Source organism: Roseibium sp. Sym1 (assembly GCF_027359675.1).
GTDB lineage: Bacteria > Pseudomonadota > Alphaproteobacteria > Rhizobiales > Stappiaceae > Roseibium.
This window is the reverse complement of sequence record NZ_CP114786.1, coordinates 457,726-570,314: the sequence shown is the minus strand read 5'-3', so window position 1 is coordinate 570,314 and position 112,589 is coordinate 457,726. Positions and strand designations below refer to the sequence as shown.

Annotated in this window: 108 protein-coding genes (2 of these 108 only partly in view); 50 read left to right on the top strand and 58 right to left on the bottom strand. The window is 62.7% G+C overall.

All coding sequences use genetic code 11. The features are described from left to right. Together pabB and O6760_RS02620 are read left to right on the top strand one after the other, a co-directional pair. Nucleotides 1–1,316, top strand: the 3' portion of a protein-coding gene (gene pabB, locus O6760_RS02625; protein WP_269583936.1) for an aminodeoxychorismate synthase component I. Its footprint begins 523 nt before the window's first position; the window shows 1,316 of its 1,839 coding nt (coding positions 524–1,839); its start codon lies off the left edge, out of view; the stop codon is at nt 1,314–1,316. A gap of 433 nt (nt 1,317–1,749) precedes the next feature. Beyond that, nucleotides 1,750–2,769 carry a hypothetical protein gene (locus tag O6760_RS02620; protein WP_269583935.1) on the top strand — a complete coding sequence of 340 codons (1,020 nt, stop codon included), beginning with the start codon at nt 1,750–1,752 and terminating at the stop codon, nt 2,767–2,769. Nucleotides 2,770–3,108: 339 nt separating this feature from the next. Here O6760_RS02620 and O6760_RS02615 read toward each other — a convergent pair whose 3' ends face one another. Continuing rightward, nucleotides 3,109–3,756, bottom strand: coding sequence for a nucleotidyltransferase family protein (locus O6760_RS02615; RefSeq protein WP_269583934.1), 648 nt, complete (start codon nt 3,754–3,756; stop codon nt 3,109–3,111). Nucleotides 3,757–3,940: 184 nt separating this feature from the next. Here O6760_RS02615 and O6760_RS02610 point away from each other — a divergent pair, with 184 nt between their 5' ends. The 3 genes from O6760_RS02610 to O6760_RS02600 all read left to right on the top strand — a co-directional run bounded on the left by O6760_RS02610 (nt 3,941) and on the right by O6760_RS02600 (nt 5,172). Next, nucleotides 3,941–4,255: a hypothetical protein gene (locus O6760_RS02610; protein ID WP_269583933.1), complete on the top strand. Its 315-nt coding sequence runs from the start codon at nt 3,941–3,943 to the stop codon at nt 4,253–4,255. Nucleotides 4,256–4,291: 36 nt separating this feature from the next. Further along, nucleotides 4,292–4,627, top strand: a complete 336-nt coding sequence (locus O6760_RS02605; protein ID WP_269583932.1) for a hypothetical protein — start codon at nt 4,292–4,294, stop codon at nt 4,625–4,627. A gap of 272 nt (nt 4,628–4,899) precedes the next feature. Beyond that, entirely contained in the window at nt 4,900–5,172 is a 273-nt protein-coding gene (locus tag O6760_RS02600; protein ID WP_269583931.1) for a hypothetical protein, read from the top strand. Between the two features lie 101 nt (nt 5,173–5,273). Here O6760_RS02600 and pheT read toward each other — a convergent pair whose 3' ends face one another. The 4 genes from pheT to O6760_RS02580 form a co-directional block, all read right to left on the bottom strand. Continuing rightward, nucleotides 5,274–7,691: a phenylalanine--tRNA ligase subunit beta gene (gene pheT / locus O6760_RS02595; protein ID WP_269583930.1), complete on the bottom strand. Its 2,418-nt coding sequence runs from the start codon at nt 7,689–7,691 to the stop codon at nt 5,274–5,276. A 62-nt stretch (nt 7,692–7,753) separates the two neighbouring features. Further along, nucleotides 7,754–8,407 carry a phenylalanyl-tRNA synthetase subunit alpha gene (locus tag O6760_RS02590; protein ID WP_269583929.1) on the bottom strand — a complete coding sequence of 218 codons (654 nt, stop codon included), beginning with the start codon at nt 8,405–8,407 and terminating at the stop codon, nt 7,754–7,756. Nucleotides 8,408–8,431: 24 nt separating this feature from the next. Then, nucleotides 8,432–9,514: a phenylalanine--tRNA ligase subunit alpha gene (gene pheS, locus O6760_RS02585; RefSeq protein WP_269583928.1), complete on the bottom strand. Its 1,083-nt coding sequence runs from the start codon at nt 9,512–9,514 to the stop codon at nt 8,432–8,434. A 522-nt stretch (nt 9,515–10,036) separates the two neighbouring features. Next, complete coding sequence (locus O6760_RS02580) at nt 10,037–10,954, bottom strand: LysR substrate-binding domain-containing protein (protein ID WP_269583927.1); 918 nt, start codon at nt 10,952–10,954, stop codon at nt 10,037–10,039. A gap of 134 nt (nt 10,955–11,088) precedes the next feature. On the opposite strand from O6760_RS02580, the gene O6760_RS02575 reads away from it, so the two are divergent. Then, on the top strand, nt 11,089–11,226 hold the full coding sequence (locus O6760_RS02575) for a hypothetical protein (RefSeq protein ID WP_269583926.1): 138 nt from the start codon (nt 11,089–11,091) through the stop codon (nt 11,224–11,226). A gap of 134 nt (nt 11,227–11,360) precedes the next feature. On the opposite strand, the gene O6760_RS02570 is transcribed toward O6760_RS02575, so the two are convergent. From O6760_RS02570 to O6760_RS02560, 3 genes are all read right to left on the bottom strand, one after another. Then, a complete protein-coding gene (locus O6760_RS02570; RefSeq protein WP_269583925.1) occupies nt 11,361–11,660 on the bottom strand; it encodes a CcdB family protein in 300 nt (99 codons plus the stop codon). After that, nucleotides 11,660–11,884: a type II toxin-antitoxin system CcdA family antitoxin gene (locus O6760_RS02565; protein WP_269583924.1), complete on the bottom strand. Its 225-nt coding sequence runs from the start codon at nt 11,882–11,884 to the stop codon at nt 11,660–11,662. The genes O6760_RS02570 and O6760_RS02565 overlap by 1 nt, the downstream gene beginning before the upstream one ends. 75 nt (nt 11,885–11,959) lie before the next feature. Then, a complete protein-coding gene (locus O6760_RS02560) occupies nt 11,960–12,364 on the bottom strand; it encodes a tautomerase family protein (protein WP_269583923.1) in 405 nt (134 codons plus the stop codon). A 265-nt stretch (nt 12,365–12,629) separates the two neighbouring features. Here O6760_RS02560 and O6760_RS02555 point away from each other — a divergent pair, with 265 nt between their 5' ends. From O6760_RS02555 to O6760_RS02545, 3 genes are all read left to right on the top strand, one after another. Further along, a complete protein-coding gene (locus O6760_RS02555; RefSeq protein ID WP_269583922.1) occupies nt 12,630–13,469 on the top strand; it encodes a LysR family transcriptional regulator in 840 nt (279 codons plus the stop codon). Between the two features lie 63 nt (nt 13,470–13,532). After that, nucleotides 13,533–13,895 carry a MerR family transcriptional regulator gene (locus O6760_RS02550; protein ID WP_269583921.1) on the top strand — a complete coding sequence of 121 codons (363 nt, stop codon included), beginning with the start codon at nt 13,533–13,535 and terminating at the stop codon, nt 13,893–13,895. Beyond that, the gene (locus tag O6760_RS02545) at nt 13,892–14,491 is read left to right on the top strand and encodes a short chain dehydrogenase (protein ID WP_269583920.1); all 600 of its coding nucleotides are present in this window, start codon (nt 13,892–13,894) and stop codon (nt 14,489–14,491) included. The genes O6760_RS02550 and O6760_RS02545 overlap by 4 nt, the downstream gene beginning before the upstream one ends. 11 nt (nt 14,492–14,502) lie before the next feature. Here O6760_RS02545 and O6760_RS02540 read toward each other — a convergent pair whose 3' ends face one another. Further along, on the bottom strand, nt 14,503–15,087 hold the full coding sequence (locus O6760_RS02540) for a PhnA domain-containing protein (RefSeq protein ID WP_269583919.1): 585 nt from the start codon (nt 15,085–15,087) through the stop codon (nt 14,503–14,505). Nucleotides 15,088–15,376: 289 nt separating this feature from the next. Further along, nucleotides 15,377–17,182: a translation elongation factor 4 gene (gene lepA, locus O6760_RS02535; RefSeq protein WP_269583918.1), complete on the bottom strand. Its 1,806-nt coding sequence runs from the start codon at nt 17,180–17,182 to the stop codon at nt 15,377–15,379. Nucleotides 17,183–17,418: 236 nt separating this feature from the next. Between lepA and O6760_RS02530 the strand changes: the two genes are divergently transcribed. Continuing rightward, the gene (locus O6760_RS02530) at nt 17,419–17,943 is read left to right on the top strand and encodes a GNAT family N-acetyltransferase (protein WP_269583917.1); all 525 of its coding nucleotides are present in this window, start codon (nt 17,419–17,421) and stop codon (nt 17,941–17,943) included. Nucleotides 17,944–18,019: 76 nt separating this feature from the next. Here O6760_RS02530 and O6760_RS02525 read toward each other — a convergent pair whose 3' ends face one another. Further along, the gene (locus O6760_RS02525) at nt 18,020–18,976 is read right to left on the bottom strand and encodes a homocysteine S-methyltransferase family protein (protein WP_269583916.1); all 957 of its coding nucleotides are present in this window, start codon (nt 18,974–18,976) and stop codon (nt 18,020–18,022) included. 258 nt (nt 18,977–19,234) lie between these two features. Between O6760_RS02525 and O6760_RS02520 the strand changes: the two genes are divergently transcribed. Beyond that, on the top strand, nt 19,235–19,876 hold the full coding sequence (locus O6760_RS02520; RefSeq protein ID WP_269583915.1) for a TetR/AcrR family transcriptional regulator: 642 nt from the start codon (nt 19,235–19,237) through the stop codon (nt 19,874–19,876). A 74-nt stretch (nt 19,877–19,950) separates the two neighbouring features. On the opposite strand, the gene mepA is transcribed toward O6760_RS02520, so the two are convergent. Together mepA and O6760_RS02510 are read right to left on the bottom strand one after the other, a co-directional pair. Further along, complete coding sequence (mepA, locus tag O6760_RS02515) at nt 19,951–21,048, bottom strand: penicillin-insensitive murein endopeptidase (RefSeq protein ID WP_442969847.1); 1,098 nt, start codon at nt 21,046–21,048, stop codon at nt 19,951–19,953. Nucleotides 21,049–21,132: 84 nt separating this feature from the next. Continuing rightward, nucleotides 21,133–22,218: a patatin-like phospholipase family protein gene (locus tag O6760_RS02510; RefSeq protein ID WP_269583914.1), complete on the bottom strand. Its 1,086-nt coding sequence runs from the start codon at nt 22,216–22,218 to the stop codon at nt 21,133–21,135. 255 nt (nt 22,219–22,473) lie between these two features. Between O6760_RS02510 and O6760_RS02505 the strand changes: the two genes are divergently transcribed. After that, nucleotides 22,474–23,517 carry a M42 family metallopeptidase gene (locus tag O6760_RS02505; RefSeq protein ID WP_269583913.1) on the top strand — a complete coding sequence of 348 codons (1,044 nt, stop codon included), beginning with the start codon at nt 22,474–22,476 and terminating at the stop codon, nt 23,515–23,517. 430 nt (nt 23,518–23,947) lie between these two features. On the opposite strand, the gene O6760_RS02500 is transcribed toward O6760_RS02505, so the two are convergent. The 7 genes from O6760_RS02500 to O6760_RS02470 all read right to left on the bottom strand — a co-directional run bounded on the left by O6760_RS02500 (nt 23,948) and on the right by O6760_RS02470 (nt 30,697). After that, on the bottom strand, nt 23,948–24,556 hold the full coding sequence (locus tag O6760_RS02500; protein WP_269583912.1) for a hypothetical protein: 609 nt from the start codon (nt 24,554–24,556) through the stop codon (nt 23,948–23,950). Nucleotides 24,557–24,634: 78 nt separating this feature from the next. Next, entirely contained in the window at nt 24,635–25,339 is a 705-nt protein-coding gene (locus tag O6760_RS02495; protein WP_269583911.1) for an alpha/beta hydrolase, read from the bottom strand. 1 nt (nt 25,340) lies between these two features. Then, nucleotides 25,341–26,600, bottom strand: coding sequence for a TCR/Tet family MFS transporter (locus O6760_RS02490; RefSeq protein ID WP_269583910.1), 1,260 nt, complete (start codon nt 26,598–26,600; stop codon nt 25,341–25,343). A gap of 60 nt (nt 26,601–26,660) precedes the next feature. Next, nucleotides 26,661–28,262, bottom strand: coding sequence for a B12-binding domain-containing radical SAM protein (locus O6760_RS02485; protein ID WP_269583909.1), 1,602 nt, complete (start codon nt 28,260–28,262; stop codon nt 26,661–26,663). 126 nt (nt 28,263–28,388) lie between these two features. Further along, nucleotides 28,389–29,690 (bottom strand): tetratricopeptide repeat protein, encoded by a 1,302-nt coding sequence (locus O6760_RS02480; RefSeq protein ID WP_269583908.1) that lies wholly within the window; start codon nt 29,688–29,690, stop codon nt 28,389–28,391. 76 nt (nt 29,691–29,766) lie between these two features. Then, nucleotides 29,767–29,967, bottom strand: a complete 201-nt coding sequence (locus O6760_RS02475; protein WP_269583907.1) for a cold-shock protein — start codon at nt 29,965–29,967, stop codon at nt 29,767–29,769. Nucleotides 29,968–30,238: 271 nt separating this feature from the next. Next, on the bottom strand, nt 30,239–30,697 hold the full coding sequence (locus O6760_RS02470; RefSeq protein ID WP_269583906.1) for a YtoQ family protein: 459 nt from the start codon (nt 30,695–30,697) through the stop codon (nt 30,239–30,241). A 239-nt stretch (nt 30,698–30,936) separates the two neighbouring features. On the opposite strand from O6760_RS02470, the gene O6760_RS02465 reads away from it, so the two are divergent. Next, entirely contained in the window at nt 30,937–31,572 is a 636-nt protein-coding gene (locus O6760_RS02465) for a peroxiredoxin (RefSeq protein WP_269583905.1), read from the top strand. Between the two features lie 55 nt (nt 31,573–31,627). On the opposite strand, the gene O6760_RS02460 is transcribed toward O6760_RS02465, so the two are convergent. From O6760_RS02460 to O6760_RS02450, 3 genes are all read right to left on the bottom strand, one after another. After that, the gene (locus O6760_RS02460; RefSeq protein ID WP_269583904.1) at nt 31,628–32,485 is read right to left on the bottom strand and encodes an SDR family oxidoreductase; all 858 of its coding nucleotides are present in this window, start codon (nt 32,483–32,485) and stop codon (nt 31,628–31,630) included. A 3-nt stretch (nt 32,486–32,488) separates the two neighbouring features. Then, on the bottom strand, nt 32,489–33,316 hold the full coding sequence (locus O6760_RS02455; RefSeq protein ID WP_269583903.1) for a TrmH family RNA methyltransferase: 828 nt from the start codon (nt 33,314–33,316) through the stop codon (nt 32,489–32,491). Nucleotides 33,317–33,391: 75 nt separating this feature from the next. Further along, nucleotides 33,392–34,021 (bottom strand): TetR/AcrR family transcriptional regulator, encoded by a 630-nt coding sequence (locus O6760_RS02450; RefSeq protein ID WP_269583902.1) that lies wholly within the window; start codon nt 34,019–34,021, stop codon nt 33,392–33,394. Nucleotides 34,022–34,172: 151 nt separating this feature from the next. Between O6760_RS02450 and O6760_RS02445 the strand changes: the two genes are divergently transcribed. Together O6760_RS02445 and O6760_RS02440 are read left to right on the top strand one after the other, a co-directional pair. Then, nucleotides 34,173–35,363, top strand: coding sequence for an efflux RND transporter periplasmic adaptor subunit (locus O6760_RS02445; protein ID WP_269583901.1), 1,191 nt, complete (start codon nt 34,173–34,175; stop codon nt 35,361–35,363). 3 nt (nt 35,364–35,366) lie between these two features. Further along, the gene (locus tag O6760_RS02440; protein ID WP_269583900.1) at nt 35,367–38,528 is read left to right on the top strand and encodes an efflux RND transporter permease subunit; all 3,162 of its coding nucleotides are present in this window, start codon (nt 35,367–35,369) and stop codon (nt 38,526–38,528) included. A gap of 555 nt (nt 38,529–39,083) precedes the next feature. Here O6760_RS02440 and O6760_RS02435 read toward each other — a convergent pair. The 3 genes from O6760_RS02435 to O6760_RS02425 form a co-directional block, all read right to left on the bottom strand. Beyond that, nucleotides 39,084–40,037 (bottom strand): class I SAM-dependent methyltransferase, encoded by a 954-nt coding sequence (locus O6760_RS02435; protein WP_269583899.1) that lies wholly within the window; start codon nt 40,035–40,037, stop codon nt 39,084–39,086. A gap of 144 nt (nt 40,038–40,181) precedes the next feature. Next, nucleotides 40,182–42,617: a methyl-accepting chemotaxis protein gene (locus O6760_RS02430; RefSeq protein WP_269583898.1), complete on the bottom strand. Its 2,436-nt coding sequence runs from the start codon at nt 42,615–42,617 to the stop codon at nt 40,182–40,184. A 456-nt stretch (nt 42,618–43,073) separates the two neighbouring features. Beyond that, nucleotides 43,074–43,832, bottom strand: a complete 759-nt coding sequence (locus O6760_RS02425) for an SDR family NAD(P)-dependent oxidoreductase (protein ID WP_269583897.1) — start codon at nt 43,830–43,832, stop codon at nt 43,074–43,076. 124 nt (nt 43,833–43,956) lie between these two features. Here O6760_RS02425 and O6760_RS02420 point away from each other — a divergent pair, with 124 nt between their 5' ends. Both O6760_RS02420 and bfr read left to right on the top strand, forming a co-directional pair. After that, a complete protein-coding gene (locus O6760_RS02420) occupies nt 43,957–44,199 on the top strand; it encodes a (2Fe-2S)-binding protein (RefSeq protein ID WP_332306213.1) in 243 nt (80 codons plus the stop codon). A 15-nt stretch (nt 44,200–44,214) separates the two neighbouring features. Beyond that, entirely contained in the window at nt 44,215–44,700 is a 486-nt protein-coding gene (bfr, locus tag O6760_RS02415; RefSeq protein ID WP_269583896.1) for a bacterioferritin, read from the top strand. A gap of 37 nt (nt 44,701–44,737) precedes the next feature. Here the strand turns inward: bfr and O6760_RS02410 are convergent, their stop codons facing one another. The 5 genes from O6760_RS02410 to O6760_RS02390 all read right to left on the bottom strand — a co-directional run bounded on the left by O6760_RS02410 (nt 44,738) and on the right by O6760_RS02390 (nt 49,328). Continuing rightward, a complete protein-coding gene (locus O6760_RS02410; RefSeq protein ID WP_269583895.1) occupies nt 44,738–45,415 on the bottom strand; it encodes an ATP-binding cassette domain-containing protein in 678 nt (225 codons plus the stop codon). Further along, complete coding sequence (locus tag O6760_RS02405) at nt 45,412–47,118, bottom strand: ABC transporter permease (RefSeq protein ID WP_269583894.1); 1,707 nt, start codon at nt 47,116–47,118, stop codon at nt 45,412–45,414. The genes O6760_RS02410 and O6760_RS02405 overlap by 4 nt, the downstream gene beginning before the upstream one ends. A 13-nt stretch (nt 47,119–47,131) precedes the next feature. Further along, complete coding sequence (locus tag O6760_RS02400) at nt 47,132–48,361, bottom strand: ABC transporter substrate-binding protein (protein WP_442969846.1); 1,230 nt, start codon at nt 48,359–48,361, stop codon at nt 47,132–47,134. A 114-nt stretch (nt 48,362–48,475) separates the two neighbouring features. Beyond that, nucleotides 48,476–48,868, bottom strand: a complete 393-nt coding sequence (locus tag O6760_RS02395) for a YkvA family protein (protein WP_269583893.1) — start codon at nt 48,866–48,868, stop codon at nt 48,476–48,478. Nucleotides 48,869–48,872: 4 nt separating this feature from the next. Beyond that, nucleotides 48,873–49,328 carry an Lrp/AsnC ligand binding domain-containing protein gene (locus O6760_RS02390; protein WP_269583892.1) on the bottom strand — a complete coding sequence of 152 codons (456 nt, stop codon included), beginning with the start codon at nt 49,326–49,328 and terminating at the stop codon, nt 48,873–48,875. A gap of 143 nt (nt 49,329–49,471) precedes the next feature. On the opposite strand from O6760_RS02390, the gene putA reads away from it, so the two are divergent. Further along, complete coding sequence (putA, locus tag O6760_RS02385) at nt 49,472–52,612, top strand: bifunctional proline dehydrogenase/L-glutamate gamma-semialdehyde dehydrogenase PutA (protein ID WP_269583891.1); 3,141 nt, start codon at nt 49,472–49,474, stop codon at nt 52,610–52,612. 326 nt (nt 52,613–52,938) lie between these two features. On the opposite strand, the gene hrpB is transcribed toward putA, so the two are convergent. From hrpB to O6760_RS02370, 3 genes are read right to left on the bottom strand one after another with little or no spacing between them, the layout of a single operon-like run. Next, a complete protein-coding gene (gene hrpB, locus O6760_RS02380; protein WP_269583890.1) occupies nt 52,939–55,410 on the bottom strand; it encodes an ATP-dependent helicase HrpB in 2,472 nt (823 codons plus the stop codon). 7 nt (nt 55,411–55,417) lie between these two features. After that, entirely contained in the window at nt 55,418–56,446 is a 1,029-nt protein-coding gene (locus O6760_RS02375; RefSeq protein WP_269583889.1) for an ROK family protein, read from the bottom strand. Beyond that, nucleotides 56,443–56,874 (bottom strand): methylglyoxal synthase, encoded by a 432-nt coding sequence (locus tag O6760_RS02370; RefSeq protein WP_269583888.1) that lies wholly within the window; start codon nt 56,872–56,874, stop codon nt 56,443–56,445. Before O6760_RS02370 ends, O6760_RS02375 begins: the two co-directional genes overlap by 4 nt. 148 nt (nt 56,875–57,022) lie before the next feature. Here O6760_RS02370 and O6760_RS02365 point away from each other — a divergent pair, with 148 nt between their 5' ends. Then, the gene (locus O6760_RS02365; RefSeq protein WP_269583887.1) at nt 57,023–57,292 is read left to right on the top strand and encodes a hypothetical protein; all 270 of its coding nucleotides are present in this window, start codon (nt 57,023–57,025) and stop codon (nt 57,290–57,292) included. Between the two features lie 62 nt (nt 57,293–57,354). Here O6760_RS02365 and O6760_RS02360 read toward each other — a convergent pair whose 3' ends face one another. After that, entirely contained in the window at nt 57,355–58,209 is an 855-nt protein-coding gene (locus O6760_RS02360; RefSeq protein WP_269583886.1) for a DUF1194 domain-containing protein, read from the bottom strand. Between the two features lie 800 nt (nt 58,210–59,009). Between O6760_RS02360 and O6760_RS02355 the strand changes: the two genes are divergently transcribed. The 12 genes from O6760_RS02355 (at nt 59,010) to O6760_RS02300 (ending at nt 71,534) form a co-directional block, all read left to right on the top strand. Then, nucleotides 59,010–59,993 carry a sugar-binding transcriptional regulator gene (locus O6760_RS02355; protein WP_269583885.1) on the top strand — a complete coding sequence of 328 codons (984 nt, stop codon included), beginning with the start codon at nt 59,010–59,012 and terminating at the stop codon, nt 59,991–59,993. Nucleotides 59,994–60,060: 67 nt separating this feature from the next. After that, on the top strand, nt 60,061–61,062 hold the full coding sequence (locus tag O6760_RS02350) for a BMP family lipoprotein (protein ID WP_269583884.1): 1,002 nt from the start codon (nt 60,061–60,063) through the stop codon (nt 61,060–61,062). Nucleotides 61,063–61,140: 78 nt separating this feature from the next. Further along, nucleotides 61,141–62,136 carry a BMP family lipoprotein gene (locus O6760_RS02345; protein ID WP_269583883.1) on the top strand — a complete coding sequence of 332 codons (996 nt, stop codon included), beginning with the start codon at nt 61,141–61,143 and terminating at the stop codon, nt 62,134–62,136. A 78-nt stretch (nt 62,137–62,214) separates the two neighbouring features. Beyond that, entirely contained in the window at nt 62,215–63,765 is a 1,551-nt protein-coding gene (locus O6760_RS02340) for an ABC transporter ATP-binding protein (protein ID WP_269583882.1), read from the top strand. Further along, complete coding sequence (locus O6760_RS02335) at nt 63,762–64,868, top strand: ABC transporter permease (RefSeq protein ID WP_269583881.1); 1,107 nt, start codon at nt 63,762–63,764, stop codon at nt 64,866–64,868. The genes O6760_RS02340 and O6760_RS02335 overlap by 4 nt, the downstream gene beginning before the upstream one ends. Beyond that, nucleotides 64,865–65,839 carry an ABC transporter permease gene (locus O6760_RS02330; protein WP_442969845.1) on the top strand — a complete coding sequence of 325 codons (975 nt, stop codon included), beginning with the start codon at nt 64,865–64,867 and terminating at the stop codon, nt 65,837–65,839. Before O6760_RS02335 ends, O6760_RS02330 begins: the two co-directional genes overlap by 4 nt. Continuing rightward, nucleotides 65,836–66,234, top strand: a complete 399-nt coding sequence (locus tag O6760_RS02325) for a cytidine deaminase (protein ID WP_269583879.1) — start codon at nt 65,836–65,838, stop codon at nt 66,232–66,234. Before O6760_RS02330 ends, O6760_RS02325 begins: the two co-directional genes overlap by 4 nt. A 6-nt stretch (nt 66,235–66,240) precedes the next feature. Beyond that, nucleotides 66,241–67,050: a purine-nucleoside phosphorylase gene (locus tag O6760_RS02320; RefSeq protein ID WP_269583878.1), complete on the top strand. Its 810-nt coding sequence runs from the start codon at nt 66,241–66,243 to the stop codon at nt 67,048–67,050. Beyond that, nucleotides 67,047–67,829 carry a deoxyribose-phosphate aldolase gene (gene deoC / locus O6760_RS02315; RefSeq protein WP_269583877.1) on the top strand — a complete coding sequence of 261 codons (783 nt, stop codon included), beginning with the start codon at nt 67,047–67,049 and terminating at the stop codon, nt 67,827–67,829. The genes O6760_RS02320 and deoC overlap by 4 nt, the downstream gene beginning before the upstream one ends. A gap of 23 nt (nt 67,830–67,852) precedes the next feature. Continuing rightward, the gene (gene deoA / locus O6760_RS02310; protein ID WP_269583876.1) at nt 67,853–69,169 is read left to right on the top strand and encodes a thymidine phosphorylase; all 1,317 of its coding nucleotides are present in this window, start codon (nt 67,853–67,855) and stop codon (nt 69,167–69,169) included. Nucleotides 69,170–69,252: 83 nt separating this feature from the next. Continuing rightward, on the top strand, nt 69,253–70,473 hold the full coding sequence (locus O6760_RS02305; protein WP_269583875.1) for a phosphopentomutase: 1,221 nt from the start codon (nt 69,253–69,255) through the stop codon (nt 70,471–70,473). 56 nt (nt 70,474–70,529) lie between these two features. Continuing rightward, nucleotides 70,530–71,534 carry an adenosine deaminase gene (locus O6760_RS02300; RefSeq protein WP_269583874.1) on the top strand — a complete coding sequence of 335 codons (1,005 nt, stop codon included), beginning with the start codon at nt 70,530–70,532 and terminating at the stop codon, nt 71,532–71,534. A gap of 172 nt (nt 71,535–71,706) precedes the next feature. Here the strand turns inward: O6760_RS02300 and O6760_RS02295 are convergent, their stop codons facing one another. Next, complete coding sequence (locus O6760_RS02295) at nt 71,707–72,963, bottom strand: MFS transporter (RefSeq protein WP_269583873.1); 1,257 nt, start codon at nt 72,961–72,963, stop codon at nt 71,707–71,709. Between the two features lie 126 nt (nt 72,964–73,089). Between O6760_RS02295 and O6760_RS02290 the strand changes: the two genes are divergently transcribed. The 7 genes from O6760_RS02290 (at nt 73,090) to O6760_RS02260 (ending at nt 80,530) form a co-directional block, all read left to right on the top strand. After that, nucleotides 73,090–74,331: a DUF1688 family protein gene (locus O6760_RS02290; RefSeq protein ID WP_269583872.1), complete on the top strand. Its 1,242-nt coding sequence runs from the start codon at nt 73,090–73,092 to the stop codon at nt 74,329–74,331. 65 nt (nt 74,332–74,396) lie between these two features. Further along, nucleotides 74,397–75,026, top strand: a complete 630-nt coding sequence (upp, locus tag O6760_RS02285) for a uracil phosphoribosyltransferase (protein WP_269583871.1) — start codon at nt 74,397–74,399, stop codon at nt 75,024–75,026. Between the two features lie 283 nt (nt 75,027–75,309). Then, nucleotides 75,310–76,209 carry a ribokinase gene (locus O6760_RS02280; protein ID WP_269583870.1) on the top strand — a complete coding sequence of 300 codons (900 nt, stop codon included), beginning with the start codon at nt 75,310–75,312 and terminating at the stop codon, nt 76,207–76,209. A 78-nt stretch (nt 76,210–76,287) separates the two neighbouring features. Then, entirely contained in the window at nt 76,288–76,782 is a 495-nt protein-coding gene (locus O6760_RS02275) for a retropepsin-like aspartic protease family protein (protein ID WP_269583869.1), read from the top strand. A 63-nt stretch (nt 76,783–76,845) separates the two neighbouring features. After that, nucleotides 76,846–78,345 (top strand): phosphomannomutase/phosphoglucomutase, encoded by a 1,500-nt coding sequence (locus O6760_RS02270; RefSeq protein WP_269583868.1) that lies wholly within the window; start codon nt 76,846–76,848, stop codon nt 78,343–78,345. Between the two features lie 90 nt (nt 78,346–78,435). Beyond that, the gene (locus O6760_RS02265; RefSeq protein WP_269583867.1) at nt 78,436–79,434 is read left to right on the top strand and encodes an aldose epimerase family protein; all 999 of its coding nucleotides are present in this window, start codon (nt 78,436–78,438) and stop codon (nt 79,432–79,434) included. Between the two features lie 67 nt (nt 79,435–79,501). Next, nucleotides 79,502–80,530, top strand: a complete 1,029-nt coding sequence (locus O6760_RS02260) for a histone deacetylase family protein (protein WP_269583866.1) — start codon at nt 79,502–79,504, stop codon at nt 80,528–80,530. Nucleotides 80,531–80,584: 54 nt separating this feature from the next. Here the strand turns inward: O6760_RS02260 and O6760_RS02255 are convergent, their stop codons facing one another. Further along, the gene (locus O6760_RS02255; RefSeq protein WP_269583865.1) at nt 80,585–81,202 is read right to left on the bottom strand and encodes an HAD family hydrolase; all 618 of its coding nucleotides are present in this window, start codon (nt 81,200–81,202) and stop codon (nt 80,585–80,587) included. A 49-nt stretch (nt 81,203–81,251) separates the two neighbouring features. On the opposite strand from O6760_RS02255, the gene O6760_RS02250 reads away from it, so the two are divergent. Continuing rightward, on the top strand, nt 81,252–82,223 hold the full coding sequence (locus tag O6760_RS02250; RefSeq protein WP_269583864.1) for a PhnD/SsuA/transferrin family substrate-binding protein: 972 nt from the start codon (nt 81,252–81,254) through the stop codon (nt 82,221–82,223). Nucleotides 82,224–82,233: 10 nt separating this feature from the next. On the opposite strand, the gene O6760_RS02245 is transcribed toward O6760_RS02250, so the two are convergent. From O6760_RS02245 to O6760_RS02225, 5 genes are all read right to left on the bottom strand, one after another. Next, on the bottom strand, nt 82,234–83,418 hold the full coding sequence (locus tag O6760_RS02245) for an acetate/propionate family kinase (protein WP_269583863.1): 1,185 nt from the start codon (nt 83,416–83,418) through the stop codon (nt 82,234–82,236). Nucleotides 83,419–83,420: 2 nt separating this feature from the next. Continuing rightward, nucleotides 83,421–84,833 (bottom strand): bifunctional enoyl-CoA hydratase/phosphate acetyltransferase, encoded by a 1,413-nt coding sequence (locus O6760_RS02240; RefSeq protein WP_269583862.1) that lies wholly within the window; start codon nt 84,831–84,833, stop codon nt 83,421–83,423. 150 nt (nt 84,834–84,983) lie between these two features. Then, entirely contained in the window at nt 84,984–85,595 is a 612-nt protein-coding gene (locus O6760_RS02235) for a TadE/TadG family type IV pilus assembly protein (protein ID WP_269583861.1), read from the bottom strand. Next, on the bottom strand, nt 85,579–86,130 hold the full coding sequence (locus O6760_RS02230; RefSeq protein WP_269583860.1) for a TadE/TadG family type IV pilus assembly protein: 552 nt from the start codon (nt 86,128–86,130) through the stop codon (nt 85,579–85,581). The genes O6760_RS02235 and O6760_RS02230 overlap by 17 nt, the downstream gene beginning before the upstream one ends. Nucleotides 86,131–86,160: 30 nt before the next feature. Continuing rightward, nucleotides 86,161–86,631, bottom strand: coding sequence for a pilus assembly protein N-terminal domain-containing protein (locus tag O6760_RS02225; RefSeq protein WP_269583859.1), 471 nt, complete (start codon nt 86,629–86,631; stop codon nt 86,161–86,163). Between the two features lie 519 nt (nt 86,632–87,150). On the opposite strand from O6760_RS02225, the gene O6760_RS02220 reads away from it, so the two are divergent. From O6760_RS02220 to O6760_RS02180, 9 genes are all read left to right on the top strand, one after another. Further along, the gene (locus O6760_RS02220) at nt 87,151–87,333 is read left to right on the top strand and encodes a Flp family type IVb pilin (RefSeq protein ID WP_269583858.1); all 183 of its coding nucleotides are present in this window, start codon (nt 87,151–87,153) and stop codon (nt 87,331–87,333) included. A 155-nt stretch (nt 87,334–87,488) separates the two neighbouring features. Further along, nucleotides 87,489–88,004, top strand: coding sequence for an A24 family peptidase (locus O6760_RS02215; protein ID WP_269583857.1), 516 nt, complete (start codon nt 87,489–87,491; stop codon nt 88,002–88,004). Nucleotides 88,005–88,357: 353 nt separating this feature from the next. Next, the gene (gene cpaB / locus O6760_RS02210) at nt 88,358–89,125 is read left to right on the top strand and encodes a Flp pilus assembly protein CpaB (protein ID WP_269583856.1); all 768 of its coding nucleotides are present in this window, start codon (nt 88,358–88,360) and stop codon (nt 89,123–89,125) included. Nucleotides 89,126–89,163: 38 nt separating this feature from the next. Continuing rightward, nucleotides 89,164–90,570: a type II and III secretion system protein family protein gene (locus O6760_RS02205; protein WP_269583855.1), complete on the top strand. Its 1,407-nt coding sequence runs from the start codon at nt 89,164–89,166 to the stop codon at nt 90,568–90,570. Nucleotides 90,571–90,580: 10 nt separating this feature from the next. Then, complete coding sequence (locus O6760_RS02200; protein WP_269583854.1) at nt 90,581–91,297, top strand: CpaD family pilus assembly protein; 717 nt, start codon at nt 90,581–90,583, stop codon at nt 91,295–91,297. 8 nt (nt 91,298–91,305) lie between these two features. After that, the gene (locus tag O6760_RS02195; protein WP_269583853.1) at nt 91,306–92,613 is read left to right on the top strand and encodes an AAA family ATPase; all 1,308 of its coding nucleotides are present in this window, start codon (nt 91,306–91,308) and stop codon (nt 92,611–92,613) included. Between the two features lie 30 nt (nt 92,614–92,643). Then, on the top strand, nt 92,644–94,134 hold the full coding sequence (locus tag O6760_RS02190; RefSeq protein WP_269583852.1) for a CpaF family protein: 1,491 nt from the start codon (nt 92,644–92,646) through the stop codon (nt 94,132–94,134). Between the two features lie 18 nt (nt 94,135–94,152). After that, complete coding sequence (locus O6760_RS02185; protein ID WP_269583851.1) at nt 94,153–95,172, top strand: type II secretion system F family protein; 1,020 nt, start codon at nt 94,153–94,155, stop codon at nt 95,170–95,172. A gap of 12 nt (nt 95,173–95,184) precedes the next feature. After that, nucleotides 95,185–96,168 carry a type II secretion system F family protein gene (locus O6760_RS02180; RefSeq protein ID WP_269583850.1) on the top strand — a complete coding sequence of 328 codons (984 nt, stop codon included), beginning with the start codon at nt 95,185–95,187 and terminating at the stop codon, nt 96,166–96,168. 44 nt (nt 96,169–96,212) lie between these two features. Here the strand turns inward: O6760_RS02180 and O6760_RS02175 are convergent, their stop codons facing one another. The 15 genes from O6760_RS02175 to O6760_RS02105 form a co-directional block, all read right to left on the bottom strand. Beyond that, nucleotides 96,213–97,409 (bottom strand): hypothetical protein, encoded by a 1,197-nt coding sequence (locus O6760_RS02175; protein WP_269583849.1) that lies wholly within the window; start codon nt 97,407–97,409, stop codon nt 96,213–96,215. Beyond that, a complete protein-coding gene (locus O6760_RS02170) occupies nt 97,403–97,939 on the bottom strand; it encodes a hypothetical protein (protein WP_269583848.1) in 537 nt (178 codons plus the stop codon). Before O6760_RS02170 ends, O6760_RS02175 begins: the two co-directional genes overlap by 7 nt. A 74-nt stretch (nt 97,940–98,013) precedes the next feature. Next, the gene (locus O6760_RS02165; RefSeq protein WP_269583847.1) at nt 98,014–98,901 is read right to left on the bottom strand and encodes a VWA domain-containing protein; all 888 of its coding nucleotides are present in this window, start codon (nt 98,899–98,901) and stop codon (nt 98,014–98,016) included. Continuing rightward, nucleotides 98,898–99,839 carry a VWA domain-containing protein gene (locus O6760_RS02160; protein ID WP_269583846.1) on the bottom strand — a complete coding sequence of 314 codons (942 nt, stop codon included), beginning with the start codon at nt 99,837–99,839 and terminating at the stop codon, nt 98,898–98,900. Before O6760_RS02160 ends, O6760_RS02165 begins: the two co-directional genes overlap by 4 nt. After that, complete coding sequence (locus O6760_RS02155; RefSeq protein ID WP_269583845.1) at nt 99,836–100,177, bottom strand: hypothetical protein; 342 nt, start codon at nt 100,175–100,177, stop codon at nt 99,836–99,838. Before O6760_RS02155 ends, O6760_RS02160 begins: the two co-directional genes overlap by 4 nt. Then, on the bottom strand, nt 100,164–101,003 hold the full coding sequence (locus O6760_RS02150; RefSeq protein WP_269583844.1) for a DUF58 domain-containing protein: 840 nt from the start codon (nt 101,001–101,003) through the stop codon (nt 100,164–100,166). The genes O6760_RS02155 and O6760_RS02150 overlap by 14 nt, the downstream gene beginning before the upstream one ends. Further along, complete coding sequence (locus O6760_RS02145) at nt 100,997–101,947, bottom strand: AAA family ATPase (protein ID WP_269583843.1); 951 nt, start codon at nt 101,945–101,947, stop codon at nt 100,997–100,999. The genes O6760_RS02150 and O6760_RS02145 overlap by 7 nt, the downstream gene beginning before the upstream one ends. An 87-nt stretch (nt 101,948–102,034) precedes the next feature. After that, nucleotides 102,035–103,360: a histidine kinase gene (locus tag O6760_RS02140; protein WP_269583842.1), complete on the bottom strand. Its 1,326-nt coding sequence runs from the start codon at nt 103,358–103,360 to the stop codon at nt 102,035–102,037. After that, nucleotides 103,360–103,995, bottom strand: a complete 636-nt coding sequence (locus O6760_RS02135) for a response regulator (protein WP_269583841.1) — start codon at nt 103,993–103,995, stop codon at nt 103,360–103,362. Before O6760_RS02135 ends, O6760_RS02140 begins: the two co-directional genes overlap by 1 nt. 76 nt (nt 103,996–104,071) lie before the next feature. After that, nucleotides 104,072–104,542, bottom strand: a complete 471-nt coding sequence (locus tag O6760_RS02130) for a hypothetical protein (RefSeq protein ID WP_269583840.1) — start codon at nt 104,540–104,542, stop codon at nt 104,072–104,074. A gap of 353 nt (nt 104,543–104,895) precedes the next feature. Continuing rightward, nucleotides 104,896–106,404: a tripartite tricarboxylate transporter permease gene (locus O6760_RS02125; RefSeq protein ID WP_269583839.1), complete on the bottom strand. Its 1,509-nt coding sequence runs from the start codon at nt 106,402–106,404 to the stop codon at nt 104,896–104,898. Between the two features lie 5 nt (nt 106,405–106,409). Continuing rightward, nucleotides 106,410–106,871: a tripartite tricarboxylate transporter TctB family protein gene (locus tag O6760_RS02120; protein WP_269583838.1), complete on the bottom strand. Its 462-nt coding sequence runs from the start codon at nt 106,869–106,871 to the stop codon at nt 106,410–106,412. A 60-nt stretch (nt 106,872–106,931) separates the two neighbouring features. Beyond that, the gene (locus O6760_RS02115) at nt 106,932–107,885 is read right to left on the bottom strand and encodes a tripartite tricarboxylate transporter substrate binding protein (RefSeq protein WP_269583837.1); all 954 of its coding nucleotides are present in this window, start codon (nt 107,883–107,885) and stop codon (nt 106,932–106,934) included. A gap of 33 nt (nt 107,886–107,918) precedes the next feature. Beyond that, a complete protein-coding gene (locus tag O6760_RS02110; protein WP_269583836.1) occupies nt 107,919–108,593 on the bottom strand; it encodes an RraA family protein in 675 nt (224 codons plus the stop codon). A 2-nt stretch (nt 108,594–108,595) separates the two neighbouring features. Next, nucleotides 108,596–109,606: a hydroxyacid dehydrogenase gene (locus tag O6760_RS02105; protein ID WP_269583835.1), complete on the bottom strand. Its 1,011-nt coding sequence runs from the start codon at nt 109,604–109,606 to the stop codon at nt 108,596–108,598. A gap of 181 nt (nt 109,607–109,787) precedes the next feature. Here O6760_RS02105 and O6760_RS02100 point away from each other — a divergent pair, with 181 nt between their 5' ends. Further along, nucleotides 109,788–110,687, top strand: coding sequence for a LysR family transcriptional regulator (locus tag O6760_RS02100; protein WP_269583834.1), 900 nt, complete (start codon nt 109,788–109,790; stop codon nt 110,685–110,687). A 342-nt stretch (nt 110,688–111,029) separates the two neighbouring features. After that, nucleotides 111,030–112,154, top strand: coding sequence for a hypothetical protein (locus O6760_RS02095; RefSeq protein WP_269583833.1), 1,125 nt, complete (start codon nt 111,030–111,032; stop codon nt 112,152–112,154). Between the two features lie 242 nt (nt 112,155–112,396). Here the strand turns inward: O6760_RS02095 and O6760_RS02090 are convergent, their stop codons facing one another. Then, nucleotides 112,397–112,589, bottom strand: the 3' end of a protein-coding gene (locus tag O6760_RS02090; protein ID WP_269583832.1) for a LysR family transcriptional regulator. It continues 707 nt past the right edge of the window; the window shows 193 of its 900 coding nt (coding positions 708–900); its start codon lies off the right edge, out of view; the stop codon is at nt 112,397–112,399.

Here is a 112,589-nt window from a genome sequence, read left to right as displayed (position 1 = left end):
AATTCGCCGCCTTCCTGCGCCTGAACGACCGGACGGTCTTGTCCCTGTCGCCCGAGCTGTTTCTGGAACGGCGGGGCACACGTGTGAGCACCCGCCCGATGAAGGGCACCGCGCCGCGCGGACGCTATCCGTCCGAAGACACGCGCATTGCCCGCGAACTGGCAACCGACCCGAAGCAGCGCTCCGAAAACATCATGATCGTCGACCTGATGCGCAACGACCTGTCGCGCATCGCGCAAACCGGTTCGGTCAAGGTCACCGGATTGTGTGAGGTCGAACGTTACCGGAGCCTGCACCAGATGACCTCGACGGTCGAAGCTGACGTGCCCGCGCCGGTGGGCTTTGCCGAGATCATCGAGAACCTGTTCCCCTGCGGCTCGATCACGGGCGCGCCGAAGCTGAGCGCGATGCAGATTGCCCACGATCTGGAGACGGGTCCGCGCGGCGTCTACACGGGATCGATCGGCCACCTGGCGCCCGGTGGCGATTTTCGCCTGAACGTCGCCATCCGCACGCTGGTGCTGCGGGCGGACGGAACCGGCGAGGCCGGGGCCGGGTCCGGGGTCGTCTTCGACAGCGGTGCCGCGCCCGAATATGACGAGTGCGCCCTGAAGCTCAGGTTCCTGTCCGAGGCCGTGCCCGAATTCGAGCTGATCGAAACCATGGCCCATGACCCGGCGGAGGGTTACCTGCTGCTCGAGCGCCATCTCGGACGCCTGCGGATCTCAGCGGATTATTTCGGTTTTCGCTTCGATGAAGAGCATATCCGGGCGGCGCTCCTGGAGGCAGCGGAGACCTTCTCGGGTTCGCGGCGCGTTCGCCTGCTGTTGAACGCGGAAGGGGCGGTGAGCGTGACGGCGACGGATCTGGCGCCGGTGGACGGCGCCACAGTCTTCAATCTGGCACTCGCTGCCGAGACCACCCATTCGGGCAACCGGTTCCTTTATCACAAGACCACCAACCGGGCCTTTTACGACGATACGCGTGCGCGGTATCAGGCCGGGACCGGCTGCCAGGAGGTCCTGTTTCAGAACGAGGCCGGTTTCCTGACCGAAGGCAGCTACATGACGCTGTTCCTGAAGAAAGACGGCCGCCTGATGACACCGGCCCTGCGCCACGGCCTGTTGCCGGGAACCCTGAGGGCGGGACTGCTGGAGCGGGGCCTGGCTGTCGAGGCCGACCTGACCCGCGACGACCTCGACACCGCGGACGAGATCCTGGTCGGCAATTCGGTCAGGGGGCTGGTTCGGGCACGGATCATGAGCCGCAGCGCCGCGCAGCGGACGTCGGTAGCGCGCATACGGCAGGCGGGATAGGCCTGCATCGGGCGAGAGGGTGCGGAACCAACCTCGGTCAGTTGTTCGAAGACGGCCGGCATTCTTCTGCTGCGCCATCCCGGACACAGCGGAGCGGAGATCCGGGATCCCGTATCCCCGGCAAATATTTTATAACGAAGTCATTGGTTTACTCGGAGCCTGCCTGCGCAGGGACAGCCATCGAACTGTTTCACCTCAATCTCGGATCTCGACGCAAATCAACAAGGGCCAGCTTCCCTCGATGCCCGGGGATGACGTCGCGACCGCTTGAATGCCTGGCGCGTTCCGCACGTGAAATCAGAGATATTTCAAAACCGAAAATGCAACTCTTGCGACAGGTCAATGCCCTGCCGGGAAATCCCGAGCACCCTGATCGCGTTGAGGCGAATGCGGCAGGGGAGGCGTGTCCGGTAGCAGCGAGAGGGAGAGCGAAATGGCCGAGGAATTCAGTGAAAGAGTTGAGGTAACCGTCAGCGACGACGACAGGCGGGTGACGGTCCGGCTAAGCGGCCGCACGGGCCAGATTTCAGCCGGCGGCAACGGGCTCGATGGTTATCTGTTCCTTCGCAGCGATGACGGTGAGGAGCGGGTCCGTCTCGATGGCCGCGCCGGCAGTCTTTATGCAGGCGGTAACGGCGCGTCCGGCCGGGCCTTCATCAGCAAGACGGTGACCTCCGGCAGCCATTCGGCCGATCATGTCTCGATCAGCCTGGATGGCCAGAACGGCAACCTGCGTGCCGGCGCCAACGGGGCCGACGGCGACCTGCTGCTGTTTCCGGGCCGCGCGGACGACATTCGCGAGGATCGGGCGGCAACGATCTGGCTCGACAGCGGCAACGGCAACATCCGCGCCGGCGGCCATAGCACGGATGGCGACGTGCTGCTGTTTCCGCCGAATGCGGACGACATCCGGCAGGATAGCCAGGCCTCGATCTGGCTGGACGCCGGGCGCGGCAACATCGCCGTCGGCGGCAACGGGCGCGACGGCGACCTGCTGCTGTTCCCCAGGACAGCGACCATCGCCACCGACGAGACGGCGCAGTCGACCGTCTGGATCGACGGCGACAGCGGCAACATCCGTCTGCAGGGCGGGCTCATCCCGAAATTCGGGCCCGCAAACGACACACGTACGGGCGGTTACTCCACGGACGAAGGCTATGTGGCAGCCTTCGAAGGCAGACTGCGCCACGGCAAGGTCGACTTCACCTACGAGAACGACGAGGGATCGGGAGACCGCCGCAAACTGCGCAACATCCACATCTATCACCCGCTGCTGCACGAGAACTCGATTGTTTACGCGACATCGCATGCCGGCGAGCCTTGCGTTGCAACCGTGTCGTACCTGCCGCGGGCGGACGTGACGGGACACTCCGGCTACTTCATCGATCTTCATCCGTTGAGCAAGATGTCGCCCGGCCGGAACGTGAAGGTGGTCTACTGGATCATGAACTGACGCGGAACGCAGTCTGCAATGTCCCGGCCCGTCGCCGTTCTCAGGCCCGGGAAAGCTAGAGCCTTTCCCGGTTGGATTGAGGTATTCTGCCGGAGACGATTTGGTTCAAGGCCGAGAGATTTGACGAAGATCGTGCTGGCCGCACGGTCGAGGCGAAGCGCGACGGCATTGGACCAAACCGGCCCGGCCCTGCAGGTTTGCGTCCGGCGGACGCCTGCTTTGTCGGGCCACTTGCCCATAGCCCCGCTATGGGCTTCATGCCCCTCCGCGCTGATCGCCTCGCCGGACGAAAAACAGAATGCCTCAATCTGACCGGGAAAGGCTCTAATGGCGAACGTGCTACGTCCCGCCTTCCCAGGCCACCAGCTCAAGCTCCGGCCAGAGCGCCGTCATCCTCGCGCCCTTTTCGGCATAGGTCTCCTGGTTGGGCTGCAGGTAGTTCGGCACCAGGCGCATGGCGAAGAGATTGGCGAGACCGAAGGGGGCGTGAACGACGAGGCGGCCGCCGTCGTCGAGGCGGGCAGCAACCGCGTGGGTGCGGGCGGCATAGGTGGTGAGACTGTCCATCGCACAGTCCAGCGGCCGGTAGGGCCGTCCAAAACGCTGTTCGTACCAGAGGTGTACACGTGCCTGGTTGCGGACTTCCAGCAGACCGGCGAAGTCCGGCAGGGCGGTGTCGACCCTGGTGATCACGGCGTCCTCCGCGTCGTAGGACAGGTCTGTACCGTCGAAATAGATGATGTCGAAATCCTTGATGCCATGGAAGAGCGGGCGCTCCGTCAGGATGTTCCAGACAGTCTGGTAGATCCCGCCCGAGACCAGCCAGGCATCGGGGAGGGCGAGGTCACGCAACGTGTGCAGGATGGTCATGACATGCGGTACCGACGCAAGGATTTGCGCAAGGGCGTCAAGCCGGTCCTGTTCGCTTGCGGCATAGGGGTCTGCGAGCCGGTTGTATGCGGCCGGAAAACGGGTCTTGCTGGTCATCGCGGCGTCCTTTGCTCCGGTCGGGAAACCTAACCGATTCCGGGGTCGATGAAAGCCGGTTGTCGCTGTGCCGGCCCCGTGCCGGAAAAGTTGATCGACTTGCCCGGTGACCCGTGGCCGGAACCTTGACACACTGCCGTCAGGCACCATCTCATCGAATGACAGGACTGTTCGGGACAATCACATGCACACCTTGCTGACAAAACTGGCCATTGCCGTTCTGGCGACCGGAACCACGCTGGCCGGTGCCGGCGTTTCCCAAGCCCAGTCCGGACGGCCGAATTCGACGACCATGACCTGTGCGCAGGTGCAGGCCCTGATCAACCAGCGCGGTGCCGCGGTCATCAGCACGGGCCGGTACACATTCGACCGTTACGTGGCCAACCGGAATTTCTGTCAGCACGGGGAGGTCCTCTACAAGGACTACATTCCGACCCGGGACACCAATCGCTGCTACGTGCAGCGCTGCCAGGAATTCCAGCGCTGGCGGTTCGACTAGGTGGCGTTGAGGACAAGCAGGTTGGGAGCCGCAAGGATGCGGCAAAGGCAGAGGAAACGGGACGGACTTCCAGCTTCCCCGTGGATGGCAGGTGTCTGCCTGGCGGTGTTGTGTCTGGAGGCAGCGCCGGCTCATGCCCAGTCCGCACGTCCCGATACCCGCAAGATGACCTGCGAGCAGGCCCAGGACCTTGTCAGGAAGAACGGCAGCCTTGTGATGACAACCGGCCCGACAACCTTCGACAGATTCGTGGCCGATGCGCGCTACTGCATGCCGCAGACCAGGCAGGTACGCGCAAAATTCGCACCGACCAGCAACAACCCGGACTGTGCCGTGGGGTACAGATGCTACCAGAACCGACGTGAGCGCTAATTCGCGCAGGGCAACTGGAAGAGCTTACTTTCTGAAAGACAATTTATCGGATATTCAGAGTTTACCTTCATTCTCGTTCCACGGGAATCAGGGAGACTTTCCGTGCATGAAGTGCGGTTCACAATTATGAAATAAGGTTTGCCTATTTCTGGCAAAATGCCCAATTAATACATCAGTCAGCCTGAGCAGGCCGGTCAGTACTTGCAATTAACGGGAAAGATACAATGAAGCAACTTTTAATTGCATGTCATGCCGGGAGGTCTGTTGTCTTCTTGTTAATGTGTTTTGCACTGATCCCTGCCGCGCATGCCCAGACACGGCGGCAGCCGGACACCACCAAGCTGACCTGTGCCCAGACACACGAACTCATCAACCGCTTCGGCAGGATCAACCTGAAGTCCGGGCCCCACAAGTTCGACCGTTACGTCACCAACAGGTCGCAGTGTTTCACGGGGCAGACGGTGCGCACGACATTCGTGCCGACCATCGACAGCAAGAGGTGCTCCGTACTGATTTGCGCGGAAACAGGGCATCGGAACAACTAGGCCGCGTTCCGAACTGCTACGGTAAATTCCGGAAAATTGGACGGATCCGTCCCGGTCTGCCGCGCGGTGAGTTCCGCGCGGCCGGTTCGCATCACAGGGCCTCAGCGCCTCAAGGTGCCGCCGGTGGCCTTTTCGACATTGGCGATGATCTTCTGCGCCACGGCATCGATTTCCTCATCGGTCAACGTTTTCTGCCGCGGTTGAAGCAGCACGTCGATCGCGACCGACTTCTGGCCTTCCGGAACGCCCTGGCCTTCATAGATGTCGAACAGGGTCACATCGCCGATCAGGTTTTTCTCGGCGCCGCGGGCAGCCTTCAGAAGGGTTTCCGCGGTGACATCCCTGGCCATCAGGAAAGCGAAATCGCGACGTACGGGCATCAGGTCGCTTGAATTGGGCGCACCCTTTGAGCGTCCCCCCTTGCCCTTCGGCTGCGGCAGGGCGTCGAGATAGATCTCGAATGCCGCGAGCGGGCCTTCAATGTCGAGTTTCTGCAGCGTGCGCGGATGAATTTCGCCGAACACGGCCAGCGTGTTCTTCGGCCCAAGCTTGAGGCAGCCGGAACGGCCCGGATGGAACGTGGAAGGCGCGTCGGTCGTGACCTGAAGCCTGTCGACCGGCGCACCGATCGCGGCAAGCGCCGCTTCGGCGTCCGCCTTGGCGTCGAAAACGTCCACATTCGCGGAGGCGCCCGACCAGTGGCGTCCAGGCCCCTGCAGCTTGGCCGTGCCACGGCGCACGCCGGCCGCGGCCATCTTCTGTCCTTCCGGCGTGTCGTCCCGGAAGACCTGGCCGACCTCGAACAGGGCAACATCGCCATAGCCGCGGTCGGCATTGCGCTGGGCCGCCGCGAGCAGACCCGGCAGCAGGCTCGGGCGCATGTCGGACATCTCGCTGGAGATCGGGTTGGCCAGCGCCAGATCGGCTCCGCCGCCGCCGAACAGTTCGGCCTGGTCCTTGGCGATGAAGGACCAGGTCACGGCCTCGTTGAATCCGCGCGCGGCCAATGCCCTTCGCGCCCGGCTGCGGCGGATCTGGCCGGTGGTCAGCACCTTCTGGCCCACTGTTCCCGTGCGCGGCAACGGCGTGAACGGCACGCGGTCAAGCCCGAGTATGCGCACGACCTCTTCCACCAGATCGGCCTTGCCCTCGATGTCCGGACGCCAGCTCGGTGCCGCGACCTTGACCGTGTCACCGGTGCCGGAGATCCAGAAGCCCAGGGATTTCAGCGTCACATTGGCCTCGACAGGGGTCACATCGACGCCGCTGAGCCGTTTGATTTCCGCATAGGGGAAGGTGATGATGTTGCTGCTGTCGGGAAGGCCGCCGGTCTGGACCGCCTCGGACGGCTCGCCGCCGCACAGGTCCAGAACCATGCGTGTCGCCTGTTCCAGCCCCGGCATCATGTAATTGGGGTCCACGCCGCGCTCGAACCGGTAGCGGGCATCGGTGTTGACGCCGAGCTTGCGTCCGGTGGCGGCGATGTCGTCCTCGTCCCAGAGCGCGGACTCGATCAGGACGTTGACCGTGCCCTCGGTACAGCCGGACGGCTCGCCGCCCAGGATGCCGCCGAGGCTCTCCACGCCGTTGTCGTCCGAAATCACGCAGACGCTGTCGTCGATGTCGTAGGACTTGCCGTTGAGGCCGTCGATTTTCTCGCCCGTCTTGCCGCGGCGGACCACCAGATTGCCGTGGACCTTGTCCGCGTCGAAGACGTGAAGCGGCCGGCCCTGGTCGAACGTCATGTAGTTGGTGATGTCCACCAGGATGTTGATCGGCCTGAGACCGATGGCGGTCAGGCGGTCCTGCAGCCATTTTGGCGACGGGCCGTTCTTCACGCCCTTGACCAGACGCAGGCCGAAGGCCTTGCACATCGGCTTGGTGTCGCCGAAGTCGAGCGTCACACCGACGGGGCAGGGATAGCTGCCGCGAACCTGTTCGTGGCTGCGCTCCTTCAACTTGCCGAGGCCTGCGGCGGCAAGGTCCCGGGCAATGCCGTAGACACCGGTGCAATCCGGGCGGTTCGGGGTCAGGCCGATCTCGATCACGGGCTCGTCCAGTCCGGCCCAGGCGGCATAGGTCATGCCGACCGGAGCATCCCCGGGCAGATCGATGATGCCGTCATGCTCGTCGGACAGTTCCAGCTCGCGCTCCGAGCACATCATGCCGAAGCTTTCCACGTCGCGGATCTTGCCCACGGACAGCGTCACATCGAGACCCGGGATATAGTCGCCGGGCTTGCCGAGCACGCCGACAAGGCCGGCGCGGGCGTTGGGCGCGCCGCAGACGATCTGGATCGGATCGCCCTCGCCGGTGTCGACTTTCAGCACGCGCAGCCGGTCCGCGTTCGGGTGCTGCTCGGCCTCCAGGACCCTGGCGATCCGGAAGCTCTTCAGCCGGTCGGCCTTGTTGGTGACTTCCTCGACTTCCAGCCCGATCATGGTGAGACGTTCGACGATCTCGTCCAGGCTGGCGTCGGTCTCAAGATGCTCCTTGAGCCAGGAAAGTGTGAATTTCATGTGTCAATCTCTTCAAATTTCTGGCGGCGCGCGATGGGCCGCGAAACGGGCGAATGGCGGGCTCAGTTGCCGAGCCGGTCGACTTCGGGCAGGACCGTGGCGGCGCCGTAATTCTGGGCGAAGCGCCGGCCGATATCGGAGAAGTCGTTGGTCCAGCTGCGCACCATGTCCGGCGTGATCTGCTGCTTGGTTGCGATCGCCTGGGCGGCTTCCGTCTCGATCTTGTCGCGCAGGATGCCAAGCTCGACCTGAGCCGCATATTCCGCCCGGTACTTGCCGAGCCAGCCCGTGGCGACGATCACCACCATCACAAGGAGCGCGGCCGTGCTGGTCAGGCCGGCCCACTTGGCGGTGCCGCCGATGCGCCGGTCGCTGGCGATCAGCACGATCGACGCGATGGTCAGGAAGGCCACGATATAGATGGCCTGCAGGAAACTCTGGTATTTCTCCGCGGAACTCGCCTCGTGACCGGCGCGCAGGCGGGTGATCCGGTCACGAAGGTACAGCAGGGCATCGGCCTCGGTGCCGAGCTTCTCGCGAAAATAGGTGTCGCAGAAGCGCAAGCGGCCGCGGCTTTCGATTTTTTCCGCGCAGGCCTCCAGGAAGGAGGTCGGTGAAGCCACGCGTGTGTCCTTGTCTGCGGTCTGGGCGGCCGCCGGCAGCGCGGCTGCGACAAGCAGCAGGAAGACAACTGAAATGCGGATCAGCAAAGACATGAGTGTTCGCCCCCGTTCCGAAGGTTAGCTGGACAACCCGCCGAACAGCGTCGGCAGGTCGAGAGGGCGGAAGCCGTAATGCTGGATCCAGCGCACATCCGCGTCGAAGAAGGCCCGGAGATCCGGCATGCCGTATTTCAGCATGGCAATACGGTCGATGCCCATGCCCCAGGCAAAGCCCTGGTAGACATCCGGATCAAGGCCGCAGTTGCGGATCACGTTCGGATGCACCATGCCGCAGCCGAGGATTTCAAGCCAGTCCTCGCCCTGGCCGATCTTGACCTCGCCGCCGGAGCGGTCGCACTGGATGTCGACCTCCATGGACGGTTCGGTGAACGGGAAGAAGCTCGGTCGGAACCGCATCTTGATGTCGTCGACCTCGAAGAAGGATTTGCAGAACTCGTGCAGGATCCATTTCAGGTGGCCGAAATGGCTTTCCTTGTCGATGACGAGGCCTTCGACCTGGTGGAACATCGGCGTGTGGGTCTGGTCGCTGTCGCACCGGTAGGTCCGGCCCGGGATGATCACGCGGATCGGCGGCTCCTGATTGCGCATGGTGCGGATCTGCACCGGCGAGGTATGCGTGCGCAGCAACAGGCGGTCACCGTCTGCCTTCTCGTTGAAGAAGAATGTGTCGTGCATCTCGCGCGCCGGATGGCCTTCGGGAAAGTTCAGCGCGGTGAAGTTCAGCTCGTCCGTTTCGACATCCGGGCCCTCGGCAATGGAGAAGCCCATGTCGGCGAAGATCGCGGTCAGCTCGTCGATCACCTGGCTGACCGGGTGGATCCGGCCCGTTTCCGTCGGCGCGGGGCGCAGCGGCAGGGTGACGTCGACGGTTTCGCTGGCAAGGCGGCTTTCCAGCGCGGCTTCGGCGAGAACGTCCTTGCGGGCGGAAATCGCCTCGGTGATCTTGGCCTTCAGGCCGTTCAGCGCCGGGCCCATGACCTGGCGTTCTTCCGGGGTCATCTTTCCGAGCGTCTTCATCTGCTCGGAAATCTTGCCCTTCTTGCCCAGGGCCTGGACGCGGACCTCTTCAAGAGCGGTTTCCGTTTCCGCTCCGTCGATGGCGGACAGAAGGTCGGTTTCAAGTGTATCGAGATTGGACATGCGTGCTCAGGTACCGGTTCGCGCGCGGCGCGCGCTTGAAGTCGAAACAGAAAGTCGGGGTCTTTTAGCGAATAATGGCTCGGAAGGCCACGGCCTCGAACGCATTATTGCGTGACACCCCGGTGAAGAAAAAAGCGCGGAAACAAGAGCGCCTTAGCGCATAAATCGTCCGCAGGCGGGGCCCTGCAGCTCGATGAGGCGCACGGCATCAGCCCCAAGGCGGCAGTCGCCTTTGGCTGTGTTTGAACAGCAGAGAAGTGCGGTGCGGTTGCTCATGCGCGTCAATCTACCCAAAGCCGGGAAGATGGCAAGCGGAAAAGGCGTCTGGGCTACCTTGATGAGCCATTCCCGAAAAAACGCGGTCCTTCCCCCCCTCTGCGTCATCCTGAGGAAGCGCAAAGCGCTGTCTCGAAGGATGGGCCGCTTGCGCCAACCGGGTGGCGGATCCTTCGAGACGGACCTTGCGGTCCTCCTCAGGATGACGCTGATGGGTTGGAGAGGACAGGTGGCGGCTGATGCTCTTCACTCCGTTACAACATCAGCCCCCTTCGGCCGTCCGATCGAGGCTTGCAATTCCTCCTTGAGCCAGACGCCGAAGGCCTGCTTGGCCTTTGTCCGGGGCGCGTTTTTTCCGCTGATCAGCCAGTAGGCGAGACCGGTTGCCGGACGCTCCGGGAAGGGGGCGATCACCTGGCCGGACTTGACGGCGTAGACGGCGAGGGTCTCCCAGGCGAGGAACACGCCCTGGCCGGCAATGGCGGCGTCGAGGCACAGGGAACCGTCGGAGAAGGTTGGACCGTCCTGCAGAATGCTCTCATCGAGGCCGAAGAGATCGAGCCAGGTCTTCCAGGTGAACATCTGGCCCGGATCGCGGATGATCGGCAGCTTGCCGATGTCCCTCGGTTCCCTGATCTCCCTGGCGAGCGCCGGGCTGCAGACCGGGAAAATCCGCTGGTTGAGCAGCTTTTCCGCGTTGAGGCCGGGGTAGGGGCCGTTGCCGACCCGGATGCACAGGTCGACATCGCTGGTGTCCGGATCGACCAGATCTACGGTGGCTTCGACGCGCACCCGGATGCCCGGATGGGCCTTGCTGAAATTCTTCAGGTGCCAGACCAGCCACTTGCCGGCAAAGACAGGGGCAACCGAAATGGTCAGCGCGTCCTCTCGGCCGCGTTCGGTCGTGGCGATGGCCGTCGACAGCGATGACATGGCGCTGGTCAGGTGCGGCTGCATCGCCAGCACGTGAGCCGTCGGCAGCAACGCCCGGTTCCGGCGCTCGAACAACTGCACGCCAAGCTGGGCCTCGGTCTTCTGGACCTGCTGGCTGACGGCGCCCACCGTCACGCCCAGTTCGTCGGCGGCCGCCTTGATGGAGCCGAGCCGGCCGACGGCTTCCACCGCGCGCAGGCCGGACAGATGGATGCGGTTAAGGTTTTTCATTTTAGATTTTCTAAAGCGAAATCCAAGAGAAGTCGATTTTTTTCGGAAGAGGCGGGGCGTATATACGCAGCATAGCTAAATTCAGAAAAAGGAATTTGGCCATGAGAAAAACAACAATAAGGAGATTGAACCTCATGATGAAACTGTTTATGCGCCGTCAGTTCCGTGCAACCCCGGCAACGTCCTACGACCGCGCCGATCCGCTGTCCCATCCGGCTGTTGTCCGCATGAGCCAGCGCGAACTGGCCGACCTGCCGCTCAACCGGCGTTGATACCAACCGGCTGTGAGGCCGGTTCCCGACATTTCTGATCGGCCTCAAACAGGCTGGCCGGTTGGACAGACCAGGACCAGAAAACGGCGCCTGGGCTTCGGCCCGGCGCCGTTTCTGTTTGTCCGAACCGGTGTTCAAAAGCCCTGGAACAGGAAATCGGTCGCGGCGGTAATGTCGTCCCGGTATTTCCCGAGGTTACAGACGACATCTCCGAGTTCGGCAACCGGAATTGCAGCCATGTGCTGGGTTAGCATCACATACGTCTCGCCGTCGATCTTGAACAAAGGATTCAACCGAGAGACATGGCTGCCGATCTCGTCTTTTGGAACCAGCGGCGCCACGATCCGCGTATTGAAGCCGTCGAGCAGATTGGCCTGCAACTCCAGCGCCAGGTAGGTTGAATCTTCCAGGCGCCGAACGTCCAGTCGAGCCATCAGAACTGCCGGTGCCGGTCAAAAGGGAGACCTTTTTCGTCGACAAAGGCATTGGCGGCTTCAATGGCACCCGCATTCTCCAATCGCCACAGTCGTTCGCGTTCCGCTTTGACTGCGCGCGACAGGCCGTCTTCGGCTGCCTTGCTCAGGTCGACCTTCAGGTCTCCGGCCTGTCTTGCCAACCGGGGATCCACCGGAATGGAAACGGGTGTCTTGGGTGCCATCGAACTCTCCGCCAAACTGGAAGGAGAGTACAATGGATGGTTGGGCGTGCAAAGCGTGAAGAGCTGGCTCGCTGCTTATGCCACTGCCGGGACCTTGTCCGCGTATTGCGCGATGCCGTTGCCGAAGGACCAGTTCTCGAGCTTCGTCTCCACCAGGTTGATGAAGATGTCCTCCGGGCGCACGCCCAGTTCCCGTACCAGACCGGTTGCGATCCGTTTGAAAAGTGCCTGTTTCCTTTCGACGGTCCGCGTGTCGCTGACGGTCAGCAAGATCAGGATCAGGTCGTCGGACCGGGCGATGTTCATGTAATGCCGGCCGAAGACGAAATCTTCCTGAGCGTGTTCCGTGATGGTCATGAAACGGTCGTCGGCGGGCACGTCGAAAGTTTCGCGCATGGCCTCGTAAATCTCGTTCAACAGCGTCTTCTTCTGCGCTTCCGTCTTCGATCCCTTGCGGATGGATACCTGTGTCAGCGGCATGGGAGTTTCCTTTTCAGCTCTGATAACGACAATTGGGCGTGAGCCCGATGACCTCTCCCGGTGGGAGAGGTCGGACCACAGGTCCGGGTGAGGGGACAAACGGTGAGTTATTCGAAAAAGGTTTGCCCCCTCACCCCAGCCCTCTCCCAATGGGAGAGGGAGATTTTTTCTGCCCGGTAGCTGGTCCGACGCCAAATTAGCTCCGGTAGATAAATAAGAAAAACAAATCTTTGATATTTCAAAAATTCGATTTACAAATGAATGCATGACCGACCTCGAGATAGACCTCCTGCGCGCCTTCGCGCGCGTCGCCGACACCGGCAGCTTCACCCAGGCCGGCAAGATGCTGGGTGCGAGCCAGTCGGCGGTGAGCATGAAGATCAAGAAACTGGAAGAACGGCTGGGCGATGCGCTGCTCGCCCGCTCGCCGCGCTCCGTACGCCTGACCCCGTTCGGAGTGCGCTTCCTGAGTGATGCCCGCAGCCTCATTGATCTGCACGACCGGGTGGCCGCGCGGGTGAGCGGGACGGACACCGCAAGACGGTTTCGCCTCGGCATCAGCGACCATGCCGCCGGGGACCGCTTGCCGCGGATCATCACCTCGCTGAGCCATGCGCTGCCCGGCAGCCAGTGGCATGTGACGGTCGGTCAGTCGGATGATCTCTTCAAGGACTACAAGGCCGGTCTCTTCAACGCGGTCATGGTGCGTTCGGAAGATGTCGAGGCCCCCGGCCTGACCGCCTTCGAGGAAGAGCTCGTGTGGACGGCCTCCCGGGACTTCGTCTGGGAGACCGGCGCTGCGTTTCCCCTGGTTGCCCTGACGGGCAGCTGTGCGATCAGGAAACTGGCAACAGCCGCCCTGAACGAGGCCGGGATCGTCCACGAGGATGTCTTCACCGGCACCGGCGTCAGCGCGGTCCAGGCAGCCGTCAGTGCCGGTCTCGGTATCGCCTGTCTCGACCGGCGCAACATGCCGGAGGGCTGCCGGGATATCGGTGACGTGTACAGGCTGCCGGACCTCCCCCGGACACGGATGGCGCTGTTCAGCCGGGAGGCGGAACCGGTCAAGTCGGCCATTCTGAAAGCGTTCCAGGAGACCGGTTGAAGGTCTTGACTTGGAGTCGCTCCAGGCAACTAGCCTGCGAGACGCAAACGAAGAGCAGGACCCATGCGGATATCTGAAGTCTCCACCCTGTGCGGCCTGAGTGCCGATACCATTCGCTATTACGAGAAGTCGGGGATCGTCCCGGCCATAGATCGCGGTCCGGACGGGCTGCGCCGGTTCTCGCCGGAAAATGTCGAATGGCTCACCTTGCTTTACTGGCTGCGCAAGACCGGCATGCCGATGAAGGAGATGCAGCGCTTCGCGGGCCTTTACCGGCAGGGCGACCGGACGATATCGGAACGCAGGACCCTGCTCCTCAATCACGCCAACCGTTTGAAGGAAAGGCGCGATGAGCTGGACCGGTGCGAGCAGGTGCTCGCCCATAAACTCGCCGCCTATGACAGGATTGAAGGAGAGACGTCATGAAGATCATCGTTGTTGGAGCGGCAGGGGACATCGGACGGGCGGTCTGCGCGGAGCTGTCCGGGCGCCATGACGTGATCACGGCCGGACGGACGTCCGGTGATATTCGCGTCGACCTCGCAGATGAACCCAGCATCGCGGAAATGTACCGGGCCACCGGCCGCGTCGACGCGGTTGTCTGTGCCGCGGGCGAGGTCGAATTCGGCCGCTTGGCCGAGATGACCGGCGACAAATACCTGTTCGGGTTGAAGAACAAGGTGCTTACCCAGATCAATTTGGTGCTGGCCGGATTGAACGCCGTGAGCGACGACGGCTCCTTCACCCTGACCAGTGGCATGCTCGACCGGGATCCGATCCGCGTGGGCTCAGGCTCGGCGACCGCCAACGGCGCACTCGCCGGCTTCGTCAAGGCGGCCGCCATCGACATGCCCCGGGGCCTGCGCGTCAATGTCGTCAGCCCGGGTCTGCTGGAAGCCTCGGCGGAGAAATACGGCAGCTGGTTCCCGGGCTTCGAACAGGTGTCGTCGAAGCGGGTCGGCCTTGCCTATCTGAAATGCATCGAGGGCGGACTGACCGGGCAGATGGTGCCCGTGGACTGACGCCGTCCGGCTCAGGACTTTTTCACGAATTCGGTCAGGATGACAATCCGCTGGTCGTTGACCCGGCCTTCGATCTGGGCCGGGTTGTCGGCGACGAGGCTTATGTTGCGGACGGCGGTACCGCGCTTGGCGGTGAAACCGGCGCCCTTGACCTTGAGATCCTTGATCAGGGTGACGGTGTCGCCGGAGCTCAGAACGGCGCCGTGCGTGTCCTTGTGGACCACCCCTGTGTCTACATCCGCTTCGCCGGTGTCGAGACCCGCCTGTGCCCAGGCAAGCGTGTCGTCGTCCAGGTAAAGCATGTCCAGAAGGTCGCGTGCCCAGCTTTCGTCCGGCAGTCTCGTGAGCAGGCGATAGGCAGTCACCTGGACCGGCGCAACCTGGCTCCAGGCGGCTTCGTTGAGGCAATGCCAGTGCTTGGGGTCGAGGTCGCTGGTGCCTGAAATCTGGTCCGCGCAGGCGCTGCAGGCGAGGACCGCCCTGTCCGCCGTGCCGTCCGCGTCCGGACCGACATCGAGCGGCTGCAGGGCTTCGGTGGCACCGCAGAATTCGCAGACGTTGCCGGCGCGGTCACGAAGGGTTTGTTCAAGGCTCATGGCGGTTCCTTGTTGGTCGAGGCTGAGCGGATCTGTGTCAGCTTGCTGGATCGGATTTGGTCGGCAAGGCCGACATCATCCGCAATTGGCATCCCGGTTTGGCGAGGCTTGGACCGGGACCTGGTAAACCCAAGCATTGTCAAAGAGCGGACTGGACTCCAAATGCTTGTGCTGTGCGAAACCCGACTGTTTCAGCCCGCTCGACGGTGCTGCGCATCTTCCCCTCACGGGCGTTTGCCCCTCCAATCAATCCACTGGATCGATTGGTCACGCGATGCGTGACCGGGGCTCACTCATCCATCTTCAGGGCCTGGATGAAGGCTTCCTGGGGGATCTCGACCTTGCCGAACTGGCGCATCTTCTTCTTGCCCGCCTTCTGCTTTTCCAGCAGCTTGCGTTTGCGGGTGGCGTCGCCGCCGTAACACTTGGCGGTCACGTCCTTGCGCAGGGCGGAGATGGTCTCGCGGGCGATCACCCGGCCGCCGATGGCGGCCTGGATCGGGATCTTGAACATGTGCCGCGGAATGAGGTCTTTCAGCTTCTCGCACATGGCGCGGCCGCGGCGTTCTGCCTGGCTGCGGTGCACCAGCATGGAGAGTGCGTCCACCGGTTCGTCATTCACCAGGATCGACATCCTGACCAGATCGCCCGCCCGGTAGTCGGAGAGCTGATAGTCGAAGGAGGCATACCCCTTCGAGATAGATTTCAGCCGGTCGTAGAAGTCGAAGACCACTTCGTTGAGCGGCAGGTCATAAGCCACCAGGGCACGTGAGCCGACATAAGAGAGGTCCACCTGAATGCCGCGCCGCTCCTGGCAGAGCTTGAGGATGCCGCCCAGATAGTCGTCCGGCGTCATGATCGTTGCCCGGATCCAGGGTTCGCGGATCTCGTTGATCTTGACCACATCCGGCATGTCCGCCGGATTGTGCAGGTCGATGTCCGATCCATCCGTCAGCGACATCTGGTAGACGACCGACGGCGCGGTCGCGATCAGGTCGAGGTCGAATTCGCGGTAAAGCCGTTCCTGGATGATTTCCAGGTGCAGCAGGCCGAGGAAGCCGCAGCGGAAGCCGAAGCCAAGCGCGGCGGAGGTCTCCATCTCGTAGGAAAAGCTGGCGTCGTTGAGACGCAACTTGCCCATCGCGGCGCGCAGGTCGTCGAAGTCATTGGCATCGACCGGGAACAATCCGCAGAACACCACCGGTTGGGCAGGCTTGAAGCCCGGCAGCGCCTCGGCGCAGGGTTTCTTTTCGAGCGTGATGGTGTCGCCGACGCGGGTGTCGGCCACTTCCTTGATCGAACCGGTGATCACACCGATCTCGCCGGCCTTCAGCTCGTCCACCTGCAGGAATTTCGGGGTCATGACGCCGACGCGATCGATGTCGTAGGAGGCGCCCGTGCCCATCATCTTGATCTTCTGGCCCTTCTTCAGGGAGCCGTTGATCACGCGCACCAGCACCATCACGCCGAGATAGGTGTCGTACCAGCTGTCGACCAGCATGGCCTTCAGCGTGTCGTCCGGATCGCCTTTCGGCGCCGGCAGCTTGTGGACGATCGCTTCCAGGACGTCCTCGACACCGAGTCCGGTCTTGGCCGAGATCATGCAGGCCTCGGAGGCATCGATGCCGATGACATCCTCGATCTGCTCCTTGATCCGGTCCGGTTCGGCGGCCGGCAGGTCGATCTTGTTGAGCACCGTGACGATCTCGTGATCGTTGTCGATCGCCTGGTAGACGTTGGCGAGTGTCTGGGCTTCCACGCCTTGAGAGGCATCGACCACAAGCAGCGAGCCTTCGCAGGCCGCCAGCGAGCGGGACACTTCATAGGCAAAGTCGACGTGGCCCGGCGTGTCGATCAGGTTCAGCGTATATTGCTGGCCGTCCTTGGCATTGTAGATCAGTCGCACCGTCTGCGCCTTGATCGTGATGCCGCGCTCGCGCTCGATGTCCATCGAGTCGAGAACCTGCTCGGTCATCTCGCGGTCGGTCAGCGTGCCGGTCATCTGGATCAGGCGGTCGGCCAGGGTCGACTTGCCGTGATCGATATGGGCCACGATGGAAAAGTTTCGGATGTTGGAAAGCGTCTTCGTCGTCATGGCCGCCCCTTTACCATCGCAATTCGCTTTCGCCTAGTGGAATGACGCGCCAGAGACCTGAAATCCGGTGGTTTTTGCGGCACAAGACTTCTCCAATTGCCGCCGCCGCGCGGGCGGACGAAGCCGTCTCCGTCAATTGACGTAGGCGGATGGCGACAAATGGCGTGGCAAATCAGCTTCAAAGTGAGAAGAAGGAGGACACTTTTGAAACAGATCGCCCGACCAGGAGAGGGTCCATGCACATCCGCGATGCCGTAGCCGAAGACGTTCCCGCCATACTGGCGCTTTACAATCACGCGGTGCGCTCCACGACGGCGGCCTGGACCAACGCCGAGGAAACGCTGGATGACCGGCTGACCTGGTTCGAGGGCCGCAAGAGCAAGGGGCTGCCGGTGATCGTGGCCGTGGATGGGCGGAACCAGGTGGCCGGATTTGCCAGCTACGGCCCGTTCCGGGCAAAGGAAGGTTACCGGTTCACGGCCGAACACACCGTCTATGTCGACCCGGAAAGACACAGGCAGGGAATCGGGCGCATCCTGATGGTGCGGCTCATCGACATCGCGAAATCCGGCGGCATGCACGTGCTTGTCGGCGGCGTTGACGCCGACAACGGCGCCTCGATCGCCTTGCATGAATCGCTCGGCTTTGAAATATCGGGACGCCTGCCCCAGACCGGCACGAAATTCGGGCGCTGGCTGGATCTGGTATTCATGACCCTGGTGCTGAACGCGGGGCGGTCCGCCCCCGCTCCGGTGTCCTGAAACCGGGCTTGCCGGCAAGCCCGGTCCTGTTTAAGCGTGATGCGGGGCCCCGCAAGGGACCCTGCTTCCCTTGGTGTCAGGCGGCGGCCTCGTGGCCACAGCAGGAGGAGCAGATCGCGGAAATGTGCCGATGGTCCGTGCCGCAGCAGCCGCCGACGACGCGCACCCAGGGCATGGCGTCCAGAATGGCGGCATAACGCTGTGCCAGGTCGTGCGGGTCGCCGCTGTCCAGCTCTTCCGCGGCATCCAGTTCCTCGTGGCTCATCCGCGAGGCGTTCGCGCGGATGCCGCAGATGCGCTTGACCCATTCACCGCCCTGTTCGAGAACTTCGGCGAAGTGTGTCGGATGCGCGCAATTGATCATGAAATAGGCCACCGACCCGCCGGTTGCCGCATCCACGGCCCGGATGGCATCGCCGAGGTCGTCACCGGACGGCAAGCGGCCGTCGGTCTCGACCGTAAACGATATGACGCTGGCAATGCCGCTGTCGCGCGCCGCAAGGGCAACGCCCGTTGCTTCGGGAACATTCGTCATGGTGATTGCCGAAACCATGTCCGCACCGCTCTCGGCGAAGACCGCAATTTGCCGGGCATGGTAGGCGCGGGCCTCTTCAACGCTCATGGCCGCGCCGGCAACATAGCCGTCGCCGCGCGGCCCGATGCAGCCGCTGATCACAAACGGGCTCTGCGGGGTCCGATATTCCTGCGCCAGGGCCTGAAGCGACTCGATGGCCTCCCTGTTGGCGGCATCAAGGGCGGTCGCCGAATAGCCGAGCTGGCCGGCCCAATCGGGATTGGCACGCCATGTCGGGCTTTCCAGCACAAATCCGGAGCCGCTCCGGACAGCCAGATCGATATAGGGACGGAAGTAGTCCTGCAGTTTGGCCCGGCCCGCGGCCGTTCTCAGAAGGGTAAAGGCGGCAAAAAGCGGCAAATCCTCGCCTTCAAGAAAAATCAGGCTGGTTTCCAGGCCGCCATCGGTCAGGAACAGTTTCGATGACTGATGCGGAAGTGTTTCAACAAGAGTGCTCATTCGTGACATCCAACTTGGCTCGATATGGTTCGTTCAGATCGGGGATGGGGGATCCGTCAATCTCGCCATGAATGTCGTGGATGGCCGGCTTTCGATCTAGAAGTCCTATGGGCAAGTCGAAAAGAAATGAAAATAGGTTATGAATCACAATGCTTTGGCCGTGGCACTGTTGTTTTTGACAGGACAATGGCATCTATTTGAGGGGAAAAACTGTACCAATGGTACAGTCGAAACGGCCTTAGGATCGGGGACCGAGGAATGAGCAAGGCGACCGGCGCCCGGCAGAGGATCATCGCAGCGGCCAGAAACTCCATCCTGGAAAAGGGGTTCGGAGCAACCTCCATCGACGAACTCATCGCCGAGGCGGAAATCACCAAGAGCGGCTTTTTTTACCATTTCAAGGACAAGGGAGAACTGGCCCGGGTGCTCCTGGAGGAATATATCGAAGAGGAAGAGGTTCTGTTCGATCAGATCTTCGACCAGGGAAAGGACCTTGCCGACGATCCGCTGCAGGCTTTTCTCATCAGCCTGAAGCTGCTTGCGCGCATGGTGGAAGATCTGCCGACCGGCCATCCCGGCTGCCTGATCGCGACCTATTGTTATCAGGAACGACTGTTCGACCGGGAGGTGCGCGACCTGAACCGGAAAGCTGTTCTTGCCTGGCGGGCCCGGTTCCGCGCGACGCTGGACGAAATCGCCGAGCGGTATCCGCCGAAGGAGGAAATCGACCTGGATGCCCTTGCCGACATGGTGTCGACGGTTCTGGAAGGCGGCATCGTCATGTCGAAGGCGCTTGCCAAGCCGCGCGTCCTGTCCGAGCAGGTGTTGCTGTTCCGCAATTTGCTGAAGGCGATGTTCCTGCCGGAAGCACAATTGTCCCGGCCCGCCGCCAGCGCCTGATACCAGCGCCTGATACCGGAGCCTGATACCAGCGCCTGATACCGGGCCTAGCGCCCTCGACAGGGCGCTCCGGTTCAGTTCGCGGTCAAAACGCTGCGGCAGTCCTTCGGCAGCGCGGCCAGAGCCATCGGGCGCTTCTTGACCACCTTGGGCTTCTCGCCCTTTTTCGGCGGGTTCTTCGGCACCCAGGGCTCGTCCGAAAGCCAGTAGGTCAGGTGCTGGCCGCAGCCGTCGCCGGGCGGCGGCGGGTTCTGGTCCTTGCAGCCGGCGCTGCCGGCCGGGCAGGACAGCCGGACATGGAAGTGGTAGTGGTGCCCCCACCACGGCCTGATCTTGCGCAACCAGGCGCGGTCCCGGCTTTTTTCAAAATCGCAAAGGGCCTTCTTGATCGTCGGGTTGACGAAGATGCGGGCGACACGCTTGTCGGACGCGGCCCGCCGGATCAGCCGTGCATGGGTGTCCGTCCATTTTTTCGGGTCGACGCGGCGGTCGGCGTTCTTGACGTCCAGGGGACCGATCAGCATCGAGATTGCGGAGATTTCTTCCCGCTCTTCCCGGCTCAGGCGATCCTTCGGCATTTCCCTGAGCCAGATATCGGCGTCGAGGCCGATCTGGTGGCTGGCATGGCCGGACAGCATCGGCCCGCCGCGCGGCTGTGCGAGATCGCCGACGAGGAGACCGTTCCAGCCAACCTTTGGCGCGTCCCTGGCAAGATCCTGCAAGTAGTCGATCAGTTCCGGGTGGCCCCAGTTGCGGTTCCGCGACAGCCGTATCGCCTGCCAGGTGGGGCCATCCGGTGGCAGCGAGGCACCTCCGGCCAGGCAGCCCTTGGCGTAGGATCCTATGGCGCGCGCCTTCAGCGGCGCCGGACCGTCGGTGTTGCCGAAATAGTCCTTGGCCGGCTGGTCGTTGTACAGCACGAGCTTGGGCCTGCTGGCGACGTACCCTTCCGGGACCGCGCGCTTTTTCGCCGGGATGGGCGTCCCCGCGACGATCCGCAGGCTCGGCGTGAAGGCGGCGTCCGCCACGCCGCCCGGCTTGGGGGCGGGAACGGGCACAGCGGCGCCCGCCGTGGCCGTGAACAGGAAGGTGGCCAGGATAGCCAGCACGGCAGCCGGCTGCGTCCGGTTTGCCGGTGCCTTGCGCCATGCACTCGTCTTGCCTGTTGTCACAATGGCACCTCGTGCGCCGGTCGGATCTGGCCGCCGCCGGGGCGATCCGTGCTGCCGTTCAGTGTTGCCGGGGCCAACTGGTCTTCAGGCAGCATGCACCAATTCGGCCGGGTCTGCACCCGTTTCCGGCGCGTTTACATGGTCTGTCAACATATCAGCGAGCTCGTCCAGAAAGACGGTGTTGTCCCGGATCACCCGGTCGGCCGCACCGTTGAGGGCGATGATGTTGCCGGGACGGGCGTTGTCCATGTCCTCGGCTTCGGACGGCAGCTCCGCCTCGAGACGGTAATAGCTGACCTTCGGCAACTCGGCGAACAGATGCGCCGCCTGGTAGGCAGCTGTCTGCGACTGGCCGTCGGCGAAGATCGACAGGATCGGCACGCCCTTGGACGGCTGCATCCAGCCGAGCGCACCCCAGCCGATGGCATCCTGGTAGGCGAAGCTGCGTTCCTTTGCCCGCCCGGTGCCGAGCGACAGGATGACGATCTCGTCCTCGTCCCAGCCGAGCTTGCGGGCTTCCAGATAGGCAGCGATCGCCGGGTCCTTCATGAAGACGCCGCCATCGACCATGGCCTCCTCGCTGTGCCGGCTGAGGTTTTCGATCCGGGCGGGTTCGAAATAGGACGGCGCCGCGGTCGTGGCGCGCACGGCCTGCCAGAAATAGTAGTCGTCCGGACGGCCGCCGTTTTCTTCCAGCCCGTTGGTCATGAAGACCGCCTTGCGGCGCTCGATGTCATAGGCCGTCAGCACCAGCTTGGTCAGGCCGCTCGCCATTGAGGTCCAGCCGAACCGTTCCTTCAGCAGTTTTTCAAGCGGGCGGGCGTCATAGGTTTCGTCGAACAGGCCGAGTGGATTGGTGACCGCGCGCGCAAGCCGTGCCGTGATCGAGGACTTGAAGATGTCGCGGCTTTCCCGCTCGTAGAAACTCCTGAGCTCGGCAATCGTCGCGGCGGCTTCGCCGGCGGTGCCGCCGGGGCGCGGAGCACCGAGGCCGGCGGCGATCAGACCGCCCGTGGAGGTGCCGGCCATCAGGTCGAAGATCTGGTGGAACGGCGCCGCGACGCCGCGCTGGCTGAGCCGGCTTTCCAGCGTCTCAAGGATGCGCACCGGAATAAGGCCGCGCACGCCGCCGCCGTCAATGGAAAGAATGAAACGTTTTGTCTGGGCCATGTTGTGTCCCCGCAATGATCGAAACGAAAGGGCCAACGTCTTCCCGCTCCGGCAGGACACGCTCTTGAACTCCATTCTAAATGTTTGTCATCAAATGCGTCACTGCAATGGCAAAACGAACCAGAGCCGCCCATTTTTCGGAATTCGCGCGCATTCGGTTAATGCGACGTAGCAAGGTCACGTCGATCTGATGGTTCAATTTGTCCGGGAAAGGCTCTAGGATCAGCGCGTTTTCACTTCCCAACAGGACTTTCCATGAATATCGATCTGCTTCGCCGTCTTTGCGAAACCCCTGGAGTGCCGGGCCACGAACACCGTGTCCGCGACCTGATCCAGGCGGAAATCAAGGGCCTGTTCGACGAGGTCACCATCGACCCGATGGGCTCGCTTCTGTGCCGCCGCGACAGCCGCAAGGCATCCAGGAAGGCTGCCCCGAAGAAGGTGATGCTGCTCTGCCACATGGACGAGATCGGCTTCCTGGTCTCGCATGTCACCGACAAGGGATTTGCCCATGTCCAGCCGGTCGGCGGTTTCGACGCGCGCAACCTCTTCTCCCGCCGTGTGCTGGTCTCCACCGACGAGGGCGATTTCAAGGGCGTGATGAACCCGGGCGGCAAGCCGATCCACATCTCCTCTCCCGAAGAGCGCAAGAAAATTCCGGAGCCGAAGGACTTTGTCGTCGATCTGGGCCTCGGCGAAAAGACCAGGGATGTCGTCAAGGTCGGCGACATGGTCACCATGGACGAACCGCTGATCGAGATCGGCGACAAGATCGTTTCCAAGGCGCTCGACAACCGCATTGCCTGCTGGCTCGGCATCGAGGCGATCAAGGGCCTCGGCAAGGCCAAGCATGACTGCGAGATCCATGTCGCCTTCACCTGCCAGGAGGAAGTCGGCCTGCGCGGCGCGCGCACGGCGGCCTTTGCCATCAAGCCGGACATCGGCTTCGGGGTGGACACCACGCTGTCCTGCGACACGCCGGGCGTTCCCGAACAGGACCGCACCACGGTCCAGGGCGAAGGCTTCGGTCTCCATGTCAAGGATTCCAGCTTTATTGCCGACCGCGCGCTGGTGAGCGAAATCGAGGCGATCGCGGAAAAGAACAAGATCCCGTTCCAGCGCACCATGCTGGCCGCCGGTGGCCAGGACGGCGCCGCCGCCCAGCAGGCTGCTGCCGGAGCGAAGGCTGTCGGCATCGTCGTCGGCACGCGCTATATCCACACGGTCACGGAGATGATCCACAAGACCGACCTCCAGGCCGCGCTCGACATTCTGGTGGCGTATCTGAAGAAGGCCTGAGGCGGGTAAATCGGGGCGGGGCGTTGTTACGCCCTGCCAATTACACCGACTTCGTCATGCCATGGCTCGACCCACTGCTGTCCGGTTAAGCAGGAGCCTCTGTATGCAAACAGGTTTCGCCGCTTGTACCAGTCTCCCCCCTGGAGGGGGAGATGTCTCCGGAAGGAGACAGAGGGGGGGCTCAACCTCTCAGCATACAAGGCCTTTTCCGAATACGAGGAACCGCTGCGCCCCCCTCTGTCCGGTTCCCGGACATCTCCCCCTCCAGGGGGGAGAGGGGTGCAAGTGGTAAGGCACTGAGTGTCCCGGACTAGGAGAAGCGTAAATATCGACAATGAATCAATGACCTGTTGTAACTGAGCCGAGTTAAACCGGACAGCAGTGGGTCAGGCCCTGCAATGACGGAGTGAAATTTGATGTTTGACCAGGCTCAGGCTGTCAGCCCGAGGAAATTGGACACCTGTTCGCCGGTGCCGGCGTAAAGCTCGCTGACGGAGGCGCTCTGGCTGCTGAAGGAGCCGTAGCCGAACTCGCCCTCGATGGAGGATGCGCTGGCGGAGCGGACCGAGAGGCCGGTCTCGCTGTCGTAAGACACGCGTTCGAAGGAGACGAATTGCGCGGACAGGGTTTCGCCGCCGATCTCCGCCTCGATGGTGGTCGTCGAAATGGTCGCGCTTTCGTAATTGACGCTTGCCGACGGGCCTTCCTCTTCGCCGAGTGCCGCTTTCAGCTTGCCGGCGGTTTTCTGGTAGTCTTCGACCGTCGCAAGGCTGTCATCCTTGTCGTCTTCGTCCTTGCCCTTGCCTTTTTCGACGGCTTCCTGAAGCGCGGAAATCACGACCGCGTCTTCCTCGGCCTTCTTGCTGGCCGCTTCCAGAACACTGACGGCGGGCGCCTTGTCATGGCCGTTGCGCTGGCCGATCTCGTGGCCGTAGGCGTGGCCCTTGGGATCTGCCTTGTTGCCTTCCGAACCGCCGGCTGAAAACGAGGCCGAGTAAAGGCTCGTGCTCTGGGTGGTGGTTTCGATGGAGATCTGCATGGCTCGGGTCCCGGCTTGTCCGGTCCTTCTGGACCGGCGCACGTTTCTCAAGCTTCCTGCAAAACCCTTAACAGGCCATTAACCAAGACCCTGACCTGAAGGCCTGTCCGCCGCGGACCTGAAGGCCTTTTCCAGGAACCGGCCACCCAGCACCATGCCGCGCTCGTCGATGGAATGGCCGAGGTTGGACAGCAGATGCAGGTCCGCGGTCACTCCGGCATCGGACAGGGCGGTGCGGGCCGCTTCCGCATAGTAGGCAGGCACCACGTCGTCTTCGTTGCCATGGACGATCAGCACGGGGCTTTCCGTGTTGATGCGGGCGAGGCGGTCCGCGCCCGGCAGCAGGCCGGAATAGCCGATCAACGCGGCGGGGGCGACGCTGCGGCGCAGGCCGCATTGAAAGGTCATCATGGCGCCCTGGCTGAAACCGACAAGCGCCAGCGCGTGTTCGTCCAGCCCGAGGGCAGCCAGCTCCTCATCCAGGAACCGGTCGAGTACTGGTTGTGCAGCCTCGGCACCAATGCGGAATTCGGCCGGAGACCTGTCCACGAGCGGAAACCATTGCCGCCCGCCCAAAGCTTCGAAGGGCAGGAATTCCGGCGCGTCCGGGGCGATGAAGGCGGCATCGGGCATCTGGCCCTGCCAGGCACGGCCGAGGTCGATCAGGTCGGCACCGTCCGCCCCGTAGCCGTGCAGGATCACGACCAGTTGTCGGGCGGCTCCGCCCGAAGCGGGAGCAAGTCGGGGACCGTCCAGGCGATCACGGGAAGAGGAACCGGTCATGTCACTCCGCTGGCGATTTCTGGTTGTCGGAGCCCGGGGCAGGTTTCGCCTCCCGCCGGATGAACGGCAGCGCGATGACAAGCGATGCCAGGATCAGGAGCCCCGCGAGCGCAAACGGCGCACCCGGAAACGAGACCACGGCGTCCGGTCCGGAATAAGCGGCAAAGATCTGGGTCATGACAAACGGACTGACCACCATGGAAAGACCGGCAGCGCTGGAAATCATGCCCTGTAGTTCCCCTTGCGCGTTGTCGGGCACACGGTTCGACATCAGCCCGGTAAAGGCCGGTGTCGCCAGCGCGCCGAGGGAGGCAAAGCAGATCAGGGAATAGGCCATCCAACCGCTGTCCGCGATTGCGAGACCGGCAAAGGCAATCAGGTTGGCGACAAGCCCGGCGAGAAGCGTCCGGCCCGGTCCGAGCTTCGGTTCAAGCACCCGGATGAGAAAGCCCTGCACGAACGCGAAACCGATGCCGACAAAGGCAAGCGACATGCCGATGTCGCCGGGTGTCCAGCCGAAGACCTCTTCGGAATAGTAGCTCCAGACGGCCGGATAGACATAGTGCGCGATGTCGAACAGGAACACCGCCAGAAGCAGTGTCCGGACGGCGGGCAGGGCCGAAAGCTGTTTCAAGGCGCCCAGTGGGTTGGCTCGTTTCCAGTCGAAATCGCGCCGGTTTTCCGGATCGAGGGTTTCCGGAAGGACAAACCAGCCGAACAGGAAATTGACGAATGACAGGGCGGCGGCGGCATAGAACGGCGCGCGCGGCCCGAATTCTCCCAGAAACCCGCCGATCATCGGGCCGAGCACGAAGCCGACACCGAAACCGGCGCCGATCAGGCCGAAATTCTTGGCCCGGTCCTTCTTTGAGGAGACGTCCGCGATAAAGGCCGAGGCCGCCGAGAAGGTTGCGCCGGCCACGCCCGACAGCGTGCGGCCGACAAAAAGCACCGCCAGGTTCCACGACAGGGCCATGAGCAGGTAGTCGACGGCCAGGGTGAACATGGACACCAGCAAGACGGGGCGCCGTCCGAAGCGGTCGGACAGGTTGCCGAGTGTCGGCCCGAACACGAATTGCATCAGCGCATAGACGACGCTGAGGGCGCCACCCCAGCGGGCGGCGTCGCTGACCGGAAGCGCGGTCAGTTCCGTCAGCAGGGACGGCATCACCGGCATCATCAGGCCGATTCCCATGGAGTTCAGGGTCAGCGTGACCAGGATGAACCCGAGCGCGCTGCGCTTGGACGGACCGGACTGCAAGAACACCCCCGAGGTCGTTATGGACCCGGGCCGTGAGAGGGCCCGGTTCTCCTGGCCGAACTACTCGGCGGCGACAAGAGCAGGCGGTTGCCAGTGGCCTTTTTCGATGTCCGCGATCTGCTTGTCGATCTGGCCGATGACAAAGCGCGAGAACGGGCCGAGATGGACATAGAGCGCCAGCATCATCATCACCGGCTTGATCGCGCCGAAATTCGTGAAGGCGGTCTTGATCAGGGTCTTCCAGAAAGGCCGGCGATAGGTGGTCTCCTGGAAGGTCATGGCAAACATGAGACGGCCGAACATCTTGATGTCATGAAAGAAACCGGCGCCGAAGATCGACCCGTTGGCACCGCTCATGTCGAGCATCGAGGCCACCTTCTGCACCCGGGCGAAATACGCCTCCGGGCCATAGACCCGGTCGATGACCGTCTTGAAGTCCTCGAGGATCCGTTCGCGCGGACGCACCGTGGAGAAGTTCAGGCCCGCGGTGCACTGGTCGCCATGTTCGGTGTCCGGGTCATCGGTTGCGAAATCGGCATGAAGCCGGCCTTCCTTGGCAAGGCGCCGGGTCAGCTGGGTGTTCGGCAGAGCGTAGAGCAGCCCGGTCATGGCGACCGGAATGGCGGCCTCCTCGATCAGCGCGGAAATCTCGTCGGCGACCTTGTCGCTTTCCTCGTCGAAGCCGACGATGAACCCGGCCAGCACAAAAATACCAGCGTCGTAGATCTTGTGCACGCTCTTGGCGATGTCGCGCCGGGTGTTCTGCTTCTTCCGGGTGGCGACCAGAACCTCCGGATCCGGGCTTTCGATGCCGATGAAGACAGAGAAATAGCCCGAGTCCTGCATCATCTTGAGCAGGGCCTCGTCATCGGCGAGGTTGAGCGAGGCCTCGGTGGACATTTCAAACGGATATTTGCGCGCCTTCTGCCATTTGGCGAGCTCCGGCAGAAAGCCCTTCACGGCCCTCTTGTTGCCGATCAGGTTGTCGTCGACGAAATCCACATGGCCCCGGTATCCGAGCTCGTACAGCCGGTCGAGTTCCGCAAGCATCTGGTCGTTGGTCTTGGTGCGCGGCACACGGCCGTAGAGCTCGATGATGTCGCAGAATTCACATGTGAACGGGCAGCCGCGCGAATACTGAACGCCAACCTGGACGTAATCGTCGAATTTCAGTAGATCGAAGCGCGGGATCGGGCTGGAGGTGACATCGGCCTTGAATTTCTCCGCCGTGAAGCGGCCCTTCCGCTCGCCGTTGTTCCAGGCTTCCACAAAGGTGTCGAGAATGCCTTCGGCCTCGCCGAGAACCAGGAAATCCGCGGCTTCGTAGACTTCCGGAGACGACGTGGCATCGGGACCGCCGACCGCGACAGGAATGCCCTTTTCCTGGGCGCGCCGGATCACCGTGATGCAGTCGGCCTGCTGAGGCAGCATGCCGCCGGTCATGATCATGTCCGACCAGGCAAGGTCCTCTTCCGTCAGCTCACCGGTGTTCCGGTCGATCAGCCGGACATTCCATGTTTCGGGCAGCATGGCGGCAACGGTGATCAGACCGAGCGGCGGTGCGGGATACTTGGCGCCGACCAGTTCGCAGGTCGCGCCGTAATTCCAGAAAGACCCGGCGTTGAAACGCGGATACACCAACAAAACATTGCATTGCGACATGCACGATCCCTTCAGATGGACATATGTCCCCGATGGCGACAACGTACCAACTTTCCGCCATGGCACAACCGCCGAAACGCGTTGGCGCAAGATTGACGCGTGCGACTGCGCGTGGAGTGCCGTCACCTAGCCGGGCTTGCGCACGTGGAAGACGAGCCCGTGAACTTCCTTGCCGAGTTCATGGCGCAGCACAACGGGTTTCTCTTCGGCATAGGTCAGCCCCGCCGCCTCGGCGCAGGCCTTGAGATAGGCCGGCGTATGCGCGTAGCGCCCGGTGTGATCGACCCGGTAGTCGGGACCGGATTGGTCGGCCAGATGTTCGACGCTGGCAATTTGCACGCCGCCCGGTTTCAGGGCCCCGTGAAGCGCTGTCATGAACGGTTGCAGGTCGCCGATGTAACAGAGCGTGTCGACGCAGACCGCCAGGTCGAACCGTGTCGGCAGCTTGGAGTTCAGAAATTCGACCAGTTCCCCTTCCACGAGGTAATCGTAGACGTTCAGTCCGGCGGCCTTTTGCAGCATTCCCGGAGACAGGTCGATCCCGGTGAGCGTCTTGCAATGCATGCGGATCAGGGGGCCGCACAGTCCCGTGCCGCAGCCGAGGTCGACCACATCCGCGAACGGTTCCGGTCGCCCCTCCGCAAGCACCGTGACTTCCTTGGCGACCAGTTCCGGAGCGCAATAGCCGAGGTTCTTCAGCACCTCGTCGAAACTTTCGGAGAAGTTGTCGAAATGGGTCTTGACGTAGTCTTCGGGGGCCTGGTCCATGTCGTCGCCGCGCGCGGCGGCCAGCTGGTAGCGGGCAATGGCATTGTCCGGATCCGCCTCGAGCAGGCGTTCCAGATGCTCGATCGCACGATCCTCACGGCCAAGGGCGCACAGCACCCGCGCGTGCCAGATCGGGTCTGACCAGATGTCGGCGCCGAACGCCAGGCAGCGTTCCAGCGCATCGGCGGCCTCGGTCCTGTGGCCTGCCAGCATCAGGGACAGGCCATAATTGTGCCAGGCATTGGGGTTGTCCGGGTCGAGGCGGACGATTTCGGCAAGGATCGGCAGGAGGTCGTCATTGTTGGTGGCGCCTTCCAGCATCACGTTGATGTTGCTCCAGGCCTCGTCGTGTCGCGGTTCGATTTCGACCGCGCGCACATAGGCCTCCAGTGCCTCGTCCGGTTTGTCGGAAAGCTTCAGGATGTTGCCGAGATTGTTGTAGGCCGCCGCGTTCCGTGCGTTCTGTTCCAGTGATTTGCGGATCAGGACAACGGCATTGTCCGCCTTGCCTGCATCGAAATGCAACAGACCCAGAAAATGGAGGCCGTCCGCGTGATCGGGATCGGCGGTGAGAACGTCCTTGTAGGCGGCCAGTGCGGCCTCGAGGTCGCCGTCGCGGTGCGCGGTGATCCCTTCCTGCAGCCTTGCATCAATCTGCATGCGCATCCCCCAGAAAAATGAACAATAAAAAAGGGCGGTCAAACCGCCCTTGTTGCCGGAAAGACTGCAGCTGAGCTTACAGGACTTTCAGGTCTTCAGCCACCATCCGGCCGCGGCGCCACTCAAGATCGAAAGCCACGAGCTGGCCTTCCTTCAAGGTGTCGATGCCCGACCGGCGCAGGGCCGCGATGTCGACGAGGATGTCCTCGCCGTCCTGGGGTTCGATAGTGCCGATACCTCGGCCCTTGTCGTACCATTTTACGTTTCCATGCAACATGGAGTCTTCTTTCCAATTCTTTTGCATCAAGGCATGTGACCGGCACATCTAGCCGCCTTTTTCAACGCCTTGATGACAGTGTTTTTGATAAACCTAAAGTACTCGCCGGACCCCGGTCGGAATAAAACACGCGGTGCGCAGTCAAAGTGGACTGCGTCACGTCTGGGTGCAGATCCTGAAGGGTAGGAGCCCGAATGCCCGGCCATGTGGCGCGGGCTTTTTCACAGTGTCTCTTAGTATGGTAATGAATTTGTTAATTTCAAGACCTGTGTCAGCGGTTCAGGCGTCCGTGAATGACATAATTGAGGATATCGACCACTTGCTCCGAGGTTTCAGCGACTGCAAGTGCAGCTGCGTCAACTTCCTTGAGCGGGTGGGTCAGGGACGGATCGTGCAGCACGACCAGCGATTTCCCAAGCGCGGAGGCATAGCCGGCGTCGAAGGCGGCGTTCCACTGCTTGTACTTGTCGCCGAAACGGACGACGACGATGTCGGCTTTCTCGATCTGGCTGCGGGTCCGGATCGCGTTCACCTTGGCGCCCTTGTGGTCGTACCAGAACTTCTTGTCCTCGCCGCCCAGGATGGCCGCGCCGCAATCGTCGCTGGCGTCATGGTCCGTCACGGGTGCGGAAAAGGACACCGGCAGGTCCAGCGCCTTTGCGCCTTCCATGATCCGTTCGCGCCAGTCGGTATGAATTTCGCCGGATAAATAAACGCGCCAGGTGTCCATGCGCTCCTCCCATCAAGTTTCTGAATCTTGTAACGAATTGCATTTCGCTCTGGTCCGAAGCTGGTGTCTTCGGACCAAGCCGTCAAGCCCCCGCCCGGATGCGGCCAAGTGTGGTCTGGACAATCTACATCAAAACCGGGAGGGTGTGGCCGCGTCCCGCGCAGGAGCTGCGCGGCTCCATTATTCGGGTTCCTGCCGCGCAGACCGTGCGCGGATCTATTGCGTAAAGGAGAACATTCATGTCTGCATTGCTGATTGGTGACGAGGCGCCGGATTTCGAGGTCGACACCACCGACGGACCGCTCCGTTTTCACGACGCCATTGACGGCTCCTGGGCGGTGCTGTTTTCGCACCCCAAGGACTTCACGCCGGTCTGCACCACCGAGCTGGGCATGACCGCAAAGCTTAAGGACAAGTTCGACGCCCGCGGAGTGAAGGTGTTCGGCGTATCGGTCGATCCGATCGAGGATCACCGCGCCTGGGTCGGCGACATTGAGGACACGCAGGGGGTTGCGCTCAACTTCCCGCTGATCGCGGACCCGGCGCGCAAGGTCGCGACCGCCTACGGCATGATCCATCCCAACGCCAGCGACACGCTGACCGTGCGGTCGCTGTTCGTGATCGGCCCGGACAAGAAGATCAAGCTGAAGATCGAATACCCCGCTTCCACGGGCCGCAATTTCGACGAGGTCATCCGCGTGATCGACAGCCTGCAGCTGACGGCCAACCACAAGGTGGCAACGCCCGCCAACTGGGTGTCCGGCGAGGACGTCATCATTGTTCCGGCCGTTTCCGACGAAGAGGCCAAGGAAAAATTCCCGGAGGGCTGGAAGACGCTGAAGCCTTACCTGCGGGTCGTGCCGCAGCCGAAATAGGCTTGCCCGCAAGGAGAACGGCGCTGCAAGGCCGCGCCGTTCTCAACCAAATGCTTCATTCCGTTTCGCGCAAGGCTTTCAGGGCAACCCTGTAGTCCGGATAACGGAACGTGTACCCCAGCTCCTCCTTGACCCTCCTGTTCGAGACCCGCTTGTTCTCGCCATAGAACGAGCGTGCCATAGGCGAGAGGTCGGCGGTTTCGAACGGGATTTCCGGCGGGGCCTCCACGCCGAGCAGTTCGGCGGCACAGGCGACCACGTCCTGGGGCGGGGCCGGTTCGTCGTCGGTAACGTTGAAGATCCGGGTCGAGGGTTTCGCCATCGCCGCCGCCAGCGCACCGGCAATGTCGGCGACATGGATGCGGTTGAACACCTGACCCGGCTTGACCAGCCGCCGGGCTGTGCCTTTTCTGAAATTTTCAAACGCGTTGCGGCCCGGGCCGTAGATGCCGGACAGGCGGAAGATCTGCACAGGAAGGTCGTTCTCGGCGGCAAAATCCAGCCAGGCCTGCTCGGCGGCGACCCGCTGAACCGAGCGTTTGGACACCGGCTTGCAGGGCGTGTCCTCGTCGACCCAGGCTCCGTCGTAATTGCCATAGACGCCAACGGTCGAAAGGTATCCGATCCAGTCCGGCCGCCCTGCGGCAATATCTTCCGCATGCTGGTTGAGTACGGGATCGCCGGCCTCGTTCGGCGCTATCGACACCAGAACGTGGGTCGCGGAGGCCAGCGCGTCGGCAATGCCGTCGCCCTTGCGCTCGCCGTCGAAGAGGAACGGCTCGACACCCGTCTCCTTCAGGGCCTGCGCCTTTTCAGGGGAGCGGGTGGTGCCGCCAATCCACTCGAAGCGGTCCCGTGCTTCCCCGATGAAGGCCTTTGACGAAAACCCGACGCCGAATACGAACAGTCTCACGTGTCAGAGCTCCAGATGTTTGCGGCGGATTTCATAAAGCGCGACGCCGGTGGCAACCGCCAGGTTCAGGCTGTCCGCCTGGCCCACCTGCGGAATGCGGATCAGGGTCGGGCAGGCGGCGGCCATGTCGTCCTCCAGGCCCTTCTGTTCGTTGCCCATGACCAGGAGAACGGGTTCGGCATAATCCGGCTTGCGATAGTCGACCGATCCCTTCAGGTGGGTTGCCGCGACGGTGCCCGGCCATTTGCCCGCCAGCGACTTGAACTCGTCCTTGGTCATTCTGGCGAGAGGCACGTGAAACAGCGAGCCCATGGTTGCGCGCACGGCCTCGACGGCAAAGGGATCGGTGCAGTCGCCGACCAGCATCACGCCCGCTCCGCCGACCGCATCCACCGTACGGATGATCGTGCCGAGATTGCCCGGATCGCGCACCCGGTCAAGGGCCACCCAAAGGCTCGTTCCCGCTGGATCGATTTCACTTGCGGCCAGGATCTGCTGTTCGTAGACGCCGACGACCATCTGCGGGTTGTCCTTGCGGGTCATCGCCGACATGACCGCGGTCGAGACTTCCAGGATCAATGCGCCACGGGCCTTGGCGGTCGCCGCCGCCTTCTGCGCGACCGGGTTGTCGCGCGCGTCCGGACCAAGGGCAAGGTAGCGCACGCCCCAGCCGGCCTCGAGCGCGTCCGTCGCCAGTTTCAGGCCTTCGGCAACAAAGAGACCCGACTGCGTGCGGTGCTTGCGCTGGGCGACCAGCCCCTTGATTTCCTTGACGATCGGATTGGAGTGGCTGGTGATCTGTTTCACCGCGCCGATGCGCTGCTGCGGCATTATGTGCTCCATACCCTATAGCCGGGATGATGATGAGTTCGCTTCCCGCTGGATTAGGCGCTGGGTTTTGCCGGGTCAAGAGCCTTGCGGCTCTCTTCGCGGCGGCAGCAGCCGCTCCGTGGCCAGCAGGACCGACTCGTTGATGTCGACCGGAAAGTTGGTGACGTCGAGCTTTCCGTCAATGGCGAGGAACGAAAGACCGTGAACGTGGGTCCATAGCGGGAAGGCGGCCCGGATCACCTCTTCGGTAATCTCCTCTTCCCCGAGATAGCGGGCCACTTCCTTCAGGACCACGCTATAGGCGCATCGGCCGGCGCTCTTCAGTTCCTCGATGCGGCCGGCATGGGACTTGGTGGAGAACATGAGCCGGAACGTGTGCTGTTCGCGCATGGCGAACTGCACGTAGGTACGGCCGATGGCGGCCAGGGATTCGATCGTGCCGCGCGGGTATTCGGCGGCGTGACGCTCCATGTCGTCGCCGAGCCGGGTCAGGCCGTCCATGGCGACCTCTGTCAAGAGATCCTCCTTCGACTTGAAATGGCGGTAGGGCGCCGCCGTGCTGACTCCGGCCAGCCGGCAGGCGTCGGACATGGAAAACCCGTCGGGGCCGTGCTGCCGGATCAGGTCCCTGGCCGCCGCGATCAGCTGGTCCCGCAGATCGCCGTGGTGATAGCCGCTTTTTTTCTGGATTTTGGCCTTGGCCATCGATGGGTCCGATTCTTTTTCGCCTTGTGACCTTGAAGAAGTTAGTTCTTCTAACATATGTTAGCAACGGTAACATAGTTAGAGCTGCTTACATCGGGCGCTGCCCGGTACAGCGATCTGACACTGCCAGACAAGGGACGAGGGCGTGGCCATGCGGGACAAAAAGGTAGATCAGGGCAAAGGGACAAGCGGACCAGGTCGTCTCCGGCGGCTCGCACGGACCTTGCTCGGTTTCACCACGTTTTCCCTCAACACGGCTCTTGCCGGAGCGGTGGTGATGATCGGCGTCACCACCATCCAGATGCGCGCCGAGGAGAAGCCCCGGATCGACGCCGCGCCCCTGACCGAAGTCCGGTTCTTCCGGCCGGACCCTCAACCCGGCTACGAGGTTGCACGCAGCTTCACCGGACGTCTGGAGCCTGCCCGGCAGACGGATCTCGCCTTTGAGCTGACCGGAACCATCCGGCAGATCCGGGCCGATGAAGGCGACACGGTCGAAAGGGGAGATGTCATTGCCCGGCTCGATACTCGCTCGCTCGAAGCGGAAAGGCGGCGCCAGCTCGCCAATCGCAAGGCGGCCGAAAGCGACCTGGAGCTGGCCGAACTGACCCTGAACCGGCGCCGAAAGCTGCAACAGGCCGGGCATGTCAGCGAGGAAGTCCTGGACCGGGCCCGGCTTGCCGCAAGCCGTCTCCAGGCAAGCCTGGCGCAGATCGATGCGGCCATGGAGACAATCGACATCAATCTCGACAAGTCGGTCCTGCGTGCGCCATATGACGGCCGGGTCGGCGCGCGCCTGCTGGACGAGGGCGCCACGGCGACCCCGGGCCAGCCGGTCCTCAAGGTGCTGGAAAGCGCCCGGCCGACGGTTCGGATCGGACTGGCTCCGGACGTGGCCGGGCGCCTGGACCGCGAAGAGACTTTCACAATCCGCATCGGGTCGCGGGCTTTCGAGGCCCGGTTTACCGGCATCAGGCCGGACCTCCAGACACGCACGCGCACCATCGAGGCACTTTTCGAGCTGAAGGGTGGGACGGCCCTGCCGGGCTTCGGCCAGCTCGCAGAACTGACGCTGAGCGAGCGGATCGACGCGGAAGGCTTCTGGGTCCCGGCGGCTTCGCTCAAGGAAGGGCCACGCGGGCTCTGGACCCTGCTGACGCTGGCCGAGGCAGGGGAGAGCAACACCCATCTTGTAGTGCGTGAGGCTGTCGAAGTTCTGCACATGGATGCGGACCGGGCTTTTGTCCGCGGCACGATCACCGGCGCAACACGGATCGTGGCCGACGGGGTGCACCGCGTCGTCGCCGGCCAGACGGTCCGTCTTCAGAAGAGCGGGGCCTGACCCATGGCAACGCTGTTCTTCCGCCAGCCGCGCCTTGCTGCACTGATGCTCCTGGTCATCCTGGCCGCGGGCGCCTCCGCCCTGATCGGCATCGGGCGCCAGGAAGACCCGTCTATCACCAACATCTTTGCCAACGTGACCACGGTCTATCCGGGCGCCGATCCGGCGCGGGTCGAGGCACTGGTCACGGAAAAGATCGAGGAACAGCTCAGGGAAGTGGAAGAGATCGACACGATCGAATCCGTTTCCGCCGCCTCTATCTCGATCATCCGGATCGAGCTGCTCGACACGCTTTCGGAAGACGTGATCGAACAGACATGGTCGGAAATCCGGGACAAGCTGGACGACGCGGTGCGGGAGTTTCCGCTAGGCGTTGAGGAGCCGGATTTCGATACCGACGGTGCCGGTGCCTTTGCCGCGATCAGCGCGCTGGCGCCGAAGCACGACGACGTCTCCGACGCGGTGCTGCTGCGCTATGCCGAGACCCTGTCGGATGTCCTGCGCAATGTGCCGGGCACGAAACAGGTCGAGATTTTCGGCGCGGTCGACGAGGAAATCCTGGTCCGGATCGATCCGGCGCTGCTGGCCTCGCTGTCGCTCTCCGTCGATCAGGTATCGGCCGCCATCCGGGCGGCCGACGCAAAGGTGCAGGCGGGACGGCTCAGAAGCCCCGGCCGCGAATTCCTGATCGAGGTGGACGGCGAAATCGCCGCGCTCGACCGCATCCGGCAGATCCCGGTCTCGACGGACTCATCGGGCCTTGTCACCCGCGTCGGTGATGTGGCCGCCGTGACCAAGGGCATTCGCCAGCCGGCGGAGGAAATAGCCTTTTCCGGAGGCCGCCCGGCCATCCTTGTGGCCGCCAAGATTGCCGACGGCCTGCAGGTCGATGCCTGGATGGAGCGCGTGCGGGGCCGCATCGCCGCCTTCGAGGCGGACATGCCCCATTCCATCGAGCACCGGCTGATATTCGACCAGAGCGCCTACACGATCGAGCGCCTGTCCAATGTCGGCTTCAACATCGCCGTCGGCATGACGCTGGTGGTGATCGTGCTGCTGGTGACGATGGGCCTGCGTTCTGCCCTGATCGTTGCGATGGTGCTGCCTGTCGTGACGCTGGCTTCCTTTGCCACCATGAGCATGATCGGCCTGCCGCTGCACCAGATGTCCCTGACCGGCATGATCGTGGCCCTTGGCCTTCTGGTCGACGCCGGCATCGTCATGACCGACGAGATCGGCCAGGCGCTCGACGGAGGCGCGACGCGCACGGACGCGGTCGGCAAGGCGGTGCGCCGCCTGTTTGCACCTCTGCTGGCCTCAACGGTGACAACCGCCCTGTCCTTCATGCCCATGGTGCTGCTGCCCGGACCGCCGGGCGACTTTGTCGGCGCCATCGCGATTGCCGTGATCGTGATGCTGATCTGGTCCTTCGTGGTTGCCGTCACCCTGACCGCGGCAATGGCCGGCTGGATCCTGCCTGCCGCAAAAGCCGGCAAGGCAGCCCGGCGGTTCCGCCCGGCGTCCCTCGTCACCGTGCCGTTCCGCCTGTCGCTGACGCTGGCGATGCGCAATCCGGCGAGCGCGGTTGCCTACGCACTGGTGCTGCCGTTGATCGGATTCCTGAGCATGCCGACACTGACGGCGCAGTTCTTTCCGGGAGTCGACCGTGACCAGTTTCACATCGAGGTCGAACTCAGCAGCGGCACGGCCATTGCCGAGACCTCGGAGGTTGCCCTGGAAATCGACCGGTATCTGGAGGCTCAGGACGGCGTCACGCAGATCGCCTGGGTCGTCGGCAAAAGTGCGCCGGCCTTCTATTACAACATTGTCGGCAACCGCGACCGTGCGCCCGCCTTCGCGCAGGCGCTGGTGACAAGTGCCTCGCCGGAGGAGACCGCAAGCCTGGTTCCGCGGTTGCAGCAGGAGCTGAGCCACAGGTTCCCGGAGGCGCGGATCCTTGTCCGGGATCTCGTTCAGGGCCCGCCGGTGGATGCGCCCGTGGAATTGCGCCTGGTCGGCCCCTCGCTCGATGTCCTGCGCCAGCAGGGAGATGTGTTGCGCCGGCTCGCCAGCGGTGTCGAGGAGATCACGATCGTGCGCACCACGCTTGACGGCGGCGCACCGAAACTCAGATTCGATGTCGACGAGGACAAGGCGCGTCTGGTCGGTCTGAGTCTTGGCGACGTTGCCCGGCAGCTGGAAGCGGTGCTTGAAGGTGCCACCGGCGGCAGCCTGATCGAGGGCACGGAAGAACTTCCCGTTCGGGTGCGCGTCGGCAACGACACGCGCGGCGACCTGGCGCGGATCTCCAGTCTGCCCCTGCTGCCCGCCGTGGGTGCCGCGGGGTCGGCAACCTATGAAGGCGTGCCCGTGGCGGCCATTGCCGATATCAGCGTCGAACCGTCGGAAGGCGAGATCAACCGGCGCAACGGCGAACGCACCAACACCGTCCAGGCCTTCGTGCAATATGGTGTCCTGCCGGAAGAGGCCTTGAAGAAGCTCCAGCAGAAGATCACTGAAAACGGTTATGTGCTGCCCGAGGGCTATCGCATCGAGACCGGTGGCGACAGTGACGCGCGCGGTGACACCATGAAGAACCTAATCGGCTCCCTCGGTCTGATCATTCCGCTCTCCATCGCCGCCATCGTGCTGACCTTCCAGTCCTTCCGCCTGTCCGCGGTCACGCTCGTGGTCGCGATGCTGTCGGCGGGACTGAGCATTCTCGCGCTGGCGGTGTTCCAGTATCCCTTCGGCATCAACGCGATCATTGGCGTCATCGGCTCGATAGGGGTTTCGATCAACGCGGCCATCATCATCCTGACGGCGATGCAGCAGGACGAAGCGGCGGCCGCGGGCGACCGCTCGGCGATGGTCGAGGTGGTGATGCGCTCCGGCCGGCACATCGTCTCGACCACGCTGACGACATTCGGCGGCTTCCTGCCGCTCATTCTCGGAGGCGGCGGTTTCTGGCCGCCCTTTGCCATGTCGATTGCCGGAGGCGTGCTTTTGTCGACGGTGATCTCGTTCTATTTCGCCCCGCCCATGTTTGCGCTGGTCTATGCGCGGCGGAGGAAGTCGGTGGCTGCAAGCAAGACAAAGGAAGAGCCCGGGTCCGATACGCGCTGGAGCAACGACAACCTGGAAACGGCAGTCGCGGCGGAGTGAGTTTCCTGCCTCCCATTTCCTGTCGTCATTGCCGGACTTGATCCGGCAATCCATGCCGCAACCTTGCCGGTTGCAGAGCGAGCGGGTTTGGAGGTGCAACGGCATGGATCCCATGGTCAAGCCCACTGCTGTCCGGTTTAACTCGGCTCAGTTACAACAGGTCATTGATTCATTGTCGATATTTACGCTTCTCCTAGTCCGGGACACGCAGTGCCTTACCACTTGCACCCCTCTCCCCCCTGGAGGGGGAGATGTCCGGGAACCGGACAGGGGGGGGGCGGCGGTTCCTCGAATTCGGAAAAGGTCTTGTCTGCCGAGAGGTTGAGCCCCCCCTCTGTCTCCTGTCGGAGACATCTCCCCCTCCAGGGGGGAGAGTGGAACAAGCGGCAAAGCCTGTTTGCGCACCGAGGCTCCTGCTTAACCGGACAGCAGTGGGTCAAGCCATGGGATGACGAAGAGAGGGAAGTCTCAAAATTGAAAGGACGACGCGCTTGTCTTCGGCCTGTCCACCTCACAGCCTCAACCTGAGGAGTGGGAAGGTGAAGCCTGGATTTCCTACCGGCTGCTCCAGCGTGAGAACAGCGATGTCGACAGGGCCCGTGTTCCGTTTTCCTCGCGGATCACCAGTTCGCCCGATTCAAGCTGGCCGCCCTGGCTGTGCAGGGTTTCGGCCATCAGCTCGTGGATGGACACGAAGCTGGAGCGGATCGCGTAGGCGGTCAGGATCATGAACAGCGCATCGTCCGCGAGCAGTTTCTGAAGATCGGCCAGCATGCCGGGCAGGCTCGTGTAAAGATCCCAGACCTCGCCCTTGGGGCCGCGGCCGTATTTGGGCGGATCGAGGATGATGCCGTCATAGGTGTTGCCGCGCCTGACCTCCCGTGCGACGAACTTGGAGGCGTCCTCACAGATCCAGCGGATCGGCAGGTCCTCCAGGCCGGACAGGGCCTGGTTCTCGCGCGCATAGCCGATCGCCTTCTTGGAGGCATCCACATGCGTGACCTGGGCACCTTCGGTCGCCGGCAGAAGCGAGGCGAGGCCGGTATAGCCGAACAGGTTGAGGATCTTCAGCGGCTTGTCGGGGTTGCGTCCGCGCTCGGCGCGGATCTTGCCGTTGACCCAGTCCCAATGCGCGGCCTGCTCCGGAAATACGCCGACATGGCGGAACGACATGAAGCGGCCGTTGTAGCGCACCGGCCCGTAGGACATCGGCCAGGTTTCCGGCACATTGCCGGAAAATTTCCAGCGGCCGGGACCTTCCTCCTCCGTGTCACCGGAAAAGACCGCGTCGGCCCGGTTCCAGACACTCTCCTTCAGCCGGCGTGAGCCCATGGCCTGCGGCTCCGGGCGCACGATCGTGAAGCGGCCGTAGCGCTCCAGCTTCTGGCCTTCGCCCATGTCGAGCAGCCGGTAGTCCTGCCAGCCTTTCGTTTCCAGGATCACCGGCCATGTCTGGACCGGTGGCTGGCCGGAAGGAGCAAAGGAAGAGGCGCTGGTCTGGTCCGCCACGGGGATCTCTCGTTGTCAGTCGTCAGGATTTCAAACCCGCTCTAGTCGGCAAGTCCGCCGAGGTCAACGTTTTGCACGGGCAGCCTCAAAGAAAAAGGGCGGGGAGCCGTGGCTCACCCGCCCTTCCGGTCTGTTTGTGCGCTGTCAGGCGGCGGCAACCTCGTTGAGGAATTGCTCGACCTCGCGTTTCAGTTCGTCGGTCTTCTGGGTCAACTCGCCGGAGGCAGACAGCACCATGTCCGCGGAAGACGAGGTCTGGTCGACGGCCTGGGACAGCTGGCTCATGGACGAGGACACGGCGCCTGTGCCTTCCGCGGCCTTCTGGACGTTCTGCGAGATTTCCGCAGTCGCCGAGCCTTGCTGCTCGACAGCCGAGGCGATGGCGGCGGTGTAGGTGTTGACTTCCGTCATGGTCTCCGCGATCTCGCCGATGGCAATGACGGATTCCTTGGTGGCGTTCTGGATCTCGTTGATCTGCGACGAGATCTCCTCGGTCGCCTTGGATGTCTGGGTGGCCAGTTCCTTCACCTCTGCGGCAACAACCGCGAAGCCCTTGCCGGCCTCCCCGGCACGTGCCGCCTCGATGGTGGCGTTCAGGGCCAGCAGGTTGGTCTGTTCGGCAATCGCCTGGATGAGTGTCACCACTTCGCCGATCTTGGTCGCGGCCTCTGCCAGGCCCTCGACCTTCTCGTTGGTCACCCGCGTACCGGTCGTGGCACGGTCGACGATCTCGGTGGTCTGCGCGACCTGGCGGGAAATCTCGCCGATCGAGGCCGCCAGTTCTTCCGCGGCGCTGGCCACGGTCTGGACGTTGTTGGTGGTCTCGTTCGAGGAGGCCTGGGTCTCGCTCGCGTAGCCGGCACTGTCACGGGCAATCTCGGTCAGGGCCTGGGCGGTTGCGTCGAGGCCGCCGGCGGTCGACTCCACGGAGCCCAGCGCCTCTTCCGCCTTGGAGCGGAAGGACTGGATCATCGCGTCGATGCGTTCCTGGCGCTGCTGGCGTGCAGCCTCTTCCTGCGCGTTCTGCTCCTGCAGATGTGCGCGTTCGATGGCATTGTCGCGGAACACCTGCACGGTGCGGCTCATGTCGCCGATTTCGTCGCCGCGGTCGCGGCCCGGGATCTCGACTTCATTGTCGCCATTGGCCAGCCGGCCCATCACGTCGGTGATCGTGCGGATCGGCCGGGTGATCGCAAGGTTGAGCACGAAGGCCAGTCCGATACCGCCGAGGATTGCCAGCAGAACGGTCGTCGCGATCTGCAGTTCCGCGGCGCTGGAGGCGGCATTCGCGGCCTTCGACTGGGTGTCTGAAATCACCGCGATGTCCGCGGACACCTTGCGGGTGAGCTCATCGAGCTGCTCCCGCTTTGCCGCCAGGTCGGTCTGGGTTGTCAGCATGTCCTTGAAGGACTGGTCCAGCGTTGCGATGAATTCCGGGATGGCCTCGACAGAGCGGGCGACCGCCGGCAGCACCAAGCCCACCTTGCCGATGTCGCTTTCCAGGGCATGGAGATCGGCAATGTGGTACTCGGCATAGGAAGTGTCATCCGCGCCGAAGCCGCCGAACAGGTAAAGTGTTTCGGCCCGGGCGGCGACGGCGAGCTGGTTCAGCTTCGTCGCATTGGTGGCGATGTTCCGGATTGTTGCAAGCCGCGTGGACGCGGTCTGGGCGTCGGATTTGGCCTGGGAAACCACCGGGTCGATCTGGCCCAGGATTTCCTTGGTGACGGCGTCCATGCCGTTGATGCCGTTGCCGACGGCAAGGCGGGCGTCGTAAGCTTCGGAAAAGCCCAGATCCTTGGTCAGGTTTTCCAGCGCGCCGCTCAGCTCGCTTGCATTTGTTGCCAGCTGGCTGATGGTCGTGGATTCGATACCTTGGATCCGTTTCCCCTCCATCTGCTTGGTGTCTGTGACCAGCGAACGGGCAATCTCGATGGAGGAAGTGAGCGCATCGCCTTGCAGATTGCCGCTGCCCTGCAGATAGGCCATGTGGATCTTGACGACGTTGTCCTTGATCGCGAACAGGCCCTGTTGAAGCTGGATGACGTCATCGAGCCGTCTGTCCGCGGAGGAGGCCTCGGCACTGACGACCTTTTCTTCGGTCTGAACCGCGCCGGTAATGCTGACGGCCATGGCCTCCAGATTTGTCGTGCTCTGCTGCAAGGTTGCGAGCCGTTCCGACTGCTGGGTGGTCTGGGCGACAACCTGGTCGAAAGTGGCGCTGAATTGCGAAACGGCGTCGATGGCTCCGGCCACCTGGGCTTCGGACTGCGTGTCGCCGGCGACACCCTGTGCAAGCGTCTGCAGGGACGCCTCCAGGCTGGCGATTTCCTGATGGACAGCGTCGGTCAGTTCCGCCGACGGGTTGTTCAGGTAGTCCTCACGCTGCAGCGATGTGGCCTGAACCTGAGCGGCGACCTTGGACGCCTGGTCCGCCACGTTGAAGCTGGAGGACAGGTTGTAGATGGCCAGGAAGCCGGCACCGCCGACAACCGCCGTCAAGAGCAGAACGGCCAAAAAACCGCCGCCAACCTTGAACCCGAATTTCAAGTCGGTGAGAACCTTCAATAGTCGCTTCATATCGTCCCCGCACAGCCGGAATTGCCGCATTTGTACTTTCACTATTACGGGGGGCGATGAAGATTAGGTAAACCGGGGGAATAATCTTCAGGTGTTACATAGCTCAGAGTCGGTTTGACTGTTAACAAAAGATAACTTTGCGCAACTATTGCAATAAAACGAATCGTTTATTCAGGGTTGTAGGCCTGATCTAGGGTCAGGACCCATCAATTTGAATGCAATGGTAGGGATGAATTTGTTCGGATACGAGGCGCGAATCTGCAGGAAACCGTCCGGTTTCCAAAGATTTGCAACGACGTTGCCGGGCAAATTCACCCTATCCCGGAGGGACGCAAAAACGGCTTCGATCTGCTGTGTTAAAGCGCTCAACCGGGCAGGAAGCCCGCTTGTCACGCTTTTCCTCGCAGCTCATCGCCGTTTGTTGCGCCATTTCAATCAAATTGATGGGTCCTGACCCTAGACGTGTTGCCCGCCATTGATGTGGATCTCGGCTCCGCTGACATAGGAGGATTTGTCCGAACACAGATAGTAGATCGTATCGGCGACCTCGCCCGGCAGGCCCAGGCGGCGCAGCGGGATGTCCTCGATCATGTCTTCCGTTCCCGGCGACAGGATCGAGGTATCGATTTCACCCGGGGCAATGGCGTTGACGCGAATGCCGTGCGGTCCGAAATCGGCGGCCATTTCGCGAGTCAGGGAGGCCAGCGCCGCCTTTGAGGTTGCGTAGGCCGTGCCTGCGAAGGGATGTACCCGCATGCCCGCGATCGAGGTGACATTGACCACCGAGCCGCCGGCGTTTTTCAGTTCCTTGAACAGACCACGGCCAAGCAGGATCGGCGCGAAGAAATTCACCTGGAAGACCGTGCGCCACTCATGCATGGGCGTGGTCAGTGAGTCGAGGCGCGCACCTTCCGCGCCCTTGGGGCTGATACCGGCATTGTTGACCAGCGCGTTCAGCTTCGAGCCGTTCACCTCCAGCCGCTTGCGGATCTCCTGAGTCGCAAAGCCGAGGTTTTCCGGATCGGACAGATCGACCTGGATATGATCCTCCGGTCCCATCGGCCACGGGCATTTGTCGGAGAACGCCTGCCGGGAGCAGGTGATCACCCGCCAGCCTTCGGCGGAAAACCGCTTGACCGTCGCATGGCCGATGCCGCGGCTTGCGCCGGTCAGCACGAGTGTGGGACGGTCATCCGTATGAGGCTTGCCGTTCATAATGATCCCTTGTCTGATCCCGGAGGTCCGGAAAAAGTTGACTCTTATGGTAAAGTTTCGATATTGCGCAGGAATTCGTCAATGCCACTCTGTCCGCATATGAGGACGCGCGCCGGATCCTACAATGATCATTTGCTCCTGTAACGTTCTGTCTGACAAGCAGCTCCGCGAGGCGGCGGAGGAAATGCGCGCGGACCCGAACGGCAAGGTGCCCACACCGGGCGCGGTGTTCCGTCATCTGGGCTGCCGGCCGCGCTGCGGGGGATGTTTTCCGGCGGTGATTGACATCATTCACGAAAAAAGCTCTGAAGAAACAGGAAATGCGAAACCGGTCGACATGCCCCGAAAACGGGCCACCGGACGGTAACCAGGGAGAGGACCTATGAAGGGCGATCCGCGCGTCATTGAATATCTGAACAAGTCGCTGCGTCACGAGTTGACGGTGGTCAACCAGTTCTGGGTCCATGCCCGCCTGCTCGACGACTGGGGCTATGGCAAGCTGGCCGCCAAGGAACTCGTCGAGGCCGACGAGGAGCGCGCGCATGCCCAGGAACTGATGGACCGGATCATTTTCCTGGAAGGCCTGCCGAACCTGCAGACCCTCGATCCCCTGCGTATCGGCCAGTCGCTGAAGGAATGCCTGGAAGGCGATCTGGCGGCCGAATACGTGGCCCGCGCGCTTTACAAGGAAGCCCGTGAAGTCTGCCGGGAGCTCGGAGACTTCGTTACCATGGCACTGTTCGAACGGCTGCTTGGCGACGAGGAAGGCCATATCGACTTCCTGGAAACCCAGCTCGGCCTCATCGAACAGATCGGCATCGACAATTACGCCCTGCTACAGGCAAGGTCTGCAGACCAGGCGGAATAACGGCACCGCGCACGGGGCATCCGGGCGGGACGGACCATCAAACTGTTCCGCTGCTGCCGTTCAGGCGGTGAACCTCGCCACCGGCCGCCTCGGCATCGTCTTCATCATGGGTCACAAGCAGCACCGGCAGACCCTTTTGCCGCGCCGCTTCGAAGACCTGTGCACGGATGTCCGCCCTCCGGGCCTTGTCCAGGCTGGAAAACGGTTCGTCCAGCAGCAGCGCCTGCGGGTCGGCAAGCAGGGTTCGCATCAGCGCGACGCGGGTCTGCTGACCGCCGGACAGGGTCGTCGGATCGCGGCCGCCGAAGCCGGCAAGGCCCGCATCGGCAAGCGCCAGTTCCGCCATCTCGCGCCTGAGGGACCGCTTGCGGATGCCGGGCGGGATTGCGAACATCAGGTTTTGCTGCACCGACATGTGCGGAAACAGGAGCGGCGTCTGAAACATCAGGCCGATATGCCGGTCCTGCGCCGCAAGACCCGTCAAGTCCTTGCCGTCCAGCAGAACCCGGCCCGAAGCTTTGAAGTCCGGGCGCAGGAAACCGGCGATGAAATCCAGAAGGCTCGATTTGCCGCTGCCGCTCTCGCCCATAATCGTAAGCACGGAGCCTGCCGCGATCCGGCAGTCGATCCTGAGCAGCAGCCTGCCCTCGAGGCTAAGGGCAACGTCTTCAAGAACAAGGCCGGACCCGGCGCCGGGTGTGGACAAGGCGGTCATCTTCTCTCCAGCCGCATGGCGGCACGGTTGCGGTGCAGGACGGCTGGCACAAGGGCTGCCAACACAAAACCGGCAAGCGGAATCAGAAGCTGCATCAGCGCATAAAGTGCCGCCGCCGGCCGATTGCCGCCGCTCGCCAGCGCCACGCTTTCCGAGGTTATGGTGACGATCCGGCCCGCGCCGATCATCAGCGTCGGCAGATACTGGCCGACGGAAACGGCTGCCGCGACCGCAAGGGTGACCAGAACGGGCCTGAGCAGCAGGGGCAGACGGATCTGCCAGAAGATGCGCATGCGGGACGCTCCGATGGCGGCGGCGGCCTTGGCATAGCGCGGGTCGAGCCGGGACCACGGATCGCTGAGGGAAAGAACGGCATAGGGAAACACGAACACGAGATGCGCAAGCAGCACGGCTGAAAAACTTCCGCTCAACCCGATGCGCAGAAACAGCATCTGCAGCCCGAACAGGAAACCGATCTGGGGCAGAAGCAGCGGCAGGAATACAAGCACTTTCAGCTTGTTTCCGGCCCTCCGGCCACTCTGGTCGCGCGCCTCCAGGAGCCACAGGGTCAGTCCCGTGGCAAGACCCGCGGCGGCTGCCGCGAGGGCGAGCGTCGCCCAAAGTGCCGGTGCGCCCATCGTGACCGTGTCCGCCAGGCGCGTGAGGTCCCAGCTTTGCGGCAGCACCGCGGGAAACCACCAGGACCTTGTCGTGGACCAGAGCCCGAGCAGCATCAGGGACAGCACCATCACGGCAATCACGGCAACCATCAGCACCAGACCGGCGATCCGGCCCGGTCCGTCCCGGCGACGGCGTTGGCCGCTGGAAAGCCCGCGGAGCAGGACTGAGCGGGCGAGCCGCTCCAGAACCAGGTAGCACAGCAAGGCGCCTGTCGTCAGGCCGAGTTGCAGCAGCGCTCCGGCCGAGGCCATCAACCGTCTGGACAGGTCCGGATCGCTCATCCAGGTGACCAGCCTGGGAGCGAGCGGCGCCGGCGTTGTCGGGCCGAGAATGACCGCAACATCGACGACGGACGTCGCATAGGCGATCACGGCCAGCATGGGCAGGCGGATCAGCGGATAGATCTGCGGCAGCACGATCTTGAAGAAGGTGGCCATGCGGCCGTAGCCGAGGCTGGCGCCGGCCCTGTAGGCGTCGCGGATATGCGGACGATTGAGCGCGGCGAGGGTCATCAGGAAGAGAAACGGGACTTCCTTTGCGACGAGGCCGAAGGTCATCGCCAGGCCAAGCGGGTCGTTCAGTATCAGGACATCCGGCGGCCGCGTCCAGCCCGTTGCCCAGGGCGACACCGCCCGGACAAGGAACCCGGACGGGGCGATCAGGAAGGCCAGGCCGATGGCCGCCGCGGCGTGAGGCACCGAGAGGAGCGGGGACACAAATCGGGTCAGGCGCCGGAATGTCGCGGTTCCGGACCAGCCGGCGGTGAACACCAGAACGATGGCAAGCGACAGCAGCGAGGCGGACAGACCGGTGGCGAAGCTGAGCTTTGCGGACACCGCCAGCCCGGGGACCGCGAACAGGTCCTTGAACGGGGCAAGCGAGAAGCTGTCATACCCAAGTACCGGCAGATAACCGAAGGCCGGCAGCACCGTGCCGGCTAGCCCGGCCAGAACCGGCCCCGCCAGCAAGGCCGCGACAAGAACGGTAGGGATTTCCGGAAATCGGGCCCGGCGGGAGGTCAACTGCCCGGCCCGGTCATTCCACGCCGTAGCGTTTCAGCCAGGCTTCTTCAAGCGCGGCCACCCAGCTGGGATGCGGTTCGGGCAACACCGGACCGAGTTCCTCCGGTGTAAGCGTCGCCGGACCAAGGTCCAGAGCCTCGAACAAGGCCTTTTCATTGGCCGGCAATGCGGCGACGTTGAGCACGGTCGGGTCGCCCCAGACTTCGGGATCCTGCTTGCGGGTCTGGGCTATCGGGGTCAGCAGGAAATCAGCGAATACCTTGGCGGCGGCCTTGTTGGAGCTGTTGAAGGGAATGGCGACAAAATGGGTGTTGCCGATCGTGCCGCCGTCGAGCACGAAGGTGCGCACGCTGGGCGGCAGCTCGCCATTGGCAATCGCACCGGAGGCGTCGCCGGGATTGAATGAAAAGGCGATGTCCAGCTCGCCGTCGGCCAGGAGCTGGCGCATGTGGGCAGCGTTCTTCGGAAAGGCCGCCCCCTTCCGCCACAGGGAGCCATGCAGTTCGTCCAGATAGGCGAACAGCGGCTTCGTCAACGCGTCGAAGTCGGCGTTCTCTACCGGTTCGGACAGGAGATCCCTGTCCTCGATCGTGCCGACTAGAATCTGCTTGAGGAAGGTCGTGCCGTAGAAATTGGGCGGCTGCGGGTAGGCAAAACGGCCCGGATTGGCCTTCGCATAGGCAAGCAGGCCGTCGAGCGTAGCCGGAGGCGTATCGAGGCGGGCGCTGTCATACATGAACACCAGCTTGGCCATGCCCCAGGGGCTCTCCTGGCCATCTGTCGGCACCGTGAAATCAACAGTCACGGTGGGCTTGTTTTCCACGTCGACATAGCGCCAGTTCGGCAGGGTCTCGGCCCAGCCCGCCTCGGCGAGCAGGCCCTGGTTTTTCATCGCCGCGAAGTTCTCGCCGTTGATCCAGATGAGATCGACCGCGCCGCCCGACCCCTTGCCGACGGATTTCTCCGCCAGCACCTGGGAGACAACCGTCGCGGTGTCACTGACCTTGACGTGGATGACACGGACGCCGAAATCGCCTTCCACTTCCCGCGCGGCCCAGCCGATATAGGCATTGATGCGTGGCTCGCCGCCCCAGGCATGAAAATAGAGGGTCTGGCCCCTGGCCTCCTCGAGCACGCGCTGCCACTCCTGCGTCTCCGCCGGGTCGAGATCCTGTGCCATGCCGTTCTGGGGCAGGAGCAGCGTTCCCAGGAGGCAAAGCGTGGCTGCGAAAAGTCGTGTCATCGAAAAGTCCTCTGGTGTCGGGGCGAAGCCGGTCCTGTTCCCTCGCGCAAGCGGCATTGCACGGTCAAGACAAGGCTTTGTGAACGGCGTTCGCGGAAACGATGCGGGCGGGCTTCAGGTTTGAAGGGATAGCACAGCCGGCCGCAGAATTATCCAGCCCGCCAGAGCTGCCATTGCGGCCCAAAGGAACACGACAAAGAAAGCGGCTGTCCTGCTGGTCGGCCGCTCGACGAGCCGCCGCGCACGTGTCCTGCAATCCTCAAGCACCTCACCGGGAACGAGGCAAATGGCAATCCACAGACCGATCGGGACAAGCAGGATGTCGTCGAGATAGCCAAGGACGGGAATGAAATCCGGAATGAGATCGATGGGAGAGAGCGCGTAGGCCACGACGACAGCCGCGATGGCCTTTGCATACCAGGGTGTTCGCGGATCGCGGACGGCGAGATAGAGGGCGATGGTGTCCCGCTTCAGGGTCTGCGCCCATGTTTTGAGGTCTTTCCACATGACGCTAGACCGGCAGGATATGCGTGTCCTTGATTTCCTCCATGACCGCGTAGGTATGGGTCTCGCGCACGCCGGGCAGCGCCAGCACCACATCGGAGAGAAACGCGCGATAGGCTTCCATGTCCTTGACCCGGCTTTTCATCAGGTAGTCGAACCCGCCGGCGACCATATGGCATTCCATGATGTCGGAGGAACGCTCCACCGCGACCTTGAAGGCATCGAAGATCTCCGGCGATGTGCGCTCAAGCCGGATCTCGACAAACACCAGCAGGCCACGCTCGACCTTCTTCGGATCGAGGCTGGCGGAGAAGTGCTCGATGTAACCTTCGCGCACCAGACGCTTCATTCGTTCGGCCGTTGCGGTCGCCGAAAGGCTGATCCGTTCGGCGAGATCGGTGTTGGTGATGCGGCCATCCTGCTGGAGAACCTTCAGAATACGCCGGTCTATCGCATCAAGCATAGTGAATTTACTTTCAGAATTCGTTTTTCACCTGAGAATACACGGTAATGAGACTGAAAAACAGGGAAAATCGGCCATCAAAATGGGATATTTTAGGGAAATCTGATGACACGGCCGCGCGCGGCCCCTTTGGGAGGTTCCTCATGACTGCAACTGCTGCCGCCATGACGAAGATCGATACAACAGACCTGGAGCCGTTCCGTGCGGCTTATGCCCCCGATGACAGACCGCTTGTCGAAGCCCTTTTGAAAGAGGCCAAGGGCGACCCGGTGGTGGAAAAGCTGATCGACCAGCGCGCCCGCGGCTATATCGAGGACATGCGCGCCGTCCAGGTGGGCCTTGGCGGTGTCGAGGACTTCATGCGCGAATTCGGCCTGACCACGCGTGAAGGCCTTGCCATGATGGTGCTGGCCGAAGCGCTGCTGCGCGTGCCGGATGCCAAGACCGCCGACAAGCTGATCGAGGACAAGTTGGCCGCAGCCAAATTCGACGACCCGTCCGGCCCCAAGTCCGACACCTGGCTCGTCTCCGCCTCTTCCTGGGCGCTCGGCGTGACCTCGCGTCTCCTGCATCCGGGCGACACGCCGCAATCGGTTCTCTCCAGCCTGGTCAAGCGCATGGGCATGCCGACCGTGCGGGTGGCGACCCGCAAGGCGATGCAGTTGCTTGGCCACCAGTTCGTGCTTGGGGAAACCATCCAGAAGGCCCTGGAGCGTGCCAGGACCCAGGAAGCCAAGGGCTACCGCTATTCTTACGACATGCTCGGCGAGGGCGCGCGCACCGCGCGGGACGCGGAGCGCTATTTCCATTCCTATGCCAATGCCATCGAGGCGATCGGCAAGTCCGCCGGCGACAGGAAACTGCCGGACCGTCCGGGCATTTCCGTCAAGCTGTCGGCGCTGCATCCGCGCTACGAGGCCGTCAACGGCGAGCGCGTGCGCGACGAGCTGCTGCCCAGGCTGCGCGAGCTGGTGCAGATGGCCAAGGACCGCAATCTCAATTTCACCGTCGATGCGGAGGAGGCCGATCGTCTCGAGATCTCGCTCGACGTCATCGCGGCCCTGCTCAACGATCCGGTCACCGAAGGCTGGGACGGCTTCGGCCTGGCGGTGCAGGCCTACCAGAAGCGCGGCGTTCACGTGATCGACTGGCTGGTCAACGCGGCCCGCAGGACCAACCGCAAGCTGATGGTGCGCCTCGTCAAGGGCGCTTACTGGGACACGGAAATCAAGCACGCCCAGGAAGGCGGCGCGGAGAACTACCCGGTCTTCACGCGCAAGGCGGCCACCGATCTTTCCTATCTGTGCTGCGCCAAGCGCATGCTGGCCGCGCGCGACGTGCTCTACCCGCAATTCGCGACCCACAATGCCCTGACGGTGGCCCAGATCATCGAGCTTTCCGGCGGCAAGGCCGAGGGCTACGAGTTCCAGCGCCTCCACGGCATGGGCGAGAGCCTCTACAAGTCCATCGTCGAACGCGACGGTTTCCCCTGCCGGATCTATGCGCCGGTCGGCGGCCACAAGGACCTGCTGGCCTATCTGGTCCGCCGTCTCCTGGAAAACGGCGCCAACTCGTCCTTCGTCACCATTGTCGGTGACGCCAATGTTCCGACGGACGCGCTGCTCAAGCGGCCAGGCGAACTGCTCGACAACGGCCATCACGCGGTCAACCGCTCGATCCCGCTGCCGAGCGACCTTTATGGCGCGAGCCGTGAAAACTCCGACGGTGTCGAGTTCGGCTGGGCCGCGGAACGCAACCGGCTCACAACCGGCATGGCAAAAACCGCTGCGCCGTTCACCGAGGCGGGACCACTCGGTGCCGGCCTGAAGGCCTCCGGTGATGCCAACCCGGTCTTCGCGCCGATGGACGGCAGCACGAAAGTCGGCACGGTGCGCTTCGCAGACAAGGACATCGCGCGCCAGGCGATCGAGAATGCCCGCAAGGGGTTCGAGAGCTGGTCGCGCCGGCCGGTGGAGGAGCGCGCCGCTGCTCTGGAGAAGGTCGGTGACCTCCTGGAGGAAAACCGCGACCGGCTGATGATGATCCTGTCCATGGAAGCGGGCAAATGCCTGACGGACGGCATCGCCGAAATCCGCGAGGCGGTCGATTTCTGCCGCTACTACGCCGCCGAGGCGCGCATGCAGTTCGGCGAAGGCCGGCTGATGCCCGGGCCGACGGGCGAGGAAAACCGCTATCGCCATCGCGGCCGTGGTGTCTTCGTCTGCATCTCGCCCTGGAACTTCCCGCTGGCGATCTTCCTCGGCCAGATCAGTGCCGCGCTGCTGGCAGGCAATGCGGTTGTCGCCAAACCGGCGGAACAGACCCCGCTGATCGCCTATGAGACCGCGAGGCTGATGTACCAGGCCGGGGTTCCGGAAGACGCCTTTTACCTGCTTCCGGGCGAGGGTGATGTCGGCGCGGCGCTGACCTCGCATCCGGCCGTCGCGGGCGTGGCCTTCACCGGTTCCACCGAAACCGCCTGGGCGATCAATGGCACGCTGGCCACCAAGCGCGGCCCGATCGTGCCGCTGATCGCCGAAACCGGCGGCATCAATGCCATGATCGTCGATGCGACGGCCCTGCCCGAGCAGGTCTGCGACGACGTGATGATGTCGGCCTTCCGCTCGGCAGGCCAGCGCTGCTCGGCCCTGCGCCTGCTCTACGTCCAGGAGGATGTCGCCGACAGCCTGCTGACCATGCTCGAAGGCGCCGCCAGGGAACTGAGCCTGGGCGACCCGCGTTTGCCGTCAACGGACATCGGCCCGGTGATCGACGAGGAGGCGCGCGGCAACATTCTCTCCCATGTCGACGACATGAAGGAAAGCCAGAAACTGCGCTTTGCAGGCGAGACCCCGCAGGGCAAGCTCGCCAACGGCTCCTGGGTCGCGCCGCATATCATCGAGCTGGACAAGGCCGAGGCCCTGACCCGCGAGGTGTTCGGTCCGGTGCTGCATGTGGTGCGGTACAAGGCAAGGGATCTCGACAAGGTGCTCGACCAGATTGCCGGCACCGGCTACGGCCTGACCCTCGGGGTGCACAGCCGCATCGACGCGACGGTGAAGAAGGTCGTCGACCGGCTTTCGGTCGGCAACGTCTATGTCAACCGCAACACCATCGGCGCGGTGGTCGGCACCCAGCCCTTCGGCGGCTCCGGCCTCTCCGGCACCGGCCCGAAGGCCGGCGGCCCGTCCTACCTGACCCGGTTCGCGCTGGAGCAGGTCGTCTCGATCAACACGGCCGCGGCCGGCGGCAACGCCAGCCTGGTGGCCGCGTCCGACGATTGAGGGGCAAACGTGTCCGCAGTCTCTGAAGCCAAGTTTCCAGGGCTGAGGAGTTGCGTCGCATGAGGTCTGGTCTCCTCCTCTCAAAGGGGGAGGCGGACTTTTCTGCGGCAAACAGCCGATCCTTCGAGACGGGCCTTCGGCCCTCCTCAGGATGACGCTGAATGTGTGGCGCGGCCTCGTTGGCGCTTCAAACAACGACCTCATCCTGAAGCCCGTATCAGCGCCGTCTCTGCGTCCCGGTGCAACACCCAACAACGTTATCCTGAGGAGGCGCGCCAGCGCCGTCTCGAAGGATCGGCCACGAACTCCCGTCAATCCGAACTAAATCACGTCCCCCGCGGCTTCGCCCGTCGCGTCGCCTCGGCCGATGTCGGATCGTCCGGCCAGGGATGTTTCGGATAGCGGCCCTTCATGTCGGCCTTCACGTCCGACCACGACCCGGCCCAGAAGCCGGGCAGATCTTTGGTAATCTGGATCGGCCGCTGCGCCGGGGACAGGAGCTCCAGGATCAGCGGAAGTTTGCCGTCGCAGACGCTCGGATGATCGGTCAGACCGAACAGTTCCTGCACGCGGATCGACAGGGTCGGGCCGGCGGCGGCACCATAGTCGATCGGCACCTTGCTGCCCGTCGGCGCCGTGAAATGGGACGGGGCCAGGACATCCAGACGCGCGGCGGCATCATAGGGCAGGAGGGCGGCAAGCGCGTTGCCGAGCAGGGCGGCGTCGATCGTCGCAAGACTGGTGCAGCCCGCCAGAAACGGCTGCAGCCAGTTTTCGAGAGTGTCGGTCAGTGCGGCGTCGGAGAGATCCGGCAGGTCCCCGGCGCCGTTCTCGCGCGCATAAGCGACGCGTTTCCTGAGCCGCTGCTGGTCCTTGCTCCAGTCCAGCCGTGAAACGCCGCGGCGCCGGACTTCCGCGATCAAAGCCCGCTCGACCGCCTCCGGATCCGCTGACTTTATCTGGACGGACTTCAGCTCGACCGCCTTGTAGCGCCGGACCCGCCGGGCCTTCAGCGCGCCGTCACCGGTCAGTTGAACCTCGTCCTGCTCGACAATGTCGGCGGCAAAGAGATCCTCGATCTCGTCCATCGTGATCGGCGCACACAGCTGGACGCGGCCGCTGGCGGCCTTGCCCTGGATGTCGGCGATGGTCAGGAACGGTTCGCGTGCCAGGCCGTGTTCGGGGGCCAGTTCCGCGCCCCTTCCGTTGGCGAGCCGAAACCGGCCGGTCTGGCCGCGCTGCTGGGCGACCCGGTCCGGATAGGCAAGCGCCAGCAGCAGTCCGGCGCTTTCGATGTCGAGGTCCCGGCCTGATCCTCCCGCCTGTTTCAACCAGCGTTCGGCCAGCATCCGTCCGTCTTTCGCCCGCTGGCTCTTGTCGTTGCGAAGGAAACGGAGCCGGGCGCGCAGGTCCGGATCGCGGCCGCCAAGACCCGGTTCGGACAGGATCAGCGCGATCAGGGCTGCGGTGCGGCCGAGACCACGGGCGGCTCCCTCGATCACCATATGCGCGAGGCGCGGGTGCAGCGGCAATTTCGCAAGGGCCTTGCCGTCGTCGGTCAGGCGGCCGCCACCGTCGATGGCGTGCAGATCCTGAAGCAGGCTTTTCGCCTCTGACCAGGCGGGACGGGGCGGTGGATCCGCGAATGTCAAGTCGGCCGGATCGAACGTGCCCCAGGCGGCAAGATCCAGCACAAGGCCGCTCAGGTCCGCTTCCAGGATTTCCGGGGCCTCGGCCCGGGGCAGGGCTGCGGTCTGGGCCTCGTCCCAGAGCCGGTAGCAGACGCCGGGCTCTGTCCGGCCCGCGCGGCCGCGGCGCTGGTCGGCGGAGGCGCGCGACACCCGAGCGGTTTCCAGCCGGGTCAGCCCTGTCTGCGGCTCGTATTTCGGCACGCGCGCCAGACCGCTGTCGATGACCACGCGCACGCCCTCGATGGTCAGCGAGGTCTGGGCAATCGCGCTCGCCAGGACGATCTTTCGTTGTCCTTCTGCCGCAGGCCGGATGGCAGCGTCCTGGGCCTTTGCGTCGAGCCCGCCATAGAGCGGGGCGATCTGGCAGTTTGCGGGCAGCTTGCCGTCCAGCATCTCGGCGGTTCGCCGGATTTCGCCCTGGCCCGGCAGGAAGACGAGCACCGAGCCGGTTTCCTCGGCAACGGCCTGTCTGACGGCCCGGACAATCTGAGGTTCGATGCGTTCCTGGGGCGACCGGCCAAGATAGCGCGTCCCGACGGGAAAGCTGCGTCCCTTGCTCTCGATGACGGGCGCATCGCCCAGCAGCTTCGAGATCCCGGCGGCGTCCAGGGTCGCCGACATCGGCAGCAGCCTGAGATCGTCCCGCAAGGCCGATTGCACATCGAGCGCCAGGGCCAGGCCAAGGTCGCCATCGAGGGACCGTTCGTGGAATTCGTCGAACAGGATCGCCGCGACGCCGGTGAGCTCCGGATCGTCCAGGATCAGTCTCGTGAACACCCCCTCGGTGATCACCTCGATCCGGGTTTTCGCGCTGACCCTGGTCTCCATGCGCACCCGGTAGCCGACGGTCTCGCCGGGCTTCTCGCCAAGTTCGCCGGCCATGCGCCTTGCTGCGGCCCGAGCCGCGAGCCGTCGGGGCTCAAGGACCAGGATCCTGCCGTCACCGCGCCACTCGGCGTTCAGGAGCGCCAGCGGCACGCGCGTGGTCTTGCCCGCGCCGGGCTCTGCCACCAGCACGGCGTTGGGTCCGGTCTCAAGCGCCGTCAGAAGCTCCGGCAGGACACCGTCGATCGGCAGTGCGCTTCCGAAGGTCGGGACACGGGTCATGGCAGGCTCAGGCCGGGTTTGTTGTCCACTGGCGGCCCTGCATGTCGACGGCAAAGGCATCCGGTGTGCGTGCAAAGGAGGCGAGGCCTTCCAGAGCCGGGTCCGGATGGCGGACAATGAAGGTCGGGATCTTGGCCATCAACGCCTCGTGCGGGGCCTTGGCTTCGAAGGCTTCCCGGAAACCGCCATCGGTCAGGAAGCGTGTAATCCGGGGTGTCACGCCTCCGGTGAGATAGACGCCGCCGCGCGCCAGAACGGTGAGCGCGAAATCGCCGGCCACGCGGCCAAGGCCCCGGGCGAAGACCTGCAGGGTTTTTACCGCCACCGGATCATTGTCCTCGGCGGCCATGGTGATGCTGGCGGCGGTTTCGAACCGGCGTTCGGTGTTCATGAAGGAAGCAACACCGCGGGCAAGGCGGGGCAGGCCGCTGCCGCTCAGGATCTGCTCGGCGCCGAGCCGTCCGCCGACCCGCTCGATATGCGGCCAAAGCGCGATATCCTCCGGAGTGACCGGTCCGAGCTCGACATGACCGCCTTCGCCGGGGACCGGGATCCAGGTGTCGGAGGCATAAATCATCGCCGCAGCGCCGAGACCGGTTCCGGGGCCAAGCACGAATTTGGCGCTCTCGCCGCGCACCGCGCCCGAGCCGGCCTGTTCGATGTCTTCGCCGCGATAGCCTGGCAAGGCCAGGGCCTGGGCCTCGAAATCATTGAGCACGATAACCTCGTCCAGGCCGAGATCGGCGATCATCTTGAGTGGTTCGATCACCCATGCCGCGTTGGTCAGCGGGATCCGGTCGCCGGTGACCGGGCCGGCAACGGCGATGATGGCCGTGCGTGGTTTCGGGTCCTGGCTGGTCAGGACCACTTCGCGGACGGCGGAGGAAATGTCGGAATGGCCCGCGGTCGCTGTTTTTCCGCACATGCGTGTGGGGGCGTCGGCATTGTCCACCAGCGCGAAACGGGCGTTGGTGCCGCCGATATCGGCAACCAGGACGGGATAGGCAAAGGATTTGGAACGTTTCGGAAAACTCATGAGGTCAGAGCGCCCACTTCAGGTGTCTCGGACGTGGTCTTGAGGCCCTTGAGGCGGGCTGACCGCAACAGAATATCCGCCGTTGTCGGATTGAGCGCCATCGGCATGTCGTAGACGAGGGCCAGCCGCATCAGGGCCTTGACGTCGACATCATGGGGCATCGGCGACAGCGGATCGACGAAGAAGATCAAACCCTGCAACTTGCCTTCGCAGATCATCGCGCCGATCTGCTGGTCGCCGCCGAGCGGTCCGCTTTTCAAACGGGTCAGCTTGAGCTCGGGGCAGGCCTCGAGGATGCGTCCACCGGTCGTGCCCGTACCCACCAGGTTGAAATCCGCAAGCTTGTCCCTGTGACGCCGGGCGAAATCCACCATGACGTCCTTCTTGGCATCGTGAGCCACAAGCGCAAGCGTGGGCGTTTCGGGCATCGGCGATCCTCTTCGGCAACTGCAACAGGGGATGGTATTAGCCGCTCAAAGCGCTTTAGGCAAAGGAAGATGCAAAAGACGCAGCGAGAACCTGTCCATAATCGGCGCACGGGGACCAGAGCGTTTTCCGATCAATCAGGATCATTTGATGAGTGTATCCGGTTCAGTCGGCAAGGCGCGCCGCGAAGCGCGATTCGGTGCATCGGGCAAGCGGCGCAACGCTGCCGATGGGCCGGATACTCTCACCCGCAACAGCCCGGATGCGTATGAGAAACAATTGAAAATGGGCCGGACGGTTTGGCGCACCGGCGTTGTTGGCCCACCCTTGTGGTGGGAAACACCACCGCGCGTGACCCGCCTGGCCAGCGCGCCAAACCGTCTCGGTCAAATGACCCTAATTGATCGGAAAATGCTCTAGGCAAAGAAAAAGCCGCGCTCCGGCGAGGAGCGCGGCAGGAGAAGGAGAAAGAGACGTGGCGCTTAGTCGAACAGGTTGCAGCGGATCGGTTCGCGCCCCGCGACGTGCTGGAGATAGGGATCGGGCTCCGGCAGATGCAGGCCGGCTATTTCCATCACAAGCTTCATGCGGATCGCGTCGGCGAAGCCTTCCTGCGACCGGACGGGGATGGCGAAGGAACCGGGGCCGCCGATGACGCAGTCCTCGTAATAGTGGTCGAGGTTGAGCATGGCCTGCCAGGTGTTCTTGTTCGACTTCATCATCAGGGGAAGGCCGTTGATGGTCACGCCGGCTGCGATCATGCGGTCCCGCATGTCGGTCACGGAGCCGCCCTGGTTGTTCGGACCGTCGCCGGAAATGTCGATCACCTGGCGCAGGCCCATATACTGGTTGTTCTGGACCATCTGAACGGATTTCTCGAGTGCCGAGGCAATCGAGGTGCGCTGCACCTGACGCAGAGGTGCCTCGGCGATCTTGGAAGCGAAGTGCGCTGCCGAAGCCGCATCCTGGATCACCGTCCAGTCCGCGACGACAAAGTGCTCATCGACCCCGCCCCATTCCATGTAGGTGACGGCGACGCGGCCGATCGGGCCGACTTCTATGGCATCCAGGAATTCCCGGGAGGTCAGGGCGGCCACATAGCCGGCGCGCTGCACTTCCTGTTCTTCCGTGTCCATGGATTGGGAGATATCGACCGCCAGCACAAGTTCAACGTCCACTTCAGCAGACGGATCATAGGTGAATTGCGCGGTAGCGTTCACGACCGGCCGGTAGTCCCGGGCGGCGGAAGGAGCGGCGAGTAGGAAGGCCGCACAGAAAAACGACAGTATTGTCGTTATTGTCGATGCACAGTGTTTCTTTGTTATGTCGAGACGCATGGGTTTCTCCTTATTCGAGTCATTCGACCCCGTTGCCACGTCTCCCCTGTTTATTTTGTTTCTTAATTCCTTATCTTTTCGTTTCTCGTGATTCCTACTTAGGAATGACTGAAGGGCTTGCTTCAGCTCGAAAATTTACTTAGCAAGCTACGTGCCAAACGTAGCGTAAATTTCCTCGCCCGGCAAAAGGAAAGTGCACGGAGTGCGTGTTATATCCACAGATGGTGTCGCCATGGGAAAATTGCCAGACATCGGAGTCCTGCCGTAGAGTCAGCTCATCCTTACGTGCACGTAAAGTCTTTGTTTTTGCGTGGAAATTGGTTCCATCAACACGTTTCAAGTTTTCTTGATATGTCGGCCGGATCGCGGGTTTTTTGACCCGTTCCGGTTGAAGCGGCTGCGCGCCGACAGGTTTTTTCCCTGTGGAAAAGGCGCAATGAGTGCGGCAAATTGACGTGTCGCAATCCGCGGGGAGGTGGGAATCATTTGCCGGTTTTGTGGGCAGATTTTTCCGGCCCTGGTCAATTTGACGGCATCACCAGGCAAAATTTGCCGCCACCCGGAAGGGGTGGCTCGGTCGGCCTGCCGCCTTGAAATGCAGCAAATGGACAGAAAATCGGCAGTTTTTTTAGTTGACGGCGACGGCAAGGCTGGTCATGATCTGAAGAAATTCTCACTTGGTGAATAATTTTTCGGCGCGTGACTGTCGCACCGGAATGAGGAAGCTCCGCAAGAGGGCAAAACGATGCCGGTGTCAGGATGAACCGACCCGCCGGCAGAGGGGAAGGCAGCGACGCAATATGCACGCGCGCGACGACGACTGGACATCCTACATGGCCATCCGAGCAGCATGGCTGTCCTTTGTGGGCGGCCGCACGCAGGGTGAAATCGCCTCCCAGCTTGGCGTCTCGCCGGCAAAGGTACACCGTCTGATCGCCCATGCCCAGAAATCCGGCTATGTGAAGTTCCAGATCGATGGACGGCCCAGGGAGTGCCTGGAGCTGGAAAAGGAACTCACGCACCATTTCGAACTCACCAACTGCATCATCGCGCCCGACCTTGGCGGCGGTGACGACGACAGTACGCTTCGTGCCGTGGCGGTGTCCGCCTCGCAGTTCCTGTCCGGGCTGCTGGCCGGGTCCGGGGTCTCGAGGCTGGGTGTCGGCATGGGCCGCACGCTGACGGCGGCAGTCGAGTCCCTGCCGAAAATTTCGCGCCCGGATCTGGAAATCATGTCGATCTGCGGCTCGCTGACCAGAACGCTCGCCGCCAACCCTTACGACATCGTCCAGAAGATGCAGGAGCGCACCGGCGGGATTGGCTACTACCTGCCCGTGCCCTATTTCGCCGAAAATCAGGAAGAGAAAGCGATGTTCCTGACCCAGCGCAGCGTCCAGGACCTGATGGCGCGCGCGCGGCAGTCGGAAGCCTTCCTGATCGGTATCGGTTCGGTTGAAAACGAGGGGCACCTGGTCCAGCGGGGCATGATTTCGAAAAAGGAACAGGAAGAGTTGCTGTCGGGCGGCGCCGTCTGTGATTTGATGGGCCGGTTCCTGACGCTGGAAGGTAGTCTGGCACCCGATCCGCTCGGCGATTGCGCCGTCGGACTGCATTTCGATGAAGTGCGCGGGCGCCGCGTGATTGCGCTGGTGGGCGGGGAGAGCAAGGTGGATGCCACGCTTGCGGCCCTGCGCACCGGTGTCATTACCGATCTTGTGACGGATGAGACCCTCGCGAGGGCTTTGAGCGCACGGGTCGGATTGAAGCTGGCACAGTCCGCATGATGCGGCTGCGTCACGAGGGGAAACGGGCCGGTCGGCAAGGCAGGCCCCGCATGTCGGAGGACATCAAGTGAAAAAGTTTCTAACCATTGGCACGGCGCTCGCCGGACTGGCTTTCTCGGTCGCAGGTGCGGCAGCAGCGGACACCAAGCCGGCCGTGCTCTACGATCTCGGTGGCCGTTTCGACAAGTCGTTCAACGAAGCCGCTTACACCGGCGCCGAGAAGTTCAAGGAAGACACCGGCATCGAATACCGCGACTTCGAAATCCAGAACGACAGCCAGCGCGAACAGGCCCTGCGCAACTTCGCCAAGCGCGGCATGAACCCGATCGTGGCGATCGGCTTTTCGCAGGCCAACGCCGTCGAGAAGGTCGCCAAGGAATTCCCGGACACCCAGTTCGCCATTGTCGACATGGTCGTCGACCTGCCGAACGTGCGCTCGATCCTGTTCAAGGAACACGAAGGCTCCTACATCGTCGGCATGCTGGCCGCGATGGCGTCCGAGACCGGCAAGGTCGGTTTTGTCGGCGGCATGGACATTCCGCTGATCCGCAAGTTTGCCTGCGGTTACAAGCAGGGCGTCATGGCCACCAACGCCGACGCCGAGGTCTTCGAGAACATGACCGGCACCACCGGCGCGGCCTGGAACGATCCGGTCAAGGGCGGCGAACTGGCCAAGTCCCAGTTCGACCGTGGCGCGGACGTGGTCTATCACGCGGCCGGCGGCACCGGCATCGGTGTTCTGCAGGCAGCGGCCGACGCCGGCAAGCTCGGCATCGGCGTGGACAGCAACCAGAACGGCCTGCATCCGGGATCCGTGCTGAGCTCCATGCTGAAGCGAGTCGACATTGCCGTCTATTCGGCGTTCGAAGATGCAGAGAACGACACCTGGTCCTCCGGCTTCGAGGTTCTCGGCCTGAAGGAAGGCGGCGTTGACTGGGCGCTCGACGACAACAATGCCGAACTGGTCAGTGACGAGATGAAGGCCAAGGTCGAAGAAGCGACCCAGAAGATCATCTCCGGCGAAATCGTGGTTCATGACTACATGAGCGACGAATCCTGCCCGAACTAAGCAACGTTGAGGACCTCCGCGCCGGGTGCGCGGAGGTCTTTCCATGAATTTTTCGCCAGTCATACCGCGGGGCACGTCATGATCCGCTTCAAGTCATTGCTGTCTGTGGCCGTTTTTGCGACGGCGCTCGGCACCGGAGCCGCTTTGGCGGATCCGGCCATTGTCTATTCCGTCGGCGGCAAGTTCGACGGCTCGTTCAACGAGAGCGCCTACAAGGGCGTGATGCGGTTTCAGGAAGAGACCGGCGGCAAGGTCGGCGAATTCACCCTGGAGCGGGATGCCCAGAGCCTGCAGGCCCTGCGCAACTTCGCGTCACGCGGCAACGCGCCGGTCGTGGCCATCGGCTTCAACCAGGCCAACGCTCTCGGTCAGGCCGCCGCCGACTTTCCGGAGACGGATTTTGCGATCGTCGACATGGTCGTCGACCAGCCCAATGTGCGCTCCTACGTCTTCAAGGAACAGGAAGGCGCCTATATCGGGGGACTGCTGGCGGCCATGGCCTCCAAGACCGGAACGGTCGGTTTCGTCGGGGGCATGGACATTCCGATCATTCACCGGTTCCTGTGCGGCTACAAGCAGGGAGCGCTTGCGGCCAATCCGGACATCGAGGTGCTCTTCAACATGACCGGCGACACGCCGGCAGCCTTCGCCAATCCCGTGCGCGGCGGGGAACTGGCGAGAGGACAGATCCGGCGCGGCGCGGACGTGGTCATCCAGGCCGCCGGAGGCACCGGCATCGGCGTGCTTCAGGCAGCGGCCGACGCCGGCGTGCTCGGCATGGGCACGGACAGCAACCAGAACGGCCTGCATCCGGGCCAGGTGCTGACCTCCATCCGCAAGCGTGTCGACAATGCGGTCTATGACAGTTTCAAATCGGCCGCGGAGGACCGTTTCGAACCGGGCATCCAGGTGCTTGGCCTCGCCGAAGGCGGCATGGACTGGGTTCTGGACGACAACAACAAGGACCTCGTCACCGCGGAGATGAAGGCGGCGGCCGACGCCGCAGTCGCCGGGATCTCCGACGGGAGCATCAAGGTTCATGATGTCGTGACCGAAGGTGCGTGTCCCTATTAGGCGGACCGGCCGAGGACACGACATCGACCAAGGGGCAATAATAATGACAAGCAAGAACGGTCAGGCCTGGGGGAGCGCATGAGCGACACGCCGGCAATTGAACTGCGCGACATCAACAAGCGCTTCGGAGCGGTCCACGCCAACAGGGACATCGACCTTGTGGTGAAGAAAGGCTCCATTCACGGGATCATCGGCGAAAACGGCGCGGGCAAGTCGACCCTGATGTCGATTCTCTACGGCTTTTACCAGGCCGATGAGGGGGACATCCTCGTCAACGGCAACAAGGTGTCGATCCCCGATTCCAAGGCGGCCATCGGCCTGGGCATCGGCATGGTCCACCAGCACTTCATGCTGGTCGACAATTTTTCGGTGCTTGAAAATGTCGTTCTGGGTGCCGAGGACAGCCAGATGCTGTCCGGCGGCCTCGCCCGCGCCCGCACGGAATTGAAGCGCCTGGAAGAGGAATACGAACTGCGCGTCGATCCGGATGCCCTGATCCAGGATCTGCCTGTCGGCCTGCAGCAAAGGGTGGAAATCCTGAAGGCGCTCTACCGCAGCGCCGAGGTGCTCATCCTGGACGAACCCACCGGTGTGCTGACACCCTCGGAAGCCGACCACCTGTTCAAGATCCTGACCGTGCTCAAGAACGAGGGCAAGACGGTTCTCCTGATCACCCACAAGCTGCGCGAAATCATGAAGGCGACCGACACGGTCTCGGTGATGCGCCGCGGCGAGATGGTGGCGACGCGGGAGACCGCGAAGACGTCCATGGAAGAACTTGCGGAGCTGATGGTCGGTCGCAGCGTTCTCCTGCGCGTTGACAAGAAACCGGCTGAACCCAAGGCTCCGGTGATGGAAGTGGACAACCTGACCGTCACCGACAGCCGGGGCGTCCAGGTGGTCAAGGATGTCTCCTTCGATGTGCGGGCCGGTGAGATTGTCGGCATTGCCGGCGTCTCCGGCAATGGACAGTCCGAGCTCCTGGAAACACTGTCCGGTATTCGCCGGGCGACGAAAGGCACGCTCAGGATCAACGGCGAGACCATCGATCTGGGCACCAGCATGCTCGATGCCGCCGACATGCGCGCCAAGAACATGGGCCATGTGCCGGAGGACCGGCACCGCATGGGCCTGATCAACAGCTTTGCCGAATATGAGAACTCCATTCTCGGCTACCATCGCGATCCGGCCTATTCCAGGGGCTGGCTGATGGACCTGGCGGCCATCAAGAAGAACGCTGTCGCAGAGATCGAGAAATACGACATCCGCCCGCCCAGTCCGATGCTGAAGACCGCCAATTTCTCCGGCGGCAACCAGCAGAAGATCGTGCTGGCGCGCGAGATCGAGCGCGACCCGGAAGTCCTGCTGGTCGGTCAGCCCACCCGCGGCGTCGATATCGGCGCCATCGAATTCATTCACCGCCGCATCGTCGAATTGCGCGACCAGGGCAAGGGCATCCTGCTGGTCTCCGTCGAGCTGGATGAAATCCGGGCCCTGTCCGACCGCGTGCTGGTGATGTTCGACGGCAGGATCGTCGGCGAACGCGGCGCCAACGCGGAAGAAGGCGAACTCGGCCTGCTGATGGCGGGCGTTGAAGACAGCAATACCGTTGAGGGAGTGGCCTCATGAGTGCCGGTCAGCTTCCGCGCTGGGTCGATTTCGGTCTGATCCCGTTCGTGAACCTTGTCGCCGCCTTCCTGGTGTCCGGTCTGGTGGTCGTCCTGATCGGCGAGAACCCGCTGGACGCGGTCAGGATCCTGATCTGGGGGTCGGTCGGCTATGCCGAGGGCTTCGGCTTCACGCTGTTTTATGCCACCAACTTCATCTTCACCGGCCTTGCCGTCGCCGTCGCCTTCCATGCCGGGCTGTTCAACATCGGCGGCGAGGGCCAGGCCTATGTCGGCGGTCTCGGCGTCGCCTTTGCCTGCCTGGCGCTCGACCGGTACGTGCCCTGGTACGTGACGCTGCCATTCGCGATTGTCGGGTCCGCCATCGCCGGTGCGGCCTGGGCCTTCATCCCGGCCTGGCTGCAGGCCAAGCGCGGCAGCCACGTGGTGATCACCACCATCATGTTCAACTACATTTCGTTCTCGCTGATGGTGTATCTGCTCGCGAATGTGATGAAGAAACCCGGCTCCATGCAGCCGGAGACGCGCACCTTCGAGGACGGCGGCCGGCTGCCGTTCCTCAACGATCTGTTCCCCTCGCTCGGCTTCGGATATGCGCCGGTCAACCTGTCGCTGTTCGTGGCGCTGGCGGCCTGCGCGCTGGTCTGGCTGCTGATCTGGCGCACGAAACTCGGCTACGAGATCCGTTCCTTCGGCGCCAATGCGACGGCGGCGGTCTATGCGGGGATCTCGCCGGTGCGCACGATCGTGATCACGATGCTGATTTCCGGCGGGCTTGCCGGCATGATGGCGATCAACGAGATCATGGGGTCCCAGCACCGTCTCCTGATCGACTTCGTCACCGGTTACGGCTTCGTCGGCATCGCCGTCGCTCTGATGGGCCGGGCCCATCCGGTGGGCATCATCCTGGCGTCGATCCTGTTCGGCATGCTCTATCAGGGCGGTGCCGAGCTGTCCTTCGAAATGCCGAACATTACGCGGGACATGATCATCGTGATCCAGGGCCTGGTGATCCTGTTCGCCGGCGCGCTTGAGCACATGTTCCGGCCGACCATCGTCCGGTTGTTCACGCCCTCCCGGGCCCTTGCCGCGAAGGAGGCATGATCATGTTTGAAAGCATCATCCTCATTCTCGATTCAACGGTCCGGGTGTCCACGCCGCTGCTGTTTGCCTGCCTTGCCGGGCTCTATTCGGAGCGCTCCGGGGTCGTCGACATCGGACTGGAAGGCAAGATGCTCGGTGCGGCCTTCGGTGCCGGCGCCGTGGCCTACCTGACGGCGAACGCGTGGCTGGGTCTGCTGGCCGGCATCGGGGTTTCCGTGGCGCTCGGTCTCCTGCACGGCTTTGCCTCGATCTCCAACCGGGGCAACCAGATCGTCTCCGGCGTGGCGATCAACTTCCTGGCCGCGGGCCTGACGGCGCTTCTTGGCCAGACCTGGTTCCGGCAGGGCGGCCGCACGCCGTCTCTGCCGGAAGGCGGCCGGTTCCGGGAAATCGTCTGGCCGTTCGCGGAACAGCTGCGCGACGTGCCGGTCATCGGACCGCTCTACAGCGAGCTTCTGTCCGGTCACAATCTGCTGGTCTACGCCGCCTTCCTGGCGGTGCCCCTGACCTGGTGGGTGCTTTTCCGCAGCCGGTTCGGCCTGCGCCTGCGCGCGGTCGGTGAAAATCCGGCCGCCGTCGACACGGCCGGGATATCGGTCACCTGGCTGCGTTACCGCGCCGTCATTGCCTGCGGTGCCTTGTGCGGTTTTGCCGGATCGTATCTGTCCATTGCCGCCGGTTCGGGATTTGGCGTCAACATGACCGCCGGACAGGGCTTCATGGCGCTGGCGGCGCTGATCTTCGCCAAGTGGCGGCCGGTCAATGCCATGTTCGCCTGCCTGTTGTTCGGTTTCCTCGATGCCACCGGTACCCGCATGCAGGGTGTCGCGTTTCCCGTCATCGGCGAATTGCCGCTTCAGGTGTTCCAGGCACTGCCCTATGTTCTCACCGTGATCCTGCTGGCCGGGTTCATCGGCAAGGCGATCCCGCCGAAAGCGGCTGGCGTGCCTTACCTCAAGGAGCGCTCATGAGCGATCTGGACACCCTCTTCGAGGCGGCGCGCACTGTCCGGGAACGGGCTTATGCGCCATATTCCAACTTTCTGGTCGGCGCGGCCCTGCGCGCGCCGGACGGCACGGTCTTCACCGGCTGCAACGTGGAAAACGCGTCCTACCCGGTCAGCGTCTGCGCGGAGGGCGGAGCGGTCAGCGCCATGATCGCCGCCGGCTACCGGCAGATTGCCGAGGCGGTCGTGGTTGGCGATGCGGCCCTGTGCACGCCCTGCGGTGTCTGCCGCCAGCGGCTCAAGGAATTCGGCACGGAGGACCTGATCGTCCATGTCGCGGACCTGAACGGCATCAAGCGCAGCTTTTCCATGGACGAGCTGCTGCCTGCCGCCTTTGAACTCGAACACAAGAAGGACTGACCCTCGATGAGTGGTTACGGCCGTGAATGCGCTGAAATCGTCCGTGCAGCCCGTCAGGGCTCGTACAAGATCGGCATGATCCTCGGGTCGGGCCTCGGCGCGCTTGCCGAGGAAGTCGAGGACGCGGTCCGCATTCCCTATTCGCACCTGACCGAGTTTCCGGTCTCCACGGTCACTTCCCATTCGAGCGAACTGGTTGCCGGTACGCTGTCGGGCGTTCCGGTCGTGATCCTGTCGGGGCGCGCGCATTACTACGAAAGCGGTGATCCGGCCGTCATGCGCACGCCTGTCGAAACGCTGAAGGAACTCGGCTGCGAGATCCTTCTGGCCACCAATGCCGCCGGTTCGCTGCGCGAGGAAGTGGCTCCGGGCTCGCCGATGCTGATCTCGGATCATATCAACTGGTCCGGCAAGAATCCCCTGATCGGCGAGGAGGACGAAAAGCGGTTCCTCGACATGAGCGCGGCCTATGATCCGGATCTGCGGGCTGCCATGAAGAAGGTCGCCGGGGAAACCGGTGACCCGCTCGCGGAAGGCGTCTACATGTGGTTTTCCGGTCCGTCCTTCGAGACCCCGGCCGAAATCCGCATGGCCAAGCTGCTCGGCGCCGACGCGGTCGGCATGTCGACGGTTCCGGAAGTGATCATGGCCAGGTTTCTTGGCCTCAGGGTGGCGGCCATGTCGATCATCACCAACTATGGTGCCGGCATGCAGACCCACGCGCTCAGTCACGACGAAACCAAATCCGTGGCTCTCCAGGGCATGGAACGCATGAAGGAGCTGGTGCGGGCATTTGTGAAGGAGATCGGCGAATGACCGACATGATCGAGATTGCGATACGTGCCCTCGGGCTGGTCGACCTGACCAATCTGAACGACGACTGCACCGCCGAGGACATCACCCGTCTGACCGGCCGCACGGTGACCGACCATGGGGCTGTCGCGGCGGTGTGTGTCTGGCCGCGCTTTGTCGCCCAGGCGGCGAAGGAGCTGACCGGCACCGGTGTCAAGGTGGCCACCGTGGTCAACTTTCCGGCCGGCGGCGAGGACACGGAGGCGGTGGTCGCCGAAACGAAACAGGCCCTTGCCGACGGTGCGGACGAGATCGATCTGGTGATGCCCTACAAGGCCTTCCGGGACGGACGAAAAGGCTTCGCCGAGGAACAGATCATACGCGTCAAGGCAGCCATTCCGGAACCGGGCATCCTGAAGGTCATCCTGGAAACCGGCGAGATCAAGGACCCGCTGCTGATCCATGCGGCCTCCAACATTGCGATTTCAGCGGGAGCCGATTTCATCAAGACCTCGACCGGCAAGGTTCCCGTCAATGCAACGCTCGAGGCAGCCGAGATCATGCTGACCGCGATCGAGGAGGCCCGGCGCGAGAACGGCGAACGGGTCATCGGTTTCAAGCCGGCCGGAGGCATCAAGACCGTCGAGGACGCCGCCGCCTATCTTGCGCTTGCCGACAAGATCATGGGGCAGAACTGGGTGTCGGCGCACACGTTCCGCTTCGGTGCGAGCGGCCTGCTGGATTCGCTGATCGCCACGATTGAAGGTCAGGAAATCGTGGACCATTCCCATCACGGTTACTGAGACGGCTTCAAGAAGGACAACAAATGCTGCCGCAGGAAATCATCAGAAAGAAACGCGACGGGGGAATTCTCGACGCGGAGGAAATCGCTTTCTTCGTCAAGGGCCTTGCCGACGGCTCGGTTACCGAGGGTCAGGTCGCAGCGCTGGCCATGGCGGTTTTCTTCAAGGGCCTGACAGTCAATGAACGGGTCGCCCTGACACTGGCCATGCGCGACAGTGGCGACGTCCTGGACTGGTCCGGCATCGACGCGCCGATCCTCGACAAGCACTCGACCGGCGGCGTCGGTGACAATGTATCCCTGATGCTGGCACCGGCCCTGGCCGCGTGCGGAGCGGCCGTGCCGATGATTTCAGGCCGCGGCCTTGGCCACACGGGCGGAACGCTCGACAAGTTCGACAGCATTCCGGGTTACCAGACCCAGCCGGACAATATCCTGTTCAAGAAGGTGGTTCGGGAGATCGGCTGCGCCGTCATCGGCCAGACCGGCAATCTCGCACCGGCCGACAAGCGTTTCTACGCCATTCGCGATGTGACCGGCACGGTCGAGAGCATCGACCTCATCACCGCCTCGATCCTGTCGAAGAAGCTGGCGGCCGGTCTCCAGGGTCTTGTGCTCGATGTCAAATGGGGAACCGGCGCCTTCATGGGCACGCTGGACGACGCCCGCGCCCTTGCCGAAAGCCTCGTCCTGGTTGCCAACGGGGCCGGGCTGAAAACCACGGCCCTGCTGACGGACATGAACGAACCGCTGGCGTCCGCGGCCGGCAATGCGGTCGAGATGCAGAACGCGGTCGATTTCCTGAAAGGAACGGCCATCGACAACCGGCTCTGGGACGTTACGGTTGCCCAGGGCGGGGAGTTGCTTGCCTCCGGCGGCCTTGCACCGACCGCGGATGCCGGCATGGACATGATGCGCGAGGCATTCCAGAGCGGCAAGGCGGCGGAAAAATTCGCGCAGATGGTCCATGCCCTTGGTGGTCCTGCCGACTTCATGGACAAGAGCGAGCTCTACCTTTCCAAGGCACCCGTCGAGGCACCGGTCTATGCCGAGCAAGACGGTGTCGTGACCGGGATCGACGCCCGCGCGGTCGGTGTCGCCGTGGTGGCTCTCGGCGGTGGCCGCCGGACGGCCGCGGATGTGATCGACCCGTCCGTCGGCTTCACTGACCTTGCCGGTGTCGGCAATTCGGTGGACGCGGACGCGCCGCTGGCCATTGTTCACGCCAGGACCGAAGCCGATGCCGAGGACGCAGCGATTGCCGTGCGCAAGGCCTACACCGTGGGCGCGGCCGCGGACGTTCAGGACCGGCCGAGCGTGGTCGACCGGATCGCGCCGTAACACAAGAACAAACGCCGGGCATGAATGAACCCGGTGCCCCTCCGGTTCGGGCGGAACCGGCAATGACACATGAGGAGATGCCCATGTCTCGCGCAATTCTGTGCGTATTGGACAGTTTCGGCATTGGCGGCGCCGCGGATGCGGCCGATTTCGGCGACGCCGGGTCCGACACGCTTGGCCACATCGCCGAGCGCTGTGCGGCCGGGGACGGCGACAGGGAAGGGCTGCGCAGCGGCCCCTTGAGCGTTCCCAACATGGACCGGCTCGGCCTTGGTGCCGCCGGCAGGCTGTCGACGGGCAAGGACGTGCCGGGTCTCGATTTCACTGGTGAGCCGGGGGGCCTCTGGGGCTATGCGGCCGAGGTCTCCAACGGCAAGGACACGCCGTCCGGCCACTGGGAGATCACCGGCGTGCCGGTCCGCTTCGACTGGGGCTATTTTCCGGAAACCGTTCCGACCTTCCCGGAAGAGCTGATCGCCAGGATCAGCGAAAAGGCGGGTCTGACCGGCATTCTCGGCAACAAGCATGCCTCCGGAACGGTGATCATCGCCGAACTCGGCGAGGAACATGTGCGGACCGGCCAGCCGATCTTCTACACCTCGGCGGACTCGGTCATCCAGATCGCGGCGCATGAAGAGCATTTCGGCCTCGAGAAGCTCTATGAGCTGTGCGAGATCACCCGCGGCCTTGCCGATCCCTACAATATCGGCCGTGTCATCGCGCGCCCCTTTGTCGGCGAGACCGCCGAGACCTTCGAGCGCACCGCCAACCGGCGCGACTATTCCGTTCTGCCGCCGGAACCGACCCTGCTGGACCGGCTGACCGAGGCCGGCCGCACGGTCTATGGCATCGGCAAGATCTCCGACATCTTCGCGCACCAGGGCGTCGCCAAGGTGCTGAAAGGGGCCGGAAACGACCAGTTGTTCGACAAGACCCTGGAAGCCATGGACCAGGCGGAAGACGGCGACCTGATCTTTGCCAATTTCATCGATTTCGACAGCCTTTACGGGCACCGCCGCGACGTTCCGGGCTATGCCGCCGCGCTGGAGCATTTCGACCGGCGCCTGCCGGAAATGATCGGGAGGATGCGCGACGGCGACCTGCTCATCCTGACGGCGGATCACGGCTGCGATCCGACCTGGAAAGGCACCGATCACACCCGTGAACATGTGCCGGTGATCGCGACCGGCCCCGGTATCGCGGGGCGCGGTGTCGGGGGGCGCAAGACCTATGCCGATATTGGTGAGAGCGTTGCCGACCATCTTGGCATCGCGGTCGGTCCCAACGGCACCAGTTTCCTGTAACCTGCCGCCTGAGAACCGAACAGCGAACCGAATCGACAACCGAGGATCCGCCCGACATGAGCGATGCCATTCAGGTCCCGAAGGCAGAACTCCATTGCCACATAGAGGGCGCCGCGCCGCCGACGCTGGTGAGCCGCCTGGCGGCCAGTCACGGTCTCGACGTCTCCGGCGTCCTGGATGGCAACGGCAAATATGTCTGGCACGATTTCACCAGCTTCCTGAAGGCCTATGACGTTGCCAGCGCGGTGTTCAAGACACCTGGAGACTATGCGCTTCTCGCGGAAACCTATTTCCGCATGCTGGCGGCCGAAGGGGCGATCTACGGGGAAATCTTCATCTCGCCCGATCACGCCCAGGCGGCCGGCCTGTCCTACGCGTCCTATGTCGAGGGGCTGGCGGCCGGCATCGAGCGTGCCAAGGCCGGCACCGCCATCGAAGGCCGCATGATCGCCATCGGCGTGCGCCATTTCGGCTCGGCGTCGGTGGAGCGGGTGGTCAAGGAAGTCATCGGCAGTCCGCACCCGCTGGTGACCGGTTTCGGTCTCGCCGGGGACGAACGCTCCGGCCACCCGGCCAATTTCGCCAAGGCCTTCCGCATGGCCGCGGAAGCCGGTCTGGGCACCACCGCCCATGCCGGCGAGTTCGGCGGGCCGGACAGCGTTGTCGCCGCGCTGGAGTTCCTGCGGGTCAAGCGGCTCGGCCACGGCGTGCGCGCCATCGAGGACAAGGATCTGGTCAAGCGGCTCGCCGACGAGGAGATCGTTCTGGAAGTCTGCCCGGGGTCGAACATCGCCCTCGGCGTCTATACCCATCTGCGCTTCCACCCGGTCAACATGCTGCGCAAGGAGGGCGTGAAGATCACGCTCAACTCCGACGACCCGCCCTTCTTCGGCACGACGCTCGGCAAGGAATATTCTTCGGTGGCCGAGACTTTCGACTGGAGTTTCGACGACCAGATGGCCGTCACCCGCACCGCCATCGAGGCCGCCTTCTGCGACGATGCCACCCGCAACCGGCTGCTGGTGAGGCTGGACAGCGCGAAGCAGGGGCCTGAGGGATAGGGCACCGCCTCTCAAAGCAAAAAGAGCGTCATCTTGAGGAGGGCCGCAAGGTCCGTCTCGAAGGATCGGCCACTTGTTCTGGATTTGTGGCCGCTCCTTCGAGACGCCGCTGGCACGGCTCCTCAGGATGACACGGTACTTGCAGGCTCTTTCCGAATGAACAGAGGCTTCCTCAAATATCTCCGCCGGTCTCGTCGACTTCCGAGCGCGGGTCGAGGACGACGGTTTCCGGCGTCGTGATCTGCGCGGTGGAGACGACCGGGACGAAGTCGGTCTTGTCTTCCGCCTTGACCGCGGCGCGCTTGTTCATGCGCCAGATGGCGAAGCCGAGCATGGTCAGATGCGCGGCGGCGGTCACCTGGAACAGGGCGCCGGGATAGGTGAAGGTCATCAGGCCGGAGGCCAGCAGCGGACCGAGCATGGTGCCGGTTCCGAAAATCAGCAGCAAACCGCCGCTGATGCTCAGGAAATCGCCCGGTTCGGCATGGTCGCTCGCATGGGCGACGATCACCGGATACATGGAGTAGACCACACCGCCGAACGCTGCGATCAGCAAAATGGTGATCGTGGTGTCGACGCCGCCGAAGACCGACAGGCTCGAGCCGAGCGACATGGCCGAGACGGCAAGACCGATCAGCACCAGGCGCCGGTCAAGCCGGTCCGACAGGAGACCCACCGGGACCTGCACCAGCGCGCCGGCCAGCAGTGCCAGGCTCATCATGATGGCGATGTCCGGCACTTCCAGTCCGATGCGGCGGCCATAGACGGCGCCGAGCGAGCCGAAGGTGCCGTTGGAAATGCCGACCATGAACACGGCGACGACCGCTATGGGGGAGTTCTTCCACAAGGCCTTTGGATTAAGTCTTGCCTGGGTCAGCGGCTGCGGTGAGGCGGCGGTCGAGAGTGCCGTCGGCAGCAGTGACATGGAATAGATGATCGAGCCGAGCACGAAGAAGAAGAAGCCGCTCGGGTCGCCAAGGGTCAGCAGCATCTGGCCGCAGGTGGTCGCTCCCAGGTTGATCATCGTGTAGATGCCGAAGATGCGCCCGCGGGTCTCAGTTGTCGAGCGTTCGTTGAGCCAGCTCTCCACGATCATTGCCGCCCCGGAAAAACAGAAGCCGGTCAGGGCTCGGAGGAAGATCCAGGCAATGGCATCCATGAACAGGAGGTTCAGGAGAACGGTGATACCGGCAAGCGAGGCCAGCGCGCCGAAGGTGCGTACATGGCCGACCCGTTTCACGATCAGCGGCACGCCGAGACAGCCGCCCATGTAGCCGAGCGCCCAGCCGGCGCCGAGCAGGCCGAGGGAGGCATCGGAAAAACCTTGCGCCAGTCCGGCCAACGGCAGAAGCAGGCCATGCAGACCACCGGCGAGGAGCAGCAGGCCCGAACCGATGAGGAGAGCGGCAATGGAGACAACGGCAGACATGGTCATTCCGGGGGAGGGAGACGGGACGATTCAATTCGGGCCGATCATGGCCAATGACGAACCGGTTTGACAAGGTTAAGCTGCGCACTGATACACCCCGAATATTCAAGGCAGCAGACTTCAAACATGAACGACATCAATCCGGCTCTGGCCCTGTTTCAACCCGATGAAATCCGGCGCAAGGCGCACATGATGCTGGGGCTCGCCGCCGAGGGCAGGCTGGATCATGCGGGTGTGGATCTGGACAGGCTTGACACGGCGGTTGCCACGGTGCTGGAGACGACGAAGGAGAACTACCCGGACTTCCAGATACCGCCTTACGGTGTGTGGCGCGGTTTCGAGGCCGGCGGCATCGACCGCTGGCAGGCTATGGCGAGCGCTCGGGGCTTCGAAACCGCAGAGGAAATGCTGGCGGCTGCGGCGGATCTGGCCATTGTCGGCATCGCCATGACGACGATGCATCCCGTCGGTTGGAGCTACGAGGACCGGATGACCGAAACCGTTGTCACCGGGACGCAGGCGTCGGCGCTGGCGGCCTTCCACATGTTCGCGTCCGGATCGTTCTCCTCGCAGATGACCGATCCCTACCGGGTCGATGCCGAGGCCCTGGTCCGGATGGATCTGGTCGAACTCGCCGCCGGGCTGCAATGGGACGACGTCGACGATGCGGATTACCTGAAAGCCATGCAGCGGCATCTGAAACGCCTCGGCGAAGCGCTTGCGCTGCGGCCGGATCTTTTCGGCGAAGGCGAGACGACGCGCCCCGGCCTGTTGGCGGTGAAGCTGGCCAGGCAAAGCGATGCGGCCATCGACGCGGGCCAGCTGCTGGACCGGATCCTGGAAGCCCTAGCTCCCGTCTGGGAAGGCGGGGCCACGTCGGGAGACATCTGGCTCGGCGACAGCTTCGTGCATTCCGCCCTGCCCGGCAACGACATCCACGCCATCATTCCGTTTCACCTTGCCGCGCAGCAGATGGTCTATTCCCTCGTCGAGCCGTTTGCCTGGGCCGGGTTCGAGGTTGCCGGCCTCGACAGGCTGACCGCGCCCGCTGACCTGGCGCATGCCGCCCTGTTCGTTCACAGCGGTGTGCTGACGATCCGCGAGAATGGCGACACTCTCTCGCCCGAAGCCGTTCGGGACCGCATGATCGAGATCCGGGCGCTCACGCTCGCGCTGACCGACAGGCTGGCAGAACGATTGGCGAGCGGCCTTGGCATGACGCTGGACCAGGTGCCCTTCACATGCATCCTGGAGGGCGGTACCAGCCGGGCCGGTATCCGCCTTCTGGAACAGGCACCGGAAAACATTCGAAATCTGGGTAAAATCCTCAATCCGGGGGCTGTTTTTTGGTTGCCGTTCGGGGCATAGCTCCTGAACGATGGAATTCTGAAACCGGTCCGCGCCCGTGGGCCCATAATCCAAGAGAGGCAGATATGTCCGGAGCCAATGTCATCAGCCACCCGCTGGTCCAGCACAAACTGAGCATCATGCGCGACAAGGGGACCTCCACCCAGGGGTTCCGGCGCCTCCTGCGGGAAATCTCCACGCTGCTCTGCTACGAGGTCACCCGGGACCTGCCGCTCGTCCGCCAGACCATCGAGACGCCGCTTGCCGAAATGCAGGCCCCGACGCTGGCGGGCAAGAAGCTGGTGTTCGCGTCCGTGCTGCGTGCCGGCAACGGCCTTCTGGAAGGCATGCTGGATCTGGTGCCCTCGGCACGCGTTGCACATGTGGGTCTTTACCGCGATCCGGAAACGCTGCAGCCGGTGGAATACTACTTCAAGGCCCCGGAAGACCTGAACGAGCGTCTGGTGATCGTTGTCGATCCGATGCTGGCAACCGCCAATTCGGCGATCGCGGCGGTCCAGAAGCTCAAGGATTGCGGTGCCAACAACCTCCGTTTCCTGTGCCTGCTTGCGGCACCGGAAGGGGTAGCCAAGTTCAACGAGGCACACCCGGACGTGCCGATCTACACCGCCTCCATCGATGAGAAGCTCAACGAAAAGGGTTATATCGTTCCCGGTCTCGGCGATGCCGGCGACCGCATGTACGGCACCAAGTGATCTGAACTGCCTGAAGCCCGCCACCTGGCGGGCTTTCTCATTGAGCCAGCTTTCAGGCAGGTAATCCCGTTTGCAACAACAACACTCTTCGTCAGCCTGAGGAGGACCGTCAGGTCCGACTCGAAGGATGGGCGGCAAACTCGAGAGCAAGTGGCTGATCCTTCGGGACAGCGCATGCGCGCTTGCTCGGGAATAGGTTCAGGGGTGTGGCAGGGTATCGCCGGATTTCATGTGGCGACTTGTCGGAAAATTCGGTCTAACCTTTCCGAAAAAGGGAGGCGCCATGATCACGGTTTTCGGTTCCATCAATCTGGATCTGGTTGTCGCATTGCCGCGTCTGCCGACCGCGGGAGAAACCGTCAGCGGCCGCGACCACCAGACCTTTCCCGGCGGAAAGGGGGCCAACCAGGCACTGGCGGCGCGGCGCGCGGGAGCCGATGTCAGGATGATCGGCGCGGTCGGCCAGGACAGTTTCGCCGAGTTGGCACTGCAGTCCCTGCGCGAAGCCGGTGTCGACCTCTCAGGTGTCCGTGCCGTGAACGGCTCGACGGGGCTGGCCTTCATCGGGATCGATCCGTCGGGGGAAAACCAGATCATTGTCGCCAGCGGCACCAACCAGCGGGTCGAGGCGGCCTGGCTGGACGGCTGTTTCGCACCCGGCGATACGCTGATGGTGCAGGGAGAATTGCCGCTGCAGCAGGTCGCCAGCGCGGCATTGCTTGCAAGAGAGGCCGGTGCGTCCGTGTTCTGGAACCCGGCACCTGTTCCGGAAGGCGACCTTCAGGCCTGTCTCGATATGACCGGCACCGTCGTGGTCAACACCAGTGAAGCGGCAATGATCGCGGGCCGTCTCGGCATCGCCGGCGATCCGGAAACCTTTGTCGATCGGTTCGTGACGCCTCAGCGCTCCGTCATCGTCACCCTTGGTGCCGACGGCGTGCTCGCGCGCAGCGGGAAGGCGAGGTACCGGTTCGGCTCTCCCGAGATTGTCGCGGTAGACACAACCGGTGCCGGAGATGCCTTCTGCGGCGCGGTTGCTGCCGCCCTTGACCGGGATACGTCCTTTGAACGGGCATTGAAGGAAGGTGTGGCCGCCGGTGCGCTGGCCTGTACCGTAACCGGGGCCCAATCCAGCGCGCCTCTCAGAAGCGACATTGTCCGCCTGGCCGACCAGATTACCTGAAGGTTGTACCGACCGGTTTTAAAGGTTGCTAACGAAACCGTGCTATCCCGAACCGTCCCCGCAACCCCAAGGGTCGGCATGTTACGGTTTGCCATCATCTTTCTGCTCTGCCTGGCCGTCGCGCCGCTGGTCCCCGCGCTGGTGGAGAAACGTCTTGGTGCGCCGGCCGGAGGCCCGGAGGCGGAGGAACCCGAGGGTGGGGAACGGCTTTACCGGATTTCGCGGAACAGGCAGGGGCACTTCGTTGCGGACGCCTATCTGAACGGGCGCGCGATCGACATGCTGGTCGACACCGGTGCCACGACCACGGTTCTTCCGGAATCCGTGGCCGAAGACATCGGCATCTTCACGACTCCTTCCGACTTCAAATACTCCATCCGAACGGCCAACGGCACGGTCCACGGCGCAAGAGCCGTCATCGACAGCCTCCGCCTCGGCAACATCCGCCTGCGAAACATCGACGCCCTTGTGTTGAAAGATCAGAGCCTGGGCGAGCCGCTTCTCGGCATGTCCGTTCTCAACCGGCTGCAACGGTTTGACATGTCGGGCGGCACACTAGTACTGGTTCAGTGATCCGGCCTTCCGTCTCCGCGGTTCGACCCGAAATCCTTATTCCTTCGGCATTGAGAGGCATTGATGTTTCCCAAACCCCTTCCGAGTTTGACGCCCAATACGCTTGAGTACGAAACCTTGCCCATGGTCAAGCCGACAGGCTTCCGGGAATACGATGCCCGCTGGCTGTTCGAGAAGGAAATCAACCTGATGGGCATGCAGGCGCTCGGCATGGGCATCGGCACGCTGATCCATGAACGCGGCGTGCGCCCCGACATTGTCGTCGGCCACGATTTCCGCGGCTATTCCTCGACCATCAAGATGGCCGTGGTCAACGGATTGATGGCCGCCGGCGTCAACGTGCACGACATTGGCCTCGCCCTGTCGCCCATGGCCTATTTCGCCCAGTTCGCCCTGGACGTTCCCGCCGTCGCGATGATCACCGCCTCCCACAATGATAACGGCTGGACCGGCGTCAAGATGGGCATCGACCGGCCATTGACCTTCGGCCCGGACGAGATGGGCCGGCTGAAGGAGATCGTTCTTGAGGCCGCCTTCGACCTGAAAGGAGGAGGCAGCTATCGCTTCGTCGACGGGTTCGCGGACGTCTATTTCAAGGACCTGACCGACCGGCCGAAGCTGAAGCGGCCGATCAAGGTGGTCGCGGCCTGCGGCAACGGCACGGCCGGAGCCTTCGCGCCGAAGATTCTGGAGGCGCTCGGCGCCGACGTCGTCCCGCTCGACGCGGAACTCGACCACACCTTCCCGCGCTACAACCCGAACCCCGAAGACATGAAGATGCTGCATGCGCTGCGGGACAAGGTCCTGGAAGTGGGCGCGGATGTCGGTCTCGGCTTCGACGGCGACGGCGACCGTTGCGGTGTCGTCGACAATGAGGGCGAGGAGATCTTCGCCGACAAGGTCGGCGTCATGCTGGCGCGGGACATCTCCGCGCTGCATCCCGGCAGCCAGTTTGTCGTCGACGTGAAGTCGACCGGCCTCTTCAACACCGATCCGGTGCTCAAGGCCAACGGGGCAAAGACCGATTACTTCAAGACCGGCCACTCCTATATCAAGCGCCGGGTGACCGACCTCGATGCCATTGTCGGCTTCGAGAAGTCCGGCCACTATTTCTTCAACAAACCGATCGGCCGCGGTTATGACGACGGCCTTGTCTCCGCGATCGCGATCCTGGACATGATGGACCGCAACCCGGACAAGACCATGGCCGATCTGCGCCGGGACCTGCCCAAGACCTGGGGCTCGCCGACCATGGCGCCCAAATGCGCCGACGAGATCAAGTACGACGTTGTCGACCGGGTGGTCGCCCGCTTCCAGGAGATGAAGGCAAACGGCGAGACGGTCGCCGGCCAGGCGATCACCGACCTCATTACGGTCAATGGTGTCCGCGTTGTCAGCGAAGACGGCACCTGGGGCCTGGTGCGGGCCTCGTCGAACAAGCCGGAACTGGTCGTCGTCGTGGAAAGCCCGGTTTCGGAACAGCGGTTGCACGACATGTTCAAGGCGGTCGACGGGGTTTTGCGTGAAAACCCGGAAGTGGGCGACTATAACCAGACCCTGTGACCCGCAGTTGAAGCCCTTGCGGGCGGCGGATGGGTCTGCCGCCCGACATATCCTGCCCTGGCACGGCATGGTGCCCACCCGGAGAAATTGATGATCAAGGATTTTGGTGTCTTGGCCGATGGCACGGCCATTCAGGAAATCACCTTAAGAAAAGGGAGCCTGGAAGCATCCGTCCTGACCCTGGGCGCCATCATTCGCGACCTCAAGGTGAATGGCCAGTCCGTTGTTCTGGGGTTTGACGACCTGCAGAGCTACCTGGACCATTCGCCCTATTTCGGCGTCGTGGCGGGGCGCTGCGCCAACAGGATCGCGGGTGGCCGGATGACCATCGAAGGGCAGGACTACCAGCTCGATCTCAATGAAAACGGCCGGCACCACCTGCATGGCGGCTCGGAAGGCTTTTCCCGGCGTGTCTGGAGCATTGAGCAAAGCGACAAGGCCAGCGTCCTCCTGAAACTCGTGTCCGAGGACGGCGACATGGGCTATCCCGGGCGCGTGGAAAGCCTGCTGCGCTATACCCTGACCGGGACAGGCGCCCTGCGGCTGAAAATGACGGCGACCACGGACCGGACCACACCGGTCAACCTGACACAGCACAGCTATTTCAATCTTGACGGCAGCGCGTCCATTCTGGACCACACGCTGGAAATTGCCGCCGGCGCGTATCTGCCCGTGGACGGGGACCTGATCCCGACGGGCGAAATCCGCAAGGTCGCCTGGACGCCATATGATTTCCAGGAAGGCCGCAAGCTCAGGCGCAAGCCCGGCGAGGAGGACGTGATCTACGATCACAATTTCTGCCTCGGCGACGCGCCGCGAGACCAGGTGCAATTCGCCGCCGCTCTTGAAGATGCCGCCGGAGACCGGCGCATGGAGGTCTGGACCACGGAACCCGGGCTGCAGCTCTACGATGCCGCGGGGGTGAATGTCCCCGTCCCCGGTCTGGACGGCAGGCACTATGGAGCGCATGCCGGGCTTTGCCTTGAGGCGCAGCGCTGGCCGGACAGTGTCAATCAGGACGGTTTCACGAGTGTTTTGTTACGGCCCTCAGAGACTTATAGTCACGTAACGGAATTCCGTTTTTCCTGATTTGGGGTACATTGGGCACGAATGGCATGGGTTGGCTGTGTGACGACAAGGGGACCGGGGGCAGCTTGTGAAGACTGTTTTTTCAGACATCCAGCTCGCGCATGCGCCGGCTCAGGAAATTTCCGACGGTGAGCTGAAGCCCGCCGTCGAGATCCCGAGCCGGGCCGAAATCGTGCTCAAGACCATCCGCGACAGGGGTGTCGGCGACGTCGTTGCTCCGCAGGACTTCCCGGCAAGGCCTCTGCAACGTGTTCATTCGCCGGACTATGTGTCGTTTCTGGAAGGGTTCTGGGATCTGTGGACGGCGGCGGGCCGCACCGGGGAAGCCTTTCCTTTCGTCTGGCCAATCAGGAGCCTGCGCCAGGATGTCCAGGTCAATCACATAGACGGACTGCTGGGCCGCTATTCGATGGACGCCGGGACACCGCTGGGCGAGCATACCTACAGGGCCGCGCGGGCATCGGCCGATACCGCGCTGACCGCGGCCAAGATGGTCCTCGACGGCGCGCCCTCGGTCTTTTCCCTGTGCCGTCCGCCAGGTCACCACGCCGGGTTCGATTTTTTCGGCGGCTACTGCTTCTTCAACAACGCCGCGGTCGCCGCGCAGTACCTGCGGGACTACGGCCTGCACCGCGTCGCCATTCTGGATGTCGACTACCACCACGGCAACGGCACCCAGGCCCTGTTTTACGACCGGCCGGATGTCCTGTTCCTGTCCCTTCATGCCGACCCGAAGGATGAATATCCCTACTTCCTCGGCTATTCGGACGAAACGGGAGAACATGCCGGGACCGGGTTCACCCGCAACTGGCCGCTGCCGCTGGGCACCGACTGGGAAAGCTATTCGCTGGCACTCGAGGAAGCCTGCCGCTGGCTTCTGGTCTACAAGCCCGAGGCGATGATCGTCTCCCTCGGCCTGGATTGCTACGAGAACGATCCGATTTCCGGCTTCCGGTTCAAGAGCGAGGACTTCCTGCGTCTCGGCCAGAGACTGAAGAAGGTCGGTGTTCCAACCATCTTCCTGATGGAAGGTGGCTATGCGGTCGACGCGCTTGGCACGAATTGCGTCAACGTCCTGGAAGGCTTTGAAGGCTAACGGCGCGGATAGGTCCGTGGCGGGCCCATGGCAGGCGCCTGCCTCCGGTCCGGTTCAGGCGGGCAGGCCCAGCTCGGCGAGTTGCCGCCTCAGGCCTTCGGCATCCCTGAAGTGATGTGCCGTCATGCCGAGACGCCCTGCGGTGGCGACATTCTGTTCGCTGTCATCGATGAACAGGCAGGTGGCCGGATCAAGACCGTTGCGTTCAAACAGGATCTCGTAGATCCGGGGGTCGGGCTTGGCCAGCTGTTCATCCCCCGAAACGACAATATCCAGAAAGCTGGTCTTGAGAAACGGAAACCGGGCTTGGGCTTCGCCGAATTTCTCGCCTGAGAAATTGGTGATGGCGTAGAGCGGTATGCCGGCCTCCTTGAGGGTGGCAAGCAGGTCGGGTGTCTCCGGAATCTCGCCCGGAACCATGTCGTGCCAGCGTGTGTAATAGGCCTCGATCAGCTCGGACTTGTCGGGATGTTGCGCCTGCAGCATCGCGACAGCCTCCGGCCAGGGACGGCCGAGATCCTGCTGCAGGTTCCATTCAGCCGTACACACGGTTTCCAGAAATGTTTTTCGTGCTGTTTCTTCAGGGATCAGTCGGGCAAAGAGATACTCGGGATTCCAATCGATCAGGACATTTCCTATATCGAAGACCACGGTCGTGATAGGCTTGCGCATGCGGGCGGTCCGGTTATTTGAAAAGGCAGCCAAAGGGCAGGAAGTTATTTTGCGAGTATCATCAGAAGGTTATGTCGGTATTGTGGCGCTCGTGAAGATATGGGCCCTGACCGCGCTGACGATTCTCATGGCGGCAGGGTTATCCCGCGCAATTGCGCAGGACAACGCCGCGTCGCCGGAAAGGCTGCGTCTCGGTGTGGTTGTCGCCGCCGATGAAGGTACCCGTGACCGGGTGGAACCGTTCCGGCTTGCTTTGGAGGAAATCGCCGACCTGCCGGTCGATCTGTTCCTGCTGGACACCATGGGCGACGCGGTCGAGGCTCTTGCCGATGGACGGATCGATTATGCCAGGCTGTCGCCCTCGGCCTATGCGGCCGTGCACCAGCTGTGTACCTGCGTCGAGCCGATGGTGACCGCGGGACCGGATGACTTCCCGGCACGGTTCTATGCCATACTGGTGGCCAGGCGAGGGGAAGAAAAGCAGACGCTTGCAGATCTGAAAGGCACGCGCCTGGCGGTTGGCGGCACCCACGCCGTGGCCGGTTACCGTGTGCCCCTGGCCAACCTGGCCGCGGACGGGATCAATGCAAGGTCCCATTTCAGCACACTGGTGGAGGTCGAGGATCCGGTCGAAGGCTTGCGCGCCGTACTGGACGGGCGTGTGAACGCCTCCCTTGCCTGGTCGACGCTCGCGGGGGAAGCCAAGAACGGCTACACGGCAGGCACGCTCAACGACTTCTATGTGTCCGGGGCGCGGGGGCTCGATGACCTCGAGATCGTCTGGCGATCGCCGCCGATCCCCTATTCCGCGCACACCTTGCGCAAGGACCTGCCGGACCCGCTGAAGCGGCGTTTGAGGGCGGGACTGATGGACCTGCGCCGGGAAGCCCCCGACGCGTATCTGGCGATCGAACCGGACCTGCCCGGTGGCTTCGAGCCGGTGGTGCATGCCGATTATCGGCCGGTCCTGCGCACATACGAGGACGAGTTCGCTGCACTTCTGGATCCTGCCGGGCAATGACACGACCGTTTCACGCGGGTGCGGTCACATCGTCCAGCAGGGCCTCCGTGTGACGCCTGATCGTTTCCTCCTCGTTTGTCGGAATGACCAGGACCCTGACACTTGACGCTTCGGCGGAAATGTCCTCCCGGTGATCGAGGTTGCGGGCCGGGTCGATCGAGAGCCCCAGCCAGTCCTGTCCGGCACAGATCTTCTCGCGGATCGGCGCCGCGTTTTCTCCGATGCCACCGGTGAACACCACAGTGTCCAGGCCGCCGAGCACGGCCGCCATTGCGCCGATTTCCCGCCGGATTCGAAACACGAAATAGTCGATCGCTTCCGCTGCGCGCGGATCGTCGCTTTCCGTCAGGGTGCGCATGTCCTGGCTGATGCCGGACAGGCCCTTCAGGCCGGAATTCTTGTAGAGCAGGTCGGAGACCTCGTCCGCGGACAGGCCCTTGGTGGTCAGGAGGTACAGCACCACACCCGGATCCAGCTGGCCGCATCGGGTCCCCATCGGCAGGCCGTCCAGGGCGGTGAACCCCATCGTGGAGCCGATGCTCTGGCCGTCCCGGATCGCGCACATGGAGGCGCCGTTGCCCAGATGGGCGACGATCACCCGTCCTGAAAAGGTCTCCGGCCGCGTTTCCTTCAGGTAGCGGCAGATATATTCGTAGGACAGGCCATGAAATCCGTAACGGCGCACGCCCTCGTCATAGAGCGGACGTGGCAGCGCGAAGGTATCGTTCACCCAGGGATGGTTGCGGTGAAAGGCGGTATCGAAGCAGGCTGTCTGCTGGGCCCGTGGAAAGGCCGCGCGGGCCGCCTCGATACCGGCCAGGTTATGGGGCTGATGCAGGGGTGCCAGCGGCTCCAGCGCGCGCAGTTCCGTCATCACGTCAGCGGTAATCCTGAGCGGAGCGGCGTGGGTTACCCCGCCATGGACGACGCGGTGGCCGACCGCGTCCACGCTGCGCCCGCCCAGCTCGCTTTCCAGGACCGGCAGCAGGGCCGCCAGCGCCGTCCCGTGTGTCTTGCCTTCGGCCCCGGTCAGCGGCCGGTCGATCTCGGTGCCGGAGGCCCTTGATGTGAGCCTGATGTGCGGCGTTGCTCCCAGTCCCGAGATCTGGCCTTTCAGCAGATCGCGGGTTCCGGTGTAAAGCGTGAACTTGATCGAGGAGGAGCCTGAATTCAGGACCAGGATCACCCGTTCCATGGTCAGTCTTCCTCGCGATCGAAGATGCCGGCCGGAGCCCCCTTGGATTGCCAGTGCATGTAAAGCAGCGCCAGCGCGCAGGAGGCCAGCCGCGCGCGGCCGTCGTCGGCGCGGCTGGTCAGCATGACCGGTACCTTGGCGCCGAGGACAAGACCTGCGGCCTCCGCATGCGCGATGAAGGTCAGTTCCTTGGCCAGCATGTTGCCGGATTCCAGGTTGGGGACGATCAGCACCTCGGCATGACCGGCCACCAGCGACGTGATGCCCTTTGTGCGGGCTGCCTGCACGTCAATGGCATTGTCCATTGCCAGCGGCCCGTCGACGACCGCGCCGGTGATCTGGCCGCGTTCCGCCATCTTGGAAAGGATCGCGGCGTCGAGGCTTGAAGGAATGGCCGGGTTGACCGTCTCGATTGCTGACAAGACGCCGACCCGGGGTGTTTCCAGACCAAGAGACCGGGCGGCGTCGATGGCATTCTGGGTGATATCGACCTTGGTGTTGAGGTCCGGCGAGATGTTGATCGCCGCGTCGGAAATCAGAACAGGTGTCTTGCGGCCCGGAATGTCCATGACGAAGACGTGGCTGATCCGTCGTTTGGTCCTGAGGCCGCCGTCGCGCTTGACCACATGATGCAGCAGGTGGTCCGTGTGGAGATGGCCCTTCATGACCGCCTTCGCCCGGCCTTCGTGGACCATCGCGACCGCCCGGCCGGCTGCCTCCAGTTCGTCCTCGATGTCGATCAGTTCATAGGCGCCGATGTCTTCATTCAGCTCCCTGGCGGCGGCTTCGATTCGCTCCCTCGCACCGATCAGCACCGGGTCGATCAAACCTTCGCGGGCAGCCATCAGCGCGCCCTCCAGGGAGTTCGGGTCGTCTGGCGCGGCCACGGCGGTCGGCAGGGCGGGCAGCGTCTTGGCCAGCTCGATCATCCGGTTGAAGTGCCGGTGGCGCTGGACGAGCAGCGCGGGAATGTTGCTGGAATCGAATTCAATGGTCTCGGTGGGGGCCTTGACTTCGGCCACGCCTTCAACCAGCCGGACGCCGTCCGCGCGGGTCACGCTCATGTCGAACAGGATGATGTTGTCGGGTTTCTTTTCGGTGGCGGTTACCCTGACATGGAGCTTGTCTCCGACGGCGGCGGCGCCGAGGAACCGGAAGGACTGCGCCTTGTAGACCGTTCCGGGCCCGGGAAGAATGTTGCCGAGCACCGCGGAAGCCAGTCCGCCCACCCACATGGCCGGGGCCACCGGCTTGTCGATGTGGCCGTCACCGGTCCAGTCCGTGTCCGGCAGGTGGATCGGATTGTGGTTGCCGGATGCATGGGCAAAGACCAGAAGGTCGTTGGAGGAACACTCCCGGACGATCTCCGCGCTGTCGCCCACCTTGATCTGGTCGTAAGTCCTGTTCGTCGCCATCGGCCGGTAATCCCATTTTGAAAAGCATATTGCGGCGCAGCATTCTAAGGCAGATTACCTTTGGAATGCGACGGTAAAAATACGGGACTAAGAGTATCGTTCGGAGCGTGGCTGACAAGCCCGGGCTGAGGCGGGGAAGGCTTCACGCCCTCAGCAGGCGGGGCATTCGACCGTATCCGTCAACCGGGGACGCAGATAATAGGTGTCGCTCAGCTCGAGCATGGAATTCCGGGAGAAATAGCTGGTGAAGAGCCCGGAAAACGGTGGAGTATATTCAAGCGTCGACTGGCCGACCACGATAGAGGAGTTGGGCGTCCCGATCGTGTCGGGCAGCGTGATCGGCGGGGCGGCGCCCGGAGTCCAGGGAGCGCCGCCGTCGGAATCGTAGCTCCAGTCGACCTCGGGGTCGCCGTCCTCGTCAAAGGTCACGCTCGCGATGATGATATAAAGATCGTCTGCGGGATCAGGCGCCAGGATGACCTCTCCCAGGTCCATGACCGCCGTGAGTTCGGCAGGTGTGACCGTCTGTGCCTGGGCGACCAGATCGGTGATCGAGTTGGAAATACGGCTGACCTTGCGGTCGTTGTTCATGGCGCCGGTGATTTCCGCCATGCCGATCAGGATGATGAACATGAACGGCAGGATCAGGGCGAATTCGGTGGCGGCAACACCACGCCTGTCCCGCACAACCCTGCGCACGGACCGCGGTAGCATGACACGCGCCAGCAGCGAAGTGATGCCGGACTTATTCCCAGGGTTCATTGCGAAACACCATTGTTGAGGTCAAGTGGCGGTCGGTGCCGTGATCGCCGTTGTCGAATTGGAGCACGGCCGAAGCCATTGGCCACTTGTAGATCACGTTGACGACGACAATCTCGCTGGCGGTCCCGATGTCGTAACTCATGTCATCCCTGAGTTCTCCTTCATCGTCATACATACTGTCGACGGAGGAGGCGTCGGAGAAATCGGGTATGGACTGGATTTCAACGTAAATCCGGTCCTCGTCGCACATGAAACTCGGCATGAAGCCGCAGATCTGGGTCTTGAAGCCGGCGGCCGAAAGATTGGTGGATTCGGCCTGCCCCGTACGGATCAGCCTCGAAGCCTCGACCACCGCATTGTCGACCATCCTGTTCGCGAAATGGGCGAGACCGATCTCGATGATACCGAACGCCAGCGTGAAGAAGGGCAGCGCCACCATGGAGAACTCGATCGCGGTCACGCCGCGGCGGTCTTCAGCCAGACAGTGTCCGTTTCGTCCCTTCACGGACAGGAAACGCCGAATACTCCGGTACATTCTGAATTCGCTCCGAAAAGACCTGTTGTCCTATTTGCCGCCGCCGGCAGCCTCGATCGACAGGGAGTTGCGGGACGTGGCCTGGTCAGCCGCTTCCTTGAAGGCGCCGGTGGAATCGCCCAGGCGAAGTGTCGGCTCGCACATCGGGTTGCAGGAAAGGGTGGCCCTTGCCGACTTCCGGTAAACCGAAACCACGTCGTCATCGGATGCCCGAACGGTAATCACCTCGTCGACGATCGGCTTGTTGTCGCTGTCCAGAATGACGAGGTTCGTGGTGCCGTAGCTCTTTCCGGTGATCACGACGGTGTTTTCGTCGAACATGGCCACATCCGCGATGAACGGGTTGCCGACGATCACGGCGGCGGCGCCGTCATCGATGCGGAAGACCTTGGCGCGGTCGACGGTCACCATGACGGGCCCGTCCTGGGCAACGGCAGCGCCCGCCTGAAACGCAAACACAAGCACGCCCGTCCATTTCAGTATGTTCTTAAACATGCTCATGGGTACTCCATATATATTTGTTCCTGCGACAGCATGCAGCAAACGTGGTGAACGATCTGCTAACGACGCTTCCCAAGAAGTGTAAACCGGTGCGCTTTACTTATTGGCCGCACTTTCCCGGCGAAGGCTGTATTCGACTGGACAGCACTGGAACACATGCACCTTCGCGAACAGCCTAACATGCCATATTGAGTAAAAACATTGCTTGTTGGTGAGAATATTAATAAAATCTGAAAGATAATTCTGTTTCCGGGGGCGAGAAATTAGTAGCATCACCTCAGAAAATGCGATAATACTTTGAAATCCGAGTTTATATTAAAGTTTACAAAATGTATTAACTGAATTTTATCTATACCTATTGTTAACTATAGTTATATTTGTCAGGATCATCTGCAAGGCGAGTGGTAAATTTAACTGCTTGGAAAGCTCTCTGTCCTAGGGTGAGCTCATGTTCGAACGGACGCAAGAAGATCCGTCGAACTTTGAAGCTGTCAATTCAGTGGTACTTGGAGCAAACACATGAAATCTCTTATCAACCGTTTCGTGAAAGACGAATCCGGCGCAACTGCAATCGAATACGGCCTGATCGCTGGCCTGCTGTCCATCGTGATCATCGGCGCCCTGCAGCTGACCGGTACGTCCCTTACCGGCGTGTTCACCGCAATCCAGAGCTCGCTGGATTCCGCTGCCGTCGGCGGCTAAGTCACGCGACGAACGATTTGTCAGGTCAACATGGCCTGAAGAAGAAACGGGCAGACCACTGCCCGTTTTTTTCGTTTGAGCCCATCGTGGCTGCGAAACGTTAACTCTCGGCCGGTATCGTGGGACGCACAGTCAGTTCATAGAGTGAAAGTCCGATGCTCGAGGCCGCTATCCTTGTGATCTTTCCGATGCTCGTCGCGTTTGGCGGGGCGTCTGACCTCCTGACCATGACGATCCAGAACAGGGTCTCTCTCCTGCTGATGGCCGGATTCGCGGTCGTTGCACTGGGAACGGGTTTGCCGCTGGCCGGCTGGGGTGTTCACCTCCTCGGATTGCTACCGGTCTTTCTGGTGTGTTTCGGGTTTTTCGCGGCCGGCTGGATGGGAGGCGGCGACGTGAAGTTCATCAGCGCCATCGCGCTCTGGATAGGGTTTACCCCCGAACTGATTCAATTCACGCTGCTCGTCACGCTCTATGGCGCAGGGCTGACACTGGCCTTGTTGTCGATGCGCCAGATGGTTGTCGTTCCCGGAACGCTTGCCCGCCAGGACTGGTTCGCGCGCCTGCACGACAGCAAGAGCGGCATTCCCTACGGTATCGCGATCGCGGTTGCCGGTCTGCAGATCTATCCGGCGACACAGTGGTTCAAGCTTCTCGGTCAGGCCTCCTAGACCCCTCCATCGATCTATCCGGGCATGTGAGCGAGGCGGTTTCGTGCGCTGGCGAGACGGTTTCTCCGCAGGCGTGTTTGCCGCAGTCGACACCGCCTGCCTCACCAGGCTGGGGGGTCTCCACCTGTAAACCGTCCAGTGTCGAACCGGTATAAGGCTTGGCATGTCGCAACGTTCTTTGTCCACGTTGAACGCTACTCTTTGCAAATTGCGGCATGTTTAGGAAAGCATTCAGTAAAGTTAACGGAAATTAACTGAAAACATCTACATCTGGTTAACCATGTTTTGACCAATTGCCCCTCATTCTAGGATGTGAATGGTGCCGACGTGCACAGGAATATTGGGTTTAGGTCATGAAATTCGCACGAATTTTCGTACTGGCAATCGCGGTGGCGGCAGGAATCATCGCTTTCAGAATGGTGATGATGTCCGGGGGCAAGCCTGAAACGGTGGCAGTGCAGGAGCCCGTGACCGCACAGAGCAAAGCCCAGGTTCTGGTTGCCAAAAAGGATATCGGGCTTGGCGGCAAGCTGGTCCTGGATGACATGGCCTGGGCCGACTGGCCCGAAGACGCGATTCCCTTCGGGGCGGTCACCAAGCAAGTCAATCCTGCCGCCGAAGAGGAATATGCGGGCCGAATCGCCCGGGCACCCATATTCGCCGGCGAACCGATCCGCCCGGAAAGGCTGATCAATACCGACAAGGGCTTCATGTCGGCCATCCTGCCAAAGGGCAAGCGGGCCATTGCCGTTGGTGTGGAGGCGGAGACGACCGCAGGAGGATTCATCCTGCCGGGCGACAAGGTCGATCTCATCCTGACTCGAAAATCCGACACGGGCGCCATCAGCGAAACGATCCTTGAAAACATCCGGGTCCTGGCAATCGACACGACCACGGCTGGCGAGCAAGAACAGAAGAACCTGAATCCGAAGCGTACGGCGACGCTGGAGCTGACGCTCTCCCAGTCGGAAATCGTCGCCCAGTCGCAACAGATCGGAACGATTTCTCTGGCCCTGCGCAGCGCACAGGATTCGGCGGATGACGCGGTGGCGGAAGACAGCCGCCGCCGAGGCGTGAGTTATGTGAAATACGGCGTGACCAGCGGGGCAGGTACGCAATGACACTGCGTGACAAGAGAACGTCCAGCATGAGGGACGCAATGAAACACTACCTTCGAAAGATCGCGGCCGCGGCCCTGTTGTCGGGGGCGTTGACCGGTCTGACCGCTCCCGCAGTGATGGCCGAGGGCAATTTCCCGAGCCAGGTCCACGTGGCGGCCGGCGAACGCGCGAGCGGGCGCATCCTGAATGTCGGTGTCGGTCGTTCGGTCGTGATCAACCTCGCCGAGGAAGCCGCCGACGTTCTGGTTTCCAACCCGGAAATCGCCGATGCGGTTCTCCGGACACCGCGCCGGATCTTTGTCATCGGCAACACTGCCGGCCAGTCCCGCCTGGTTCTGTTCAGCCGCAGCGGCCGTGAGCTGGCGAGCTTCGACCTGCGGGTGGAGAAAGACACGTCCGACCTGACGCGGATCATACGCAAGCTCATTCCCGGAACGCGGATCCATGCGGAATCGATTAATGGAAGCGTTGTCCTGAGCGGCTCGGCCAAGAGCACTTTGGAAGCGCAGCAGGCCGCTGACATCGCGGCCAAGTTCGAGGGATCGGAATCCGCCTCGAAGGTGGTGAACCTCATCGCCGTCGAAGGCAAGGATCAGGTTCATCTCAAGGTGACGGTGGCGGAGGTCGAGCGCTCGATCATCAAGCAACTCGGCGTCCAGTTTTCCGGTTCGATCGGTACCGGCAATTTCACACCGTTCCTGCAGAATCTGCCCAACTTCACGGTCAACCCGAACGTGGTCAACCAGGCTGTCGGCGGCACGCAGTTCGCCAGCGGAGCGACCAGCATCACTGCCCAGATTGAAGCGCTCCAGCGTGACGGTGTGATCAGAACGCTTGCAGAGCCGACACTCACGGCGATCTCGGGCGAGAACGCGAGTTTCCTGGCCGGTGGCGAGTTCCCGATTCCGATCTCGCAGGATGACGGTGAGGTCACCGTCGAGTTCAAGAAATTCGGTGTCGGTCTCGACTTCACGCCGGTTGTCCTGTCCGGCGGTCGGATCAGCCTTCGTGTGAAAACCGAGGTCAGCGAGCTCAGCAACGACGGCGCTGTCTCGTTCTCCAACATCACGATTTCCGCACTGAAGGTGCGGCGCGCGGAATCAACCATGGAACTTCCCTCGGGAGGCACACTGGTCATGGCCGGCCTGCTCAAGGAATCCTACCAGCAGGCCATCGAGGGTATTCCCGGTCTGATGCAGATTCCGATCCTGGGCAGCCTCTTCAAGAGCCGCGATTTCCTCCGCAAACAGTCCGAGCTGGTGGTTTTCGTGACGCCCTACGTGGTCCAGCCGGTCGCTGCGAGCAAGCTCCAACGCCCGGACAAGAACATGATGGCACCCACGGATGCCGAAACGATTTTCCTGAACCGCCTGAACAAGATCTTCAGCCCCAGCGGGACTGCTGAAGGGACCTATCACGGCCAGGTCGGTTTCATCTACAAGTGAGGACGGACGGATGATTAGGAACAGAAAAGTCCGGTTGGGAGCCGCCTCCAGATCCGCGCTTGTGGTTGTTGGTTGCATGGCGGTGCTCGGGTGCCAAAACCAGACCCAACAGCAGACGACGCTGCTTGCGTCCCACGACTACCGCTTGCGGCACCCGATTGTCGTCACCGAGGCGCCGGAAACCCTCGACCTGCCGATCGGTCGTAACACGCGACGGCTGAGTGGGCCGATTGTCGGCACGATTTCATCCTTCGGTGTCGATTCTAGGGAGCATGGCAACGGTGCCGTGGAGATCCTGGTACCTTCGGGCGGCGCCAATGAAGCCGCGGTGCATTCGGTAACGCCGCAGATCCGCCAGGCCCTGAAACAGGGCGGGGTGTACGGGTCCCGGATCAGCACCCGTACCTATGGTGTCGACGATGCCTCGGCAGACGCCCCCATCAGGCTGTCCTATCCCCGGATGCAGGCGACAGCCGGCGAGTGCGGCGACTGGCCGAAGAACATCGGCGGCAGTCCGAACCGAAACGCCGACTATGAAAACTATGGCTGTGCCACGCAGGCGAACCTGGCGGCGATCGTCGCCAATCCCTCCGACCTCCTGACGCCCCGCGCGGTCACGCCGGCGGACCAGAACCGCCGCGCGGTCGTTTTCGAGGCATACCGGAAGGGCGAAGTATCGGCGTCTGATTACGTAGAAGGCGTCGGCGCAGAGATCTCGGAAGACTAGGTGAAAACATGAGTGCCAATCCAGACCTGAAAAACATGTCCGGCTACATGGATCCCATTTCCGAGCCCTCGCATGATTCCTACTCCGGCAGCGAGGAAGGGATCCACATCGGTTCGATACCGCGCATCACGATCCACGGCTTCTGCCTGACCGATGCCACCATGCGGGCCGCGGAAGCCGCGATGGAAGACCGGCGGATGACAAAGGCGCATCTCAAGCTCGACATGGGCGGCATACCGGCGGCCATCGAAACCTTCGAGCAGGCGCCGACCCCGAACCTGATCGTTGTCGAAACCTCCGGCAATCGCGAGGACCTGGTCTCAAGCCTCGACCATCTTGCCGAGTATTGCGATGCCGGGACGAAGGTGATTGTCATCGGCGACGTGAACGACGTCACCCTTTACCGGGACCTGATATCCCGAGGGGTCAGCGAATACCTGATCACGCCTGTCAGCGTGTTCCAGCTGATCGGGGCAATCAGCGAACTTTATGCCGATCCGGAAGCCGAGCCGCTTGGGCGCACCACCGCGTTCTTCGGTGTCAAGGGCGGCTGCGGTGCCTCCACCGTTGCCCATAACGGCGCCTGGGCTCTGGCACGCGGCTTCCAGTGCGAAGTCGTGGTCTCGGATCTGGATCTGCCGTTCGGAACGGCTGGTCTCGACTTCAACCAGGATCCGTTGCAGGGCGTCTTCGAGGCAATCTCCGCTCCGGAGCGGCTGGACGAGACCTATCTCGACCGCATCCTGTCCAAGTGCAACGAACATCTCAGCCTGCTGGCGGCCCCGGCAACGCTGGAACGCACATACGACCAGGGCGAGAAGGCGTTCGAGCTCCTGGTCGAGACCATGCGCGCCAGTGTTCCCCACGTCGTTCTGGACGTGCCGCATGCATGGAACAGCTGGGTCAAGCAGACGCTTCTGAGCGCGGACGAGATCGTCCTGGTCGCGGAGCCGGACCTGGCCAACCTGCGCAATGCCAAGAACACGATCGACATGCTCAAGCAACTGCGACCGAACGACCGGCCACCACACCTGATCATGAACAAGGTGAACGTGCCGAAGCGCCCGGAAATCAAGCCCGACGAATTCGCCAGCGCCCTTGGCCTGTCCGTCCAGGCGGCAATTCCGTTCGAGCCGCAGCTCTTCGGCACCGCGGCCAACAACGGCCAGATGATCGGGGAAGTCGACAACAAGCACGCCATCGCGCGCATGTTCGACGATCTGGCCCAGTCCGTCAGTGGCAAGGCGCAGCCGACCAGGCAGTCCCGGCCGGGTCTCGGCGGGTTGTTGTCGAAATTCAAGCGGAAGGCCGGCTGACCGGTCCGACAGCGGAGCAGATAGTTCGTTATGTTTGGAAGACGTGGCAGTTCATCGTCTGGTCACCAGACCATCCGGCCGGGGAGCGTTCCCGGGCTGCAGGACGTGCCTGAGCCGGCGCAGCCGGCCGAGCTGGAACAACCTGAACCGCAGAAGATCCAGACCGAACCTGCACAACCGGTAACGGCGCCGCCGCCGGCTCCGGAACCGCAGCAGAGCGCACCTTCTCCGCGCAAGAGGGGCAGTGAGTATTACGAAACCAAGGCGCAGATCTTCAACGCCCTGGTCGAGGCGATCGACCTGTCGCAGCTTGCCCGCCTGGATGCCGAGGACGCACGCGACGAAATCCGCGATGTCGTCAATGACATCATCGCCCTGAAAAATGTCGTCATGTCCATTTCCGAGCAGGAAGACCTGCTGGAAGACATCTGCAACGACGTCCTCGGATACGGGCCGCTGGAACCGCTGCTGGCCCGCGACGACATCGCCGACATCATGGTCAATGGCGCACACACGGTCTATATCGAGACCTCGGGCAAGGTCGAGCAGACCGGCGTGACCTTCCGTGACAATGCGCAGCTGATGAACATCTGTCAGCGCATCGTGAGCCAGGTCGGCCGCCGCGTCGACGATTCAAGCCCGATCTGTGACGCCCGTCTTCCGGATGGCTCGCGTGTCAACGTGATCGCACCCCCGCTGGCCATCGACGGGCCGGCCCTGACCATTCGTAAATTCAAGCGCGACAAGCTGACCCTGGACCAGCTGACCAAGTTCGGCTCGATCACGCCGGAAGGCGCGACGATCCTGCAGATCATTGGCCGCTCGCGCTGTAACGTGCTGATTTCCGGCGGTACCGGTTCCGGCAAGACGACGCTGCTCAACTGTCTGACCGCCTATATCGAAAACACCGAGCGCATCATCACCTGCGAGGACTCCGCCGAGCTGCAGTTGCAGCAGCCCCACGTGGTGCGGCTGGAGACGCGGCCGCCGAACCTTGAGGGCGAGGGCGAGATCACCATGCGCGACCTGGTCAAGAACTGCCTGCGCATGCGTCCGGAACGCATCATCGTGGGCGAGGTGCGCGGACCGGAAGCCTTCGACCTTCTGCAGGCCATGAACACCGGCCACGACGGGTCGATGGGCACGCTTCACGCCAACTCGCCGCGCGAAGCCCTGTCCCGTCTTGAATCGATGATCACCATGGGAGGCTTCTCGCTGCCGTCGAGAACCCTGCGCGAGATGATCGTGTCGTCGATCGACGTCGTGGTCCAGGCGGCCCGCCTGCGCGACGGTTCACGCCGGATCACCCATGTCACCGAGGTGATGGGGATGGAGGGTGACATCATCACCACGCAGGATGTTTTCCTGTACGACATCGTTGGCGAAGACCCGAACGGCAACATCATCGGCCGGCACCGGTCCACCGGCATCGGCCGTCCGAAATTCTGGGAGCGTGCCCGTTATTTCGGCGAGGAAGCGCGTCTGGCACAGGCACTGGATGCCGCCGAAATGCCCGAGTAAGGAGCGGATTGAGGTCTCATGTCCGGATTAGAAGAGTTTCTCACGCCCCAAATCACCGGTCTGGCCGTTGCCGTCCTGGTGATGCTGGCCGTCGGCGGCATCATCTACAGCCTGTTCCAGCCGGCCTTGTCGGGCACGAAACGGCGCGACCAGCGCATGCAGGCCGTCGCCGCGCGGCCGCAAAGCGAAAAGCAGCGCAAGGCGATGCGGGATGTTGACCGGCGCAAGAGATCCATCCAGGACCAGCTCAAGGAATTCGAGGAGCGCCAGCGCGCCAAGCAGCACAAGCAGCAGAAGGTCTCGCTCAAGGTCAGGATGGAGCAGGCCGGCCTTGAATGGGAAATGAAGCATTTCGTCATTTTCAGCATTATCAGCGGCCTGATTTTCTTCGTTCTCGGACTGATTCTCGGCGGCAACCTCATGATCGCGCTGGCCTTTACCTTCGCCGGATCCTTCGGCTTTCCGCGCTGGTATGTCGGAAACAAGCGCAAGCGCAGGTTCAACGCCTTTCTCGACGAGCTGCCCAACGGTGTCGATATCATCGTCCGCGGCGTGAAGGCGGGTCTTCCGCTTGGCGACTGCATCAAGGTGGTCGCCCGCGAGGCCCGCGAGCCGGTCGCGACCGAATTCCGCAAGATCACCGAAACGCAGGTCATGGGCATCTCGCTGGGCGAGGCGGTGGCGAGGCTGCCCGACAGGGTTCCCGTCGCCGAAGCCAACTTCTTTGCCATCGTGGTCGCGATCCAGCAAAAGGCCGGTGGCGGTCTGGCCGAGGCGCTCGGCAACCTGTCGCGGGTGCTGCGCGGCCGCAAGGCCATGAAACGCAAGATCAAGGCGCTCAGCGCGGAAGCCAAGTCGTCCGCGGCCATCATCGGCGCCATGCCCTTTGGCGTCGGCGGCATCATGTTCTTCATCGCGCCGGACTACATCATGACGCTGTTCACCACGACGACCGGCAACATCATCATCGCCGGCTGCCTGTTCTGGATGTTCATCGGCATCATGGTGATGCGCCAGATGATCAACTTCGACTTCTAGGAGGAGCTGGTCATGGATCTTGAAAGCATCGCATCGAGCCAGTTCCTGGCAGCCGTCCTGGCCATGATCGCGGTCACCGGCACGATCTTTTCGCTTGTGATGCCGCTGCTGAGCCGGGACACGCTGAAGACGCGCATGAAGTCGGTCGCGCTGGAACGCGACAAGCTGCGCGCCAAGGAGCGGGCGCGGCTGCAGGAGAACCAGACGGACGCCAGGGCGTCCCTGCGCAATCAGCCCAAGGCGCAGATGAAGAGCTTCGTCGACCGGCTCAACCTGAAGGAAATGCTGTCGGACGACATGACGGTCGAACGCCTGCGCATGGCCGGCTATCGCGGCTCTGCGCCTCTCTACTACTTCCTGACGGCGCGTATCGCCCTGCCGGGTGTCATCTTCGTGTTCACGGTCGCCTATGCCTTCCTGATCCTGTCGTCGAGCATACCGGCCCTGTCGAAGATCAGCTTCTGCATCGCCCTGTCCGGCTTCGGCGCCTTCCTGCCGAACATCTACCTGAAGAACAAGATCGACAAGCGCAAGCTGATCATCCAGCGGGCCTGGCCGGATGCGCTCGATCTCATGCTGATCTGTGTCGAATCCGGCATGTCCATCGAGGGGGCCTTCCAGCGGGTTGCCGAGGAAATCGGCGTGCAGTCGGTCGAGCTGGCGGAGGAACTGTCGCTGACCACCGCCGAGCTGTCCTACCTGAGCGAGCGGCGGCTGGCCTATGAGAACCTGGCCAAGCGGACCGGGGTCGACGGCGTCAAGAACGTTATGATGGCGCTGATCCAGGCCGAGCGCTACGGCACGCCGGTCGGCTCCGCCATCCGGACGATGGCCGACGACACCCGCGAAATGCGCATGCAGCTCGCCGAGCAGAAGGCCGCCTCCCTGCCGCCGAAACTGACCGTGCCGATGATCATCTTCTTCCTGCCGGTGCTGTTTTTCATCATCATGAGCCCGGCGATCATGCAGGTGTTCGAGAAGTTCGGAGGACCGTGACGGTTCGCTGCAACACGGCTTGAATGACGTAAAAAACGCCGGGCTTACAGCCTGGCGTTTTTGCCTTTCGCCGGTCCGGTTGGTCTCCGGCGCAAAAGAGCCCGAACGAAGGTCTGAGGATAGAAGGTTTGCGATGCAGAGGGCGCATCATAAATGGCCTGGTCCAACCGGGCCGTTGCGCCTTCCTCATCCGGCAAACCGAGTTCGCGCCGTCTTGCAAGGTAGCGCTCCACCGCGGATCGGAGCACCATCAGGTCATGCTGCTTAGCCGCGGCCTTCAATTTGCGCCGGGTCGGGTTGATTGGGGAGCAACGTTTTAAGACCTGCAAGACCGCTGTGCCGCGGCGCCGGGAGGCCGTGGCAAAAACAGACAGAAGACCGGTCAGAAGTCCCGCTCCGAGCACGCCGAGCGCGGCGGAATTCTGTGATGGGGAAGATCGATTTGTGCCGGCCACGTTGGTCGAAAAACTGGCGTAGCCGAAGGGAATTGCCGGGATTTCGGCCTTGCGCATCCCACGCGTTCCGGTGTCGAACCAGGAAATTTCAAACGGGGGCAGAACGCCCGGTTCTCCGGTCTTTGGCCTAAGGTGCCATTCCCAGACAATCGTGGTTTCGGGGCCTTGCGGGGTCGGCTTCGCCTTGCGGATTTCCGGGGCTGTGAAGCTGATCAGCCACGGCTGCCGAATAACGGGCCTTGGCGGCAGGAGATGCGGCAAGGTACCTTCCGCTCGAAGCGTGACCCGGCGAATGAGGGTCTCTCCGTCGAGCAGCTTGCCCGGCGCTGTTGACAGTTCGTCCTCGACTATCAGGGACCTTGCAGCAAGCGGCAGCCCTTTTGCCGGGAAGGGCGCTATGTCGATGGTGAGCGGCGCCGCCTGAACGTCCAGCACCTCGCGTCCGCCATCGGAAGAGACAACGGTAAGGCTATGCGTCAGCGGCCCGATTGTGACCGGCCCGGCATGACGGGGAAACAGCGCGATACGGCGCTCAAACACCTTCACCGCCCGGCCTTCAACACGTTCGTTGCGCCATTGGTCGCGAGTAAGCTGGACCCAATCATAGGCGCCGGAATCGGGGAATGTCAGCGTTTCCAGAGCAATTCTCCCCGTGTATTCGCCGCGAATGGTCAAGGGGATCATTTCCCCGACGACGGGATGAATATCCGGCACGACCAGGCGCAGGTTTTCGCCGTGGGCGGCGCTGCACATCAGGACCAGAAACAGGGCTAGGCGGATCACCATGGATCGCCCTCACTTGGCCTGATCAGACCCAGCTCTGCCCGGCGCTCGTATTCCCTGGCAAGGCGCAGGCGCAGAAATTCTCCCGGATCGTCGATGAGGGTATCGAGCCAGGAGGCCGAGGCGACATAGCCGCGTGCGGTGATTTTGCGTTGCCATTCGGGATCGGGTGTGCCGGGCAATCCCCAAGGGCTCTTTTCAGGATGGTACGAATTGCCGCCATGGCCGGCCAGCCGCCCCGGTGCGACGCTGTCGCCACGTGTCTTCGCAACCATCTTGTCGACCATGTCACGCAGTGTCCGGGCCTCGGCATCGGCCGGATTGGCGAACAGGACGGCATCGAAATACGCGACCGACAGGGCATGTTTGCCGGTCGCCGCGAGCGTCAGGGCACGGTTGAAGGTCTGGCCGCGCCCGGCCTCCGCGAATGCCGCATCGGCGGCTTCATAGTTGCCGGAACGGTAGAGTGCCAGGCCCTGGACCGCCGGATTGTTCAACAGGGCCGCACCGCCCGGCACCCCGGTCCGGAGCATTAACCGGCCCCATGCATCCGGACCCGCAAAAAGGACAAGGGCTAAGCCGGCGAGAAGGACAATCGGGATGCGTCTCATCCGTCCCTCCGGAACAGGCCGAGCAAGGGGACAAGTGCCAGGGCGGCGACAAACGGACCGAGATCGCGATAGCGGAGAGCGGTCATTGTCCCATCGCCATGGAACGCGCCCGCTGCCGAAATCAGGCGAAGGACCGGCTCGGGCGTGCGGGCCGGTGCCGTTTCTGAAACACTTGCAAGTTCCGAAAACGCTCCGGGATCGGCCTGTCCGCCGGAGCCTGGAAGCGTCAGAACCAGAAGACCGATACCGTCGCCGGTCAGGCGTTCGGCTTCGGCAATCGCCGCCGCGTCGATCCCGCCGCCGTCGGAGATCAGCACCAGATCGGCATCGGGGATCTTCGACAGCATTTGCCGGGCAAGCGCAAGTGCGGCGGCGGGACGGCTGCCCTTTTGCGGCATCGTGTCGGGTCCGAGTACCGCAATCTGGGTTTCCAGCGTCGCGGCGTCCGCAGTGGGGGCGGCGACGTCATAGGCATCACCGGAATAGAGGACAAGACCGACCGCTCGCCCGTTCGCGGCGCGCAGGACCTGGGCGGCAGCGGCTTGCGCATCGGTCAGCGCCGGGCTTGTGGCGACGGATGGCGACATGTCGATGGCAATCAGAATTGCGCCGCTTCCGGCGAGAATGGGAGCATCCGCCCGCGGCACTGCCGGCCCGGAAAGACCGAGCGCCAGCAGACCGGCCGCTGTCAGGCAGGATAGCCCTGCCTTGCCGGTTTCGCTGTGCAGGTGTCCCAGCTTCCGCATTGCCACAAGCATTCGGGCCGGCATGACCTTTTGCCAGCCGCCTGCATCCGGCCCGCGACGCCAGGCCCACAGGGCAAGCGCGGCCAGCAGCGGCAAGGCTGCAAGCCACCAGGGACGCAGCAGTTCAAGGTCACTCACGTCTGCCTCCTCAGCGCCAGCAGAAAGAGCAGGGCGAAGGCGGTCGCGCCGGGCCAGATCCAGAGCGGCCGCCAATAGCGCAGGGGCGGGCGGCTCATGGGGCTTGGCTCCAGCCGGTTCAATGTTGCGGCCATGGCTTCAAGATCGGCCATGCTACGGACACGGAAGCTGGTGCCGCCGCCGATCTCGGCGATGGATTTCAGGGCGGCCGCGTCCACCGCGTCCCGGGACCGGGGCCGGGTTTCCAGGTCCCTCGGACCAAGTGCGATGGTATGCACCCGAATGTCGTGATGTGCCGCCAGCCGCGCGACATCGACCGCGTTCACCTTGCCCGAGGTGTCGACACCGTCTGACAGCAGCAGGACGATCCTGGTGGCAGCCCTGCTTTCATTCAGCCGCTTGACCGCCAGTCCGAGCCCGTCCGCGATGGCTGTCGCCCGGCCCGAGATGCCGATCTGCACCGTTTCGATGGACCTGGCGACGGAGGCGACGTCGAAGGTCAGCGGCTGTGCGACATAGGGGCGTTCGCCAAAGACCACAAGACCGATGCGGTCGCCCCTGCGTGCGGCGACGAAGGCCGAGGCGACACGCTTGACCGCATCGAGCCTGGACAGCGGTTTCCCGTCCAGGAAAAAGTCCTCCTTGACCATGCTGCCGGAGAGGTCGAGGGCCAGGATGATCTCGCGCCCGGAGAAGGGCAGGACGTCGGTCGTCTCCGAAACGCGCGGACCCGCAAGCGCCACGACCAGGGCGATCCATGCCAGGATCAGCAAGGCCTTGCCGGTGCGGCCGCCCTGACCGGCAGCCGGTGTGGCAGCGGAGAAAAGGCTGGCAGGAACCTGCAGGGCGGTATCAATGGCGCCGGGCCTGGGCAAGAAACGGCGGACCAGGAAGGGGAGCGGCAAAAGCGCCAGCACGAAGGGAAAGGCGAAGTTCATCGTTTCACTTTCCCGGCCTTCAGGGCAATCCGCTCGATGGTTTCATCGGGCGGCGGGGGCTTGCTGCCATAGGCGGCCGGGCGCAGTTCCTCCGGCAGGTGACCGAGAATGCGGGCAATTGCGAGCAGGCGTTCCTCAGGTGGCAGGTCGCGAGCGGCCTTGATCAGGGTCCTGCGTGAGGGACGGCGCGTCAGAAAGGGGGCTGCCAAGGACGCCAGAAGGGCTGAAATCACCAGTCCCGCGCCGAACAATGCCAATAGATCCGCAGGGCCAAGCGTCATCAGGTCCGGCGGCAGACGTCCTTCCGGCAAGGCGGCGATCAGTTCAGCTTGCGTCATCGGTGGACACCTCAAGCATGACATTCAATGCCCGCATCCGAGAGGTGAGCGGTGCCGGATCGAACGGATGCAGCCGCGCCAATCGGTTGGAGGAACCGGAGCGGATCGGCAGGGCCACGGAGGGCGGAGCGATCTCGACCGGATCAAGCGGGCAAAGCAGCGTCACCCGTCTGCGGCGTGCCAAGCGGCGGAGCGCGGGCTCGTCCTCCGGTGCAATTCCCTGAGGATCGGTTGCAAGCCAGACCTGCGCACCGACGGGCGCCAGTTGCGCGGCTCGTACCAGTGCGGCGGTCAGGGACGGTGAGGCGCCAGGCCGGTCCAGCGCCTTGTCATGCTCGTGGGCAAACATCTGTGCGATTGCACTCATTTGCCGAACCCCCGTGCGCGCCGGGAGGACCGAAACGCCGGAGGCCGTGATCGTTATCCCCGCGACCGAAGCGCCTCGTGCCGCAGCGTTCCAGCCGTGCCCGGCCAAACACCGGGCCGCGCGGACCGAGCGCAGCGCGCTTCCGGTTCCCCACAGCATCGCCGGCCTGAAATCGGCAACAAGCAGCACCGTATCGTCCCTGTCTTCGTGGAAGCTGCGGACATGCGGTATTCCCGTGCGTGCCGTAGCGGCCGGATCGATCCGCCGGGTATCGTCTCCCTCCACGAAGGCACGGACTTCCCGAAGGTCCATACCGGCCCCGGGCAACCTGGCCGGAACCGAGCCGGGCCTGCGGGTCGCCGGGCGGTGCCGGTTAGGCGGGGTCGGGGTTTCGCGCAACGCCAGCAGCTCCTTCGCGGAAAGCCGGATGCCCGGATGGTCCAATGCACTGCTCACCATGGTTCGACCAGGCGCAACACGTCGGCAACAAGACTGCGGCCGGTGCGGCCTTCGCTGACGGCGGACCAGCTGGGGATCAGTCGATGGGCAAGCACATCCGGCGCCAACAGTTGCGCGTCCTCCGGAAGGCCGTAGTCGCGGCCCTTCAGCCAGGCGCGCGCCCGAACCGATGCCGCCAGCGCCAGCGTACCGCGCGGCGATACCGGGTGTTCGACCCATTCGGCGACGGCTCCGCCGGACCGCGATGCCATCACCAGCCGCACGATGAAATCTTTCAAGGCCGGCGCGAGGTGCACCCGGGCGACTTCTTTCTGCGCAGCGTGAAGCTCCTCGGCAGACATCGCCTTGGCCTGGGGGGCTGGAGGAGCGATGCCCTCAGCCTCCACCAGGTCGAGGATCGCGCGTTCCTGCTCTGCTTCCGGCAGGCCGAGGGCGAGATGCAGGAGAAAGCGATCCATCTGCGCCTCGGGCAGGGGAAATGTTCCTTCATGCTCGATCGGGTTTTGGGTGGCGACGACCATGAAGGGATCGGGAAGGGCGCGCGTTGCCCCCGATGTGGTGACCTGCCGCTCGGCCATGGCCTCGAGCAGGGCGGACTGGACCTTCGGAGGGGCGCGGTTGATTTCGTCGACCAGCACCAGCGCGTGGAAAAGGGGCCCCGGATTGAACTCGAAGCTGCCGGTTTCCGGATGATAGACCTGGGTGCCGGTCAGGTCGGCGGGCAGCAGGTCCGGCGTGCACTGGATACGGCCGTGACTGCCCGGAAAATGGGCTGCCAGCAATTTGACGGCGCGGGTCTTGGCAACGCCGGGTGGACCTTCGATCAGCACGTGACCGCCGGCCAGCAGCGCGATCAGCAAGCGCTCGACCATGTCCTGATGCCCGATCAGCCCGGTGGAAACGTCGGCCTCCAGACGCACGATCGGATGACTGATATCGTCCATGCATTTCCTCCTCTTGAAAGAGGATGGGCGAAGCGGCGCGGGTTCGCCAGAGACGTCTTCCCGGCGGGACCGGGAAGATTTCCCGGTTCAGGACGAAAGTTGCACGCTGGCGCGCATGCCGTTCCCGGCCGGCTTCAGCGTGAAGCTTCCTCCAAGCGCATTGACCCGCTCGCGGATGCCGAGCAAACCGTAGCCGTCGCTGGCAGGAATATCTTCCCGCGCACTGCCGTCATCACATACCGTCAGGTGTATTTCCCTTGCCGCCTCCAGGCGGATGGTCACGGTCGTCGGAGAGCCGTGCCGGATCGCATTTGTCAGGCACTCCTGCGCGATACGATAAAGACTGAGTGCGAGGTCGTCGGATATCGCATCGAGATCGCCGGAAAACTCGAGCCTGAACCGCACATTCGGCAAACGGCCGCGCCAACCGGCGACCAGGCGCTGAAGCGCGGCCTCGAGGCCGAGTTCGTCGAGGTCGGGCGGCCGCAGCCGGGAGAGTTCGCTGCGCAGGCTCTGCATCATCTGGCCGGAGATCTCGGCAATCCGGGACCCGTCCTGGGCGGTGGTTTCACCCGACTGCGCCACGGCCGTAGCCAGGGCTCGGGTTGCGGTCAGGCATTGGCCGAACTCGTCGTGAAGTTCGCGCGCAAGTGCACGGCGTTCGCCTTCCTGAACCGTGAACAGGCGACGGGTCAGATCGGTCTGGGTATCGCGGGCCTCCCGCAACGTGTTCGCGGTCTCATTGATCGCAAGGCTCAACCGGTCGAATTCGGTGACGTGCTGGCTGGGTTGAGGCGTCGAAAAATCGCCGCTTTGCAGCCTTTCGATCCCCTGCAGGATGGTTCGAAACGGGGACAGCAGGCGGGCAACCAGAAGGCCGGTCAACAGCGCACCGCCGATTGCCATGCCGAGGGCCAGCCGCATCAGGTCTCCGGTCCGGTCCCAGGCCCGCGCGACGATGACCTTCGGATCGGCATAGGCGGTGACCCGGGCATTACTTGCGTAACGCGTCCGCACCGGCTGCGAGACAGGTGCGGGTACGAGACCGATATGGTCCGCGAGCTGCCGGAACCACTGCGGCGGTGCCGTCTTGGCGGCGACATACGAGCCGCAGCGACGGTGATCGGGGCGACCCTCAGCACCGAACTCAACACAAATTCCAGGTGCGATCAGCGTCCATCGGGGAAAGCCCTGCCAGTCGAGAAAGGCCGGCACCGGGGCGACACCGCCAAAGGCGAGGCCCATGAAGTCGGGGCGTGCCGCGATTGCCTGTGCGACACGCTCGGCGGTTTCGCGCGCGTCCCCCCGGGCGGCATCCGCCGTCGCCCACAGGACCCATGCGGCCCCCAGGAGAACCGTCACCAGTCCCGCGGCGAGCACGCGCAGCACCAGCTGAGGCAGGAGCCCGCGCATCAGTCTGACTGCGTCAGGCCGGCGCGCTGTGCCTTGAGCACCAGATCGGCGTCGCCGGTAGCGTCCAGCTTGGTCCGGACCAGAGACAGGTTGTTTTGTATCGTCTTGGCCGAGAGACCCAGGCTCTTTGCAATCGCTCTCCCGCTCATTCCGCGTACCAGATGCTGCAAAATTTCCAGTTCGCGCCTTGTCAATGAAGCGATATCGCCATTCCCGAGCGACGTTTGAGCGACTTCCTGCGCCACATCGGCCGACAAGGCGCGGCGTCCGGACATGACTTTCGCGATCGCGCTCACGAGCTCTTCGGGCGGACTGCTTTTGGAAACGAATCCCATTGCGCCCGCGGCCATGGCTTTTTGCGCAAAGATGGCGCCCTGATGCATCGACACGACAATGATCCGTGCATGGGGAGCCCGTGCCAGAATGGCCTCGACCGCTGCCAGTCCACCGGTTCCGGGCATGGACAGATCCATCAGGACGATGTCGGGTGCATGGGCGACAAAAGCCGCCAGGGCCGCCTCTCCATCGCTAGCCTCGGCAACCACCGAGAGGGCCGGCTGCCGTTCGAGCAGACGAAGATATCCCTCCCGCACGATCGGGTGGTCATCGGCCAGGAGAATGCGGATCGCTTCCATCCGGCCATCATACCGCGCGCCCACCGACCCGCTCAATGCATCCTTTATGGGGTAGAAACAGGTCCGGGGCCGGCTCTCACTGGCCGCGCGCTTGATTCATTTGCAGGCGTTCTGCCCGGTTGCTGCCGAAACGGACCATGCCGATGATCGTCTTCTTCCTGCCTGTCCTGGTCTTCATCGTCACGAGCCCGGCGATCATGCAGGTGTTCGAAAAGCCCGGTGGACCGTGACGGCTCGTAGCAACCCGGTCCGCATGACGCTGGACGCCGGGCTTACAGCCCGGCGTTTGGCGCTTCGGGGGAGGAGTGTTGGCGAGTGGCGATGCGCCCGCTTCGCGTCCCGGTTTCGGTCGTTCGTACGCTTCCGACCTGATCTGCAAAGTTGCCGTTCGCGGCACGCCGGTCGAATGACTTAGAAGGGCGGAAAGCGGGATTTCGCTGCGGTTCAAACGAATGACTGAGAGGGAGCCGAGAAAAGACTGGCGGGTTTGAGCAACATTTTCCAAGCAGCGGGCATCGGCACTAATCTCGCAATTCATGGAATTCATGATCGTTTCTACCATTGCTAAAGGCCCGATATTTCTGAATATTTGCAGTCCAGGTAACCGATAGCAGGTAAATAACAAAGAATTCATGTGCGCATAGTGGACAGCTTGGCGCCAACGGGCCGTATCGACGAGCGAAGATTGCCTAATGTTCCTCCAGCCGTGGTCATTGCACCAAGTGTCCTGACTTGAAAATCGGATCACAGCCTTTCGCATTCCAAATATGACTACTCGGATGCCAATGGAGAATTGGGAATAGGCTTGTTTTGAGTTTTGATGGGCTCCCTGCGTATTTGCATTGGAGCCCATCTGAGTTTTGTTTGCTCCTGCCTGAAACGCCTCGTATGTCGCTTAAACTAACCGGCGGTCTCCTGGGCGCGTTTGTTGACAAACCGTCGCTTGATCAACGGACCGACAATCACCGCGACCGTTAGCGCGACCAGGATCAGGCTGGTCGTGTTGGAGAAAAGCACCAGCCAGTCGCCGCGCCCGATGCGCAGGGCAAGCCTCAGGTTTTCTTCGGCGAAGCCGCCAAGGATCAGGCCGAGCACAACCGGCGGAAGCGGAAACTTGAGCTTGTCCATGACCCAGCCGATCGCTCCGAAACCGAGCATCAGGTAGACATCGAACATGCGCCCGTGGATCGAATAGACCCCGATCAGCATCAAGACGATGATGACCGATCCCAGAAGAGGCCGTGGCAGGTTCAAAAGGCGTGCGAAGCTGTTGGTCGCGAGCGAGCCGCCGAGCAGGATCAATAGGATCGCGCCGAACAGAAACTGCCACATGAAACCGAATACGACGTCCGGATTGTCACGGAAAAGCATCGGCCCCGGCTGAAGGCCGTGCACAAGCAGACCACCGAGCATGACGGCGGCTACGGCCGTGCCTGGAATGCCGAGCGTGAGTGCCGGTATGAGGGCGGAAGCCGTATCGGCATTGTTGGCGGTCTCCGAGGCGGCAACGCCTTCTGGTTCGCCGTTGCCCCAGGTGTCTGGGGTCTTGGATGCCCGGCGCGCTTCGTTGTAGGACATGAAAGCTGCCATCGAGCCACCAGCGCCCGGCAGGATGCCGATCCAGATCCCGATGATCGACGAACGGATCCAGGTCTTCCAGAAACGGAACATGCGCGGCAGGGTCCGCCAGATCGGCTCCGTGCCAAGCTTCGAGCTGTTGACACCGTCCGTCTTGAGCGGCGTTTCCAGGAGATCGATCACGGGCGGCAGGGCATAGAGGCCAACCAGCAGGATGACGATATTGATGCCGTCGAGCAGTTCCAGCTGGCCGAAGGTGAAACGGTCGCTGCCGTAGATCGGATCGGATCCGACGACCGAGACAAAGACGCCGAAACAGGCGCTGATCAGCCCCTTGACCGGGTTGCCCCCCAACAGGAAGATGATGCTGGCGAGACCGAACACGGCCACCCAGAACACTTCGGACGGGCCAAACAGCAGCGTGACCTTCGAAAGTGGCGGAGCAAGCAGCATGAGTGCAAACGCGCTGGCAATGCCACCGATCGCCGACGAGACCACAGCCACCTGAAGGGCAAAGCCACCTTCCCCCTTCTGCGCCATCGGATAGCCGTCAAAGGTCGTGGCGACGGCAGCCGGCGTGCCGGGGATACGCAGCAGCACCGCCGGAATGGCGCCGCCATACATGGCTCCGTTATAGATACCCGCCATCAGCCCGAGGGCGACCAGGGGCTCCAGCCCGAAGGTGAAGGGCACGAGGACGGAGATGGCCATCGTGGCGCTGAGGCCCGGCATGGCGCCGACGACGATGCCGGCGATCACGCCGATCACGACGGCAGCGAAATTGGTGAGCCCGACAACCTCGGGAAGAGCATTGAGCAGATCGGAATACATCTGGGTCACTCCTTCCAGAGGAGGCCGGTCGGAAAGTCCTGGGACATTCCGAAATCGAAGATCAGCCAGATGGTTCCGACAACGATCACGGTAGCGACGGCAAGACCGAGCGGGTTGCGATAGCCGAAGAGCCAGGCAACAAGCGGGATGCTTGCGGCTGTACTCGGATAGAAACCGAGCAGATCGGTGGCCAGTGCATAACCGAGGATCAGACCGAAGGCCCCGATGACACGCTTCGGCGACCTGGTCATGGACACGGCGTCTTCACCTGCCGACGCCTTGCGCTGGTCGGCAATGAGAAGAAGAACCGAAAGAACGATGAGCCCGCCCAGCATCACGGCCGGAAGCAGCGCGGATATCGGCCGCAGCGTGGTGGTCGGGGCGAGAAACGCCGCAGCGGCCACGATGATCCCGAGAGCGGTCAGTGTTTCGGGCCGGAGAAGGCGCGGAGTGTGATGGTCAGACATTGCATTGGCTTCATCTGAGAGAAGGGAATCGCGCGGGGAGCCTGCCCCGCGCGATACGTATCAGTTCCAGGGGGTCGTGTCCCAGACCTGCTGCGCCAGGGCGTGAAGGTCCTTGGTCAGCGCCTTGAAGTCGTCCCCGGTCACGACTTCGACCGGATTGGCGGTCTCCTTCATGGCCTTGAGAAACTCCGGGTCCTGGGAAAGCTGTTCGAAAGCGGCCAGCAGCTTGGCCTGCACGTCTTCCGGAAGGCCGGCCGGGGCGATGAACCCGCGCATGGAGCCGTTCACCAGGTCGAGGCCCTGCTCCTTGAAGGTCGGCAGGTCCGGAGCAAAGTCCGACCGCTCCAGCGTGGCGACACCGAGAACATTCAGCTCTTCCTGGAATTCCGCCACTTCCGAAATGTTCAGGATGCCCATGGCGACATGACCACCCATGAGAGCGGTTCGTGCCGGGGCGGAGCCCTTGAACGGTACGATCGTGAATTCGGTCTCGGTCAGGCCCTGAAGCTTGATCAGGGCAAAATGGTCGTCGCCGCCCAGGCTCGACATGCCGACCGTGATGGCACCCGGATTGGCCTTGGCTTCTTCGATCAGCTTGTCGAGCGTGTCGAGGCCGCTGCTCTTCGACGTGACGATCACGTTGGGATCATTCACGACATTCGCCAGATAGGTGAAGCTGTCGGCATCATAATCCGCTTCGCGGTCGATGGTGCGGGCCATCATGCCTGGCAGGTTGAACGTTCCGAGCGTATAGCCGTCCGGGTCGGCATTTGCCGCTTCCGTGACGCCGATCTGGCCACTTGCACCGGGCATGTTCTTGACCACGATGCTGGCGCCGTCGCCCAGGTATTTCTCGATGAAGGGTGCCGTGGTACGTGCCATCACGTCCGTGCCGCCACCCGCGGAATACCCGACAATCACCTCGATGGGCTTTTCAGGGTATTCGGCCATGGCCGCGCCCGCAGCCATGATCATGGCACCGGCAAGTGCGGAAGTCTTCAGGTAATCAAACATAATGTCTCCTCCCTATGTTGAGACGGTTCAGAGTTATGGAAATTCGCAGCCACGTTCCTTGAGGGCTGCATCAACCCAACTGCGGTCATTCGTGCCTTCCTCGATCGCCGTCATCTGGCGTGTCTCGGCATCCTGTTTCGCAAGGGTTTTTCGGAGAATGTCTTCAGCGCCGCCAAGCGGAACCGACAGAACGCCATCGGCATCGCCGATGACAATGTCGCCGGGCTCGATCACCATTCCGTCCAGGCTGATCGCGACATTGATCTCGCCGGGGCCGTCCTTGTAGGGGCCGCGGTGGGTGACACCGGCGGCGAAGGTCGGAAGGTTGGTCCTGACGAAGGCGTCGACATCCCGGATCGCGCCGTTCAACACGAACCCCGCAACACCGCGCTTGACGGCATAGGCGAGCATCAGCTCCCCCATGAGCGCATTGGTCAGATCTCCGCCGGCATCGACGACGATCACGTCGCCCGGCTCGGCCATGTCGATCGCCTTGTGCAGCATCAGGTTGTCACCCGGTCTGCTCCGGACGGTCAGCGCAACCCCGGCCAGGCCGCCGGATGCATGCATCGGCCGCAATCTCGGTCCGGCCGCGCAAAGGCGCGCCATGCTGTCGGAAACATTGGCCACGGGAAGCCTTGCGAACTCCGCAACGAGCTCCGCGGAAGCGGCCTGTTTTCGGGTGCAGACACGAAAGCCCACGGACATGTTCATTCTCCTGCTCTGGCGTAAACGGCTCCGGCCTCGGCCAGGAGCGCGCGGTTGGCGATGCGCTCGCTGGCCACCTGCCGGCCTTCGAGCACCTGGAAGATGCCGCGAACCGCTTCCACACCGACGCGCGCGCCGGCCTCGCGGGTGACGCCGCCGATGTGAGGGGTCAGGACAATCCGCGGATCGGTGAAGAACGGATGGTTCTCACGCGGCGGTTCCACGGCAAAGGTATCAAGTCCCGCACCTGCAAGATGTCCGGATTGTATTGCGGCCAGCAATGCGTCTTCGTCGATCAGGCCGCCGCGTGCGGTATTGATCACGTAACTGCCTTTTGGCATGCGCGCGATTGCGTTCGCGCTCACAATCTGCCTGGTCTGGTCGGTCAGAGGACAGTGAAGGCTGAGAACATCCACGTTTTCCAGCAATTCCTCCAGGCTGGCGCAGTGTTTTGCGCCAAGCGCCTCGAAAACGGACTTGTCGGCAAAGGGATCATGTCCAAGCAGCTCAAGACCGAGCCCCCTGGCGATACGGCCCGTTGCCCGGGCGATGGACCCCATACCGAGCAACCCGAGGCGGGCGCCCGATAGCTCGCGTCCCAGGAACCCTGCCTTGTCCCAGCGGCCCGCGCGAAGGCCCGCGTCAAGCGGCAGGATCCGTTTCACGGTTGCCAGCATGAGAGCGATGGCATGTTCGGCGACGGAAACGGCATTCGCTCCGGTTGCGACCAGCACCGGAATGCCGCGGCTCGCCGCCGCATGGAGGTCGATATTGTCGACGCCGACACCATGCTTTGAAATGACACGAAGTTTCGGCGCCTTTTCCATGACTTCGGCATCGAGCCTGCCCATGCGGGAGACCACCCCTTCCGCCCCGGTTTCGATCAGGAACCGCGAGATGACGGCGCTGTCTGCATAGGCGGGCGTATGGACTGTGTCATAGCCATGTTCCTTCACCAGTGCGGCTGCACTGGGGTCGAGATCCGGTCCGGTCACAAGGATTGTCTTGCTCATGCGTGCGTCTCATTGGACTCTCCGCGGGCGGAAAGTGATGGTGCTTCGATTTTGGATAGATGACCGTGTCCGCCTCCCAGCTAGCACGGCTGAATTCCTCCGGCACACTAGGTAAGGGAAAGCTTGACTTAACAAAAGCGAATTAATCTGGTTATTAGATTAAGAAAAACTGGATAAAGTGATGGACACCCGCCAACTCAAGACGCTGGTCGCGATTGCGACCCATGGTACTTTCGCCAAGGCGGCGGAGATTGTGAACCTGACGCCGTCCGCGGTCAGTCAGCAGATCCAGGCGCTGGAGCAGGAGCTGAACATCAACCTGTTCGAGCGGTCTTCCCGACCGCCAAAGCTGACGTCCGGGGGACTGCAGGTTCTTGAAATGGCACAGGAAATGCTGCGACTGGAAGAAGATACAAGGGCAAGCCTGCGCGGAGACAGGCTGGCCGGTACGCTGATGCTGGGATCGGTGCGTTCAAGTGCCCTCAATCTTCTGCCCAAGGCAATCGTTCAGATGCGCCAAAAATATCCGGACCTTAAAACCAATCTCAGAGTTTCCTTGTCCTCGACCCTGATTGCGGATGTGGCATCCGGCCGACTGGATGCGGCGGTGGTGGCGGAACATGTCGGCATTCCGCCGGTTCTGCGCTGGAGCCCCTTTCTTCGCGAGCCGCTCTGGCTGATCGCGCCCCACGGCACGAAAGCAAGTGATCCGGCTGACTTGCTCGCCGGCTATCCGTTCATCCGGTTCCGGAGTGCCGTGCCCCTTGCCAATCTTATCGACACCGAGATCTCCCGGATGGGGATCGCAACCAGCGACGTTGCCGAAATAGACACCATCGGCTCGATCGTGACCTGCGTCCGGCAAGGTATGGGAATATCCGTTGTGCCGCATGTCGCTCTTCAGGAGCCGGATGACCAGAAGCTCGTGAAACTGCCCTTCGGTAAACCGCAAGTGACGCGGCAGATCGGTATCGTCGAGCGTATCGTGTCGCCGAGGGCGGAAATCATCGCCCGAATTCACGAAGTCCTTGCCGACTTGTGTGCCCCGCACGGGGTACATCGAATTGAGGACGAGTCTTGATAACTATTGGAAAGACTTTGGATGTTTTTGAGCGGCAAGTTTCAGGTGAATTCATTTAAAGTTTGAACGACCGGTATGGGCGCGCGAAGCCGCCTTTGATTGAGACCACGGCCAACGGCAACTTTGGGCCGAGAGGGGACTGTCCGCTGTGGGTCATTGAGGCGCGATAGTCGTCGAAGCGAATGGTTGCCGCGGCTAACCTATCGGGGTCGCGCGCAATATGTCCTAAGACGCGATGACGACTAATGTGAATAATACCATTCAATCGCGTGTAGTGCACCGCGCGGTAAAACTTTCTTGTCGGTGGCCAGAGACTCGGAAAGTGCGTTAGGGGAGCTTGCTGTGAGCGACGAGCCAGAAGGAAAGCAGGTCAATTTCACCTTAAATACGACCCAGGAGTATCTGGACGACCGCAGCCTGAGCTTGGACGAAATCAAGAAGGTGACTCTCACACTCGCCCGAATATTCGGGCTCAACTATCCGCGCTTTTTCCCTCACGATATCAAAACATCCGACATCGATCGGATGCTGAATGTAGCCGGCATCTTGGAGCCTGTTGAGGGATTTGCCGGGTTTAAACGACACATTCTCGGGTACAGCAAGGAGTCATTCGACAATCATCTCTTCACCGCAAAGACGGCTCTGTGGCTTGCGAAGCAGGACCAGGAGATCGAGTTTGAGCCAGAGATTGAGGGTCAACCGTCGAAGCCTGACCTAAAATGCACCACGACTGAAGGAGAAGCGGTTTACGTCGAATGCAAATGCATCATGACCGACAAATATTTCGACCTCGATCCTAAGCAGGAGTTGGCAGATCTGATTTACGAAAAACTTCCGACTTGTGACCAATTGAATTTTTACCTGCTGCACGAGAACTCGGCGGAGAAGGTGCGGCAGCTGATTCCCGACAAGAACTTCGCGACCCTGATTTTTGCAGCCGGTATGAAAGGCGACGAGACGGACGTCACGGTCGAGGGCGAGTTCAACGTCAGGGTCATCCGGCAACCGCCGATCATTGGTGGAGAAGATGATTTCCTGACTGTGACGATGGGGGGCTGGCTAGAGGATGTCCATACGGGCGTGCGCTTGCCTGGCTTTACATTCATGCGCGGCGGTCGGGCGATCGCCATCCATGGTCCCCCGCCGAGCTACCGCAAGATCTTCGAAAAGAACCGCCGTCGCAGCCGCAAACAGTCAGCGCCGGGTTTTCCGTTCATCACTTTTATCCACGACGACGACATTCTGGGCGACCCCGCCGATCATGATCGCTATTTGAAAGATGTTTGGCTGACCAAGGAATACCCGGAGTTCACCGGCGTCGCCCTTCTGGGATTTTATGATCTAGCGGGCCAGGGCGAACGGGCGCAGTTCCGTTTTCTGCCAAATCCGGAAGCAGCTTATCCTTTGCCAGCAGGGTTCTTCAACGAGCAGGAAACCGACTTTAAGGAATGGGAAGTCAAACGATAGTGTGGCTTAATGCCAGCCTCCGGAGAGAGGCGAGATCTGCGATGGCAAATTGAACTGGTAGGTCACCTCAAAGTCGACAGGATTGGAGGCGCGAAGCGGGCATTTCGTCAACGCCTTGCGAACGGCGGCTCCGGGCCGTTTGTGTCCACCAGGCACGCACCAAGATCAGGATCGGCATCCTGCGCCGCCGCAAGTCTGCTCCGAGCCCAAAATGCCGGTTGCTGAGACACCGCAGCCTACGCTTACTCGTGCGTCTTTCCGTCAGCACTTGTACCCGCAAGGCGGTCGATGAACTCCCTTACCACGAGGTTGGGGACAGTTGTTCGATGCCAAATTGCGTAGACCGGCAAATCGGGTATTCGATGATCCGTCAGACAAGCAACCAGTTCACCCGATGTAAGTTTGCTCTCGACAAAATGTGTCGGTGGGGAAGAC

Excerpts from the sequence above, each read along its gene's own strand:
- O6760_RS02620 (WP_269583935.1), top strand. The coding sequence starts at position 1,750 with ATGGCCGAGGAATTCAGTGAAAGAGTTGAGGTAACCGTCAGCGACGAC.
- O6760_RS02615 (WP_269583934.1), bottom strand. The coding sequence starts at position 3,756 with ATGACCAGCAAGACCCGTTTTCCGGCCGCATACAACCGGCTCGCAGAC.
- O6760_RS02610 (WP_269583933.1), top strand. The coding sequence starts at position 3,941 with ATGCACACCTTGCTGACAAAACTGGCCATTGCCGTTCTGGCGACCGGA.
- O6760_RS02605 (WP_269583932.1), top strand. The coding sequence starts at position 4,292 with ATGCGGCAAAGGCAGAGGAAACGGGACGGACTTCCAGCTTCCCCGTGG.
- pheT (WP_269583930.1), bottom strand. The coding sequence starts at position 7,691 with ATGAAATTCACACTTTCCTGGCTCAAGGAGCATCTTGAGACCGACGCC.
- O6760_RS02590 (WP_269583929.1), bottom strand. The coding sequence starts at position 8,407 with ATGTCTTTGCTGATCCGCATTTCAGTTGTCTTCCTGCTGCTTGTCGCA.
- pheS (WP_269583928.1), bottom strand. The coding sequence starts at position 9,514 with ATGTCCAATCTCGATACACTTGAAACCGACCTTCTGTCCGCCATCGAC.
- O6760_RS02580 (WP_269583927.1), bottom strand. The coding sequence starts at position 10,954 with ATGAAAAACCTTAACCGCATCCATCTGTCCGGCCTGCGCGCGGTGGAA.
- O6760_RS02575 (WP_269583926.1), top strand. The coding sequence starts at position 11,089 with ATGATGAAACTGTTTATGCGCCGTCAGTTCCGTGCAACCCCGGCAACG.
- O6760_RS02570 (WP_269583925.1), bottom strand. The coding sequence starts at position 11,660 with ATGGCTCGACTGGACGTTCGGCGCCTGGAAGATTCAACCTACCTGGCG.
- O6760_RS02565 (WP_269583924.1), bottom strand. The coding sequence starts at position 11,884 with ATGGCACCCAAGACACCCGTTTCCATTCCGGTGGATCCCCGGTTGGCA.
- O6760_RS02560 (WP_269583923.1), bottom strand. The coding sequence starts at position 12,364 with ATGCCGCTGACACAGGTATCCATCCGCAAGGGATCGAAGACGGAAGCG.
- O6760_RS02555 (WP_269583922.1), top strand. The coding sequence starts at position 12,630 with ATGACCGACCTCGAGATAGACCTCCTGCGCGCCTTCGCGCGCGTCGCC.
- O6760_RS02550 (WP_269583921.1), top strand. The coding sequence starts at position 13,533 with ATGCGGATATCTGAAGTCTCCACCCTGTGCGGCCTGAGTGCCGATACC.
- O6760_RS02545 (WP_269583920.1), top strand. The coding sequence starts at position 13,892 with ATGAAGATCATCGTTGTTGGAGCGGCAGGGGACATCGGACGGGCGGTC.
- O6760_RS02540 (WP_269583919.1), bottom strand. The coding sequence starts at position 15,087 with ATGAGCCTTGAACAAACCCTTCGTGACCGCGCCGGCAACGTCTGCGAA.
- lepA (WP_269583918.1), bottom strand. The coding sequence starts at position 17,182 with ATGACGACGAAGACGCTTTCCAACATCCGAAACTTTTCCATCGTGGCC.
- O6760_RS02530 (WP_269583917.1), top strand. The coding sequence starts at position 17,419 with ATGCACATCCGCGATGCCGTAGCCGAAGACGTTCCCGCCATACTGGCG.
- O6760_RS02525 (WP_269583916.1), bottom strand. The coding sequence starts at position 18,976 with ATGAGCACTCTTGTTGAAACACTTCCGCATCAGTCATCGAAACTGTTC.
- O6760_RS02520 (WP_269583915.1), top strand. The coding sequence starts at position 19,235 with ATGAGCAAGGCGACCGGCGCCCGGCAGAGGATCATCGCAGCGGCCAGA.
- O6760_RS02510 (WP_269583914.1), bottom strand. The coding sequence starts at position 22,218 with ATGGCCCAGACAAAACGTTTCATTCTTTCCATTGACGGCGGCGGCGTG.
- O6760_RS02505 (WP_269583913.1), top strand. The coding sequence starts at position 22,474 with ATGAATATCGATCTGCTTCGCCGTCTTTGCGAAACCCCTGGAGTGCCG.
- O6760_RS02500 (WP_269583912.1), bottom strand. The coding sequence starts at position 24,556 with ATGCAGATCTCCATCGAAACCACCACCCAGAGCACGAGCCTTTACTCG.
- O6760_RS02495 (WP_269583911.1), bottom strand. The coding sequence starts at position 25,339 with ATGACCGGTTCCTCTTCCCGTGATCGCCTGGACGGTCCCCGACTTGCT.
- O6760_RS02485 (WP_269583909.1), bottom strand. The coding sequence starts at position 28,262 with ATGTCGCAATGCAATGTTTTGTTGGTGTATCCGCGTTTCAACGCCGGG.
- O6760_RS02480 (WP_269583908.1), bottom strand. The coding sequence starts at position 29,690 with ATGCAGATTGATGCAAGGCTGCAGGAAGGGATCACCGCGCACCGCGAC.
- O6760_RS02475 (WP_269583907.1), bottom strand. The coding sequence starts at position 29,967 with ATGTTGCATGGAAACGTAAAATGGTACGACAAGGGCCGAGGTATCGGC.
- O6760_RS02470 (WP_269583906.1), bottom strand. The coding sequence starts at position 30,697 with ATGGACACCTGGCGCGTTTATTTATCCGGCGAAATTCATACCGACTGG.
- O6760_RS02465 (WP_269583905.1), top strand. The coding sequence starts at position 30,937 with ATGTCTGCATTGCTGATTGGTGACGAGGCGCCGGATTTCGAGGTCGAC.
- O6760_RS02455 (WP_269583903.1), bottom strand. The coding sequence starts at position 33,316 with ATGCCGCAGCAGCGCATCGGCGCGGTGAAACAGATCACCAGCCACTCC.
- O6760_RS02450 (WP_269583902.1), bottom strand. The coding sequence starts at position 34,021 with ATGGCCAAGGCCAAAATCCAGAAAAAAAGCGGCTATCACCACGGCGAT.
- O6760_RS02445 (WP_269583901.1), top strand. The coding sequence starts at position 34,173 with ATGCGGGACAAAAAGGTAGATCAGGGCAAAGGGACAAGCGGACCAGGT.
- O6760_RS02440 (WP_269583900.1), top strand. The coding sequence starts at position 35,367 with ATGGCAACGCTGTTCTTCCGCCAGCCGCGCCTTGCTGCACTGATGCTC.
- O6760_RS02430 (WP_269583898.1), bottom strand. The coding sequence starts at position 42,617 with ATGAAGCGACTATTGAAGGTTCTCACCGACTTGAAATTCGGGTTCAAG.
- O6760_RS02425 (WP_269583897.1), bottom strand. The coding sequence starts at position 43,832 with ATGAACGGCAAGCCTCATACGGATGACCGTCCCACACTCGTGCTGACC.
- O6760_RS02420 (WP_332306213.1), top strand. The coding sequence starts at position 43,957 with ATGATCATTTGCTCCTGTAACGTTCTGTCTGACAAGCAGCTCCGCGAG.
- bfr (WP_269583896.1), top strand. The coding sequence starts at position 44,215 with ATGAAGGGCGATCCGCGCGTCATTGAATATCTGAACAAGTCGCTGCGT.
- O6760_RS02410 (WP_269583895.1), bottom strand. The coding sequence starts at position 45,415 with ATGACCGCCTTGTCCACACCCGGCGCCGGGTCCGGCCTTGTTCTTGAA.
- O6760_RS02400 (WP_442969846.1), bottom strand. The coding sequence starts at position 48,361 with ATGACACGACTTTTCGCAGCCACGCTTTGCCTCCTGGGAACGCTGCTC.
- O6760_RS02395 (WP_269583893.1), bottom strand. The coding sequence starts at position 48,868 with ATGTGGAAAGACCTCAAAACATGGGCGCAGACCCTGAAGCGGGACACC.
- O6760_RS02390 (WP_269583892.1), bottom strand. The coding sequence starts at position 49,328 with ATGCTTGATGCGATAGACCGGCGTATTCTGAAGGTTCTCCAGCAGGAT.
- putA (WP_269583891.1), top strand. The coding sequence starts at position 49,472 with ATGACTGCAACTGCTGCCGCCATGACGAAGATCGATACAACAGACCTG.
- hrpB (WP_269583890.1), bottom strand. The coding sequence starts at position 55,410 with ATGACCCGTGTCCCGACCTTCGGAAGCGCACTGCCGATCGACGGTGTC.
- O6760_RS02375 (WP_269583889.1), bottom strand. The coding sequence starts at position 56,446 with ATGAGTTTTCCGAAACGTTCCAAATCCTTTGCCTATCCCGTCCTGGTT.
- O6760_RS02370 (WP_269583888.1), bottom strand. The coding sequence starts at position 56,874 with ATGCCCGAAACGCCCACGCTTGCGCTTGTGGCTCACGATGCCAAGAAG.
- O6760_RS02365 (WP_269583887.1), top strand. The coding sequence starts at position 57,023 with ATGAGTGTATCCGGTTCAGTCGGCAAGGCGCGCCGCGAAGCGCGATTC.
- O6760_RS02360 (WP_269583886.1), bottom strand. The coding sequence starts at position 58,209 with ATGCGTCTCGACATAACAAAGAAACACTGTGCATCGACAATAACGACA.
- O6760_RS02355 (WP_269583885.1), top strand. The coding sequence starts at position 59,010 with ATGCACGCGCGCGACGACGACTGGACATCCTACATGGCCATCCGAGCA.
- O6760_RS02345 (WP_269583883.1), top strand. The coding sequence starts at position 61,141 with ATGATCCGCTTCAAGTCATTGCTGTCTGTGGCCGTTTTTGCGACGGCG.
- O6760_RS02340 (WP_269583882.1), top strand. The coding sequence starts at position 62,215 with ATGAGCGACACGCCGGCAATTGAACTGCGCGACATCAACAAGCGCTTC.
- O6760_RS02335 (WP_269583881.1), top strand. The coding sequence starts at position 63,762 with ATGAGTGCCGGTCAGCTTCCGCGCTGGGTCGATTTCGGTCTGATCCCG.
- O6760_RS02330 (WP_442969845.1), top strand. The coding sequence starts at position 64,865 with ATGATCATGTTTGAAAGCATCATCCTCATTCTCGATTCAACGGTCCGG.
- O6760_RS02325 (WP_269583879.1), top strand. The coding sequence starts at position 65,836 with ATGAGCGATCTGGACACCCTCTTCGAGGCGGCGCGCACTGTCCGGGAA.
- O6760_RS02320 (WP_269583878.1), top strand. The coding sequence starts at position 66,241 with ATGAGTGGTTACGGCCGTGAATGCGCTGAAATCGTCCGTGCAGCCCGT.
- deoC (WP_269583877.1), top strand. The coding sequence starts at position 67,047 with ATGACCGACATGATCGAGATTGCGATACGTGCCCTCGGGCTGGTCGAC.
- deoA (WP_269583876.1), top strand. The coding sequence starts at position 67,853 with ATGCTGCCGCAGGAAATCATCAGAAAGAAACGCGACGGGGGAATTCTC.
- O6760_RS02305 (WP_269583875.1), top strand. The coding sequence starts at position 69,253 with ATGTCTCGCGCAATTCTGTGCGTATTGGACAGTTTCGGCATTGGCGGC.
- O6760_RS02300 (WP_269583874.1), top strand. The coding sequence starts at position 70,530 with ATGAGCGATGCCATTCAGGTCCCGAAGGCAGAACTCCATTGCCACATA.
- O6760_RS02295 (WP_269583873.1), bottom strand. The coding sequence starts at position 72,963 with ATGTCTGCCGTTGTCTCCATTGCCGCTCTCCTCATCGGTTCGGGCCTG.
- O6760_RS02290 (WP_269583872.1), top strand. The coding sequence starts at position 73,090 with ATGAACGACATCAATCCGGCTCTGGCCCTGTTTCAACCCGATGAAATC.
- upp (WP_269583871.1), top strand. The coding sequence starts at position 74,397 with ATGTCCGGAGCCAATGTCATCAGCCACCCGCTGGTCCAGCACAAACTG.
- O6760_RS02280 (WP_269583870.1), top strand. The coding sequence starts at position 75,310 with ATGATCACGGTTTTCGGTTCCATCAATCTGGATCTGGTTGTCGCATTG.
- O6760_RS02275 (WP_269583869.1), top strand. The coding sequence starts at position 76,288 with ATGTTACGGTTTGCCATCATCTTTCTGCTCTGCCTGGCCGTCGCGCCG.
- O6760_RS02270 (WP_269583868.1), top strand. The coding sequence starts at position 76,846 with ATGTTTCCCAAACCCCTTCCGAGTTTGACGCCCAATACGCTTGAGTAC.
- O6760_RS02265 (WP_269583867.1), top strand. The coding sequence starts at position 78,436 with ATGATCAAGGATTTTGGTGTCTTGGCCGATGGCACGGCCATTCAGGAA.
- O6760_RS02255 (WP_269583865.1), bottom strand. The coding sequence starts at position 81,202 with ATGCGCAAGCCTATCACGACCGTGGTCTTCGATATAGGAAATGTCCTG.
- O6760_RS02245 (WP_269583863.1), bottom strand. The coding sequence starts at position 83,418 with ATGGAACGGGTGATCCTGGTCCTGAATTCAGGCTCCTCCTCGATCAAG.
- O6760_RS02240 (WP_269583862.1), bottom strand. The coding sequence starts at position 84,833 with ATGGCGACGAACAGGACTTACGACCAGATCAAGGTGGGCGACAGCGCG.
- O6760_RS02235 (WP_269583861.1), bottom strand. The coding sequence starts at position 85,595 with ATGAACCCTGGGAATAAGTCCGGCATCACTTCGCTGCTGGCGCGTGTC.
- O6760_RS02230 (WP_269583860.1), bottom strand. The coding sequence starts at position 86,130 with ATGTACCGGAGTATTCGGCGTTTCCTGTCCGTGAAGGGACGAAACGGA.
- O6760_RS02225 (WP_269583859.1), bottom strand. The coding sequence starts at position 86,631 with ATGAGCATGTTTAAGAACATACTGAAATGGACGGGCGTGCTTGTGTTT.
- O6760_RS02220 (WP_269583858.1), top strand. The coding sequence starts at position 87,151 with ATGAAATCTCTTATCAACCGTTTCGTGAAAGACGAATCCGGCGCAACT.
- O6760_RS02215 (WP_269583857.1), top strand. The coding sequence starts at position 87,489 with ATGCTCGAGGCCGCTATCCTTGTGATCTTTCCGATGCTCGTCGCGTTT.
- cpaB (WP_269583856.1), top strand. The coding sequence starts at position 88,358 with ATGAAATTCGCACGAATTTTCGTACTGGCAATCGCGGTGGCGGCAGGA.
- O6760_RS02205 (WP_269583855.1), top strand. The coding sequence starts at position 89,164 with ATGAAACACTACCTTCGAAAGATCGCGGCCGCGGCCCTGTTGTCGGGG.
- O6760_RS02200 (WP_269583854.1), top strand. The coding sequence starts at position 90,581 with ATGATTAGGAACAGAAAAGTCCGGTTGGGAGCCGCCTCCAGATCCGCG.
- O6760_RS02195 (WP_269583853.1), top strand. The coding sequence starts at position 91,306 with ATGAGTGCCAATCCAGACCTGAAAAACATGTCCGGCTACATGGATCCC.
- O6760_RS02190 (WP_269583852.1), top strand. The coding sequence starts at position 92,644 with ATGTTTGGAAGACGTGGCAGTTCATCGTCTGGTCACCAGACCATCCGG.
- O6760_RS02185 (WP_269583851.1), top strand. The coding sequence starts at position 94,153 with ATGTCCGGATTAGAAGAGTTTCTCACGCCCCAAATCACCGGTCTGGCC.
- O6760_RS02180 (WP_269583850.1), top strand. The coding sequence starts at position 95,185 with ATGGATCTTGAAAGCATCGCATCGAGCCAGTTCCTGGCAGCCGTCCTG.
- O6760_RS02175 (WP_269583849.1), bottom strand. The coding sequence starts at position 97,409 with ATGGTGATCCGCCTAGCCCTGTTTCTGGTCCTGATGTGCAGCGCCGCC.
- O6760_RS02170 (WP_269583848.1), bottom strand. The coding sequence starts at position 97,939 with ATGCTCCGGACCGGGGTGCCGGGCGGTGCGGCCCTGTTGAACAATCCG.
- O6760_RS02160 (WP_269583846.1), bottom strand. The coding sequence starts at position 99,839 with ATGAACTTCGCCTTTCCCTTCGTGCTGGCGCTTTTGCCGCTCCCCTTC.
- O6760_RS02155 (WP_269583845.1), bottom strand. The coding sequence starts at position 100,177 with ATGACGCAAGCTGAACTGATCGCCGCCTTGCCGGAAGGACGTCTGCCG.
- O6760_RS02150 (WP_269583844.1), bottom strand. The coding sequence starts at position 101,003 with ATGGTGAGCAGTGCATTGGACCATCCGGGCATCCGGCTTTCCGCGAAG.
- O6760_RS02145 (WP_269583843.1), bottom strand. The coding sequence starts at position 101,947 with ATGGACGATATCAGTCATCCGATCGTGCGTCTGGAGGCCGACGTTTCC.
- O6760_RS02140 (WP_269583842.1), bottom strand. The coding sequence starts at position 103,360 with ATGCGCGGGCTCCTGCCTCAGCTGGTGCTGCGCGTGCTCGCCGCGGGA.
- O6760_RS02135 (WP_269583841.1), bottom strand. The coding sequence starts at position 103,995 with ATGGAAGCGATCCGCATTCTCCTGGCCGATGACCACCCGATCGTGCGG.
- O6760_RS02130 (WP_269583840.1), bottom strand. The coding sequence starts at position 104,542 with ATGAATTCCATGAATTGCGAGATTAGTGCCGATGCCCGCTGCTTGGAA.
- O6760_RS02125 (WP_269583839.1), bottom strand. The coding sequence starts at position 106,404 with ATGTATTCCGATCTGCTCAATGCTCTTCCCGAGGTTGTCGGGCTCACC.
- O6760_RS02120 (WP_269583838.1), bottom strand. The coding sequence starts at position 106,871 with ATGTCTGACCATCACACTCCGCGCCTTCTCCGGCCCGAAACACTGACC.
- O6760_RS02115 (WP_269583837.1), bottom strand. The coding sequence starts at position 107,885 with ATGTTTGATTACCTGAAGACTTCCGCACTTGCCGGTGCCATGATCATG.
- O6760_RS02110 (WP_269583836.1), bottom strand. The coding sequence starts at position 108,593 with ATGTCCGTGGGCTTTCGTGTCTGCACCCGAAAACAGGCCGCTTCCGCG.
- O6760_RS02105 (WP_269583835.1), bottom strand. The coding sequence starts at position 109,606 with ATGAGCAAGACAATCCTTGTGACCGGACCGGATCTCGACCCCAGTGCA.
- O6760_RS02100 (WP_269583834.1), top strand. The coding sequence starts at position 109,788 with ATGGACACCCGCCAACTCAAGACGCTGGTCGCGATTGCGACCCATGGT.